Origin of the sequence: Streptomyces sp. BK239 (assembly GCF_004217285.1) — a bacterium.
Lineage (GTDB): Bacteria > Actinomycetota > Actinomycetes > Streptomycetales > Streptomycetaceae > Streptomyces.
In genome coordinates this window covers 1-110,246 of sequence record NZ_SHKS01000004.1, presented here as the reverse complement: position 1 = coordinate 110,246, position 110,246 = coordinate 1, and the positions used below count along the sequence as shown (strand labels likewise).

111 protein-coding genes, 1 rRNA gene, 9 pseudogenes and 1 riboswitch are annotated in these 110,246 nt (G+C 72.4%); of the genes and pseudogenes, 42 read left to right on the top strand and 79 right to left on the bottom strand.

Annotated elements, in window-relative coordinates; all coding sequences use genetic code 11:
* Window positions 1-56 precede the first annotated feature (56 nt).
* From EV567_RS14045 to EV567_RS14020, 6 genes are all read right to left on the bottom strand, one after another.
* The gene (locus EV567_RS14045; protein ID WP_130439821.1) at window positions 57-3,047 is read right to left on the bottom strand and encodes an AAA family ATPase; all 2,991 of its coding nucleotides are present in this window, start codon (window positions 3,045-3,047) and stop codon (window positions 57-59) included.
* Window positions 3,044-4,207, bottom strand: coding sequence for an exonuclease SbcCD subunit D (locus EV567_RS14040; protein WP_130439819.1), 1,164 nt, complete (start codon window positions 4,205-4,207; stop codon window positions 3,044-3,046). Before EV567_RS14040 ends, EV567_RS14045 begins: the two co-directional genes overlap by 4 nt.
* A gap of 81 nt (window positions 4,208-4,288) precedes the next feature.
* On the bottom strand, window positions 4,289-4,915 hold the full coding sequence (locus tag EV567_RS14035) for a YigZ family protein (protein WP_130439817.1): 627 nt from the start codon (window positions 4,913-4,915) through the stop codon (window positions 4,289-4,291).
* A gap of 93 nt (window positions 4,916-5,008) precedes the next feature.
* Window positions 5,009-5,230: a hypothetical protein gene (locus EV567_RS14030; RefSeq protein WP_130439815.1), complete on the bottom strand. Its 222-nt coding sequence runs from the start codon at window positions 5,228-5,230 to the stop codon at window positions 5,009-5,011.
* Window positions 5,223-5,813, bottom strand: a complete 591-nt coding sequence (locus tag EV567_RS14025) for a histidine phosphatase family protein (protein ID WP_130439813.1) — start codon at window positions 5,811-5,813, stop codon at window positions 5,223-5,225. The genes EV567_RS14030 and EV567_RS14025 overlap by 8 nt, the downstream gene beginning before the upstream one ends.
* The gene (locus EV567_RS14020; protein WP_130439811.1) at window positions 5,810-6,535 is read right to left on the bottom strand and encodes a hypothetical protein; all 726 of its coding nucleotides are present in this window, start codon (window positions 6,533-6,535) and stop codon (window positions 5,810-5,812) included. Before EV567_RS14020 ends, EV567_RS14025 begins: the two co-directional genes overlap by 4 nt.
* 134 nt (window positions 6,536-6,669) lie before the next feature.
* On the opposite strand from EV567_RS14020, the gene EV567_RS14015 reads away from it, so the two are divergent.
* On the top strand, window positions 6,670-7,083 hold the full coding sequence (locus EV567_RS14015; RefSeq protein ID WP_130439809.1) for a CoA-binding protein: 414 nt from the start codon (window positions 6,670-6,672) through the stop codon (window positions 7,081-7,083).
* A 38-nt stretch (window positions 7,084-7,121) separates the two neighbouring features.
* Here EV567_RS14015 and EV567_RS14010 read toward each other — a convergent pair whose 3' ends face one another.
* The 3 genes from EV567_RS14010 to EV567_RS14000 all read right to left on the bottom strand — a co-directional run bounded on the left by EV567_RS14010 (window position 7,122) and on the right by EV567_RS14000 (window position 8,417).
* Entirely contained in the window at window positions 7,122-7,346 is a 225-nt protein-coding gene (locus EV567_RS14010) for a helix-turn-helix transcriptional regulator (RefSeq protein ID WP_130439807.1), read from the bottom strand.
* Window positions 7,346-7,975 carry a DUF2975 domain-containing protein gene (locus tag EV567_RS14005; protein WP_130439805.1) on the bottom strand — a complete coding sequence of 210 codons (630 nt, stop codon included), beginning with the start codon at window positions 7,973-7,975 and terminating at the stop codon, window positions 7,346-7,348. The genes EV567_RS14010 and EV567_RS14005 overlap by 1 nt, the downstream gene beginning before the upstream one ends.
* 82 nt (window positions 7,976-8,057) lie before the next feature.
* On the bottom strand, window positions 8,058-8,417 hold the full coding sequence (locus EV567_RS14000) for a metalloregulator ArsR/SmtB family transcription factor (RefSeq protein ID WP_165430376.1): 360 nt from the start codon (window positions 8,415-8,417) through the stop codon (window positions 8,058-8,060).
* A gap of 61 nt (window positions 8,418-8,478) precedes the next feature.
* Between EV567_RS14000 and EV567_RS13995 the strand changes: the two genes are divergently transcribed.
* Window positions 8,479-9,636, top strand: coding sequence for a cation diffusion facilitator family transporter (locus tag EV567_RS13995; protein WP_207228771.1), 1,158 nt, complete (start codon window positions 8,479-8,481; stop codon window positions 9,634-9,636).
* Window positions 9,637-9,672: 36 nt separating this feature from the next.
* Here the strand turns inward: EV567_RS13995 and EV567_RS13990 are convergent, their stop codons facing one another.
* Window positions 9,673-10,245 (bottom strand): helix-turn-helix domain-containing protein, encoded by a 573-nt coding sequence (locus EV567_RS13990; RefSeq protein WP_130439803.1) that lies wholly within the window; start codon window positions 10,243-10,245, stop codon window positions 9,673-9,675.
* 169 nt (window positions 10,246-10,414) lie between these two features.
* Window positions 10,415-11,179 (bottom strand): acyltransferase, encoded by a 765-nt coding sequence (locus EV567_RS13985; RefSeq protein WP_130439801.1) that lies wholly within the window; start codon window positions 11,177-11,179, stop codon window positions 10,415-10,417.
* 110 nt (window positions 11,180-11,289) lie between these two features.
* Between EV567_RS13985 and EV567_RS13980 the strand changes: the two genes are divergently transcribed.
* Window positions 11,290-11,817, top strand: a complete 528-nt coding sequence (locus tag EV567_RS13980) for a gamma carbonic anhydrase family protein (protein ID WP_130439799.1) — start codon at window positions 11,290-11,292, stop codon at window positions 11,815-11,817.
* 33 nt (window positions 11,818-11,850) lie between these two features.
* Here the strand turns inward: EV567_RS13980 and EV567_RS13975 are convergent, their stop codons facing one another.
* Window positions 11,851-12,510, bottom strand: a complete 660-nt coding sequence (locus tag EV567_RS13975) for a DedA family protein (RefSeq protein WP_130439797.1) — start codon at window positions 12,508-12,510, stop codon at window positions 11,851-11,853.
* Between the two features lie 150 nt (window positions 12,511-12,660).
* Window positions 12,661-14,652 (bottom strand): ricin-type beta-trefoil lectin domain protein, encoded by a 1,992-nt coding sequence (locus EV567_RS13970; RefSeq protein ID WP_130439795.1) that lies wholly within the window; start codon window positions 14,650-14,652, stop codon window positions 12,661-12,663.
* Between the two features lie 341 nt (window positions 14,653-14,993).
* Between EV567_RS13970 and galU the strand changes: the two genes are divergently transcribed.
* The gene (gene galU, locus EV567_RS13965) at window positions 14,994-16,010 is read left to right on the top strand and encodes a UTP--glucose-1-phosphate uridylyltransferase GalU (RefSeq protein ID WP_242620800.1); all 1,017 of its coding nucleotides are present in this window, start codon (window positions 14,994-14,996) and stop codon (window positions 16,008-16,010) included.
* A 223-nt stretch (window positions 16,011-16,233) separates the two neighbouring features.
* On the opposite strand, the gene EV567_RS13960 is transcribed toward galU, so the two are convergent.
* Window positions 16,234-16,671 carry a DUF4442 domain-containing protein gene (locus EV567_RS13960; protein WP_130440609.1) on the bottom strand — a complete coding sequence of 146 codons (438 nt, stop codon included), beginning with the start codon at window positions 16,669-16,671 and terminating at the stop codon, window positions 16,234-16,236.
* Window positions 16,672-16,802: 131 nt separating this feature from the next.
* Here EV567_RS13960 and EV567_RS13955 point away from each other — a divergent pair, with 131 nt between their 5' ends.
* Window positions 16,803-17,837: a hypothetical protein gene (locus tag EV567_RS13955; RefSeq protein ID WP_130439793.1), complete on the top strand. Its 1,035-nt coding sequence runs from the start codon at window positions 16,803-16,805 to the stop codon at window positions 17,835-17,837.
* Between the two features lie 33 nt (window positions 17,838-17,870).
* Here the strand turns inward: EV567_RS13955 and EV567_RS13950 are convergent, their stop codons facing one another.
* The 3 genes from EV567_RS13950 to EV567_RS13940 form a co-directional block, all read right to left on the bottom strand.
* A complete protein-coding gene (locus EV567_RS13950) occupies window positions 17,871-18,662 on the bottom strand; it encodes a spermidine synthase (protein WP_130440607.1) in 792 nt (263 codons plus the stop codon).
* A gap of 189 nt (window positions 18,663-18,851) precedes the next feature.
* A complete protein-coding gene (gene tuf, locus EV567_RS13945; protein WP_130439791.1) occupies window positions 18,852-20,021 on the bottom strand; it encodes an elongation factor Tu in 1,170 nt (389 codons plus the stop codon).
* A 299-nt stretch (window positions 20,022-20,320) separates the two neighbouring features.
* Window positions 20,321-21,040, bottom strand: a complete 720-nt coding sequence (locus EV567_RS13940) for a DNA alkylation repair protein (RefSeq protein WP_130439789.1) — start codon at window positions 21,038-21,040, stop codon at window positions 20,321-20,323.
* A gap of 49 nt (window positions 21,041-21,089) precedes the next feature.
* Between EV567_RS13940 and EV567_RS13935 the strand changes: the two genes are divergently transcribed.
* Window positions 21,090-21,890 (top strand): TVP38/TMEM64 family protein, encoded by an 801-nt coding sequence (locus EV567_RS13935; RefSeq protein ID WP_130439787.1) that lies wholly within the window; start codon window positions 21,090-21,092, stop codon window positions 21,888-21,890.
* A gap of 10 nt (window positions 21,891-21,900) precedes the next feature.
* Here the strand turns inward: EV567_RS13935 and EV567_RS13930 are convergent, their stop codons facing one another.
* Genes EV567_RS13930 through EV567_RS13920 form a run of 3 tightly spaced genes read right to left on the bottom strand, consistent with a single transcriptional unit; the run spans window position 21,901 to window position 24,688 of the window.
* Window positions 21,901-22,614, bottom strand: coding sequence for a cupin domain-containing protein (locus EV567_RS13930; RefSeq protein ID WP_407071588.1), 714 nt, complete (start codon window positions 22,612-22,614; stop codon window positions 21,901-21,903).
* Entirely contained in the window at window positions 22,608-23,534 is a 927-nt protein-coding gene (locus tag EV567_RS13925; RefSeq protein WP_130439783.1) for a PmoA family protein, read from the bottom strand. The genes EV567_RS13930 and EV567_RS13925 overlap by 7 nt, the downstream gene beginning before the upstream one ends.
* Window positions 23,531-24,688 (bottom strand): Gfo/Idh/MocA family protein, encoded by a 1,158-nt coding sequence (locus EV567_RS13920; RefSeq protein WP_130439781.1) that lies wholly within the window; start codon window positions 24,686-24,688, stop codon window positions 23,531-23,533. The genes EV567_RS13925 and EV567_RS13920 overlap by 4 nt, the downstream gene beginning before the upstream one ends.
* 329 nt (window positions 24,689-25,017) lie before the next feature.
* Between EV567_RS13920 and EV567_RS13915 the strand changes: the two genes are divergently transcribed.
* The 3 genes from EV567_RS13915 to EV567_RS13905 all read left to right on the top strand — a co-directional run bounded on the left by EV567_RS13915 (window position 25,018) and on the right by EV567_RS13905 (window position 28,430).
* Window positions 25,018-25,893, top strand: coding sequence for an undecaprenyl-diphosphate phosphatase (locus EV567_RS13915; RefSeq protein ID WP_130439779.1), 876 nt, complete (start codon window positions 25,018-25,020; stop codon window positions 25,891-25,893).
* A gap of 107 nt (window positions 25,894-26,000) precedes the next feature.
* Window positions 26,001-26,180 carry a hypothetical protein gene (locus EV567_RS13910; protein WP_130439777.1) on the top strand — a complete coding sequence of 60 codons (180 nt, stop codon included), beginning with the start codon at window positions 26,001-26,003 and terminating at the stop codon, window positions 26,178-26,180.
* A gap of 189 nt (window positions 26,181-26,369) precedes the next feature.
* A complete protein-coding gene (locus EV567_RS13905; protein WP_207228769.1) occupies window positions 26,370-28,430 on the top strand; it encodes a restriction endonuclease in 2,061 nt (686 codons plus the stop codon).
* Between the two features lie 11 nt (window positions 28,431-28,441).
* Here EV567_RS13905 and EV567_RS13900 read toward each other — a convergent pair whose 3' ends face one another.
* The 5 genes and pseudogenes from EV567_RS13900 to EV567_RS13880 form a co-directional block, all read right to left on the bottom strand.
* Window positions 28,442-29,071 carry a hypothetical protein gene (locus tag EV567_RS13900; protein WP_130439775.1) on the bottom strand — a complete coding sequence of 210 codons (630 nt, stop codon included), beginning with the start codon at window positions 29,069-29,071 and terminating at the stop codon, window positions 28,442-28,444.
* Between the two features lie 70 nt (window positions 29,072-29,141).
* A complete protein-coding gene (locus tag EV567_RS13895; RefSeq protein WP_130439773.1) occupies window positions 29,142-29,426 on the bottom strand; it encodes a hypothetical protein in 285 nt (94 codons plus the stop codon).
* A gap of 133 nt (window positions 29,427-29,559) precedes the next feature.
* Window positions 29,560-29,916: pseudogene (locus tag EV567_RS13890) on the bottom strand (DUF5829 family protein); the annotation flags it as partial.
* A 56-nt stretch (window positions 29,917-29,972) separates the two neighbouring features.
* Window positions 29,973-31,205 carry an RNA-guided endonuclease TnpB family protein gene (locus EV567_RS13885; protein ID WP_130439771.1) on the bottom strand — a complete coding sequence of 411 codons (1,233 nt, stop codon included), beginning with the start codon at window positions 31,203-31,205 and terminating at the stop codon, window positions 29,973-29,975.
* 173 nt (window positions 31,206-31,378) lie between these two features.
* Window positions 31,379-31,618: pseudogene (locus EV567_RS13880) on the bottom strand (DUF5829 family protein); the annotation flags it as partial.
* Window positions 31,619-31,781: 163 nt separating this feature from the next.
* Here EV567_RS13880 and EV567_RS13875 point away from each other — a divergent pair.
* On the top strand, window positions 31,782-32,384 hold the full coding sequence (locus tag EV567_RS13875; RefSeq protein ID WP_130439769.1) for a DUF4291 domain-containing protein: 603 nt from the start codon (window positions 31,782-31,784) through the stop codon (window positions 32,382-32,384).
* A 37-nt stretch (window positions 32,385-32,421) separates the two neighbouring features.
* On the opposite strand, the gene EV567_RS13870 is transcribed toward EV567_RS13875, so the two are convergent.
* Window positions 32,422-33,537, bottom strand: a complete 1,116-nt coding sequence (locus EV567_RS13870; protein WP_130439767.1) for an AI-2E family transporter — start codon at window positions 33,535-33,537, stop codon at window positions 32,422-32,424.
* Between the two features lie 94 nt (window positions 33,538-33,631).
* On the opposite strand from EV567_RS13870, the gene EV567_RS13865 reads away from it, so the two are divergent.
* Together EV567_RS13865 and lnt are read left to right on the top strand one after the other, a co-directional pair.
* Window positions 33,632-34,156: a nuclear transport factor 2 family protein gene (locus tag EV567_RS13865; RefSeq protein ID WP_130439765.1), complete on the top strand. Its 525-nt coding sequence runs from the start codon at window positions 33,632-33,634 to the stop codon at window positions 34,154-34,156.
* 70 nt (window positions 34,157-34,226) lie between these two features.
* The gene (gene lnt, locus EV567_RS13860) at window positions 34,227-35,795 is read left to right on the top strand and encodes an apolipoprotein N-acyltransferase (protein ID WP_130439763.1); all 1,569 of its coding nucleotides are present in this window, start codon (window positions 34,227-34,229) and stop codon (window positions 35,793-35,795) included.
* Here lnt and EV567_RS13855 read toward each other — a convergent pair.
* Both EV567_RS13855 and EV567_RS13850 read right to left on the bottom strand, forming a co-directional pair.
* Window positions 35,713-36,624, bottom strand: coding sequence for a Gfo/Idh/MocA family protein (locus EV567_RS13855; protein ID WP_130439761.1), 912 nt, complete (start codon window positions 36,622-36,624; stop codon window positions 35,713-35,715). The genes lnt and EV567_RS13855 overlap by 83 nt on opposite strands.
* A gap of 10 nt (window positions 36,625-36,634) precedes the next feature.
* Window positions 36,635-37,864 carry an FAD-dependent monooxygenase gene (locus tag EV567_RS13850; RefSeq protein WP_130439759.1) on the bottom strand — a complete coding sequence of 410 codons (1,230 nt, stop codon included), beginning with the start codon at window positions 37,862-37,864 and terminating at the stop codon, window positions 36,635-36,637.
* Window positions 37,865-37,956: 92 nt separating this feature from the next.
* Between EV567_RS13850 and EV567_RS13845 the strand changes: the two genes are divergently transcribed.
* Together EV567_RS13845 and EV567_RS13840 are read left to right on the top strand one after the other, a co-directional pair.
* The gene (locus EV567_RS13845; RefSeq protein WP_130439757.1) at window positions 37,957-38,550 is read left to right on the top strand and encodes a TetR/AcrR family transcriptional regulator; all 594 of its coding nucleotides are present in this window, start codon (window positions 37,957-37,959) and stop codon (window positions 38,548-38,550) included.
* Window positions 38,551-38,624: 74 nt separating this feature from the next.
* Complete coding sequence (locus EV567_RS13840) at window positions 38,625-39,140, top strand: DinB family protein (protein WP_130439755.1); 516 nt, start codon at window positions 38,625-38,627, stop codon at window positions 39,138-39,140.
* A gap of 23 nt (window positions 39,141-39,163) precedes the next feature.
* Here the strand turns inward: EV567_RS13840 and EV567_RS13835 are convergent, their stop codons facing one another.
* From EV567_RS13835 to EV567_RS13800, 8 genes are all read right to left on the bottom strand, one after another.
* The gene (locus EV567_RS13835; RefSeq protein ID WP_130439753.1) at window positions 39,164-39,637 is read right to left on the bottom strand and encodes a tetratricopeptide repeat protein; all 474 of its coding nucleotides are present in this window, start codon (window positions 39,635-39,637) and stop codon (window positions 39,164-39,166) included.
* A 144-nt stretch (window positions 39,638-39,781) separates the two neighbouring features.
* Window positions 39,782-40,465, bottom strand: a complete 684-nt coding sequence (gene ung / locus EV567_RS13830) for a uracil-DNA glycosylase (RefSeq protein WP_130439751.1) — start codon at window positions 40,463-40,465, stop codon at window positions 39,782-39,784.
* 80 nt (window positions 40,466-40,545) lie between these two features.
* Window positions 40,546-42,126, bottom strand: a complete 1,581-nt coding sequence (locus EV567_RS13825; RefSeq protein ID WP_130439749.1) for an ABC transporter substrate-binding protein — start codon at window positions 42,124-42,126, stop codon at window positions 40,546-40,548.
* Window positions 42,127-42,293: 167 nt separating this feature from the next.
* Window positions 42,294-43,055 (bottom strand): SDR family oxidoreductase, encoded by a 762-nt coding sequence (locus EV567_RS13820; RefSeq protein ID WP_130439747.1) that lies wholly within the window; start codon window positions 43,053-43,055, stop codon window positions 42,294-42,296.
* A 51-nt stretch (window positions 43,056-43,106) separates the two neighbouring features.
* Window positions 43,107-43,868: a 3-oxoacyl-ACP reductase FabG gene (gene fabG, locus EV567_RS13815; protein ID WP_130439745.1), complete on the bottom strand. Its 762-nt coding sequence runs from the start codon at window positions 43,866-43,868 to the stop codon at window positions 43,107-43,109.
* Window positions 43,869-43,971: 103 nt separating this feature from the next.
* Complete coding sequence (locus tag EV567_RS13810; RefSeq protein WP_130439743.1) at window positions 43,972-44,391, bottom strand: DUF3037 domain-containing protein; 420 nt, start codon at window positions 44,389-44,391, stop codon at window positions 43,972-43,974.
* Window positions 44,388-45,143 carry a HipA family kinase gene (locus tag EV567_RS13805; RefSeq protein WP_130439741.1) on the bottom strand — a complete coding sequence of 252 codons (756 nt, stop codon included), beginning with the start codon at window positions 45,141-45,143 and terminating at the stop codon, window positions 44,388-44,390. Before EV567_RS13805 ends, EV567_RS13810 begins: the two co-directional genes overlap by 4 nt.
* A 141-nt stretch (window positions 45,144-45,284) precedes the next feature.
* Window positions 45,285-45,803, bottom strand: a complete 519-nt coding sequence (locus EV567_RS13800; protein WP_407071587.1) for a helix-turn-helix domain-containing protein — start codon at window positions 45,801-45,803, stop codon at window positions 45,285-45,287.
* A gap of 19 nt (window positions 45,804-45,822) precedes the next feature.
* Here EV567_RS13800 and EV567_RS13795 point away from each other — a divergent pair, with 19 nt between their 5' ends.
* From EV567_RS13795 to EV567_RS13770, 6 genes are all read left to right on the top strand, one after another.
* Complete coding sequence (locus tag EV567_RS13795) at window positions 45,823-46,200, top strand: hypothetical protein (protein ID WP_407071586.1); 378 nt, start codon at window positions 45,823-45,825, stop codon at window positions 46,198-46,200.
* Between the two features lie 208 nt (window positions 46,201-46,408).
* Complete coding sequence (locus EV567_RS13790) at window positions 46,409-46,888, top strand: diadenosine tetraphosphate hydrolase (RefSeq protein ID WP_130439739.1); 480 nt, start codon at window positions 46,409-46,411, stop codon at window positions 46,886-46,888.
* 70 nt (window positions 46,889-46,958) lie between these two features.
* On the top strand, window positions 46,959-48,263 hold the full coding sequence (locus EV567_RS13785; protein WP_130439737.1) for an NAD(P)/FAD-dependent oxidoreductase: 1,305 nt from the start codon (window positions 46,959-46,961) through the stop codon (window positions 48,261-48,263).
* A complete protein-coding gene (locus EV567_RS13780; RefSeq protein WP_130439735.1) occupies window positions 48,260-49,036 on the top strand; it encodes a DUF1365 domain-containing protein in 777 nt (258 codons plus the stop codon). Before EV567_RS13785 ends, EV567_RS13780 begins: the two co-directional genes overlap by 4 nt.
* Entirely contained in the window at window positions 49,033-50,322 is a 1,290-nt protein-coding gene (locus tag EV567_RS13775) for a cyclopropane-fatty-acyl-phospholipid synthase family protein (RefSeq protein ID WP_130439733.1), read from the top strand. Before EV567_RS13780 ends, EV567_RS13775 begins: the two co-directional genes overlap by 4 nt.
* Window positions 50,319-51,149, top strand: a complete 831-nt coding sequence (locus EV567_RS13770; protein ID WP_130439731.1) for a DUF1295 domain-containing protein — start codon at window positions 50,319-50,321, stop codon at window positions 51,147-51,149. Before EV567_RS13775 ends, EV567_RS13770 begins: the two co-directional genes overlap by 4 nt.
* A gap of 31 nt (window positions 51,150-51,180) precedes the next feature.
* On the opposite strand, the pseudogene EV567_RS13765 reads toward EV567_RS13770, so the two are convergent.
* Window positions 51,181-51,417 (bottom strand): annotated as a pseudogene (locus EV567_RS13765) (RskA family anti-sigma factor); the annotation flags it as partial.
* Window positions 51,418-51,679: 262 nt separating this feature from the next.
* Between EV567_RS13765 and EV567_RS13760 the strand changes: the two are divergent.
* Both EV567_RS13760 and EV567_RS13755 read left to right on the top strand, forming a co-directional pair.
* A complete protein-coding gene (locus EV567_RS13760) occupies window positions 51,680-52,348 on the top strand; it encodes an alpha/beta fold hydrolase (protein ID WP_130439727.1) in 669 nt (222 codons plus the stop codon).
* Between the two features lie 234 nt (window positions 52,349-52,582).
* Entirely contained in the window at window positions 52,583-53,092 is a 510-nt protein-coding gene (locus tag EV567_RS13755) for a Rieske (2Fe-2S) protein (protein WP_130439725.1), read from the top strand.
* Here EV567_RS13755 and EV567_RS13750 read toward each other — a convergent pair.
* Entirely contained in the window at window positions 53,079-53,732 is a 654-nt protein-coding gene (locus EV567_RS13750; RefSeq protein WP_130439723.1) for a cysteine hydrolase family protein, read from the bottom strand. The genes EV567_RS13755 and EV567_RS13750 overlap by 14 nt on opposite strands.
* Before the next feature lie 160 nt (window positions 53,733-53,892).
* Between EV567_RS13750 and EV567_RS13745 the strand changes: the two genes are divergently transcribed.
* On the top strand, window positions 53,893-54,360 hold the full coding sequence (locus EV567_RS13745; protein WP_130439721.1) for a pyridoxamine 5'-phosphate oxidase family protein: 468 nt from the start codon (window positions 53,893-53,895) through the stop codon (window positions 54,358-54,360).
* A gap of 189 nt (window positions 54,361-54,549) precedes the next feature.
* Here the strand turns inward: EV567_RS13745 and EV567_RS13740 are convergent, their stop codons facing one another.
* Entirely contained in the window at window positions 54,550-55,881 is a 1,332-nt protein-coding gene (locus tag EV567_RS13740; protein WP_130439719.1) for an aminotransferase class I/II-fold pyridoxal phosphate-dependent enzyme, read from the bottom strand.
* A gap of 46 nt (window positions 55,882-55,927) precedes the next feature.
* Here EV567_RS13740 and EV567_RS13735 point away from each other — a divergent pair, with 46 nt between their 5' ends.
* Complete coding sequence (locus EV567_RS13735) at window positions 55,928-56,629, top strand: pyridoxamine 5'-phosphate oxidase family protein (protein WP_130439717.1); 702 nt, start codon at window positions 55,928-55,930, stop codon at window positions 56,627-56,629.
* An 18-nt stretch (window positions 56,630-56,647) separates the two neighbouring features.
* On the opposite strand, the gene EV567_RS13730 is transcribed toward EV567_RS13735, so the two are convergent.
* Together EV567_RS13730 and EV567_RS13725 are read right to left on the bottom strand one after the other, a co-directional pair.
* Entirely contained in the window at window positions 56,648-57,652 is a 1,005-nt protein-coding gene (locus tag EV567_RS13730; protein WP_130439715.1) for a DMT family transporter, read from the bottom strand.
* 81 nt (window positions 57,653-57,733) lie between these two features.
* On the bottom strand, window positions 57,734-58,408 hold the full coding sequence (locus tag EV567_RS13725; RefSeq protein WP_407071585.1) for a Clp protease N-terminal domain-containing protein: 675 nt from the start codon (window positions 58,406-58,408) through the stop codon (window positions 57,734-57,736).
* 254 nt (window positions 58,409-58,662) lie between these two features.
* On the opposite strand from EV567_RS13725, the gene EV567_RS13720 reads away from it, so the two are divergent.
* Entirely contained in the window at window positions 58,663-59,091 is a 429-nt protein-coding gene (locus EV567_RS13720; protein ID WP_130439713.1) for an SRPBCC family protein, read from the top strand.
* Window positions 59,092-59,185: 94 nt separating this feature from the next.
* Here the strand turns inward: EV567_RS13720 and EV567_RS13715 are convergent, their stop codons facing one another.
* Window positions 59,186-59,833, bottom strand: coding sequence for a PadR family transcriptional regulator (locus EV567_RS13715; RefSeq protein ID WP_130439711.1), 648 nt, complete (start codon window positions 59,831-59,833; stop codon window positions 59,186-59,188).
* A 130-nt stretch (window positions 59,834-59,963) separates the two neighbouring features.
* Between EV567_RS13715 and EV567_RS13710 the strand changes: the two genes are divergently transcribed.
* Together EV567_RS13710 and EV567_RS13705 are read left to right on the top strand one after the other, a co-directional pair.
* A complete protein-coding gene (locus tag EV567_RS13710; RefSeq protein ID WP_207228768.1) occupies window positions 59,964-60,377 on the top strand; it encodes a hypothetical protein in 414 nt (137 codons plus the stop codon).
* A 199-nt stretch (window positions 60,378-60,576) separates the two neighbouring features.
* Entirely contained in the window at window positions 60,577-61,473 is an 897-nt protein-coding gene (locus EV567_RS13705; protein WP_130439709.1) for an aminoglycoside phosphotransferase family protein, read from the top strand.
* A gap of 96 nt (window positions 61,474-61,569) precedes the next feature.
* On the opposite strand, the gene EV567_RS13700 is transcribed toward EV567_RS13705, so the two are convergent.
* The gene (locus EV567_RS13700; RefSeq protein WP_130439707.1) at window positions 61,570-62,295 is read right to left on the bottom strand and encodes a DUF2625 domain-containing protein; all 726 of its coding nucleotides are present in this window, start codon (window positions 62,293-62,295) and stop codon (window positions 61,570-61,572) included.
* Window positions 62,296-62,343: 48 nt separating this feature from the next.
* On the bottom strand, window positions 62,344-62,793 hold the full coding sequence (locus EV567_RS13695) for a GNAT family N-acetyltransferase (RefSeq protein ID WP_130439705.1): 450 nt from the start codon (window positions 62,791-62,793) through the stop codon (window positions 62,344-62,346).
* Between the two features lie 50 nt (window positions 62,794-62,843).
* Between EV567_RS13695 and EV567_RS13690 the strand changes: the two genes are divergently transcribed.
* A complete protein-coding gene (locus EV567_RS13690) occupies window positions 62,844-63,623 on the top strand; it encodes an SDR family NAD(P)-dependent oxidoreductase (RefSeq protein ID WP_130439703.1) in 780 nt (259 codons plus the stop codon).
* A 109-nt stretch (window positions 63,624-63,732) separates the two neighbouring features.
* Here the strand turns inward: EV567_RS13690 and EV567_RS13685 are convergent, their stop codons facing one another.
* The 4 genes from EV567_RS13685 to EV567_RS13670 form a co-directional block, all read right to left on the bottom strand.
* Window positions 63,733-64,566, bottom strand: coding sequence for a class II glutamine amidotransferase (locus tag EV567_RS13685; RefSeq protein WP_130439701.1), 834 nt, complete (start codon window positions 64,564-64,566; stop codon window positions 63,733-63,735).
* Between the two features lie 5 nt (window positions 64,567-64,571).
* Window positions 64,572-65,009: a hypothetical protein gene (locus EV567_RS13680; RefSeq protein ID WP_130439699.1), complete on the bottom strand. Its 438-nt coding sequence runs from the start codon at window positions 65,007-65,009 to the stop codon at window positions 64,572-64,574.
* Window positions 65,010-65,118: 109 nt separating this feature from the next.
* Window positions 65,119-65,550, bottom strand: coding sequence for an SHOCT domain-containing protein (locus tag EV567_RS13675; RefSeq protein WP_130439697.1), 432 nt, complete (start codon window positions 65,548-65,550; stop codon window positions 65,119-65,121).
* 376 nt (window positions 65,551-65,926) lie between these two features.
* The gene (locus tag EV567_RS13670; protein ID WP_130439695.1) at window positions 65,927-66,661 is read right to left on the bottom strand and encodes an HdeD family acid-resistance protein; all 735 of its coding nucleotides are present in this window, start codon (window positions 66,659-66,661) and stop codon (window positions 65,927-65,929) included.
* Window positions 66,662-66,843: 182 nt separating this feature from the next.
* Here EV567_RS13670 and EV567_RS13665 point away from each other — a divergent pair, with 182 nt between their 5' ends.
* Window positions 66,844-68,247, top strand: a complete 1,404-nt coding sequence (locus tag EV567_RS13665; RefSeq protein ID WP_130439693.1) for a DUF2252 domain-containing protein — start codon at window positions 66,844-66,846, stop codon at window positions 68,245-68,247.
* A 399-nt stretch (window positions 68,248-68,646) separates the two neighbouring features.
* On the opposite strand, the gene EV567_RS13660 is transcribed toward EV567_RS13665, so the two are convergent.
* The 6 genes from EV567_RS13660 to EV567_RS13635 form a co-directional block, all read right to left on the bottom strand.
* On the bottom strand, window positions 68,647-68,853 hold the full coding sequence (locus tag EV567_RS13660) for a hypothetical protein (RefSeq protein ID WP_130439691.1): 207 nt from the start codon (window positions 68,851-68,853) through the stop codon (window positions 68,647-68,649).
* A gap of 118 nt (window positions 68,854-68,971) precedes the next feature.
* On the bottom strand, window positions 68,972-69,490 hold the full coding sequence (locus tag EV567_RS13655) for a hypothetical protein (protein ID WP_242620799.1): 519 nt from the start codon (window positions 69,488-69,490) through the stop codon (window positions 68,972-68,974).
* A gap of 51 nt (window positions 69,491-69,541) precedes the next feature.
* Window positions 69,542-71,143, bottom strand: a complete 1,602-nt coding sequence (locus EV567_RS13650) for an MFS transporter (protein WP_130440599.1) — start codon at window positions 71,141-71,143, stop codon at window positions 69,542-69,544.
* 213 nt (window positions 71,144-71,356) lie between these two features.
* On the bottom strand, window positions 71,357-71,815 hold the full coding sequence (locus EV567_RS13645) for a hypothetical protein (RefSeq protein ID WP_130439687.1): 459 nt from the start codon (window positions 71,813-71,815) through the stop codon (window positions 71,357-71,359).
* An 82-nt stretch (window positions 71,816-71,897) separates the two neighbouring features.
* Entirely contained in the window at window positions 71,898-74,627 is a 2,730-nt protein-coding gene (locus EV567_RS13640) for a LuxR C-terminal-related transcriptional regulator (RefSeq protein WP_130439685.1), read from the bottom strand.
* 111 nt (window positions 74,628-74,738) lie between these two features.
* Window positions 74,739-75,824: an NAD(P)-dependent oxidoreductase gene (locus EV567_RS13635; RefSeq protein ID WP_242620798.1), complete on the bottom strand. Its 1,086-nt coding sequence runs from the start codon at window positions 75,822-75,824 to the stop codon at window positions 74,739-74,741.
* Between the two features lie 246 nt (window positions 75,825-76,070).
* Here EV567_RS13635 and EV567_RS13630 point away from each other — a divergent pair, with 246 nt between their 5' ends.
* Entirely contained in the window at window positions 76,071-76,895 is an 825-nt protein-coding gene (locus EV567_RS13630) for a PhzF family phenazine biosynthesis protein (protein ID WP_130439683.1), read from the top strand.
* Between the two features lie 46 nt (window positions 76,896-76,941).
* On the opposite strand, the gene EV567_RS13625 is transcribed toward EV567_RS13630, so the two are convergent.
* A complete protein-coding gene (locus EV567_RS13625) occupies window positions 76,942-77,742 on the bottom strand; it encodes a CPBP family intramembrane glutamic endopeptidase (protein ID WP_130440595.1) in 801 nt (266 codons plus the stop codon).
* Window positions 77,743-78,250: 508 nt separating this feature from the next.
* Window positions 78,251-79,768: a glutamate-cysteine ligase family protein gene (locus EV567_RS13620; RefSeq protein WP_130439681.1), complete on the bottom strand. Its 1,518-nt coding sequence runs from the start codon at window positions 79,766-79,768 to the stop codon at window positions 78,251-78,253.
* A 586-nt stretch (window positions 79,769-80,354) separates the two neighbouring features.
* Between EV567_RS13620 and EV567_RS13615 the strand changes: the two genes are divergently transcribed.
* The 3 genes from EV567_RS13615 to EV567_RS13605 all read left to right on the top strand — a co-directional run bounded on the left by EV567_RS13615 (window position 80,355) and on the right by EV567_RS13605 (window position 82,806).
* Window positions 80,355-80,948, top strand: a complete 594-nt coding sequence (locus EV567_RS13615; protein WP_130439679.1) for a hypothetical protein — start codon at window positions 80,355-80,357, stop codon at window positions 80,946-80,948.
* Between the two features lie 351 nt (window positions 80,949-81,299).
* Window positions 81,300-81,506, top strand: a complete 207-nt coding sequence (locus EV567_RS13610; RefSeq protein WP_130439677.1) for a DUF5999 family protein — start codon at window positions 81,300-81,302, stop codon at window positions 81,504-81,506.
* Between the two features lie 256 nt (window positions 81,507-81,762).
* A complete protein-coding gene (locus EV567_RS13605; protein ID WP_165430374.1) occupies window positions 81,763-82,806 on the top strand; it encodes a LacI family DNA-binding transcriptional regulator in 1,044 nt (347 codons plus the stop codon).
* Window positions 82,807-82,839: 33 nt separating this feature from the next.
* On the opposite strand, the gene EV567_RS13600 is transcribed toward EV567_RS13605, so the two are convergent.
* The 7 genes and pseudogenes from EV567_RS13600 to EV567_RS13570 form a co-directional block, all read right to left on the bottom strand.
* On the bottom strand, window positions 82,840-83,913 hold the full coding sequence (locus EV567_RS13600) for an endo-1,4-beta-xylanase (protein WP_130439673.1): 1,074 nt from the start codon (window positions 83,911-83,913) through the stop codon (window positions 82,840-82,842).
* Window positions 83,914-83,987: 74 nt separating this feature from the next.
* Complete coding sequence (locus EV567_RS13595; protein WP_130440593.1) at window positions 83,988-84,752, bottom strand: carbohydrate ABC transporter permease; 765 nt, start codon at window positions 84,750-84,752, stop codon at window positions 83,988-83,990.
* Between the two features lie 62 nt (window positions 84,753-84,814).
* A complete protein-coding gene (locus EV567_RS13590; protein WP_130439671.1) occupies window positions 84,815-85,834 on the bottom strand; it encodes a carbohydrate ABC transporter permease in 1,020 nt (339 codons plus the stop codon).
* 6 nt (window positions 85,835-85,840) lie between these two features.
* A complete protein-coding gene (locus tag EV567_RS13585; RefSeq protein WP_130439669.1) occupies window positions 85,841-87,133 on the bottom strand; it encodes an extracellular solute-binding protein in 1,293 nt (430 codons plus the stop codon).
* A 334-nt stretch (window positions 87,134-87,467) separates the two neighbouring features.
* Window positions 87,468-87,917 (bottom strand): annotated as a pseudogene (locus EV567_RS13580) (potassium-transporting ATPase subunit C); the annotation flags it as partial.
* Window positions 87,918-88,118 (bottom strand): hypothetical protein, encoded by a 201-nt coding sequence (locus EV567_RS13575; protein ID WP_130439665.1) that lies wholly within the window; start codon window positions 88,116-88,118, stop codon window positions 87,918-87,920.
* 76 nt (window positions 88,119-88,194) lie between these two features.
* Window positions 88,195-88,425, bottom strand: coding sequence for a hypothetical protein (locus EV567_RS13570; protein WP_130439663.1), 231 nt, complete (start codon window positions 88,423-88,425; stop codon window positions 88,195-88,197).
* Between the two features lie 174 nt (window positions 88,426-88,599).
* Here EV567_RS13570 and EV567_RS13565 point away from each other — a divergent pair.
* Window positions 88,600-88,782, top strand: a pseudogene (locus EV567_RS13565) (potassium-transporting ATPase subunit C); the annotation flags it as partial.
* Here EV567_RS13565 and EV567_RS13560 read toward each other — a convergent pair.
* From EV567_RS13560 to EV567_RS28390, 3 genes and pseudogenes are all read right to left on the bottom strand, one after another.
* Window positions 88,768-88,995, bottom strand: a pseudogene (locus EV567_RS13560) (potassium-transporting ATPase subunit KdpA); the annotation flags it as partial. The pseudogenes EV567_RS13565 and EV567_RS13560 overlap by 15 nt on opposite strands.
* A gap of 78 nt (window positions 88,996-89,073) precedes the next feature.
* Window positions 89,074-89,145: pseudogene (locus EV567_RS28595) on the bottom strand (potassium-transporting ATPase subunit KdpA); the annotation flags it as partial.
* Window positions 89,146-89,153: 8 nt separating this feature from the next.
* On the bottom strand, window positions 89,154-89,285 hold the full coding sequence (locus tag EV567_RS28390; RefSeq protein WP_278044747.1) for a hypothetical protein: 132 nt from the start codon (window positions 89,283-89,285) through the stop codon (window positions 89,154-89,156).
* A 59-nt stretch (window positions 89,286-89,344) separates the two neighbouring features.
* Here EV567_RS28390 and EV567_RS13550 point away from each other — a divergent pair.
* Window positions 89,345-89,479, top strand: a pseudogene (locus EV567_RS13550) (potassium-transporting ATPase subunit KdpA); the annotation flags it as partial.
* Here the strand turns inward: EV567_RS13550 and EV567_RS28135 are convergent.
* Window positions 89,467-89,617, bottom strand: a pseudogene (locus EV567_RS28135) (potassium-transporting ATPase subunit KdpA); the annotation flags it as partial. The pseudogenes EV567_RS13550 and EV567_RS28135 overlap by 13 nt on opposite strands.
* Window positions 89,618-90,082: 465 nt before the next feature.
* Between EV567_RS28135 and EV567_RS13540 the strand changes: the two are divergent.
* The 6 genes from EV567_RS13540 (at window position 90,083) to EV567_RS13515 (ending at window position 95,726) form a co-directional block, all read left to right on the top strand.
* Window positions 90,083-92,035 (top strand): APC family permease, encoded by a 1,953-nt coding sequence (locus EV567_RS13540; RefSeq protein ID WP_130439659.1) that lies wholly within the window; start codon window positions 90,083-90,085, stop codon window positions 92,033-92,035.
* 37 nt (window positions 92,036-92,072) lie between these two features.
* A complete protein-coding gene (locus EV567_RS13535; RefSeq protein ID WP_130439657.1) occupies window positions 92,073-92,471 on the top strand; it encodes a molybdopterin-binding protein in 399 nt (132 codons plus the stop codon).
* A gap of 142 nt (window positions 92,472-92,613) precedes the next feature.
* Window positions 92,614-93,426 carry a molybdate ABC transporter substrate-binding protein gene (gene modA / locus EV567_RS13530; protein ID WP_130439655.1) on the top strand — a complete coding sequence of 271 codons (813 nt, stop codon included), beginning with the start codon at window positions 92,614-92,616 and terminating at the stop codon, window positions 93,424-93,426.
* Window positions 93,423-94,217, top strand: a complete 795-nt coding sequence (locus EV567_RS13525; protein ID WP_130439653.1) for an ABC transporter permease — start codon at window positions 93,423-93,425, stop codon at window positions 94,215-94,217. The genes modA and EV567_RS13525 overlap by 4 nt, the downstream gene beginning before the upstream one ends.
* Window positions 94,214-95,278 (top strand): ABC transporter ATP-binding protein, encoded by a 1,065-nt coding sequence (locus EV567_RS13520; RefSeq protein WP_130439651.1) that lies wholly within the window; start codon window positions 94,214-94,216, stop codon window positions 95,276-95,278. The genes EV567_RS13525 and EV567_RS13520 overlap by 4 nt, the downstream gene beginning before the upstream one ends.
* Before the next feature lie 28 nt (window positions 95,279-95,306).
* Window positions 95,307-95,726 (top strand): molybdopterin-binding protein, encoded by a 420-nt coding sequence (locus EV567_RS13515; RefSeq protein ID WP_130439649.1) that lies wholly within the window; start codon window positions 95,307-95,309, stop codon window positions 95,724-95,726.
* Between the two features lie 95 nt (window positions 95,727-95,821).
* Here the strand turns inward: EV567_RS13515 and gcvP are convergent, their stop codons facing one another.
* Window positions 95,822-98,707, bottom strand: a complete 2,886-nt coding sequence (gene gcvP, locus EV567_RS13510) for an aminomethyl-transferring glycine dehydrogenase (RefSeq protein WP_130439647.1) — start codon at window positions 98,705-98,707, stop codon at window positions 95,822-95,824.
* Window positions 98,708-98,882: 175 nt separating this feature from the next.
* Window positions 98,883-98,979, bottom strand: a riboswitch (glycine riboswitch).
* Window positions 98,980-99,092: 113 nt separating this feature from the next.
* Here gcvP and EV567_RS13505 point away from each other — a divergent pair.
* Entirely contained in the window at window positions 99,093-99,464 is a 372-nt protein-coding gene (locus EV567_RS13505; protein ID WP_207228766.1) for a PRC-barrel domain-containing protein, read from the top strand.
* A 13-nt stretch (window positions 99,465-99,477) separates the two neighbouring features.
* On the opposite strand, the gene EV567_RS13500 is transcribed toward EV567_RS13505, so the two are convergent.
* From EV567_RS13500 to rrf, 11 genes are all read right to left on the bottom strand, one after another.
* On the bottom strand, window positions 99,478-100,911 hold the full coding sequence (locus EV567_RS13500; RefSeq protein ID WP_130439643.1) for a DNA polymerase IV: 1,434 nt from the start codon (window positions 100,909-100,911) through the stop codon (window positions 99,478-99,480).
* Between the two features lie 88 nt (window positions 100,912-100,999).
* Window positions 101,000-101,683, bottom strand: coding sequence for a MerR family transcriptional regulator (locus EV567_RS13495; protein ID WP_207228765.1), 684 nt, complete (start codon window positions 101,681-101,683; stop codon window positions 101,000-101,002).
* A 242-nt stretch (window positions 101,684-101,925) separates the two neighbouring features.
* Window positions 101,926-102,399: a bifunctional nuclease family protein gene (locus EV567_RS13490; protein ID WP_055634823.1), complete on the bottom strand. Its 474-nt coding sequence runs from the start codon at window positions 102,397-102,399 to the stop codon at window positions 101,926-101,928.
* Between the two features lie 215 nt (window positions 102,400-102,614).
* Window positions 102,615-103,352, bottom strand: coding sequence for a MerR family transcriptional regulator (locus tag EV567_RS13485; RefSeq protein ID WP_130439639.1), 738 nt, complete (start codon window positions 103,350-103,352; stop codon window positions 102,615-102,617).
* A 45-nt stretch (window positions 103,353-103,397) separates the two neighbouring features.
* Window positions 103,398-104,282, bottom strand: coding sequence for an FHA domain-containing protein (locus tag EV567_RS13480; RefSeq protein WP_130439637.1), 885 nt, complete (start codon window positions 104,280-104,282; stop codon window positions 103,398-103,400).
* A gap of 82 nt (window positions 104,283-104,364) precedes the next feature.
* Window positions 104,365-105,480, bottom strand: coding sequence for a DUF881 domain-containing protein (locus tag EV567_RS13475; RefSeq protein WP_242620797.1), 1,116 nt, complete (start codon window positions 105,478-105,480; stop codon window positions 104,365-104,367).
* Window positions 105,481-105,485: 5 nt separating this feature from the next.
* Window positions 105,486-105,818, bottom strand: coding sequence for a small basic family protein (locus tag EV567_RS13470; RefSeq protein WP_030798533.1), 333 nt, complete (start codon window positions 105,816-105,818; stop codon window positions 105,486-105,488).
* Window positions 105,815-106,726 (bottom strand): DUF881 domain-containing protein, encoded by a 912-nt coding sequence (locus EV567_RS13465; RefSeq protein ID WP_130439635.1) that lies wholly within the window; start codon window positions 106,724-106,726, stop codon window positions 105,815-105,817. Before EV567_RS13465 ends, EV567_RS13470 begins: the two co-directional genes overlap by 4 nt.
* Before the next feature lie 99 nt (window positions 106,727-106,825).
* Window positions 106,826-109,321: a mannose-1-phosphate guanyltransferase gene (locus tag EV567_RS13460; protein WP_130439633.1), complete on the bottom strand. Its 2,496-nt coding sequence runs from the start codon at window positions 109,319-109,321 to the stop codon at window positions 106,826-106,828.
* 111 nt (window positions 109,322-109,432) lie between these two features.
* Window positions 109,433-110,041, bottom strand: coding sequence for a CDP-alcohol phosphatidyltransferase family protein (locus tag EV567_RS13455; protein WP_130439631.1), 609 nt, complete (start codon window positions 110,039-110,041; stop codon window positions 109,433-109,435).
* Window positions 110,042-110,151: 110 nt separating this feature from the next.
* Window positions 110,152-110,246 (bottom strand): 5S ribosomal RNA (rrf, locus tag EV567_RS13450); the annotation flags it as partial.

Below are 110,246 nucleotides of genomic sequence, written 5' to 3'. Positions count from 1 at the left end.
ACGAGGCGGGGACCTCAGGGTCCCCGCCGGGCTCGGGCGGCGTCAGCGGCCGGGGGTCAGTGGACGCGCTGGCGCACGCTGGAGCCCGTGCGGTCCTTGACGACCTCCAGCCGGGCGTGGATCCGGCGGCGCAGATCGGCCACGTGGCTGACGATGCCGACGCTGCGGTCGCGTTCGCGCAGCGAGTCGAGGACGTCGAGGACCTCGTCCAGCGTCTGGTCGTCGAGGCTGCCGAAGCCCTCGTCGATGAAGAGCGTATCCAGGCGGACCCCGCCCGCCTCGTCGGTGACGACGTCGGCGAGACCGAGGGCGAGGGCGAGGGAGGCGAAGAAGGTCTCGCCGCCGGACAGCGTGGCCGTGTCCCGCTCGCGGCCGGTCCAGGCGTCCACGACGTGCAGCCCGAGGCCGCTGCGCCCGCGCCCGGTCCGGTCGTCGGAGTGGACGAGGGTGTAGCGCCCGGAGGACATGCGCTGCAACCGCGCGGTCGCGGCGGCGGCCACCTGTTCCAGGCGGGCGGCCAGAACGTAGGACTCCAGGCGCATCTTGCGCTCGTTGTCGGCGGAGGTGCCGGCGGTCAGGCCGGCCATGCGGGCGACGCGGTCGTACTCCTCGCGCAGCGGCCCGAGCCGCCGTACGCCGTCGGCGGCGCGCGCGGAGAGGCGGTCGAGTTCCTCGCAGCGGCGGGCGGCGGCGTCCTCGGCGGAGGCGGCTCGGCGCAGCCGGTCGGCGGCCCGGTCGGCGGCCTCCCGGGCGGCGGCGAGGTCGGCGGGCGGCCGCTGGGCGGCGGCCGCGGTCTCCGGTTCGGCGAGGACGGCCCGTACGGTGGTCTCCTCGGTCTGCCGGGCGTCCAGACGGCGTTGCAGCTCGCGGTGCGCGGCGTCGTCGAGGAGGGCGTCGGCGGCGGCTCGCGGGGTGTCGAACCCGGCTTTGAACGCGGCCTGGTCGAGGCGTCCGTCGGCGGTCTTCAGACGAGCGGCGGCGTCCTCGGCCGCGCGGACGGCGTCGGCGGCCTCGGTGAGCAGGGCGGCCTGGCGCTCCAGGTGCCCGATCCGCGCGGCCACGCTCTGCGCGCCACCCCTGGCCTGCGTCAACTCCTCTTCCAGGGAGGCCCGTTCACGCTCCAGCCGGTCCCGGTGGCCGACCCGGGAGGCGGCCCTGACCTGCGCCTCACGCTGGGCGGCGGTGCGCCGCTGGTGTTCGAGCTCGGCGCGGCGCAGTTCCTCACGCGCGGGGTGCAGCGCGGAGGCGTCCCGGCGGGCCCGGGCGTGTTCGAGGTCCAGTTCCTCGGCCTCCGCGGCGAGCTGCTCGGTGGGGGTGTCGCCGGCCTCGGCGACGGCCCCGGCGAGCGCCTCCCGGACCGCGCCGAGGTCGCGTTCGGCGTCCGCGCGGCGCTGTTCGGCGCTCTGCAGGGCGGCGAGGGCCTGTTCCTCGGCCTCGCGGTCGATGTGCCCGGCGTCCTTGCGGGCGGGCGCGGGGTGCTCGGTGGCGCCGCAGACGGCGCAGGGCGCCCCGTCCTCGAGGGTGGCGGCGAGTTCGGCGGCGATGCCGTCGAGCCGCTGCTCCTTGAGGTCGAGCCAGTGGGTGCGCGCCTGGAGGGCGCGGTCGGCCGCGGCGAGGGCGCGGCGCCGGGCCTCCTCGGTGTCGCGGGCCAGCCGGTCGCGCTGCCGGGCGGCGTCCAGCCGGCGTCCGGCGGGCTCGCGTCGCACGGCGAGCTGTTCGGCGTGGGCGGCGGCCTCCTGGGCGGAGTCGATCCGGCGCTGGAGTTCGGCACGGGTGGCGTCCCAGTCGGCGAGCCAGCCCTCCGTCTCCGTGAGGACGTCGTCGTCGGCGCGCTCCTGTCGGTCCAGGTCGACCCGTTCGGCGGCCAGTTCGGCCAGCCGGCGTTCGCCGCGGCGGGCGGACTCCAGGCCGCCGAGCTCCTCGGCGGCCCGGCGGGCGGCGGCGGCGAGTCCGGCGGCGCCGTCGTCCGCGAACCGCTCCGGCAGCAGCGCACGCGCGCGTGCCTCGGCGTCGGCCGCGGCACGGTGCTCGGCGTCGGCGGACTCCCGCAGCTCCAGCGCCGGCGCCACCGCCTCCGCCTTGCGCGCCCGCTCCATCCGTGCCTGCGCCTCGCGGTGCTCCCCGGCTCGCTCCTCGAGCACCGCCGCCCGTTCGCGTGCTTCCTCGAACCGCCGCTGGAGCCGGGCGAGTTCGCGGACGTCGGACAGGTCGCGGTCGGCGGCGGCCTGGGCCGACCCGGCGGCGAGCCGGCCGTGGCGGGCGATGGTGAGCTGTTCGCGGGCGGTGCTGCGGGCGACGGCGGCGGCGCTCAGCACGGCCTCGGCGAGCCCCGGTTCGCCCGGGGTCAGCTCGGGCAGCTCCATGGCGTCGCCGGCGGCCTGCTGCATGCGGTGCGCGTCGGCGAGAAGCGCGGCGTCGGCCTCGCGCACGCGGGCCTCGGCGGTGCGGCGGCGCTCGGCGAGGCGCTTCTCGACGTCGGCGAAGCGGCGGGTGTCGAAGAGCCGCCCGAGCAGCCGGCCGCGCGCCTCGGCGTCGGCGCGCAGGAAGCGGGCGAAGTCGCCCTGCGGCAGCAGCACGACCTGGCAGAACTGCTCGCGGCTCATCCCGAGGAGCTGGCCGATCTCCTCGCCGATCTCCTGGTGGGAGCGACTGAGGTCCTTCCAGGCGCCGGCGCCGGCGTCGTACTCGCGCAGCCAGCTCTGGGCCTTCTCGACCGTGGTGCCCGTGCCGCGTTTCTTGGGGCGCTCCCATGGGGGCTGCCGGGTGACCTCCAACCGGCGTCCGGCGACGGTCAGTTCGAGGGTGACCTCGGTGCGGGTGGCGGGGGCGGCGTGATCGCTGCGCAGGGTCTGGCCCTGCCCGTTCTGGCGGGCGCCGGGGACGGCGCCGTAGAGCGCGTAGCAGACGGCGTCCAGGACGGAGGTCTTGCCGGCGCCCGTCGGGCCGTGCAGGAGGAAGAGTCCGGCGGCGGACAGCTCGTCGAAGTCGACGCTCTGGGCGCCGCCGAAGGGGCCGAAGGCGGTGAGCCGGAGCCGGTGCAGCCTCACCGGGCGACCTCCCGGACCGCGTCGTCGGCGCGCACGGCGTCGAAGGCGTCCCGCAGCACGCCCTGCTCGCGGGCGTCGGGTCCGGCTCCGCGGACGTGTGTGACGAAGTCCTCGGCTATCTCCTGGTCGCTGCGTCCGGCCAGGCGGCGGGCGTAGGAGACGTCCGGGTCGTCCTGGGTCCGCTCGGGGTCGAAGACCAGGCTGAGGGTGTGCGGGAAGCGCTCGGCGAGCCGGGCCATGGGGTCGGCGGGGCGCACGGCGTCGGTGAGGGTGGCTTCGACCCACGCCTCCTCGTGCGGGGTGAGCCCGGGGTCGTCGAGGAGTTCCTCCAGCGGGCCCCGGATCCGGGCCAGCGGGCGGGGCACGGGGCAGTCGATCCGCTCGGCGGCGAGCGATCCGTCGGCGCCGAGGTCGACCAGCCACATCGTCTTGCGGTGCGCGGCCTCCGAGAAGGAGTACGGCAGCGGGGAGCCGGAGTAGCGGACGCGCTCGGTGAGGGTCTGGCAGCCGTGCAGGTGCCCGAGGGCGGTGTAGTCGACGCCGTCGAAGACGCCGGCCGGCACGGAGGCGACACCGCCGACGGTGATGTCCCGCTCGCTGTCGCTGGGTTCGCCGCCGGTGACGAAGGCGTGCGCGAGGACGACCGAGCGGGTGCCCGGCGCGCGGGTGGCGAGGTCGGCGCGCACACGGTCCATGGCGGCGGCGAGAACGGCTTCGTGGCCGGCCTTCTCCACCCCGAACTCGTCCTTCACCAGGGCGGGTTCGAGGTAGGGCAGGCCGTAGAAGGCCACGTCGCCGAAGGCGTCCGGCAGCACGACCGGTGTGCCGGCGGCGGCCGGGTCGGTGCGCAGGTGTATGCCGGCGCGGCCGATGAGACCGGCGCCCACTCCGAGACGTCGCGCGGAGTCGTGGTTGCCGGAGATCATCACCGTGGGCACGCCCAGCTCGGCGAGCCGGTGCAGGGCGTCGTCGAACAGCTCGACGGCGGCCAGCGGCGGGACCGCCCTGTCGTACACGTCACCCGAGACGACCACCGCGTCGACCTCGCGCTCACGCGCTGTGCCGACGAGGTGGGCGATGAACTCGGCCTGGGCGCCGAGCATGTTCACCCGGTGGAAGGCCCGGCCGAGGTGCCAGTCGGACGTGTGCAGGAACCTCATGATCCTCGAGACTAACGGCCGGGTGTGACATCACGGGCGGTTACTCCCGTATCGCGTCATCATATCGGCCACACGGAATCGTCAGACGTCCCCGTACGCCTCCCCGCCCAGCTCGAGCCCGGCCGTCCCCGCCGTCGCGTCGGCGAGCCAGTGGCGGAAGGCGTCCACGTCGGCGTCCGGCAGGCCGATCTCGATCGTGACCGCCTCGCCGTAGCGGACGTCGCGGACCTCGCGACGCGTGGCGTGCAGGTCGTTCTGGAGCTTGCCGGCGCGCTGGTGGTCCACGGTGACGGTGGCGAGGCGGAAGCGGCGGCGGGTGCGGGTGCCGAGGACGTCCAGGGCCTCGCCGACGGCGCCGCCGTACGCGCGGATGAGTCCGCCGGCGCCGAGCTTGACGCCGCCGTAGTAGCGGGTGACGACGGCGACGACGTACCGCATGTCGCGGCGCAGCAGCATCTGGAGCATGGGCACACCGGCGGTGCCGCCGGGTTCGCCGTCGTCGCTCGCCTTCTGGATCCCGGCGTCGGCGCCGATGACGTAGGCCCAGCAGTTGTGACTGGCGTCGGCGTGCTCCTTGCGAACGGCCGCGACGAAGTCCTGAGCCTCCCGCTCGTCGGCCACCGCCCCGAGCGCACAGAGAAACCGGGACCGGTTGACCTCGATCTCATGCACGCCGGCACGGGCGACGGTGCGGTACTCGTCCTGCATCCGGCCAGGGTAGACGGTGGGCACGGACGAGCCGGCGGAACGGGTGCGCTCCGCGCACGGACCGGCGGCGGCACGCAGGGGACGTATCGCGCGTCACAGTGTCAGGCCGAAGCGCCTGCGGCGCCGGCGTTCGTTGAGTGCGGTGAGCGTGAAGAGGGCTGTGAAGGCGGTGAAGGCGAGCATGAGGTCACCGGTCTCAGCGGGCGAGAACACCCAGAACGCGAAGGCCCAGAGCCCGCCCCCGACCAGACCGGCCAGTACCGGGTGTCGGGCGCACTGCCTGCGGACGGCGTCGCGGTGGTCGAGGTCAGGCACGGTCGGGTCCTCTGGGGACGGTGAACGCGGAGAGGAGAGCTGCGTGGGGGGACAAGGTCTGCCAGGTGAGGCCGTGCCAGTCCAGGATGGCGATCGCGGAGGTCGGGAACTTCGTGCGGACCCCGGTGAGGGTGTCGTCGACGCCCTCGGCTGCCAGGGCGAGGATCAGCTCCTCCAGCCCGGGGTTGTGCCCCACCAGCAGCAGGGTTCCCACCTCGGGCGGCGTCTCTCGGGCGACCTCCAGCAGGTCGGCGGCGTCGGCCGCGTACAGCCGGGGTTCGTGGCGGACCGGCGTCGCGGTCCGCCACTCGGCCGAGGCCAGTTCCCAGGTGCGGCGGGCGCGCTCGGCGGTGGAGCACACCGCGAGGTCGGGGATCCGGCCCGCCCTGGCGAGCGCGCGGCCGGCGGCCGGCGCGTCCCGGAGTCCGCGCGGCGCCAGCGGCCTCTCGTGGTCGGGCGTCCCCTCCGGCCAGGCCGACTTGGCGTGCCGCATCACCACCAGCCGCCGCAGCGGCACGACGCCGGGCACGGCCGGGCTCTCGGCGCTCGGCTCCACGCCGGCCCCCTCCGCCCTCGCGTTCATGACGGCGAGCCCAGGTCGCGGGTGAGCTCCAGGCCCAGGAGGCGGTCGGCGTAGGCGTAGGTCTCGAAGCGGGCCCCGTCAGGGAGTTGAGGGCCCGCCTCCTCCACGCGGCGCAGTGTGCGCAGCACCTCGGGCACGTCGAGGTCGTCCTCCCAGGCGGCCCGAAGCCGTCCGCGCACCTCTTCGGGGACCGGGCGCGAGGGCCGCCGCGCCCAGTCGGCGACCGCGCCGCGCCAGCGGACGAGGGTGTCGCGGGCCGTGCCAAGCGCCGTCTCGTCGAGGGCGACGGGCTCGCCGTGGCGGTGGGAGAGCAGGGCGAGGCGGAGGACGGCGGGGTCGGCGTCCCGCGACGCCGAGGCGGGGGTGAGCACCGGCCCCACGCCGATCCTGACGCCGTCGGGCGTCTCGGCGCCCGCTCTCACCACGTGCAGGGCCTGCGCCCCGCCCACGCCGTCCCGGGGGCTCCGCCCCTCCTCGAAGGGCCGGATGCCGAGGGCCGCGGCGGCCGCCCGCAGCTTCGCCGCCTCTCCGCCGGCGGTGAGCGTGGCCAGCACGGGCGTGCCGCCGAGTTCCAGGGCACGGACGAGCACGTCGGCGACGAGCAGGACACGCAACGCGCCCGTGTCGTCGCCCGAGGCGTGGGCCTGGACACGGGTCAGTCCACGGCGGGCGGGGGCGGCGGTGACGTACTCGCCGGTTCGGGCGTCGTTGATGCGCAGCACGGGCCGAGCGTAGGCGGCCGACGGCTCGCCCGCAGGCCGACGGCGCGGAATGCGTGCCGCGTGTCCGCTGTTGTCCAGGCGAGCACCCTCATCGGCAGACAGCGCAAGCACACACAAGCTCCAGGAGGCCGCCCGTGTACGGCGACGAGGCAACCGTCCGCAAGATCCTCACCGAACTGGGCGACACCTGGGCGGTGGTGGGCCTGTCCTCGAACTCCCGGCGCGCGGCCTACGGGGTCGCCGAGGTGCTCCAGCGCTTCGGCAAGCGGGTCGTCCCGGTGCACCCCAAGGCGGAGACGGTGCACGGCGAGCAGGGCTACGCCTCCCTCGCGGACATCCCCTTCGAGGTGGACGTCGTCGACGTGTTCGTCAACAGCGACCTCGCGGGAGCGGTCGCGGACGAGGCGGTCGCCAAGGGCGCGAAGGCGGTGTGGTTCCAGCTGGGCGTCGTGGACGAGTCCGCCTACGACCGCACGCGCGCGGCGGGCCTGGAGATGGTGATGGACCGCTGCCCGGCGATCGAGATCCCCCGCCTGACCCGCCCCTGATGCCCTGTTCGGCGTCGGTGACGTGATCGAGGTCAGGGTCAGGCCTCGCGGACGCTGAGCAAGTCGCCCGGCTGGCAGTGGAGTTCGTGGCAGATCGCGGTGAGGGTGGAGAAGCGGATCGCCTTCGCCCGGCCGTTTTTCAGGACGGAGAGGTTGGCCACCGTCACCCCGACCCTGGTCGCCAGTTCGGACAGGGTCATGCCGCGCTCGGCCAGCAGGCGGTCCAGGTGGACCTCGACCCGGTGCCCCTCCTCCGGCGGCATCAGACCAGCCCCTCGACGTCGGCGCGCAGCTTCGTGCCGCGTCGGAAGACCTCGCCCAGGGCCAGGATGAGCAAGGCGAGCAGGACGTACCCTCCGCTGAAGGCGGCCGAGAACGGGATCCGGTCGCCCGTGGGGGTGCCGCCGACCAGCATCTCCGTGGTGAGCGCCGACAGCGCCGGGGCGAGCACCGCCTGCGCCAGCACCACGAGTCCCACGACGCTCAGGCGGCGGGCGTTCCTCGGCACGAAGACGTCGCCGTCGCGAAGGGTCCTGGCCAGCTGGAACAGCAGGGCAAGGATGAGCAGCAGGAAAAGGCCGCCGATGATCTGCGGGAGCGCCAGCAGCAGCCGCTCGCCCAGGTCGGGATCGGTGAAGACGAGGTCGGCCTCGCGGAGGCCGGTGAGGGTCACGCCCTGGCCGGCAGCCGCTTGGGCAACCTCGCCCGGCATCAGGGTCGCGGTGTCGGTCTCGACCTCGCGGGTGTCGACCGGCTCGGTGAGGCCGACCACGCCGAGGGCCGGGAGCAGCACTTCGAAGACACCGGCCAGCAGTGCGGCCAGGCCGAGAGCGGCCTCCAGCAAGCGGCTGTCGGTGCGGCTCCACCGGCTCCACCAGGACTTCGCGCTCATGGTCCCCCCTGCACGTCGCAGCGCCCATATCGATTGTCGATACCATCGATAAACGATACGGTCACTGTCAAGCAGTCGTCGCTCAGTCGTGCACCGGCTCCCCGCCGAGCCGGTGGTCGGCGACGTTCAGCGCCTCGTCCACCAGGCGGCGCAGGTGGCCGTCGCGCAGCGAGTAGACCACCCTCCGCCCCTCCTTGCGGGTGGTCACCAGCCCCGTCAGCCGCAGCCGCGCCAGATGCTGGCTGACCGCCGGCCGGGCCGCCCCACACGCCTCGGTCAGCGTCGTCACGTCCGCCTCGCCCGAGGTCAGGGCGTGCAGCAGGGCGAGCCGGGTGCGGTCGCCGAGCAGCGCGAGGAGTTCGGCGGCGAGGGCGAACTGCTCCTCGCCGGGGGTGCGCGGATGCGCATGGTGTGCAGCTGACAGGTGCATGCGTGCGCTCATACGCACATAATGGCGCTGGGGACGGGCATGAGTCCACCCCGAGCACCGGAAGGGGACCGAGGTGAGCGAGCGGCACACAAGCGGCCACGGGCACGGACATGGGCACGGGCACGGGCACGGGCACCAGCATTCGCCTGAGCACGGGCACGGACACGGCCGCGGACACCGGCATTCGCCTGAGCACGGACACGGGCACGGGCACGGGCACGGGCACCCGCATGAACACGGCCACACGCACCAGCACGCCCACCCGCACACACCCTGGCACCGGCACTCCCATGAGAGCGCCGACAAGCTGGACGCGGCGCTGGAGACCTCCTCACGGGGCCTGCGCGCGCTGTGGGTCTCGCTGGCGGTGCTCGGCGTGACCGCGCTCGCGCAGGCGGTCGTCGTCGCGGTCTCGGGGTCGGTCGCGCTGCTCGGCGACACGGTGCACAACGCCGCCGACGCCCTCACCGCGGTCCCGCTCGGGATCGCGTTCGTGCTGGGACGCCGGGCGGCCACACGACGGTTCACCTACGGCTACGGCCGGGCGGAGGACCTGGCGGGCCTCGTGATCGTGCTGGTCATCGCCGCCTCGGCGGTCTTCGCCGGTTGGACGGCCGTCGAGCGGCTCCTCGACCCCCGGCCCGTCGAGCACCTGCCGGCGGTGGCGGTCGCCGCGCTGGCCGGGTTCGCGGGCAACGAGTGGGTGGCCCGCTACCGCATCCGCGTCGGCCGGGCGATCGGCTCGGCGGCGCTGGTCGCGGACGGCCTGCACGCGCGCGCCGACGGCTTCACCTCGCTGGCCGTGCTGCTGGGCGCCGGAGGCTCGGCGCTGGGGTGGCGATTCGCGGACCCCGTCGTCGGGCTGGCGATCACCGCGGCCATCGCGCTGGTGCTGCGGGACGCGGCGCGGGAGGTGTTCCGGCGGATGATGGACGCCGTCGACCCGGCGTTGGTGGACCGGGCCGAGGGGGCGCTGCGTGCGGTCGCGGGGGTGCGCGAGGTGGGCGAGCTGCGGCTGCGCTGGATCGGGCACCGGTTGCGCGCGGAGGTGACGGTGGTCGTGGACGGCGAGGTGACGGCACGTCAGGCGCACGCGATCGCCGTGGACGCCGAGCACGCGTTGCTGCACGCCGTGCCCCGTCTGACGGCCGCCTTGATCCACGCCGACCCGGCGGCTGCGCCCGGCGAGGCGGACCCGCACCTCGAACTGGCCCACCACGCGGCTTCCTGACGATCCGTCACGACGTGCTGTGCGTCGTGCGGTCGCTCAGCGCACCGGCGGCACGGACACGGTCAGCACCAGCTCCGTCGGGGTCTCGCCCCGGTTGCCGTACGTGTGGGGCGCGTCGGCGTCGAAGGTGGCGCTCGCGCCGGCCGGGACGCGGTACTCGTCGCCCTCGACGGTGAGGGTCAGCTCGCCCGCCGTCACGTGGACGATCTCCACCGTGCCCGTCGGATGCGGGTCGGAGCCGCTGCTCTCGCCCGGCATCAGCCGCCACTCCCACATCTCCAGCGGGCCGGGCGCCTCGGTGCCGGCGAGCAGGCGGCTGTAGCTGCCCGCGTCGGTGTGCCACAGCCGGACGACCTGGTCGGCAGGGACGACGCGCACCTTCGGGCCCTGCTCGTAGTCGAGCAGGGTGGTGATGCTGACGCCGAGCGCGTCACCGATCTTGACGACGGTGCCGAGGCTGGGGTTGGTGCGGGCCTGCTCGATCTGGATCAGCATGCCCCGGCTGACACCCGCGCGGGCGGCGAGCGTGTCGAGGGTGAAGCCGCGCTCGGCGCGCCAGCGCTTGACGTTGCGCGCCAGGGACTGGGTCAGCAGGTCGAGGTCCGACACGTTCCGTCCATGCTCGGGGTTCCACTTACGGGGTCCCGCTCACGGGACCCACGGGCGGGGTTCACCGGCCGCCCGGCTGTGCGTCGCACTCGCTCGTGCAAGGAACTGTACTGCGTGGCGACCCGGGCGGCCGGGTGCGCCGGGGCGCGGTGTCGTGACCGCGGGCCGGTCAGCGCTCCGGCTCCAGCTCCGCCAGCCGCGCCGCCGACTCCTCGTCGAGCCCGGACAGCGCGACCAGCTGTTCGGACGTCACCCCGTCCGGGATCGGCACCGGCGCCGGGGTGCGCAGCGGCGGCTGCCAGCCCTCGGAGGGAGTCCAGCGCCGTACGACCCGGGCGGGGGCGCCCGCGACCACGGCGTGGTCGGGCACCGTGCCGCGTACCACCGCGCCGGCCGCCACGACGACGTTCCGCCCGATCCGCGCGCCGGGCAGGATCACCGCCCCGGTGCCGATCCAGCAGCCGGGGCCTATCTCCACGGACTCCATCCGGGGCCACTGCTTGCCGATGGGTTCGTGCGGGTCGTCGTAGGAGTGGTTGGTGGACGTGACGTAGACGTAGGGGCCGAAGTAGCAATCGCTGCCGATGGTGACCGTGGTGTCGGCGATGATGTGGCTGCCGCGGCCGAGCACCACGCCGTCGCCGATGCGCAGGATCGGGTCGGGGCCGAGGTCCAGGTCGGGCATCAGACCGGCCGTCAGCGTGACCTGCTCGCCGACGATGCAGTGCGAGCCGAGGTGGATCCACGGCTCGCCGAAGACCGTGCCCAGCGGGAAGGCGAGCCGGGTGGCCGCGCCGATCGCGCCGAAGCGGAGGCGGCCGGGGTGCTCGGCGGTGACGGAGCCGGTGCGCTGCACCCAGGCCCAGCCCGCGTGGACGGCCCGCTGCCCCAGGCGGCGCCGCCAGGATGAGAACGTGTTCTTGCGCTTCGGCACCCGGACACCGTACTCAGCGCGCGACGAGGCGGTGACGCCCCGGGCCTGTGATCTTCACCCCACCGGGTGGCGTACGGTGCCGGTGTACCGCGGACGGACAGGAGACGGTGATGACGCACAAGGCGCTGATCACGGGCATCGGCGGCAGGGAACCGGAGATCCACGGGGAGGCGTTCGTGGCGCCGACGGCCTCGGTGATCGGCGGCGTGACGCTGGAGGCGGGCGCGAGCGTCTGGTACGGCGCGGTGGTGCGCGGGGACGTCGAGTCGATCTCCGTCGGCGCGCAGAGCAACATTCAGGACAACTGCACGCTGCACGCGGACCCGGGGTTCCCCGTGACGATCGGCGAGCGGGTGTCCGTGGGGCACAACGCGGTGGTCCACGGGGCGACCGTCGGCGACGACTGCCTCATCGGCATGGGCGCGACCGTGCTGAACGGCGCGGTGATCGGGGCCGGGTCGCTGGTCGCCGCGCAGGCGCTGGTCCCGCAGGGGATGGAGGTGCCGCCGGGCTCCCTGGTGGCGGGAGTGCCCGCGAAGGTCAAGCGGGAGCTCACGGAGGAGGAACGGCAGGGTGTCACCCTCAACGGAACCCTGTACGCGGAGCTGGCGGGCGCGCACCGGAAGGTGCACGAGTAGACACGCCCCGGGGAGGCGGGCCCGGGCTGCCGGCTACTCGGTGGCCCCGACCGGCTCCGCCTCCGTGCCCGCTTCCTCTGCGGTGGTGCCCTGCATCTTCTTGGCCTTGCGCTTGAGCACGAGCATCGAGGTCAGGCCGATGAGGACGGCCGCGACCAGTCCCAGCCAGGAGAACCGCTTCAGCCACGCCTCGGCGACGACGCCGACGTAGTAGATGACGGCCGTCGTGCCGCCCGCCCAGACGATCCCGCCCAGGACGTTGGCGATGAGGAACTTCCAGTACGGCATCCGCAGCACGCCCGCGAGCGGTCCCGCGAAGATGCGCAGCAGGGCGATGAATCGGCCGAAGAAGACGGCCCACATGCCCCACTTCTCGAAGGACCGTTCCGCTGTGGCGATGTGCGCCTCGCCGAAGTGGCGGGGGAACTTCCCGCCGAGCCAGGCCAGCAGCGGGCGGCCGCCCTTGCGGCCGATCGCGTAGCCGACGGAGTCGCCGATCACGGCCCCGGCGACGGCGCAGGCGCCGAGGATCACCGGGTTGATCTCGCCGTTCTGGGAGGCGAGCAGCGCTGAGGAGACGAGGATGATCTCGCCCGGCAACGGGATGCCGAGGCTCTCCAGCCCGATGACCAGGCCCACCAGCGCATAGATGGCGACCGGGGGTACGGCCTCTAGCCACTCCTGGACGTGCACCGCCGGTTCCTCCCCATCTGCGACCTACGACCCTGCGTGATCCACGACTGACGACCCCGCATTCCCGGCGCGCGCCTGAGCGGGCGCACGCCGGGAAGCCTACCGGGTCACCCGGCCGTACCCACCCGTCCTTGTGCGCGGTGTGACGCGTCAGTGGCCGAAAGCCGAGGTCGCCCTCGTGAGCCGCGCGCTCCCCGGGGCGTCCGGCGGCACAAGGGCGAGCGCGCCGACGCGCGGAACGCGGTCCACGACGACGCCGCCCGGTACGGCGCCCGGCGGGGCCGGCTCGGAGCGGGGGTCCGGGGTCGGCTTCGGGTCAAGCGTCCGGCAGCAGTCCACCTGGGCGAACCGCCCGCCGTGGCCGGGGATGACGTCAGGGTCGGGCGAGACGGGTGCCGCCGGGGTGGCCGGGGCGTCGTCGCCGGGGGACGACGGGCGTGCAGGCGGCTCCTGTCGTTGCGGGGCGGCCGTCGAGGGCGGCTGCGCCGTGGTCCCGCCGCCCGGGACCGGCGTCGTCTGCGCTTCGCCGGCGTCGAAGACCCACCGCTGCCCCACGGAGCCGTCCCGCTTCATGACGGCGACGTACGTCCTCGCGCCTCCCGCGCCGGTACCCGCACCGGTCGCCAGGACGCCGCCGTCGCGCCGCAGCAGAAGCTCCCCGCGGGCGGTCAGGTCGAACAGGGCCTCCCCGGTGCCGGCCGCACAGCCGGACAGGGCGGCCCTCCCCCGGCCGAGGTCGGCGGTGAGGCAGAGGACGGGGGCGGCGGCGCTGCGCAGCAGTCCGTCGGCCCCGTAGGACCACCGCTGGGAGGCGGCGGACGAGCAGGTCGCGAGGACGGCCGGCGTGCCGGCCGTGGTCAGACCGCCCTCGGTGTCCAGGCACAGGCCGGTGGCCGCGCTGCGCAGCCTGCCGTGGGCGACCGCGGCGACGCGAGGGACGGAGGAAGCCGGCGAGTCGGTCGACGAGGAACCGGCGGGCTGGTGGGCGACGCCCGGGAACTCCCTGGCGCCGTCGGCCTCGGCCGCGGGCCCCCTGCCGCCGTCGGCCTCGGCGGCGAACTCCCGGACGCCGGGCCCGCCGGCGGGCGCGCCCCAGGTGACGCGGGGGTTGGGACCGCCGTGGCCGTCACCGGCCGGGCCGTTGGTCACGAACACGGTCGCGAGCAGGGCGACGGCGGTCAGGCCGACGCCGGCGAGGGCGGCGCGGCGACGCCTGCCCGGCAGGACGAGCACGCCGTCCGACGTGGTGCGGTGATGGCGCCCACCGTCGGCGGGGCGTACCGGTGCGGGCAGGGCCGGGGTCTCGGCGGCGGTGGCTCGTCCGGGGCGGGATTCGAGGTAGCGGCGGGCGCCCCAGCCGAGGACGGTCTCAGCCAGCAGGATGTCCAACGCGTCCTCGAAATGGCTGAGTTGTTCGGCGGTGTGCCGGCAGTGACGGCAATCGGCAAGGTGCTCGCGAGCATCGGGGAGCAAGGTGCCGCCGTCGTGCGGCGGAACGTCGAGGAGCCGGTTGTGGAAGTGGCATTCGGCCGACGGCGCGAGTTCCCGGTGGGCGCGTACGCAGGCGGCATGGAATTGCATGCGCGCCCGCTCCAGACCGGTCTGCGCGGTGGCCGCGTCGACACCCAGCAGACCAGCCGGTATGGTTATGGGTTCCGCCTCAACTTCCGTATGCCACAAGAGGTATTGGGATGCGGTGGGAAGGGAACGGAAAGCGTGCTCGGTGAGTTGTCGCCTTTCGGGCGTCCCGGGCCGCGCGGCCCGCAGTCCGCGAGCGCCGACGGGTTTGCGCAACTCCGGCAGCATGTCGACCATCGCGTCCTTGCCGGCCCAGTCGCGCACGGTGTTCCGTACGGCGACGAGGAGTTGGGGGCGCAGCGCGCCGCCGGGGCGGCCGCCCGCCGCCATGCCGAACACCTCGTGGAACGCGGCGGCGGCCACGAGGCGCGCCGAGTCTTCGTGGCCGGCCAGGCAGACGGTGGCGTAGTCGTGGGCCGCCTGCCAGTGCCGGATGAGGAGCAGGGCGACGGCGCGCGCGTTGCCCGCTGTGCCCAGCCGCGCGGCGAGATCCCGGTCGGAATCCCCGGGGGTGTGCCCGGGGCGGGGCGGAAAGGGCGGACGTGGGGGGTTGGCGGACGGCACGCGACGCTTTTCCTTCCTGGCCGACGAGCGGCACGTGAATTGCTCTCCCACCCGACCGAGTTGTGGTACGCCGAACGGACCGGCCCGCGGGGGAGGCTCACCTTCGCACACAGGCATCACAGGAAACAAGAAGTTCGAGTGACGCGACTTCAAAGTGCAGGCCTTTTCGATAAGTTACCGGCGGTATCCGTACCGGTTTTCGAAATTGGTTCGGACCGCGGAGGCCGACGCGCGAGGTCGGCTCGTTCCCGCCGAAAGCCGGGCGGCGCGCACCCCGTCCCACAGGAACCTCTGATGTGACTCCGGGGGAACTCTCATCGGCACGGGCCAGCCTGATCGGCATGAACGTTGCCCACCGCTCCCCCACGGCCTCGTCCGCGCCGTCCGAACCGTCAGCGCCACCGGCCTCGTCCGCGCCGTCCGCCGGGCCCGCACCCGGCCGTGCCGCCCGCGCCGTGCGCAAGGCGGTCGTCCCCGCCGCCGGACTGGGCACCCGCTTCCTGCCCGCGACGAAGGCGACCCCCAAGGAGATGCTCCCGGTCGTCGACAAGCCGGCCATCCAGTACGTCGTCGAGGAGGCCGCCGCGGCCGGGCTGGACGATGTGCTGATGGTCACAGGTCGGCACAAGCGGGCCATCGAGGACCACTTCGACCAGGCCTTCGAACTGGAGCAGGCCCTCGCCGCCAAGGGCGACACCGTCCGGTTGGACGCGGTGCGCAATCCGGCCCGCCTCGCGGACATCCACCACATCCGGCAGGGCGATCCGCTCGGCCTCGGGCACGCGGTGCTGTGCGCCCGCCATCACGTCGGCGACCAGCCGTTCGCCGTGCTCCTCGGCGACGACCTCATCGACCCGCGCGAGACGCTGCTCAGCCGGATGCTGGAGGTTCGGGAGCGGCACGCCGGCAGCGTGGTCGCACTGATGGAGGTTCCCCCGGAGCAGGTGCACCTCTACGGCTGCGCGGCGGTGGAGGTTTCCGGTGAGGACGACGTCGTACGCGTCACCGGCCTCGTCGAGAAACCCGCCCGCGAGGACGCGCCGAGCCGGTACGCGGTCATCGGGCGCTACGTCCTCGACCCGGCCGTCTTCGGCGTCCTGGAGCGCACCGCGCCCGGCCGGGGCGGCGAGATCCAGCTGACCGACGCGCTCCAGGAGCTGGCCGCCGCCGGCACGGTCCACGGCGTGCTCTTCTCGGGCCGCCGCTACGACACCGGGGACAAGGCCGACTACCTCCGCACGGTGGTCCGCCTGGCCTGCGACCGCCCGGACCTGGGCCCGGAGTTCATCGCCTGGCTGAAGAGTTTCGTGACGAGCCTGGAGGCCCCGACCGGGGAGGGGGCGCGGTGGGCGGCGTGATCCGCGCGGGGTGCGGTCGATGAAGGTGACGCGGAGGGGCGGCCGGATCGTCCGGAACCGGCGCCGACGGCGGTGACCGCGCCCCCACGCCTCCCCGGGCCACCGGCGAGCGGACCTGCGGTCACCGGCCTGCCATGACCGAAGCCCGCGGCGACGGACGAGCGGGCCCGCGGTCACCGGCCTGCGGTGGCCGATACCCCCCGCCCGCCCGTCGGGGACGCCCTCAGCTGTTCGGCCGCAGCGTCCACACAACCGTCATCTCGCCCGTGACCGCCCCGTCGGCGCGGCGGATCTCGATGGCGACCGGGAACTCGGGGCGGCCGCCGGCGTCGAGCTCGGCGACGACCTCGGCGGCCGGGCGGCCCAGCGTGGCGGTGGCCGTGACGGGGCCCATGGCGAGCTTCTTGTAGTGGATCTCCGCGCTGACGGCGAGCGGCACGGCCCGGGAGAGCTGGTCGCCGAACGCGGCGAGGACGATGGCCCCGCTGGCGGACTCCGCGAGCGTGAACATCGCGCCGGCGTGGGGGCCGCCCACGTGGTTGTGGTAGTCGCTCTGGTCGGGCAGGGCGACCACGGCCTTGTCCGGGCTCGTCTCCTGGAACTCCAGCTTGAGGGTCCGGGCCATGGGAACGGTGGCGGCGAGCATCTCGCCGACGGACATCTGGTCTGCGCTCATACCGCGATGTTACCCATGAGTAGCCTACGCCCACCAGCCCCGTCCACCGAATCGGTACGTACCTGACAAGGGGTGGTGACCCATTCAGGTCAGGAACGGCACTAGGGTTTCTGGCCATGTGGCCAGGACAGCAGCCGCCCGGGGGAGAGCAGAACCCGCAGGCGCAGAACAACCCGTACCAGCAGCCGGGATACCAGCAGCCGAATCCCTATCAGCAGCCCGGCTACCAGCAGCCGGACCCCTACGGCACACAGCCGCAGTGGAACGTGCCGACCCCGCCCGGCCCGCAGCAGCCCGGCGGAGGGGGAGGAGGCGACCGTACGAAGCTGGTCGCGATCGTGGCGGCCACGGCCGTCGTGGTGGCGGCCGGCGTCACCGGATTCCTGGTGCTGGGCGGCAAGGACGACGGGTCGGACGAGGCAGCCGGCAAGGGCGGCAAGAGCCCGGCCGCGACCGCCGGGACGAGCGGCTCGCCATCGGCGTCCGCCTCGGCCTCCGCCTCCGCCGGGGGCGACAACCCGCGCGGCACAGAGACGCTCCAGCCGACCGTCCCGGGCTGGAAGGTCGTCGTGAACCCCAAGCGGGGCACCGCCTTCGACGTCCCCGCGGACTGGGAGATCCAGTCGCCGACGCTCAGTCAGGGCTTCGAGTGGGAGGACAAGAGCAAGCCGAACGGCTACGACTCGATCATCCAGTCGGGCACCGCCGAGTACAAGTCCAAGTGGTGCACGTCCGACGACGACAAGGACGGCAAGACTGAGGACTCCGCGCTCGCGGTCGTCGGCACGAAGGGCGCGGAGGGCGCCAAGAACACCGACGAGATCGCTGTCAACACCCCCGCGTGGTGGGTCTTCGGCGGCTACACCGAGCCCGACAAGAAGAGCCTCAGCTTCGACAAGAAGGCGACGCCCTACACCACCGCCTCGGGCGTCAAGGGCAGTTACGCCTGGGCCCAGTCGACGAACACGCCCGACAAGGGCAAGTGCGCGAGCGACGGCCAGGCGATCACCTTCGGCTTCAAGAACTCCAAGGGCGACTACGTGTCCTGGAACCTGTACACGGCCAAGGGCGTGAAGGGCGAACTCCCGAGGACGACCATCATGCAGATCCTCGACACCGTACGGCTGCACGGGGATCCGACGGAGGGCTGACGGGCGGCGGAGGTCGGACGCCGGGCGTCGATGTCACCCGACGCCGAACGCCCCGGCCGGCGGGACCGGCGACGGGACCGCCTCCGCGTCCGGCACGGGACGGGCCCCGCCGATGAAGTCCCGCAGGGTGGGGCCGTGTTCGACCCTGGCCGGGAAGGCGTCGGAGGCGGTGCGGCGGGCCAGGGGGCTCACGTCGAGCGGGCGGTGGGCGGCGACGAGGACCGCGTTGCCGAAGCGGCGGCCACGCAGCACCGCCGGTTCCGCGATGAGCGCGAGCTCCTCGAACACCTCGGCGAACGTGGCGAGTTGTGAACGCAGGAAGGCGAACGGCGCCGCGTCCGCGAGGTTCGCCAGATAGACGCCGTCGGCACGCAGGACCCGTCCGGCCTCGCGGGCGTACGTAAGGGACGTGAGGTGGGCGGGGACGCGGGAGCCGCCGAAGACGTCGGCGACGAGCACGTCGGCCGAGGTCGCCGGCGCCGCCTCCAGCCAGGCCCGCGCGTCGGCGGCGTGCAGCGTGACGCCGGCGCCGGCGGGCAGCGGCAGATGCTCGGCGACGAGGTCCAGCAGACCATGGTCGGCCTCGACGACGTGCTGCCGGGAGCCGGGCCGGGTGGCGGCCACGTAACGGGGCAGGGTGAGGGCTCCCCCGCCCAGGTGCAGCACGTCCAGCGGCCTGCCCGGCTCCGCCACGACGTCGAGCGCGTGGCCCAGCCGCCGCGCGTACTCGAACTCGAGGTACGTCGGGTCGTCGAGGTCGACGTACGACTGCGGCGCCCCGTCGACGGTCAGCAGCCAGGCACGCTCCCGGTCGATGTCGGGCATCAGCTTGACGGTCCCCTGGTCGGTGACCCGGGCGACGGGTATGGGCTCGTCGTTCACGCCCTCATTCTGCCCGCGGAACGGCGCTTCGAAGGACCGCGGGGGTGCGGCACCCGTACTCGCAAGCGCGGGCGAGGGCCCGCGGGACCGGCCATGACCGGCCCCGCGGTCCCCCATCCGTCCCAGCCGTTCTCACAGCACGGCTGTCACCGTCCCGGCGCCCACGGTCCGTCCGCCCTCGCGGACGGCGAAGCCGAGACCCGGCTCCAGCGGCACCTCACGCCCCAGTTCCACGGTCATGCCGACCGTGTCCCCGGGCCGGGCGACCGCCGTCTCCCCCAGGTCCACGTCCCCGACGACGTCCGCCGTGCGGATGTAGAACTGCGGCCGATAGCCGGTGGAGACGGGCGTCGTGCGCCCGCCCTCGCGCGCCGACAGCACGTACACCTGCGCCGTGAACCGCCGCCGCGGCGCGACGCTCCCCGGCGCGGCCACCACGTGCCCCCGCCGGACGGCGTCCCGCGCCACCCCGCGCAGCAACAGCGCCACGTTGTCCCCGGCCTGCGCCTCGTCCATCGGCTTGCCGAAGGTCTCCACACCGGTCACAACGGACTCGACGCCCGCGCCGAGCACCTCGACGCGGTCGCCGACCCGCACCGTGCCCCGCTCGACCGCGCCGGTGACCACCGTGCCCCGGCCGGTGATGGTGAGCACGTTCTCCACCGGCAGCAGGAACGGCGCGTCCACGTACCGCTCGGGCATGGGCACGTAGGTGTCCACCGCGTCGAGCAGCGCGTCGATCGACGCCGTCCAACGCGGATCCCCCTCCAGGGCCTTGAGCCCGGAGACCCGTACGACGGGAGCGGCGTCGCCGGGGTAGCCGTGCGCGGAGAGCAGCTCGCGCACCTCCAACTCCACGAGGTCGGCCAGCTCTTCGTCCCCGGCGTCGGCCTTGTTGAGCGCGACCACGATGTGGTCGACGCCCACCTGCCGGGCGAGCAGCACGTGTTCGGCGGTCTGCGGCATGATCCCGTCGAGCGCGGAGACGACGAGGATCGCTCCGTCGAGCTGCGCGGCGCCGGTGACCATGTTCTTGACGTAGTCGGCGTGGCCGGGCATGTCGACGTGCGCGTAGTGGCGGGTGTCGGTCTCGTACTCGACGTGCGCGATGTTGATGGTGATGCCGCGCGCCGCCTCCTCGGGGGCGCGGTCGATGCGGTCGAACGGCACGAAGGCGCCGCTGCCGCGCTCGGCCAGCACCTTGGTGATGGCGGCGGTCAGAGTGGTCTTGCCGTGGTCGACGTGGCCCATGGTGCCGATGTTCAGGTGGGGTTTGGTGCGCACGTATGCCGTCTTGGGCATGGCGAAACCGGAGCCTCTCGGAGAAGGGTGCTGCGTGACGGCCCCGGCGGCGGCGAAGCGCCGGCCGGGACGGGGACCCCGAGTGATGCGCCGACCCTCCCCCTGCGGGGTCCGCCGGACGATCCGGAGAGGGTCAGCTTCGGGCGCCGTCGACGACGGCCGTGAGAACAGCGGCGGCAGCCTTCGGCGCATCCGCGACGGCGGATGCTGCGAGGAGGAAGGCGTACCGGAACATGTGTCAGATCCTCGCCGACCGCCCGGCGCCTGTCGAACGGTTTTCCCGAGGTGGACCCGGGAGTTCAGAGGAGGTTCTTCGTCGCCTCGCGAAGGGACAGAGGGGAGAGCCGGCGGCCCTCGTGGTCGAGGAAGCTCCGGACCGCCTCGGGGGAGGTCTTGGCGTACTCGCGCAGGGCCCAGCCGATCGCCTTGCGGATGAAGAAGTCGGAGTGGCCGGCCTGACGCAGGCAGTAGGCGAAGAGGCGGTCGGCGTCGGTGCGCTCCTTGTGGCGGAGCTGGTGGAGCAGGGCGGTGCGGGCGAGCCACAGGTCGTCGTCGGCGATCCAGGCGTCCATCTCGGCTCTCAGACGCGGGTCGGCGGCGACGAGCGCGCCGACGACGTGGGCGGCGAGCAGGTCGACGGTGTCCCACCACGGGACGGTGGTGACGAGGTGACGGGCCACCGGAAGGAAGCCCGAGGTGCAGCACCCGACGTGACGGCGCAGGTAGTCGACGGCGAAGTAGTGGTACTCGCGCTCCGGCAGCACCCAGCAGCGCAGGGCGATCGCCGTGCAGTCCGTCTCGTCGGGGCGGGGCGTGCCCGCCAGGACCGTGCGGGACAGGGCCCGGCGCTCGGGGGTGGGCAGGCCCAGGAAGGGGGTCACGTCCTTCATGTACGCCCGCATGGCCGCCGCCCGGCCGGAATCGGCCGCGGCGGCGTACGCGGCGGTGAGCCGTTCCAGGACGGTGTCGGCGAGAACGCTGTGCGGTACACCGACCGTTCGTCCACCTGTGACCATCATGAGACGGACCATACGGCGATCACACCTGTTCGTCAGTTACTGTCGCTTGATGCTCGATGCCACCACCCGCTCTGGGGGCACCGCCACGGCCTCTCCCCGGGCCGCCGCCACGGAGCTCGTCGTTCCCGTGCCCCTGCCCCTTCCTCTCGTCGCCGCTTCCGCGCCGGCGCCCGTCGGCCTGGCGGCGCGCTGCTCGAGAGCGCTGCTCTCACCGTGGGCCCGGTTCGCCCTGCTGGTGCTGCTGCTCGCGGCGGCCGCGGCGAGCGTGCTGCTGTTCGAGCCGCAGAAGCTGCTCGCGGACGGGTGGCCGCCCCAGCTGGGCGGCGTCACGGCGGCGCTCGTCTTCGCCGCCGCGTACGGACTGTGCACGGTGGCGTTCGTGCCGAGGCCGCTGCTGAACCTGGCCGCGGGCGCGGTGTTCGGCTCACAGCTGGGCTTCGGCGCGGCCCTGGCCGGGACGGTGCTGGGCGCGGGACTCGCCTTCGGACTGGGCCGGTTCCTCGGCCAGGAGGCGCTGCGGCCGCTGCTGCGGGGCAGGTTGCTGAAGGCCGCCGACGACCAGCTGAGCCGGCACGGGCTGCGTTCGATGCTGGCGACCCGCCTGTTCCCGGGTGTGCCGTTCTGGGCGGCGAACTACTGCGCCGCCGTCTCCCGGATGGGCTGGGTGCCGTTCCTGCTCGCGACCGCGCTCGGCTCGGTGCCCAACACGGCCGCGTACGTCGTCGCCGGGTCCAGTGCCGCCTCCCCGACCTCGCCGCTGTTCCTGATCTCGATGGCCGTCATCGCCGTGCCTGCGCTGGCAGGCGCCGCGCTGGCCTGGCGCAAGCGCCACCACCTGCGTTCGCGCTGACCGCGCGTCATCACCGCGGCCGGTACACGTCCAGCCGCCCGCACATCCCGAACCTCCCGTACGCCGAGGGCTGTTCGGCGTGCACGACGGCGTCGGCGAGGTGGGTGACGTCGCCGTCCGCGAGCCGGTCGAGCTGGTCCCCCGTCGCCGCCGCGGCGGCCGCCGCACCGCGCTGCCAGCGCTCGCGCCACTCGGCGAGCCGGGGCCGTACGAGGGCGGCGGCGGCGCGGTGGAAGGCGGTCAGCGGTTCGGGGCCGTCCGCCTCGCGCAGGATGCGGTAGCCCTCCAGGGCCAGGTCGCGGCGGGCGCGGGCGATCCGGGCCTGCTCCTCCTCGGGGGCGTGGGCGGGGACCGTGGTGGCGGCGGCGTACGTCTCCGGGTCCGTCAGGTACTCCGGGGGCAGGGTGAGGACCGCGTCGCCCGCTTCGGGCAGCCCGCTGTTCTGCATCAGGACGGTGATGCGCAGATCGTCCTCGTTGACGAGCCGGTGGATGGTGCCCGGCGTGAACCAGGCCACCGTGCCCGGCGCGAGGGGCGTCTCCTCGAACCCGGAGGCGGTGAGCGTCTGCACGACCCCGCGTCCGCCGGTGACGACGTACCCCTCCGAGCAGGCCAGATGCAGATGGGGCGTGCCGCCGTGCAACCCGTCGGCGGCGGGCCAGTCGTAGACGCACAGGTGCGAGACGGCGACGCCGCCGGGCAGGCCGTCGTAGGCGCTCACCACGGGTGGGTCTTGAGATAGTCGGCGATCTCCTGCCGCTCCCAGGCCCCGTCCGCCACGACGACGCGGTAGCGGCGGGTGAGGGTGTCGCCGGGGGCGAGCTCCAGCTCGTCGAAGTACGCCCAGGACGGGGCGATCCCCGCGAAGGGGTCGTTGCGGACGAACCAGTGGGCCGGGTGGGCGCCCCGCTCGCCGGTGTGGTCGTTCTCGGGGGCGTGCGCGAAGACGACGGTGGCGTGGCCGTCGGCGCCGTCGTGCTCGCCGGACAGCGCGAGCCAGGGGCTCTGGGAGGCCATCAGTTCCGGCCCCTCGCCGTCGGGCCCGATGATGCGCCCGTCACGGAAGGCGCGCGGCCCGCGCCAGAACAGTCCGGTGTATCCGGCCAGTTCGCGTCCCGCGGTGGTCGGGCTGCCGAACCGCAGCGGCTCGTCACGGCGGTTGGTGACGGCGCTCGTCCAGGTCAGCGCCCAGGACCCGGAGGTCCGGTCGACGTCGTGCACCTCGATCCTGCGGTGTTCGTCGGCCCACAGTTCGCCGCTGTGCGGATGCCAGGTCAGCCGCTCGGCGATGACCGCCCGGCCGGCGTCGGCCGAGACCTCGTCGAAGGCGACGTGCGCCATGGAGCCGACCCGCTCGGGGAGTTCGAGGTACCCCTCGCCGTGGACGTAGGAGTTGCCGCCCCACAGGTTGGCGCCCGAGAGGTGCGACGCGGTGAGCGACAGGCCCTTGTGCCAGCGGTGGTCGTTGGGCCGGTAGTCGGTGACGACGTCGCCGGCGAGGGTGCGCAGGGGGTGGATGTACGGCTTCGGCGCCTCCCAGGCCGCCTCGGGCCGGTAGACGTAGGCGAGCAGTTCGACGCCGCCGACCGGGTCCGTCACGGTGACGCGGTCGCCGTGCGCGTGGACCAGACGCAGGCCGGTCATGCGGAGACCTCCTCGGCGGCAGCGGGGGCGGCTGCGGGCGCCCAGCCGGGGGCGCCGCCGTGCAGGGCCGTGTAGAAGGGGTCGCCGGGGCCGATCTCGCCCCGCTTCACCGTCACGTCCGTGAACGCTGCCTTGTAGAGCGCGCTGATCAGCTCCAGGCTGGTGCGCCCGTCGGCGCCGCTGCTGCGCGGCCGTTCCCCGGCGCGCATGCTCGCGACCAGCTCACGCAGCTGCGCCAGGTGCGAGCTGGGCACGTCAGCGCCGAAGTCCTGCCAGGCGGCGGCGCGGTCGCCGGGGACGTCCCGGGCGGGGGTGACGCGCCAGTCGGCGTTGGAGTGGCCGTAGAGGTGGGTGAGCTCGACGGTGGCCAGTTCGCAGTCGATGCGGATACGGCTGACCTCGTCGGGGCTGAGGACGCTGTTGACGATCGTCGCCATGGCCCCGTTCTCGAAGCGGACCAGGGCGGTGGAGACGTCCTCGGTCTCCACGTCGTGGACGAGCCGCCCCGCCATGGCGCGCACCTCGCTCCACGGGCCGAGCAGGTCCAGGAGCAGGTCCATCTGGTGGATGCCGTGGCCCATGGCGGGGCCGCCGCCCTCGGTGTGCCAACGGCCGCGCCAGGGGACGGCGTAGTAGGCGGCGTCGCGGTACCAGGTGGTCTGGCAGTGCGCCACGAGCGGCCGGCCGAGGGCCTGCTCGGCGAGCAGCCGCCGTACGTGCCGGGAGCCGGACCCGAACCGGTGCTGGAAGACGATCGAGGCGTACGGACCGCCCTTCGTCCCCTCCTCGGCCGCCACGGCGTCGTAGTCGGCGAGGGTCGGCACCGGGGGCTTCTCGCACCACACCCAGGCCCCGGCGCGGAGCGCGGCCACGCTCTGCGCGCGGTGCAGGGTCGGCGGGGTGCAGATGGTGACGAGGTCGGGCCGCTGCTCGGCGAGCATGCGCTCCAGGTCGGTGTAGGCGTGCGGGATCCCGCCCTCCGTGCAGAAGGCCTCGACGGCGGCGGCATCGATGTCGACGGCCGCGACCACCTCGGTCTCCCCCTCCGCGGCGAGCTGGGCGAGCGCGGGCAGATGGGAGCCTCGGGCGATGGCGCCGGTGCCGATGACGGCGGCGCGGATGCGGCGGCCGGCGAGCGGAGCGGATGGGGACATGTGCGTGATCAGCACTCCTCAGACGAACGACCGAACAACCGAGCGACCGGGCGAACGGGTCGACCCACTGGGCGAGCGGGTCGCCCCACTCGCACAGCAAGCGCTTTCATTCAGCCAGCAAACTATGCGTCGGCCCCCTGGCCGGTCAACACGTCCGCCCTGCTCAACCGCGCCGCGCCTATCCCCCGCGCCGCCCGCCCCGAAACCCCTGTGCCGGGTCTGTCACCCGGGGGCGCTACGCTGCCCTTGACACACCCCCTTGATCACCGCGCGCGCGGCGGCCCGCCGTGTCCGCCGCCCCCCGATCGGCACTTGGACTCCGTAACCTCATGTCTTGGTTTGAATCCCTCATCCTCGGACTCGTCCAGGGGCTGACCGAGTTCCTCCCCGTCTCCTCCAGCGCGCACCTGCGGCTGACCGCCGCCTTCTCGGGCTGGGAGGACCCCGGCGCCGCCTTCACCGCGATCACGCAGATCGGCACCGAGGCCGCGGTGCTGATCTACTTCCGCAAGGACATCGGTCGGATCCTGTCAGCGTGGTCCCGGTCGCTCTTCGACAAGGAGATGCGCAAGGACCACGACGCCCAGATGGGCTGGCTGGTGATCGTCGGCTCTATCCCCATCGGCGTGCTCGGCATCACCCTCAAGGACGCGATCGAGGGGCCGTTCCGCGATCTGCGGATCACCGCGACGATGCTCGTCGTCGTCGGCATAGTCATCGGCGTCGCGGACCGGCTCGCGGCACGCGACGAGAAGGGCGGCCGCCACCGCGCGCCGAAGCAGCGCAAGGGGCTGGAGAACCTGGGCGTGAAGGACGGCCTGATCTTCGGTCTCTGCCAGGCCTGCGCGCTCATCCCCGGCGTGTCCCGCTCCGGCGCCACCATCAGCGGCGGCCTGTTCATGGGCTACAAGCGCGAGGCGGCGGCCCGCTACTCCTTCCTGCTGGCCATCCCGGCGGTGCTGGCCTCGGGCACGTTCGAGCTCAAGGACGCGATGGAGGGCGGCCACGTGGCGTGGGGCCCGACGGCGTTCGCGACGGTGATCGCCTTCGCGTCCGGATATGCCGTGATCACCTGGTTCATGAAGTTCATCAGCACGAAGTCCTTCATGCCGTTCGTGTACTACCGGGTGGTGCTCGGCATAGTCATCATCGTCCTGGTCGCCATGGGCGCGCTCAGTCCGCACGCGGCGGAGTCGGCGGGCTGAGTCCCGGCCAGGACTCCCCGGCGAGCGGGTGGGGCCGTGACCGAGGACATACGGTCTGCGTAGCCGTTCGGTAGCGCACTGTCAGCGCTTGCCCCTAGGCTGTCGCCATGTCCCCCAGTTCCGTGGTCCGTGGTTCCGTGCGCTCCGCCTCCGAGGTGAACGAGCAGATCCGTGCGCTGTGGCAGCGCACCGGCGGCAGTCTGTCGGCCGAGGACCGGTCCGAGTACGAACTGCTGGTCGTCGAGTGGGCGGCGGCCGTGCGGGGCGACGTGGTCAGGGCGGCATAGCGGGCGGCGGCGCAGGAGGGGGCATCCCCCGTCGTACGCGTGCCCGCACGTGAGCGTTCGGCCTGCCGGAGCGGTCCCGCCGGGCGGGTGCGAGAGGCCCTGGTCGCTGGTCGGAGTCGTTTCGCCGTGAGTGGTTGTGGGGACAACCAATTGGCTTCGGCTGTCGAGTACGGGGAGGGCCCGCAGCACATGAGTCGTCGCTCTACTGGTTTCGTCGGCGTCTGGGCCGAGATGCAGCGGCAGCAGCAACGCCAACTGGACGCCGAAGCCAGACGGCGACGACTTCAGGAGCAGCAGACGCGCGCCTACGAGCGGCGGGCCGTGCAGAGCCACCGCGAGTACCGGCACGCGGAGGCGGTGCGGCGCACGGAGGAACTGGACGCGCAGGTCGCCTCCCTGCAAGGCCTCCTCGTCACGGGCTGCCAGGCCCCTCCCTTCCGGGCCTGCGCCCTCCTGCGGGCGGAGGACGTACAGCCCTTCGCCCCGGGGCCGTTGGCGCACCCCGTGCCCATGCCGAAGTTCCACCACTACCAGGCGCAGGGCGGCTGGAGCGCGAGTCGCCGGGCGCAGGCCCAGGCCGACGCGCAGGCGCGCTTCGAGCACGACTGGCGCGCCGCCCAGGCCGCCGAGGCCGAACGGCAGCGTCAACTGGCCTCCTACCAGCGGGAGTACCAGCAGTGGGCCGACGCCCGGCTGGCCGAGGTGCGACGGCACAACGCCGCCGTCACCGCCGTCACCGACGGGGTGCGGCGCGGGGACCCCGAGTCCGTCGTCGAGTACTTCTCCGCCGCGCTGTACGCCTCGACCGCGTGGCCCGAGGCCTTTCCTCGCCAGGTCGCGGCGGCCTACGACCCGGCGGCCCGGCAGCTGGTGCTCGACTGGGACCTGCCCCCGTACACGGTCGTCCCCGAGACCAAGTCCGTGAAGTGGACGGCCGCGACCGACCAGTACAAGGAGACGCCCCGCCCGGTGAGCCGGCGACGCGCTCTGTACCGGGAGGTGCTGGCGCAGTGCGTGCTGCTCGTCCTCCACGAGCTCTTCGCGGCCGACGACCAGGGCGTGCTCGAATCGGTGGCCCTGAACGGGTTCGTCGACGGACACGATCCGACGACGGGCCGCCCGGGCCACATCTTCCTCTCGACCGTCATGGCCGCGCGCTCCTCCTTCCGGGACCTGCGTCTGGCCCAGGTGGACGCCGGCAGCTGCCTGGCCGACGCGCTGCGCGGACAGCTGTCGGCCCGGCCGGACCAGCTCACGCCCGTACGGCCGGGCCGTCGGCCGCAGGAGGTCGGCAACCCGGTCGTCGCCCACGGCGGCGGCGAGGAACCGGACCTGTTCGCGATGGATCCGGTCGCCTTCGAGGGCCTGGTGGCCGACCTCTTCCGCGCGATGGGCATGCAGGCGGTGACCACCCAGCGCTCCAACGACGGCGGCGTGGACGTCGACGCGCTGGATCCGACGCCGATACGGGGCGGCAAGATCGTCGTCCAGGTGAAGCGCTACCGCAACACGGTTCCGCCCACCGCCGTGCGCGACCTGTACGGGACGGTGCAGGACACCGGTGCCAACAAGGGTGTCCTGGTGACGACTTCGGGGTTCGGCCCCGGCTCGCACACTTTCGCCAACGGCAAGCCGCTGGAACTGGTCTCGGGAGCGGAGCTCGTCGACCTGCTGCATCGTCATGGACTGAGCGGGCGGCTCGGCGACGGGGGCCGGCAGGCCGGCGTGCAGCCGTCCCCTTCACCGCCGGACGCCCAACTGCCGCCGGACTACAACGTCCTGGGCATGTCGTGGACCGGACGCGTCGCGCTGGACGTGTGCGCTCTCGTCTGCCGCGGCAACCGCGTTCTCAGCGACGATCACTTCGTCTTCTTCAACAACCCGGCGACACCGGACGGTTCGGTGCGCGCCCTGCCAGCCACGGCGCCCGACAAGGCCGCGGTCTGCGTCTCCTTCGAGGGGTTGCCGGCCGAGGCCGACCGGTTCGTGCTCGTGGCCGCCGTCGACCCCGAGGTCGACCCGGACGCCGACCTCTCCGGCTTCACCGACGCCCGCATCCGCCTCCTCGACCCCGCCCTGACCGAACTGGGGCAGTTGGAGGTCTCCGACGGCCGGCCAGGCGAAACGGCCCTGGTCCTCGGCTCCTTCCGCCGCAGGGCGAACGGCGACTGGGACTTCGTCCTGGGCGGCAGGGGCTACCCGGGCGGCCTGGAGGAACTCGTGCGGGACTTCGGCGTCGACGTGGAGTGAACTGCATCGCCTCAGAGACCGCCGTCCGTCCTGCGGGTCCACAGCGAGAGGTCGCTGCTCGTCGCGACGGCGAGGGTCTGCCCCGTCGGTGAGAAGCCGACGGCTCGCATCTCGGAGTGGTCGCAGTGGAAGACGTGCCACCAGTCGCCGCCGTGCCGACCGGCGTGCGGCAGGCCGCCGTCGCGGGAGAGCAGGACGCGTTCGTGCGGCCACGCGGGGACGACGACCTCCACGGTCCAGCCGTCCGCGGTCGTGGTGTGCAGCCCGCCCCCGTAGAGCCCGGCGATGTGCACCCTGCTTCCGACGACGGGGCCCAGGCCGGGGCACGACAGGTCGGCCGCCCCGTCAGGGGTGCTGTCCTCGGGGGCGGGGTCCCGGTCCCGGGCGATCCTCTCCCCCGTGACGGCGTCGAACAGACCGTGGCCGTCGTGCGAGACGACCATCACCATGTCGTGGCCGGCGCCGGGGTGCGAGGCGAACCCGATCCCGAGAAGTCCGCCCACCGCCGAGCACACGACCCGGCGCCACGGCTCGGGGGCCGGCAGCACAGGGGCCGCGAGGAGCCGGTCCCGCATCTCCCGCTGGTACGAGGAAAGCCCCGGCTCCGGGTCCTGCGGACCGGCCGGGGCTTCCTTCTTCATCCACTTCCACACACAGCCACGATCCCAGCTCACTCGGGTCTCGCCCAAGTGGATTCGGCCGGGGCGGCCGTCACGCGGAGGCCACCACCTCGCCGGCCACGACCTGCGGCGGGTTGGGAAGCAGCGCCGCGAGGTTGTCCCGTACGAAGTCCGCGGCCTTGGCGATCGATTCATCGGCGCCGGCCCGGTCCCGGAAGACGCTGGTGGAGACCATCACCCCGTCACCGGCGTCGATCCAGTAGTAGGCCACGAATCCGGAGACCTGCTGCATGAGCGGCACGAACCCCTCGTTCACGAGCCGAGCCGCCTCGGCGGCGTCGGTCACCCCTTCGTACCGCCGCACTGCTGCGTACATGTCCACGCTCCTCACGGCAATCAGCGTTCGTCCTCTGCTGAATCGCCGTACCCCTGCGACGGCCGGCCCGCCCACGAGGCGCGCGGCAATCACCTGAAGGGCCGCCTCGGCTGATCCGAACGGCGGCCCTGTCCTACCCGGCTGAGAGGGCTTGGCGAACGCCGTTGGGGGCGAACGTCCAGACGGCGTGGCTGCCGGGGCCGACGGTCAGGGTGGAGTGGCCGAGCCGCTCCACGTGCCGGGTCTTCGCGGGGCCGTTGAGGGACATGTCGACCCGCCGCAGTCCCGCTTGTTCGCGCGGGACGACGTCGAGGCGGATCGTGGTGCCGCCGTGCTCCGCGACGACGCCCCCGCCCGGCAGGCGCCGGACGGCGAACCCGCCGGCCCGCAGCAGCGGCACGGTGTCGGCCAGGTCGCCCTCGGTGACCGCGAGGTGCACGGCGGTCACGTCACGCATCAGATGGGTGCGGTAGTCGTCCGAGAGTTGACGTGCTCCTCGTCCTGAAGGGACGAGGATTCTGGCCTTCTCGACCGGTTGCCGTGCCGCTACGCGGCACGGTCTCCGGTCGGGAATCCGTGGCTTCCTGTTTCTTCGCGCTGTGCCGGGATCGCTCCCGGTCTTACCGGCGCTCCGCAGGCCGATACCGCCAGTCCGGCGGCCGTCTCGATGTTGATCGCGGCGTTGTGGTCACGGTCGTGGACGGTGCCGCACGCGGGGCAGGTCCATTCCCGCACATTCAGGGGTTTGGGCCCGTCCACGGTGCCGCAGGCGTGGCAGGTCTGGGAGGTCGGTTCGAACCGGCCGATCTTGACCAGGGTGCGCCCGTACCGTTCTGCCTTGTACGCGAGCATGCTGATGAATGATGACCAGCCGGCGTCGTGCACGGACTTGGCCAATCTGGTGCGGGCCAGTCCCGTCACCGACAGGTCCTCCACGGCGATCCCTTGGTTCTCGGCGATCAGCTGGGTGGAGAGCTGGTGGTGGAACTCGCGGCGCGCGTCAGTGACCTTGGCGTGGGCGCGGGCGACTTGCAGGCGGGCCTTGGCCCGGTTCTTGGATCCCTTCTGCTTGCGGGACAGCTCCCGCTGGGCCTTCTTCAGTTTCTTCTCCGCGCGCCGCAAAAAGCGCGGGGAGTCGATCTTCGTGCCGTCGGAGAGGACCGCGAAGTGGGTCAGGCCGAGGTCGATGCCGACGGTGCGGTCGGTCTGCGGCATGCGGGCGGCGTCGGCGGCGGGGTCGGTGTCGATGACGAAGGAGGCGAAGAATCTGCCCGCGGCGTCCCTGACGACGGTGACCGATGACGGTGTGACGGGCAGTGGGCGGGACCATTTCACCTTCACCGCCCCGATCTTCGGCAGGCTCAGACGGCCCTGGCCGGTGCTGCCGGTGATGCTCCAGCGGGCGTTGGCGGTGAACCGGATCGACTGCCGGCCGTCCTTGCGCGACTTGTAGCGGGGCGCTCTCAGTCTCGGGCCCTTGCGGGAGCCGTTGAGGGAGGCGAAGAAGTTCTTGTACGCGGCCTCGGCGTCCCGCAGGGACTGCTGGAGCACCACCGCGGAAACCTCCCCCAGCCAGGACCGCCCGGCTGTCCGCTTCGCCTCGGTGATCAGCTTCCTCGACAGCTCACCGGCCGTCGGAAACCGCTGCCCGGCCCTGCGGGCGTCCTCGCGGGCACGCACGGCGTCGTTGAACACGACCCGCGCACACCCGAACGCCCTCGCCAACGCGGCCTGCTGGACGGTGTCGGGGTACAACCGATAGGCGTACCGAAGCTGCATGACGATCACCTTAGAAGCCCGAACACCCACTGTCGCCGGGAACATGCGCGCGAAAGATCACCGTGGCGTGCACTGCCCCGCTCCGCCGGAACGACACCGCGACGCTCCACGTCGCCACCACGAGATTCGCTTCACCCCCGGCCTGAAGGCCGGAGCACCGCGAATGAATCCCGGTAGCGGCCGGTCCAGGTCTGTCCGTCCGTGCCGCTCGTGGTGCGGACCTGGAAGTTGGCGAAGTCCCGCAGGTAAGCGGAGTGTTCGATGGCGTCGGCGGTCTCCCGGTCGAGGACGCCGTAGGAGTGGTTGTAGAACAACAACTGCCGTTCGTACGAGGTGCTTCGGTCCTCGGCGTGTGCCGTCCCCACGCCGCCCCCGATCGCTCCGGAGAGGGCCACGGCGAGCACGACGATCATCCGTAATGTCCGGCGAATCAGCATGCGAGCGATCGTAGGGCGGGCAGGCCGCGCTTGTGGTTCTTTCCGGAGACCGAGGCGAGCGTTCGTTCGAGCCGCACGGGCCGCGGGGTGATCGAAAATCGGTGGCCCGCCGAGCCGTCGGGGCCGAAAACTGTCCGTCATGGAACACCCGCACCAGGAGATCCGCGAGATCCGCGCGCTCCACACGGCGTCCACGATCACCGTCTACCAGGCGTACGACCCCGCTGTCGGAGTGCCCGCCGTACGCCACGGCCGCTTCCCCTCCACGTGGCGGCGGAACCGCATGACGTGGATCAAACCCAGCTTCCTGTGGATGATGTACCGCTCCGGCTGGGGCACCGGTGAGGGGCAGGAGACCGTTCTCGCCGTCGAGATCACTCGCGACGGTTTCGACTGGGCGCTGCGCCACGCCTGTCTGTCGAGCCACGTTCGCTCCCTGCACCCCGATCGCGGCGCCTGGCAGCGCGAACTCAAGCGGGCGCCGGCCCGTGTCCAGTGGGATCCCGAACGCGACCTGAACTCACGTCCCCTGCCGTACCGTTCGCTGCAACTCGGGCTTTCCGGCGAGGCGTCGGCGCGCTACGCCGACGAGTGGACCGTGTCCATCAGCGACGTGACTCCGCTCGCCCGGGAGATCCGTGCGCTCGTCGCCCGCGGCGATCAGGACGCCGCGCGGGAGTTGCTTCCCCGGGAGCGGCCCTACCCCGCCGGTGACGAACTGCTCGCCCACCTGCGGCCCTGAGCGGCGCGCACGGCACCCGCCCGGTCGCCGGCGGACGTCACGACGGGACGGCCGCGCCCTCGGGCGACGCGTCGGGCTCCGGCTCCTGCGGAGGATCCGTGAGCTGTTCGCGGACGTAGTTCCAGACCACCGCCACCAGTGCGGCGACCGGTACCGCGAGGAAGCTGCCCACGACGCCGGCCAGACTGCCGCCCAGCGTCACCGCGATGAGGACCACCGCGGCGTGGAGGCCGAGACCGCGGCTCTGGATCATCGGCTGGAAGACGTTGCCCTCCAGCTGCTGCACCACGACGATGATCGCCAGCACGATCAGCGCGTCCGTCAGGCCGTTGGAGACCAGTGCGATGAGCACCGCGACGAAGCCGGCGAACAGCGCGCCCACGATGGGCACGAACGCCGAGACGAAGGTCAGCACCGCCAGCGGCAGAACCAACGGCACCTTGAGGATCCACAGGCCGAGGCCGATGAGGACGGCGTCCAGCAGTCCGACGACCGCCTGGGAGCGCACGAACGCGCCCAGTGTGTCCCAACCGCGTTCGGCCACGGTCGGGACGTCGGTGGCGAGCCGGCCGGGGAGCTGACGGGCCAGCCACGGCAGGAAGCGCGGGCCGTCCTTGAGGAAGAAGAACATCAGGAACAGCGCCAGCACGGCCGTGATGAGCCCGTTGACGACGGTGCTCACCCCGGTGACGACGGCGGTGACCGCGCTGCCCATTCCGTCCTGGGCCCGTGCGACCGCGCTGTCGAGACCCTTGGTGATCTGGGCGTCGTCGATGTTCAGCGGCGGTCCGGCCGCCCACTCGCGCAGCCTCTGCATGCCTTCCACCACGCCGTCGGTCAGGTCGCCGGACTGCGACGCCACCGGCACCGCGATCAGCGCCACGACGCCCACGGCGACCAGCAGGAACAGCACCGTCACGGTGGCCGCGGCCAGGGCGGGCGGCCAGCCGCGCCGGCGCAGGAATCGGGTCGGCGGCCAGGTCAGCGTCGTCAGGAGCAGGCCGACGACGAGCGGCCACACCACGGACCAGGTCCGTCCGAGCAGCCACAGGGCGACCGAGAGCATCACGAGGACCAGCAGCAGGTCGACGGATATGCGCGCGGACGCGCGCAGCGCGGCGCGCGTCTTCGTGGGGCTCAGGGTGGCAGGCATGGGGTCACCCTATGTGCAGCCGTGTGCGGCCGTGCCAAGGGCCATCCCCCGCACGGCCCTTGGCTCCGCGAGGTCCATGCCCAACACTCGGGTCATGACGCAGCGTGTGGAGCTCGCCACCGTGATGGACCGGCTGGCCGTCGACGGGTTGATCACGGAGTACGCGGTCGCGGTCGACGACGGGGACTGGGCGGCGTACCGGGAGTTGTTCACCCCGGACGGCCGGGCGGACTACCGTTCCGCCGGCGGGATCGAGGGGGACGCCGGGAAGGTGGCCGGGTGGCTCGCGGAGAGCATGCGGCTGTTCTCCATGCGGCAGCACCTGATCGTGAACCGCCGTGTCCGCTTCGGGGTCCTGGAGCGGGACCGGGGCGACACGGCGCACGTCCAGGCCGACTACCTCAATCCCATGCGGCTGGCAGGGGACGCCGCCCGCTTCGGGGACACGGGTTCCGGTGCTTCGGCCGGGCCTCCCGACTTCGTCTGCGGCGGCCGCTACTCCTTCGCCCTGCTGCGCACGGACGACGGCTGGCGGCTGCGCGAGGTGGTCGTGGCGGAGAAGTGGCGCCGGGCTCCGCGGCCGTCCGGGAACCGACCGGGCCCGATGCCCCGGGAGTGACCGACGCCATCTGGTCGGAGATCGTCCGGGGCGCGCACACTGGAGCCGTCAGTGGGTAGGGAGGTGCCGTATGAAGACGTTCGGTCCCTGGCTCACCTCCCCCTGGCGGCGTTCCGCTCTCGCGGCGCTGGCCGGCGCGCTGCCCGTGCCGGCGTTCCCGGCGCCCGCCCTGTGGTGGTGGGCGTGGTTCGCGCTGGTCCCGCTGCTGTTGCTCGTCCGGTCGGCCCCGACGGGCAAACGGGCGGCGTACGACGGCTGGTGCGGCGGCTTCGGGTTCATGCTGGCCATGCATCTGTGGCTGCTGCCGTTCCTGCACGTCTTCATCTTCGTGCTGGCCGCGCTGCTCGGTGCGTTGTGGGCGCCGTGGGGCTGGCTGGTGCGCCGGTTCCTCGGCGGTGCGCCCTCGCGGGGGCGGGCCGCGGCCGCGCTCGTCGTGCTGCCCTCGGGCTGGCTCGCCGTGGAGCTGGTCCGGTCCTGGCAGGCGCTCGGCGGGCCGTGGGGCGTGCTCGGGTCGAGTCAGTGGCAGGTGGAGCCCGCGTTGCGGCTGGCGTCCGTGGGCGGGGTGTGGCTGCTCAGCTTCCTGGTGGTGGCCGTGAACGTGGCGGTGGCCGTGCTCGTCGCGGTGCCGGCGCACCGGCTGCCCGCCGTGGCGGGGCTCGCGGCGACGGCCGCCGCGGCGTCCGCCGCGTGGGTGTGGTCGCCGCGGCCGGACGCCACCGGGCGGGTGGCCAGGATCGGCGTGGTGCAGCCGGGTGTGATCGACGGCCCGGACCGCCGTTTCGACCGGGAGGAACAGCTCACCCGCAAGCTCGCCGGGCAGGACGTGGACCTGGTGGTCTGGGGTGAGAGCAGCGTCGGCTACGACCTCGACGACCGGCCCGATCTGGCGCGCCGACTGGCGGCGCTGTCCCGTGAGACCGGTGCCGACATCCTGGTCAACGTGGACGCCCGCCGCTCGGACGTGCCCGGCATCTACAAGAGTTCGCTCCTGATCGGCCCGGACGGCCCGACCGGCGACCGGTACGACAAGATGCGGTTGGTCCCCTTCGGGGAGTACATCCCGGCCCGTTCGCTGCTCGGCTGGGCTTCCTCGGTCGGCAAGGCGGCCGGTGAGGACCGTAGGCGGGGCTCGAAGCAGGTCGTGATGGACGCGGGGCGGGGGCTGCGGATCGGGCCGATGGTGTGCTTCGAGACGGCGTTCCCCGACATGAGCAGGCATCTGGCCGGGGACGGCTCGGACGTGCTGGTCGCCCAGTCGTCGACATCGACGTTCCAGGAGAGCTGGGCGCCCGCGCAGCACGCCTCGCTGGGCGCCCTGCGCGCCGCGGAGACCGGCCGGCCGTTCGTGCACGCGACGCTGACGGGTGTGTCCGCCGTGTACGACGCGAACGGCCGGCCGGTGGGGTCGTGGCTGGGGACGGACGCGAGTTCGACGGCCGTCCACGAGGTGCCGCTCACCGACGGCGTCACCCCGTACGTCCGCTTCGGCGACTGGCCGACCCACGCGGCGCTGCTGGTCCTCGCGGCGGCGGCCGCCTGGGAGGGGACCCGGGCGGTCAGGCGGCGCCGGAGGTCTCCCGCACCGCTCGCACCACCCGCTCGCACAGTTCGTGAGTCGCCAGTGCGTCCCGGGCGCTGAGCACCTTGCCGGCGCGGACGGCGTCGAGGAAGGCCAGCACGGCCTGTTCGATGCCGCGCTGCCGGGCGACGGGCACCCAGTCGCCGCGCCGGCGCAGGGTCGGCTGGCCCTTGTGGTCGATCACCTCGGCGAGGTTGACGACCTGCCGCTTGGTGTCCTGCCCGGAGACCTCCAGGATCTCCTCGTTGGACCCGCTGAGCCGGTTCATCACCCCGAGCGCGGTGAAGCCGTCGCCGGCGAGCTGGAGCACGACGTGGTGCAGCAGGCCGTCCCGGACGCGGGCCCGCACGGTCACGTCGTCGACCGGCCCCGGCACGAGGAAGCGGAGCGTGTCGACGACGTGGATGAAGTCGTCGAGGATCATCGTGCGCGGTTCCTCGGGCAGTCCGGCCCGGTTCTTCTGGAGGATGATCAGCTCGCGCGGGTGGTCGGCGCACTGCGCGTAGCCGGGGGCGTAGCGCCGGTTGAAGCCGACGGCGAGGCTTGTGCCGCGCTCTTCCGCGAGGGTCACGAGCCGCTCGGAGTCGGCGAGTTCGTACGCCAGCGGCTTGTCGACGTAGGTGGGGACGCCCGCGTCCAGCAACCGGCCGACGATCTCGGGGTGGACGGCGGTCGGCGCGTGCACGAAGGCGGCGTCGAGGCCCTGGTCGAGGAGCGCGTCGAGGTCCCGGTGCCGGTGTCCGGCGGGGAGCCGCAAGGTGTCGCCGACCTGCTCCAGGGTGGCCGGGGTGCGGGTCTGGAGGTGGAGTTCGATCCCCGGCAGTGTGCCGAGCACCGGCAGGTAGGCCTTGCGCGCGATGTCACCGAGTCCGATGCAGCCGACCTTCACGGGGACTCCTTCACTGCTCGTCCGCGCCCTGCGTGTCCTGCTCGTCCGTGCCTGCCTGCACGGCAGCATACGGGGCCTGCGGGGGCCGCCAGTCGGCGATCCCGTCGAAGCCGCGCAGGACGAGGCCGGGGGCGGCCTTCGACGCCACGACGAGCACGCCGTCGCGGACGGCCGTCACCGCGCGGCCGCGTGCCATGTTGAGGCGGGCGATCCGCACGGCCTGGCGGGTGATCGTCGTCGTCCGGGGCAGCCGGGCGGCCGTGTAGGCGGCGAGGTCGTCGCCGTGATGGGCGAGGACGATCGCGTCCTCGACGGCCTGGTTGCCGCCCTGGCCGAGCGTCGGCGGCATGGCGTGCGCGGCGTCGCCGAGGAGGGCGACCCGGCCGCGGTGGTGGGCGGGCAGCGGCCGCGCCAGGTGGTGGACGTCGTGGCGCAGGACGTCCTCGGGGCGGGCGGCCGCCAGGACGGCGGGCACCGGGTGGTGCCAGTCGCCGAAGAGGCGCAGGAGTTCGGCCTTCTCGTCGTCGGGCGCGTGTCCCCCGGCGGGTGTCATGGCGGCGGCGTAGGCGTAGACGCGGCCGTCCTTGAGGGGGTGGGTGCCCCAGATGCGGCCCCTGCCCCAGGTCTCGTGCGAGGCGAACCGTGCGCCGGGCACGGGGATCACCACCCGCCAGGTGGTGAATCCGGAGTAGACGGGGCCGGGGTGGCCGGGGAAGAGGGCGCGGCGTACGGCGGAGTGGATGCCGTCGGCGGCGACCACCAGGTCGGCTTCCAGGTCGCCGTCAGGGGTGGTCACGCGGGCGGGGCGGCCGGAGGGGCCCGGGTCGCCGGGATCGGTGAGGGCGCCGGGCGTACCGGTGCGGACGGCGTCCGTCGGGAGCAGGGCGGCGAGGGTGTCGATGAGCGTGGCGCGGTGCAGCAGGACCAGGGGGCCGCCGAAGCGGGCGGCCGCCGCGTCCGCGTCGGAGCGGGAGAGCCAGCGCCCGCTCGGGGCGCGCAGCCCTCCGTCGCCCTGCCAGGCGGCGAGGTCGCGGATCCGGTCGCCGACGCCGATGACGTCGAGGGCGCGCAGGGCGTTGGGGGCGAGGGAGATGGCGGCGCCGACGGGGGCGAGGGAGGAGGCCCGTTCCAGGACGGTGACCCGCCAGCCGATGCGGTGCAGGGCCGCGGCGGCGGTGAGACCGCCGATGCCGCCTCCTATGACGACCGCCCGCCTCGGCCGCTCCTGGCTGTGCGCCATGACTCCTCCTGGGCTCGACCCTGCGCACTACATCCGTAGTACGCCACGCCTCGACTGTACTACGGGTGTAGTGAGCGGGGTAGGTTGACTGCATGTCCGCACGTCCCGCCCCAGACGCCTCGCGCGCTGAACTCGTCGCCGACACCGCCCTCGCCCTGCTCGCCGAGCGCGGCACGCGCGGCCTCACCCATCGGGCCGTCGACGAGGCGGCCGGGCTCCCTCAGGGCTCCACCTCCAATGTCGCCCGCACCCGCCAGGCGTTGCTGGAGCTGGCGGTACGCCGGCTCGCCGACCGTGAGGCCCGGACGCTCGCCCTGCACGAGCTTCCGGATCCGCGGGCCGGCCGGCTCCCCGTGGTGGACGCGCTCGCGCTGGCGACCCACCGGGCGCTCACCCGCGACCGCGAGCTGACGCTGGCCCGCTACGAACTGGCCTTGGAGGCCACGCGCCGCCCTGAGCTACGGGTTCATTTCGACGCGGCGGGGGCCCGCTTCCGGGAGCAGCTCGCCGCCCTCGTCACGGCGCTGGGATCGACGTCCCCCGAGCGGCATGTGCTGTCGCTGGTCGCCTGGGCGGACGGGCTGATGTTCTCCTGCGTGGCCGGTTCGTTCGGGGCGCGGACGCCGAGCCCGCAGGAGGTGCGCGCGGGGCTGTCGGAGCTGCTGGCGGGGATGCTGGGCGACTGAGGGGAGGGCGCGAGGGTGTGTGCGGTGGCTGAAAAGGCGTGGTGACCGTGGGCCGGCTGGGCGATCATGAAGTAATGACGACGACGCAGCGCACCGAACCCGCCCAGAACGCCGACGAACGCACCATGCTGGAAGGCTGGTTGGAGTACCACCGGCAGACCCTGGCCTGGAAGTGCGAGGGGCTCACCGACGCCCAGTTGCGGACCGCTTCCGCGCCGCCGTCCGAACTGTCCCTGCTGGGGCTGGTGCGGCACATGGCGGAGGTGGAGCGCGGCTGGTTCCGCGAGGTGCTCGTGGGTGAGGACGCCGAGCCGATCTACTTCAGCGACGAGGACCGCGACGGCGAGTTCCATCTCACCGAGGCGGACGGCTGGGAGGAGGCCCACGCCACCTGGCAGGCCGAGATCGAGATCGCCCGGCGCAACGCGGCCGGCTTCGAGCTGGACGACCTCTCCCGAGGGAAGAGCCGGCACAGCGGCGAGCCGTTCAACCTGCGCTGGATCTACACGCACATGATCGAGGAGTACGCCCGGCACAACGGTCACGCCGACCTGCTGCGCGAGCGCATCGACGGCGCGACCGGCGACTGACCGGGGGCCTTTCGAAAGACGCTCTAGAGAAGGTCGTCCGAGGCGCCCTCGCCGAGGCGCAGCTCCATGCGGCTGATCGCCGCGCGCACGCCGTCGCCGTAGCTGTCGTCGCCGAGGACGCCGGCCGTGCGGCGGGCCCGGCGGAGGTGGCTGCGGGCGGCCTCGGAGCGGCCCAGCCCGGCGTAGTCCGCCGCCAGGTTGAGGTGCAGGGAGGGGAACAGCGCCCGCACCTCCACCGAGGCGTCCTGGTCCTCCGCCGCTGTCAGCGCCCGCAGGTCCCAGGCGAGTTCGTCGAAGGGGTCGTCCTGGGTGTCCGCCAGGTAGTGGGCGAGGGTGCAGCGGTGCAGGGGGTCGCCGCCGTCGCCGAGTTCGGTCCACAGGTCGAGGAGGCGGCGCCGGGCCTCCTCGCGGTCTCCCCCGTGGTGCAGCATCACGACCTGGCCGATCCGTGTGAGCACGGAGTCCGGCGTCGCCTGCCCCTGTCGATGCTCCGCCACCGCGCCTCCCTGGACCTGTTGCGAGGACGTCGGGGCCGGTGCGACCGTCCGCCTGCTCCACGACGCGACGAATCTAGCCGCCTGCGGCGGCAATACCGGTCAGGCGGCACCGGGCCGGCCCGGGTGGAACCGGCCCGGAGGCGGTCAGCCGAGGTTCGGGACGGTCCAGTCGATCGGCTCGTGACCCTGCCGGGCCACCGCCTCGTTGATCTGGGTGAACGGGCGGGAGCCGAAGAACTTCTTCGCCGACAGCGGGGAGGGGTGCGCGCCCTTGACCACGATGTGCCGGCTCTCGTCGATCAACGGCAGTTTCTTCTGCGCGTAGTTGCCCCACAGGACGAAGACGGCCGGGTCAGGCCGGCCGGCCACCGCGCGGATCACCGCGTCGGTGAACTTCTCCCAGCCCTTGCCCTTGTGGGAGTTCGCCTCGCCGGAGCGGACGGTGAGGACCGCGTTGAGCAGCAGCACGCCCTGCTCCGCCCACGGCATCAGGTAGCCGTTGTCGGGGATCGGCGTGCCCAGTTCCTCGTGCATCTCCTTGTAGATGTTGCGCAGCGACGGGGGGATCTTGACGCCCGGCCGCACCGAGAAGCACAGGCCGTGCCCCTGGCCCTCGCCGTGGTAGGGGTCCTGACCGAGGACCAGCACCTTCACCCGGTCGTACGGCGTCGCGTCGAGCGCGGCGAAGACCTCGTCGCGCGGAGGGTAGACGGGGCCCTTCGCTCGCTCCTCCTCGACGAACTCCGTCAGCTCCTTGAAGTAGGGCTGCTGAAGCTCGTCGCCCAGCACTCCGCGCCAGGACTCGGGCAGCATGGCGATGTCGGTCACGTCAACGTCCTCCGTTGTGCGGTCGCTTCCAGGCCTCAGAACCTACAGGCGACCACTGACAAGGCGGCCGGCCGGTGCGCTCACCAGCTCGTCTTGCGGTACAGCTCGCCCACCATCATGATCGTCGACGGGTCCAGGGACCGTTCGCCGCCGGAGATGTCCTCGTTCGCCGCGAGGTACTGCTTGCCCTGCCAGAGCGGGAGCAGCCGGGCCTCGTCGACGAGAATCTGCTGCGCCCTCTCGAAGTCCTTGACCACGTTGGCGCGGTCGCTGGACTGGCGGGACCGCGGCAGCAGCACCTGGGTGATCTCCTTCTCCGGGTACGGCGTGCCGAGGGCGTTCTGCTCGCCGACGAACGGGGCGATGAAGTTGTCCGCGTCGGGGAAGTCCGGGGACCAGCCGCGGCCGAAGACGGGGTACTCGCCGTTCTGGTAGCCGAGAACGTAGGTGTTCCAGGGGCGGCTCTTGAGGGTGACGCGGAACAGGCCGGAGGCCTCGAGCTGCGCCTTGATCTCCTTGAACTCCAGGGCGGTGTCGGAGCCGTAGCGGTCGGTGGTGTACCAGAGGGTGAGCGGGACGGGTGTGCTGATGTCGGCGTCCGCCAGGATCCGCCGGGCCTTGGCCGCGTCGGGTTTGCCGAAGTCGTCGAAGAAGCCGGTCGTGTGGCCGGTCAGGCCCTTGGGGACCATGGAGTACAGCGGGTCCACGGTGTCCTTGTAGACCTTGTGGGCGATGGCGGGCCGGTCGATGAGCTGGGCGACGGCCCGGCGCACCGGCAGCCGGTCGGCCCACTCGTCCTTGGGGTTGAACACCAGGTAGTTGATGTTGCTGGCGGCGCCCTCGACGAGCTGGAGGCCGCCTTTGTCACCCTCGCCCTCCAGGGCGACGATGTCGTCGGCGGCGAGCCCCTGGTAGGTGATGTCGATCTGCTTCTTGCGCAGTGCCGCCACCATGTCGCCGGAGTCCTGGAAGTAGCGGATGTTCACCGCGTCGTTCTTGAGCTCGGCGTAGCCCTTGTAGCTGTCGTTGCGGACGAGTTCGGCCTGTCTTCCGCCTTCGTAGCCCTCCAGCCGGTACGGCCCGGAGCCGACGATGCCGTCCTCCTTGCGCAGGGCGTTCGCGGGGTAGTCGTCGGGGTCGACGATCGAGCCGGCCGGGGTGGCGAGCACGAACGGGAAGGTGGCGTCGGCCTTGTTGAGCTCGAAGACGATCACGTTGTCGCCGCTGACGGTGATCCGGTCGAGGCTGCCCAGCAGACCGGCGGGGCCGGTGGGGGCGTTGATGGCCTTGATCCGGTCGATCGAGTGCTTGACGGCCTTCGCGTCGAGCTTGTCGCCGTTGGAGAAGGTCAGGCCCTCGCGCAGTTCACAGCGGTAGGTGCGGCTGGAGGCGTCGGTGAAGCTGCAGCTCTTGGCGGCGTCGGGCTGGGGCGTGGTCGAGCCGTAGGGGTAGGCAAGCAGCGTCTGGTAGACGTTGCGGAACAGCTCCCAGGAGCCGTCCCAGGCGGCGGCGGGGTCCAGTGTGCTGGGGGCGCTGGTGGTGCCCACGACGATCGGTCCTGCGTCGTCGGAGCTTTCCTCTCCCAGGAGACTGCATCCGGCCACCAGGGATATGGACACGATCGCCGCGAATCGCTGCAAGGATCGGTTCCGGTTGAACACGCGCACGCTCCTCGATCTGCCATGCCAAGGGTTGGCAGACCATACCGCAGGCCTCCGCCGCGTGGGCGGCGGAGGTGGGGCGGTACTGCTGAGGCCGGTGATGACGACGTTGTCAGGGTGCGCGCGGCGGCCCGGGCGCCGCGAGGGCGCCCGGACGCGCGGTGCGGTCAGCCGACTCCGGCGTTGAGGAAGATGCCTCCGTCGACGACGAGGGTCTGGCCGGTGATCCAGGCGGACTGCTCGGAGGTGAGGAACGCGGTGGTGCCTCCGATGTCGGAGGGCACGCCGAGCCGGGCCAGCGGGTAGGCGGCGGCCGCCTCCGCCTCGCGGCCCTCGTACAGGGCCTGGGCGAACTTGGTCTTCACCACGGCCGGGGCGATCGCGTTGACCCGTACCTTCGGCGCGAACTCGTGCGCCAGCTGCACGGTCAGGTTGATCATCGCGGCCTTGCTGACGCCGTACGCGCCGATGAAGGGCGAGGCCGAAAGACCGGCCACGGAGGCGATGTTGACGATCGTGCCGCCGTTGTCCTTCTGCCAGGCGTGCCAGGTGCGCTGGGCGAAGCCGAGGGCGGAGACCACGTTGGTCTCGAAGACCTTGCGCGCCACGTCCAGGTCGAGGTCGGCGATCGGGCCGAAGACCGGGTTGGTGCCGGCGTTGTTGACGAGATGGTCGACGCGGCCGAAGGCCTCCATGGTGCGCTCGACGGCGGCGGCCTGGTGGTCCAGGTCGTGGGCCTTGCCGGCGACGCCGATGACCCGGTCCGCGCCGAGCTTGTCGACGGCTTCCTTGAGCGCGTCCTCGTTGCGTCCGGTGATGCAGACGCGGTCGCCGCGGGCGACGAGGGCCTCGGCGACGCCGTAGCCGATGCCGCGGCTGGCCCCCGTGACGAGGGCGACCTGGCCGGAGAGTGCGGGCAGTTCAGTCATTTCGTGATCCCCAGTGCTTTCTGGTGCTGCCTGGTGGCCTCAGTGGCCCTCTTAGTCGAGCGGTCCGCCGGCGACGTACAGCACCTGGCCGGAGACGAAGCCCGCGGCCTCGTTCGTGAAGAAGGCGATCGCGTTGGCGATGTCGTCGGGCTCGCCGACGCGGGCCACGGGGATCTGGGTGGCGGCGGCGGCCTTGAACTCCTCGAAGCCCATGCCGACGCGGGCGGCGGTCGCCGCGGTCATGTCGGTGGCGATGAAGCCGGGGGCGACGGCGTTCGCGGTGATGCCGAACTTGCCCAGCTCGATGGCGAGGGTCTTGGTGAAGCCCTGCAGACCCGCCTTGGCGGCGGAGTAGTTGGCCTGGCCGCGGTTGCCGAGCGCCGAGGACGAGGACAGGTTGACGACCCGGCCGAAACCGGCGTCGACCATGTGCTTCTGGACGGCCTTGGTCATCAGGAACGAGCCGCGCAGGTGCACTCCGAGGACGGTGTCCCAGTCGGAGACGCTCATCTTGAACAGCAGGTTGTCGCGGAGCACGCCCGCGTTGTTGACGAGGATCGTCGGCGCGCCGAGCTCCTCGACCACGCGGGCGACGGCGGCCTCGACCTGGGCCTCGTCGGAGACGTCGGCGCCGATCGCGACGGCCTTGCCTCCCGCGGCGGTGATCTTCTCGACGGTGTCCTTGCAGGCGGCCTCGTCGAGGTCGATCACCGCGACGGCGCGGCCCTCGGCGGCCAACCGGACGGCGGTGGCCGCGCCGATGCCGCGCGCCGCGCCGGTGACTACTGCGACCCGCTGCTCAGTGGTGGACATTGCTGCTACTCCTCGGGTGAGCGACCGCTTAGTACCTTCAGTACGACGTGACGCTAGAAGCCCTGGCACGCGGTGTCAACGGCATCCGCGTGCGTGTGATCCATTACCTGACGAGCAGGTTCAGCAACCGTTCGGTCTCGGCCACCGGGTCGGCGGTGAGCCCGGTGTGCACGGGGCCCGGCTGCACGACCGTCGAGCGGGGCGCGATCAGCCAGCGGAAGCGCCGCCCCGCGTCGTCGCCCGCCGCCTGCCCCGCCGCCTCGCCGCCGGCGCAGACGCCTTCCACGGCGCGCAGCGCGGCCCGGACGCCGGCCACGTCGGCGTCGGGGTCGAGGGCCAGCAGCCGAGCCTCGTCGAGGTGGGTGAGCGCGCCGACGTAGGACCGGGCGCGGCAGTAGAGGAGCACCCCGGCGTTGATGCACTCGCCGCGCTCCACACGGGGGACGACGCGCAGCAGGGCGTACTCGTAGACGTCCCGGTCGCTCGCCTGGCCGGGCCTGATGAAGTGGCGGTCGTCGCTCACTCGGTCCCCTTGATGCGTTCGTGGATGACGGCGGCGCGCGCGAGCAGGGGCGCCGCGTAGGCGTCGCGCAGCGCGTCCGGGGAGTCGAAGCCGGGCTCGTCGGCGAGCCAGGCGTCGGGGATCTCGGCGGTGACCTCGGCGAGCAGTCCGGCGGTGACGCGCGGGGCGAGTTCGGCGGCCGCGGCGGCGACATCCGGCCGGAAGGGGGTGAGCGCGTGGTCGGAGGCGTCGTAGGGGCGGGCCGCGGACGCCTGGGCGGAGGGCCAGTTGTGGTGCCAGATCATGGTGGCGCCGTGGTCGATGAGCCACACCTCGCCGCGGTGGAACAGCAGGTTGGGGTTGCGCCAGGAGCGGTCGACGTTGTTGGTCAGCGCGTCGAACCAGACGATCCGGCCGGCCTCCTCGCGGCTCACCGGGAAGGCGAGCGGATCGAAGCCGAGGGCCCCGGAGAGGAACTCCATGCCGAGGTTGACGCCGCCGCTGGTGCGCAGCAACTCCTGTACCTGCTGGTCGGGTTCGCCGAGTCCGAGCACCGGGTCGAGGGTGACGGCGGCCAGCGGGGGGACGCGCAGGCCCAGCCGGCGGGCGAGTTCGCCGCAGACGACCTCCGCGACGAGCGTCTTGCGGCCCTGGCCGGCGCCGCGGAACTTGACGGCGTAGGTCCCGTGGTCGTCGGTCTCGACGAGCCCCGGCAGCGAACCGCCCTCACGCAACGGCGTGATGTAGCGGGTCGCGGTGACCTCTCTCAGCATGTCCCTCAGGCTCCCCACCCATGTGGCCGTCGGCGGTGCGCCGATGACCGTGCGACGGTTGCCCCCGGCGTCCGGAGTCGAATGAGCATAGTAACCGAGCGTGATCGTCCGGCGGGCGTCGCGGTGGGCGGTGGTGACGCCTCAGCCGGCGGCAGGACGGGCACCCTGCGACCGGCTCGCCGCCAGGCCCCGGATCTCCTTGCGGAAGTCGAGCGGCGAACGCCCCGTGCGCTGCGAGAAGTACGCGCTGAACCGGGAAGGCGTGACGAAGCCGAGGCGGTCCGAGATCTGCGCCGCGCTCTCGTCGCCGTGCGCCAGCAGACGCTTGGCCTCCAGCACGACCCGGCGGTCGATGAACTCCTTCGCGCCGAGCCCGCCGCCGGCCAGTGTCGCCCGGGCGAGGGTCCGGCCCGAGTAGCCGAGCATCTGGGCGTAGTCCTCCACCCGCCGGGTGACGGTGAAGCGCCGTTCGACCGCGTCCCGGAAGCGCAGGTAGGTCTCGTCCGGCTCCGGGGCGGGGCCACCCGCCGGGACGGTGAGATGGGCCAGCCGCAGCAGGAGGACGGCGAGGAGGTGGCGCAGGGCGGCGATGTGCACGTCGAGCGGGAGCTGTCCGAGCGCCCGGAACTCGCGGCTCAGGTGCTCGGCGGCCAGGGACACCGCCTCGGCGTCGGCGTCTATGGGGGTGGTGAACTGCGCCGCGTTCGTCCGTCAGGACGACATCGGCGACGCGGCCGCCGCGGTGCTGTCACGGCCGGACGACCACGTGGGGGTGGTGTACGACCTGACCGGGCCCGATGCCCTCACGTTGGACGAAGCCGCCGTGATCCTTTCCGAGCGGCTCGGACGCCCCGTCGCCTACCGCCAGGAGACGGTCGAGGAGGCCTACGCCTCCCGCTCGTCCTGCGGCGTCCCGCAGTGGCAGCTGGACGCCTGGGTGTCCACGTACACGGCCATCGCGTCGGGCGAGCTCGACGGGGTCAGCGACGCGGTTCCCCGACTGACCGGCCGTCCCGCCACGCCTCTCGCCGACATCGTCAGCGCCGCGAGGCACTGACCCACGCCGCCCGCCAGAACCTCGTAACGCCAGAGTGTCGCTTTTTCACGTCGGTTTCCCCGGCGGCGCGGCGACGGCCCACGAGGCGCTGCCAGTTCTGCGACGTCATTCACCACGCCGCCGGGCCCGCCCACCGGCACGCCCTCTCCCCCACTGAAGCCGCCTGATCGCAGGGCGGTCCTCGATCGCCGCGACATAGGTTTCCGCCATGAACGGTGACTGGCGGAAGGACCGCATCGGGGCCGCGCTGCGCGGGGAGAACCCGACCGTGCTGCGGCGGTTGTCGGCGGGGTTCGCGGTGATCGGGGACGTCCAGTTCCTGCCGGGCTACTCGGTTCTGCTCGTGGACGATCCGGGAGCGCAGCGGCTCTCGGACCTGCCGAGGCCGAAGCGGCTGTCGTTCCTGTCGGACATGGAGCGGCTCGGTGAGGCCGTGGAGCTGGCCTGCCGGCGGCTGGATCCGGCCTTCAGGCGGGTCAACCTGGAGATCCTCGGGAACACGGACCCGTTCCTGCACGCACATGTCTGGCCGCGGTTCGACTGGGAGCCGGACGGTCTCGTGGGTGCTCCGGTGTGGCTCTACCCGCGTGAGCGGTGGAGTGACGAGCGGTTCAGGCTCGGCCCGCGGCACGACGTGCTGCGCGAGGCGATCGGCGGCGAACTGGACCGGCTGAGTTCGACGACCTGATGAATCCGAACGCCCCCCAGGTCCGGAATACACCCGAGAGGGAGTGTGCGGCCGGCCGGAGGGAGCAGCGATGTCAGGGGTGTCACGGGACGCGTCGGGCGGTGACGTCCGGCGGGGGCGGCGGCGCACGGCCGTCGTCGGCAGCGGGGTCGCCGGCCTGACCGCCGCGTACGTCCTCGCCCGCGCCCACCACGTCACGCTGTACGAGGCCGACGGCCGGCTCGGCGGTCACGCCCACACGCACGAGCTGACCTCGCGGGACGGCACACGGCGGCACGTCGACTCCGGCTTCATCGTGCACAACCGCCGCACCTATCCCCAGCTCCTGCGCCTGTACGGCGAACTCGGCGTCGCCACGCAGGAGTCGGAGATGAGCATGTCGGTGCGGTGCGAGGGGTGCGGCCTGGAGTACGCGGGCGCCCGTGGCCCCGCGGGTCTGTTCGCCCGTCCGGGCAACGCCCTGCGCGGCGCGTATCTGCGGATGCTCGCCGAGGTGCCCGCCTTCCACCGGGCGGCCCGCAGGCACCTCGCCCGGCCGGACGAAAGCGCCATGACACTGGGCGAGTTCCTCGACCGGCAGGGCTTCTCGCCTTATTTCCGCGCCCACTTCATGACCCCGGTCGTGTCGGCGGTCTGGTCCTGCGACGCCGCCACCGCCCAACGCTACCCCGCCGCCTACCTGTTCCGCTTCCTGGAGTACCACGGCATGCTCTCCGTGAGCGGCTCCCCGGCCTGGCGCACCGTCACGGGCGGCTCGCGCGCGTATGTCGAGCGGGTGGCGGACCGGCTGGACGCGGTGCGCACGGCGACGCCGGTCCGGGCGGTACGGCGGCGCCCCGACGGCGTCGACGTCACGACCGACGCCGGCGTCACGGAGTCGTACGACGCCGTGGTGGTCGCCACCCACCCCGACCAGGCGCTGAGCCTGCTGGCCGACGCCACCCCGCTGGAGAAGGACGTGCTCGGCGCGTTCCGCTACTCGCGCAACACGACGCTCCTGCACACCGACGCCGCTGTGCTGCCCAGCTCCCGGGGCGCCCGCGCCTCGTGGAACTACCTGATGCCGTCGTGCGAGGCGGGCGCCGACCGGGTGCGGGTCAGCTACGACATGAACCGCCTGCAACGGCTCGACGCGCCCGAGCGCTACGTGGTCTCCCTGGGCGCGCAGGACCGGGTGGACCCGCAGCGGGTGCTCGCCCGCATGGTGTACGAACACCCCGTCTACACGCCCGAGTCGGTCGCCGCGCAGCAGCGGCTGCCCGAACTGAACAGCTCCGTCACCGCGTTCGCGGGCGCCTACCACGGCTGGGGCTTCCACGAGGACGGCTGCCGCTCCGGCGTGACGGCCGCCGCGGCGCTGGGGGTGCGGTGGTGAGCTTCGCGTCCGCCCTGTACCCGTGCACGATCACCCACGTGCGCTCCGCGCCCCTGCGCCACGCGCTGCGCCACCGCACCTACATGTGGCTGATCGACCCCGACCACCCGCCCCGACTCCCCCGCCTCATCAGGCCGTTGGCGCGCTTCGATCCGCGCGACCATTTCACCGGCGACCAACCCTCCCTGCGCGCGGGGCTGGACGCGTTCCTCGCCTCCCGCGGGGTGCGCCTCGACGGCGGCCCGGTCGTCATGCTCACCCACGCGCGCGTGCTCGGCCATGTCTTCAACCCGCTCACCCTGTACTGGTGCCACGGCCCCGACGGTTCCGCGCGCTGTGTGGTCGCCGAGGTCCACAACACCTACGGCGGGCGCCACTGTTATCTGCTGCGCCCGGACGCGTCGGGGACGGCCCTCGCCGACAAGGAGTTCTACGTCTCCCCCTTCTTCCCGGTCGACGGCCGCTACCGCATGCGTGTGCCCCGCCCGCAGGACAGGCTCGACCTGACCGTGCACCTGGAGCGGGAGGGCGGCAGGCCCTTCACCGCCACCGTGCGCGGGGCCCGGCGCGAGGTGTCCGCGGGCGCCGTGCTGCGTCTGGCGGTGCGCCGGCCCTGGTCGACGCTCGCCGTGTCGGCCGCCATCCGGCTGCACGGCGTCCGCCTGTACCTGCGCGGGCTGCCGGTGCAGCCCCGCCCCGCTCCCGTATCCGCACTCGAAGACACCGATCCCGACCAGCGAGACCGCCGCGAGAACCCGGAGAACGCCGCATGAGGACCGCCGATCCCCGACCCGTCCACGCGGGGCGGACCGTGACCGCGCGCCCGCGCGACTTCGCCGTCGACCGGACGCGCTGGCCCGACGTGGCCGTGCCGCCGGACGCCTCGTGGACCCGGACGGCGGTCACCGCGGCCGTCGTACGGCGTGCCCTGCGCGACCTGCCCCTGCACGTGCGCTTCGCGGACGGCTCCTCGATCGGCGCGGGCGGCCCGGTCATGGACGTCCGCGACCCGAAGGCCTTCCACGCCCGGATCGGCAGCCAGGGCCTGGTCGGCTTCGGCGAGTCGTACATGGCAGGCGAGTGGGACGCGCCCGACCTCGTCGCCGTCCTCACGGTGCTCGCCGGGAACGCGGTCGGGCTGATCCCCCGCCCCCTGCAACGGCTGCGCGGTCTGTGGGCGCTGCGCCGGCCGGACTCCGAGCGCAACACCCCCGGTGGGGCCCGCGACAACATCAGCCGCCACTACGACCTTTCCAACGACCTCTTCGCCCTCTTCCTGGACGGCACGCTCACCTACTCGGCCGCCCTCTTCGACGGCTTCCCCGCGGCCTGGGACCTGCTGCCCGCCGCCCAGCACCGCAAGATCGACCGGCTGCTCGACCTGGCGGGCGTGGGCGAGGGGACACGGCTGCTGGAGATCGGCACCGGCTGGGGGGAACTGGCGATCCGCGCCGCCGCGCGCGGCGCGCACGTCACCTCGCTCACCCTGTCCCGGGAACAGCGCGACCTGGCGCTGGAGCGCGTCGCCGCGGCGGGTCTCACCGGCCGGGTCGGTGTCGAACTGCGCGACTACCGCGAGGCGCGCGGCGCGTACGACGCCGTCGTGAGCGTCGAGATGGTGGAAGCCGTGGGTGCGGAGTTCTGGCCGGTCTACTTCCGGGCGCTGGACGACCTGCTGGTCCCCGGCGGCAAGGTCGCCCTCCAGGCCATCACCATGCCGCACGACCGCATGATGGCCTCCCGCGACACCTTCACCTGGATCCAGAAGTACGTCTTCCCCGGCGGGCTGCTGCCCTCCGTGGAGGCGGTGGCCGGGACGGTCCGCGACCACACCGCGCTGCGCGTGGCCCGCCGCGACGCCTACGGCGAGCACTACGCCGAGACGCTGCGGCTGTGGCGGGAGCGGTTCGCCGAGCGGGCGGACGAGGTGGCCACGCTCGGCTTCGACGCCACGTTCCGCCGTATGTGGACCTTCTACCTGGCCTACTCCGAGGCGGGTTTCCGCTCCGGATACCTCGACGTGCAGCAGTACCTGTTGACCAAGGAGGACCTGAGATGACCTTCCCCTGGGCGGCGTTCGCCGTCAACCTGGCCTGGGCGGCGGGCGCGGCTCTCGCCGTCATGCTGGTCACCTTCGCCGTCGCCGTGCGCAAGGGCGTCCACCGGATCGTCGACTGCGCCTGGGGGCTCGCCTTCACGGCGGTCGCGCTGGTGACCTTCGTGGCGTCCGCCGACCACGGCGACCCGGGCCGGCGGCTCCTGGTGACCGCGCTGACCGCGTTGTGGGGCGTGCGGCTGGCGGTGCACATCGCCCGGCGGGGGCGCGGGCACGGCGAGGACCCCCGCTACGAGGACCTGCTCGCCAAGGCGCCCGGCGACCGGAACCTGTACGCCCTGCGGAAGGTGTACCTGCTCCAGGGCGCGCTGGTGTGGCTCGTGTCGCTCCCCGTGCAGGCCGCGCAGTACGTCACCGGGCCCATGTCGGCGTGGGCCGTCGCCGGGGCGCTGCTGTGGGCGGTCGGTGTGTTCTTCGAGGCGGTCGGGGACGCCCAGCTCGCCCGTTTCAAGGCGGATCCGGCGCACAAGGGCCGGATCATGGACCGGGGCCTGTGGCGCTACACGCGCCATCCCAACTACTTCGGCGACTTCTGCGTGTGGTGGGGGCTGTACCTGATCACCTGCGACTCGGGCGCGGCGGCCGCCGTCTCCCTCGTCTCCCCGGTGGTGATGAGCCTGCTGCTGACCAAGGGCAGCGGTCAGCGGCTGCTGGAACGCCGGATGGCGGACCGTCCGGGCTTCGCCGAGTACGCGGCCCGGACCAGTGGGTTCTTCCCCCGGCCGCCCAAGAGGACGGTGTCCCGTCCGAGGACCGGTGCGCGCCGCTGAGCCGGGGCGCGCCCCGGGCTCAGGGTGGCGGACCGGGCGTCTGCTGTCGTACGGCGGCGACCCGGCGCAGCACCTCCTCGCGCAGCGCCGGGCGTGGCGTCCGGGACACCGCCATCCCCAACCGGGCCGCGGTGGCCGTCAGCTCGGCGGTCTCCCGCGCGCAGCTCCCGCACTCGGCGAGGTGCCGCTCGAACTCCTCGCGTTCGTCGTCGGACAGGGCGTGCAGGGCGTACGCGCCCGTCAGCATGTGAAGATCGGCGGACGTCACGCCGTCGCCCCGAGGGCCACCCGGTTCGTCAGCCCCCGAAGGTCCGGTGACGCCGACGGGTCCGTGCCGATGTGTACGGCGTGTCTCACGTGGTCCTCCGAGGTCGGGACATCTCCGAACGTATTCCGGTACCAGGGCGGTCGCGGATTGGTCCCTCTCCCATGAAATACCGAACGACGTCAGACTGCTCGGGCGGCCGCGCGCCGGGCCCCGGTCGGGTTCACCGTTCGGCGGCGGACGGGACGACCTGTGAGGAGGACGCATGACCGAGCACGAGCAGACCCGGCAGGCCAAGGAGGGCACGGCGCAGGACCCGGCGTCCGCGCTGGTGACGCGCCGGGCCACGCCCGCGGCGCGTGCCGCCGTGCTGTTCCTGCACGGCGGCCGGGCCGACAGCCGTGCCCGCTCCCGGCCCTGGCAACTCGCCGCGGTCCGTATGAGGCCCTTCGTGCGCGCCGTCGCCCGGGAGGTGCCCGACGACATCCTGCTGGGCGAGGTGCGCTACCGGCTGCGGGGGTGGAACGGCTCCGCCGCCGACACGCTGAAGGACGTCCACCGGGCGCTGAGCGAACTGACCCGGCTCGCGGGGGACGTCCCGGTGGTGCTGGTGGGGCACTCGATGGGCGGGCGCGCTGCCCTGCGCGCCGCGGAAGCGGCCCAGGTGCGGGGCGTGCTGGCCCTGGCTCCGTGGTGCCCGCCGGGGGAGCCCGTGGAGCATCTGCGGGGCAAGCTGATCGTCGTGCTCCACGGGGACCGGGACCGCGTCACCGACCCCGGCGCGTCCCTGGCCTTCGTCGAGCGGGCCCGTGCGGCGGGGGCCAGGGCCGACGCCGTAGTGATGCCGGAAGGGGACCACGCCATGCTCCGCCGCAGCGGGACCTGGCACCGCACGACGGCGTCCGCGGTGGCGGACATGCTGTCCACGGGATGACCGCACGAGGGGGTCGGGGCCGCGGGGCCGTGGACGCGGGGGCCGCTGACCGCGTCCACGGCGGTCGCCCTCGCACCGGTGACAGCTCCGGGACAGCTCCGGCTTACGCCCCGCTGACCTCGACGGGGTCAGTCTCTTGGCACGGTCCGCAGTTGCAAGGGCGCTGAACACGGGGCGTCCGTGGCCCGTACATCTCGGCAGATCACCGATCGTCCCCCGAAGGGAAACCCCAGCATGACCAGCGCATCCCTGAATCCCGCGTCCGGACCCGCCCGTCGTGCCGTGGTGGCCGCCGCCGGAGCCGCCGGGCTGGCCGTCGCGCTGACCGCGTGCGGTGGCTCCGACGACGACGCGTCGGGTTCGTCGAACTCGTCGGCCGGCGCGGGCACCGCCGGAGCGGCGGGCTCCGCCGGTTCGACCGGCGGTTCGTCGGCGAGCACCGGCGGCGGCGCGGGCGGCACGGCGCTGACCACGACCGCCGAGATCCCGCAGGGCGGCGGAAAGGTCTTCGAGGACAAGAAGGTCGTCGTCGTGCAGCCGTCGGCGGGTCAGTTCAAGGCGTTCTCGTCCGTGTGCACCCATGCGGGCTGCGCGGTGAAGAGCATCGCCGACGGCGTCATCAACTGCCCCTGCCACAACAGCAACTTCTCTATCACGGACGGCAGCGTGAAGAGCGGTCCGGCGAAGAAGCCGCTGCCCGAGGTGCCGATCAAGGTCAGCGGGGACTCCATCACCCTGGCCTGACGCCGCCGTCCGCCCGCTCGAAGCAGGCCAGCACCTCGTTGGTGGTCGCGACCGTGGCGACCAACGCGAGGGTGTGGCGGACCATCGCGGGGGTGTACTCCGAAGGCACCCCCGCGATGGCGTCGGCCGGCACCACGGCGGTGTAACCCCGGTTGACGGCGTCGAAGACGGCGTTGGGGATCGCCACGTTTGCCGAGACGCCGGCGACCACCAGGGTGCGGCAGCCCAGGTTGCGCAGCAGGGCGTCGACGTCGGTGCCCTGGATCGGCGACAGCCCGTGCAGACGCCGTACGACGAGATCCTCCGCGGCGACGTCGATGGGGGGCGCCACGCGGACCGCGTCCGTGCCGGGGAGTTGCCGCACGGGGAGGCGTTCGGCGGCATGGAACAGCCGGGCGTTGCGGTTGGATCCCCGGCCGTCCGGACGGCGTTCGGCGACGGCGTGCAGCACCTGTACGCCGCTCGCGTGCGCGCCGGCCACGAGCCGGGCGACGTTCGCGAGCGCGCCCGACTCCCGTACCGTGCGGGCGAGTTCGGGTAGCGCGGCGGTGGGACCGACGACGCCCTGCTGGCACTCGACGGTCAGCAGGACGGTGTGCTCGGGGACGAGGAGGTCACCGAGTGCTCCGTACGACGGCATGGCTCCTCCGGGGCGGCCGGCGGGTGAAGTCGGGTGAGAATAGCCACCGTTGCGTGAGCAGGGAAGAAGACTCATCCTTTGGGGAAGCATCCTTTTTTGACGTGCCGTCAGAGCCCGGCTCTGGCGCGACGTGAGAGAAGAGAACAGAAAAGAGGGCCGGATGACCGTGACTCAGCGCCGGGGCCGGAAGATCATGATGACCCCGGGAGAGCTGGACGCGTTCCTCACCTTCCAGCGCACCTGCCGGGTCGCGACCGTCTCCGCCGACGGCGCCCCGCACGTGAGTGCCCTGTGGTTCCTGTGGGACGGCTCGGCACTGTGGTTGTACTCGGTGGTGCGCAGCAAGCGGTGGGCCGACCTGCGCCGTGACCCCCGGGTCGCGATCGTGATCGACTCGGGCGAGGAGTACGACTCGCTGCGGGGCGTGGAGCTGTCCGGCACCGCCGAGTTCGTGGGCGAGGTCCCGCGCACCGGTGAGCTGTGCGCCGAACTCGACGCCGTGGAGACGCTGTTCGCCCGCAAGAACTTCGGCCTGAACGCGATGCCGCACGACGGACGGCACGCGTGGGTTCGGCTGCGCCCGGAAAAGATCGTCTCCTGGGACTTCCGCAAGCTGGCCGACAGGTAACGCCACCGCGCCCACACCTGGCAACGCCGGGTGTGGGCGGGGGGTCAGGCGCCCGCGCGGGGCGGACCGGGGGAACGGGGGCGACCGGTCCGGCGTGAAGGGGGCGCGGGGAACTGCGCGACCAGCCACGACGCACCCTCGATGCGCCCCGCTGTGATGCGCGCCCCGCATCGGACGACGCGCCGCGCCCTACACATACCCCCGCCCCGGCGACACCCGCACCGCGGACGCCACCGCGTCCGCCAGCTCCCCCGTCTCCCCCTGCCCCACCGCGGAAACGGTCACCCGCACCCCCGCGGGCGACGCCAGCCGAAACCGCGCGCCCGGTGCGACAGCCCACCCGGCCTGCAACAACCGGGCCACGGCCCCCGTCTCGTCCGGCACGGGGACCCACACGTTCATTCCGCTGCGGCCCCGTGCGGCCACCCCCCGCTCGGCCAGCGCCGCGATCAGCGCGTCGCGCCGCCGCCCGTACGCCGCCGCGACCTCCCCCGCGTCCACCGCGCCGTCCGACCACAGCCGCGCCACCGCCCGCTGGGTGATCCGGCTGACCCAGCCGGGCCCGAGCCGCTGGCGTCCGCGGACCCGGTCGAGGGTGACCTCGTCCCCGGTGAGGACGGCGAGCCGCAGGTCAGGGCCGTAGGCCTTGGCGGCGGACCGGACGAAGGCCCAGTGCCGGGTGGCGCCGGCGAGGGGATGCAGGGGAAGGTCGACGATCCGGTGACCGTGATCGTCCTCGACGAGCAGGGTCCCCGGATGCCCCCGCAGCACCTCGCGCAGCGCACGCGCGCGTGCGGCGCTCACCGCGGCGCCGGTCGGGTTCTGCGCCCGGTCGGTGACGATCAGGGCGCGGGCGCCGCCCGCCAGCGCGCGGGCAACGTCCTCGGGCAGCGGCCCTTCGTCGTCGACGCCGACGGGCGCCGTGCGCAGCCCGAGCGCCGGGACGAGGTCGAGCAGTGAGCCCCAGCCGGGGTCCTCGACGGCGACCGTGTCACCGGGCCTGAGGTGGACGGCGAGGACGCGCTCGATGGCGTCGAGCGACCCGGAGGTGACGGCGACGGGGCCCGCCGGCACACCGTCCGCCGCCCAGTCGGCCCGAGCCAGACGGGCCAGTTCGGGATCCACGGGCTCGCCCCCGTACAGGACCGGCTCCCGGTCGCCCCGCTCGGCGGCCCACGCGAAGGCCGGTGCGAGCGCCGGCAGCAGGGCCGGGTCGGGGTTGCCGGTGGACAGGTCCCGCACACCCTCGGGCACCTCGACGCGGATGAACTCACGTCCGGTCGTCGCCGGCTTCGAGCGCACCCGGCTGCCCCGCCGGCCGTCGGTCTCGATCACGCCGCGTTCGCGCAGCGTGCGATAGGCGGCCGCGACGGTGTTCGGGTTCACCCCGAGCAGGTCGGCCAACTCCCGCATGGGAGGCAGCAGTTCACCTGGCTCCAGTTCACCCGCCCCCACCGCCTGCTCGATGTTCGCGGAAATCTCCGCTGCACGACGCCCGGTGAACCGATATTCTCCTAGCACAAACAATATTATGCACTAGTGCAATACTCACCGCAAGGAGAGCGCCATGCAGGGGTCCACTCAGCCGACGGGGGCGACGAGCACCACGTCCGAGCCCGCCGCCTACGCCCCGACCGACCGCACGGTCCCCACCAGGGCCCCGCAGCGGGCGTCGTACGACAAGGACCTGGTGCACGCGCTGCTCGACGAGGGCTACGTCTGCCACCTCGGCTTCGTCCGCGACGGTGCGCCGGTGGTGCTGCCGACGCTGTACGGGCGGGTCGGCGAGACCCTCTATGTGCACGGCTCGACGGGCTCGCGCCCGCTGCGGATGACGGGGCGGGCCGACGCGGGCCTGCCCGTGTGTCTCACGGTGACGCACGTGGACGGCCTGGTCCTGGCCCGTTCCGCCTTCCACCACTCGATCAACTACCGCAGCGTGGTGGTGCACGGCGTGGCCCACGACGTGACCGACCCTGAGGAGAAGCGGACCGCGCTCGACGCCCTGGTCGACCACGTCGTCCCCGGCCGGGCCGCCGACTCCCGGCCGGCCGACAAGAAGGAACTGGCCGCGACGGCGGTGATCCGCATCGACCTCGCGGAGGTCTCGGCCAAGATCCGCACCGGCGGCGTGAACGACGAGCCCGAGGACCTCGCCCTCCCCCACTGGGCAGGGGTACTGCCCCTGCGCAAGGGCTACGACACCCCCGTGCCCGACGCCGGCCTCCACCCGGACACGGAACTGCCCGACTACCTGAGCCGCCTGTGACGACGAGGCTCGGCCCGCCTAGGCGGCCGTCCCCCGGGCGGCCAGCTGCCGTTCGGGGCTGCCGCCGGTCACGGGTTCGCCGGAGCTCTTGGCCGGAGCGGACGACTGGGCGATGAACGCGCCCAGCAGGACCACCGCGCCGCCCACGATCTGCGGCGCCGAGAGGTGCTCGCCGAGCAGGACCCAGGCCAGGACGGTCGCGATGACCGCCTCCAGGCAGGCCACGACGCCCGCGATCTGCGGGGACAGCCGGCGCACGGAGACCACACCGGTGACGTAGGCGACGACCGTGGCGATCAGCACGATCCACGCGAGCAGGGCCCAGGCCGGGACGCGGGTGCCGTCCATGACGGCGGAGTGCGCGAGCACCGACCAGTCCATGGCCCAAGGGCGGGCTACGACCGTCAGCACGGCGGCGCCGACCAGGAGGCCGTAGGCGATGACGCCGAGCGGGTCCGGGGCGCCGTCGGCGGAGTCGCTGCCCTGGTCGGAGAGGACGAAGTAGCCGACCTGGCAGCCGGCGGCGCCGAGCGCGAGGAGGAGGCCGAGGGCGTCGAAGCTCAGCCCCGCCCACACTTCCACGACGCAGGCGAGCCCGCCCACCGCGAGCACCACGCCGAACGCGGCGGCCCGCGTCACCGGCCGCCGCTGCACGAACCGCACCCAGCCGAGCACGAGCGCGGGCGCGAGGTACTCGACGAGCAGCGCCACGCCGACGGGGATGCGGGAGAGCGCGGCGAAGTAGAAGGCCTGGACACCGGCCACGCCGAGCAGTCCGAACCCGGCGAGCAGCGCGGGGCGGCGGCGTACGAGCGCACGGTGACGGACGGCGAGCGGCAGCATCACCAGGGCCGCGCCGGCCACACGCAGCCAGACCACGTGCAGCGGGTCGAGTCCCGCCTCGATCAGCGGCTTGGCCGCGACCCCGGAACCGCCGAACGCGATGGCCGACCCGATCGCCAGACCGAGCCCGAGGCCCTTTCCGCGATTGCCCTGACTGCTCACAGAGGTATGCACCGGCACATGATGACAGGCGACGACATGAGCGTCATCCCCGTTGACACCTGTCTCACCGGCCGGACGGCTCGTCGCGTGCGTGCCTCCTCAGCAGGTGCTTCCGCCGCCGGGGAGCCGGACGTCGAGACCGGCCTCGACGCGGGCGCGCAGGGCGAGCGGGTCGACGCCGGCGCGGGTGAGGACCTCCACAGCGCGAGCCCCGGGGTCGGCGACGATCGCCGCGAGGAGGTCCACGCCGCGCGCCGGCTCCCCCGGGCGGGCGCGACCCTCGGCACGCCGGGCGGCGGCCCGTACGCGCGCGTGGTCGAGCGCGGCGGTGGCGAGGGGGGAGAAGCCCTCGGCGAGGGGGCACGCGGCGGGCGGGGCCTGGGCGGCGATGACCGGGGCGCCGGCAGCGGCGAGTGGGGCCTGGGCGTCGGGCGCGGGTCGGGGGTCGGTGACGGCGGCGGTGACGACGGGCAGGGCCCCGGAGTCCTCGACGCCGCTCTGCCAGCGCAGGCCGTAGCCGATGCTGCGCTGGACGAGGTAGCCGAGGAGCCGGGCGAGCTGGGAGCCCTCGGCGAACGCGGCGCGGACCAGGGGGTCGTGTTCCAGCAGGGAGTGCAGGAGGTGCGCGGTGTCGATCTGCCGGTCGCCGTCACGGACCGCGCGGCGGCGCGCGCCGCCCAGAGCCGACGTCAGCTCCGCGCTGAACCCGGCGTCGTCGTCCATGGCGCGCGCCGTCCGGTCGGGGGACGGCTGCCGGGGAGTACGGGGTGGCACCTGTCCACCTCACCAGTTCCGGCGGCTCCGGGCATCCTCTGAGGGAAGCATTCTCGGGTGCCGCGCTGAGTGGATCAGAGCGCGCGGCATCTCCTCCTCAGGGATGAGATTCAGCCGCTTTGTCACCGTGGAGGCGCGCCGCCTGTACGCCGCACTTCCTGACGGTTCGTCAGTATTGAATGTCGACGGCCCTGCGGCTACGTTTCGCGACACCGCAGCCAAGCCCGAGTCGCCGGACACGAAGAGGTGGTCGTATGGCCGAAGTCAGCGCGGAGGCCCGTATCGAGGCGCCGGCCGAGAAGGTGTGGGCCCGACTCACGGACTGGTCGGGATACGGGGAGTGGAACGCGACCCACACCAGCTTCCCCGGGGGCGGCCCGAGTGCCCTCGAAGTGGGCGCGACCTTCCAGGAGAACATGAAACTGATGGGCTTCCCCGCCGAGGTGGAGTGGACGGTGGCGGAGCTGACGCCGGCCCGGGTGCTGGCCATTCGCGGCAAGGGCCCGATGGCGGTGAACGTCGCCACGCGTTACACCCTCACCCCCGACGGCGACGCGACGACGGTCCGCATCGACGGTGAGTTCACGGGCGCCGCCGTGTCGATCATGGCGGGCAGGCTCAAGGACTCGGGGACGGCGGCGCTGAACGAGTCACTGCGCAAGCTCGGCGGTCTGGTGACCTGAGCCGGCCCGTCGAGGCCGGGGACACGAGGGCGCCCCCGCGGTGTGCCGCACGGGGCGCCGCGCGGGGCGCCCTCAACCCGCGTCCCGACCCCTGTCAATCCTCGTCGGCGAGGATGAGATACAGCTTCTTTCGGGCCTCGTTGACGACGGCGAGCGCCTTGTCGCGCTGTTCCTTGCTGCCGGTCTTCCAAACCTGCCCGAAGGCCTCCATCAGCCCGAAGCCGGCCTGCCGGATCTCACCGAGCGCCTCCCAGTCGACCCCGCGGGAGGCCTCCTCCCAGGGTGCGTCGGGCCCTTCCTCCGCCGCCGCGCGGCCGGCGTCGGTGAGCGAGAACAGCTTCTTGCCGCCCTCCGACTCACTGCTGATCAGCCCCTCGTCCTCCAGCAGTTGCAGGGTGGGGTACACCGAGCCGGGGCTCGGCTTCCAGGCGCCGCCGCTGCGCTCGGCGATCTCCTGGATCATCTCGTAGCCGTGCATGGCCCGCTCCTTGAGCAACGCCAGGATCGAGGCCCGCACATCCCCCCGCCGCGCCCTGCCCCTGGGCCCGCCACGCCCGCGCCCGCCCCAGGGGCCCGGCCCGAACCCGGGCCCGAACCCCCCGGGTCCACCCGGCCCCCCGGGTCCACCCGGCCCCCCGGGCCCGAACGGCCCGAACGCCGCACGCCGCCCCTCGAACCCACCACGCCCCCGCCGAAAGCCTTCATCCCGCCCATGACCTCGCTCGAACCCGTGCGAACGCATCGCCACCACTCCATTCATTCCATCGTTGATCTGTCGTGATGCTTCGACGATATATCGGTAACGTTCGCATGACAAGACCCCGGACGCAGGCGCGGGGTGTCCTGTGGATCGGGCCGCGTAGCATCGCCGTGTGCCTCGCCATGCGAAGAAGCCCCGCCGGCTGGTCGCCGACGGGCGCGTGTACATGTGGACGATGCGCCACAGCCACCGAACGGGCCCCGACGGGCGGTCCGTGGACTGCCGCCAGACCCTCACCCTCTCCCCTCGGCCTGCCGGCGCCGGCGGGCCGCTGCGCATCGTCTTCGCCGAGGGGCCCGGCCGGTACGTCCCGGGCGGGGCCCCCTTGGGCTCCGGGGACGTGGGCTTCATCCAGGGCGCAGGCCTGAACCTGCACGAGCCGGGCGTCGTCCGGGCACTGCTCGACGTGGCGCTGGCCCGCGGGTGGCGACCGGAGGAGCGGCGGGCGGTGGAGCTCGACGGCTGGCTCCTGCTGGAGGCGGCAGCCACCGCGCAATCCGGAGCAGCCGACCGCGAAGGACCGTAGCCACGCCGCGTTCTGCTGCGGCATTCCCACCCACATCGCTGAGGACGTCGCCGCCGCGATCGGCCACGCCGTCAGAGCGCCGTGAGTGAGCGGAAATCTCGGTTGATCCGGACCCCGGCGTGTGAATACTGACTGTCGTCTCAGTTGTTCAGGTCTGCTTCCTGTGTCTCGGACCGAACCGGCGGAAGGGCCCGCGCGAATGACCATGCACGATGACCAGGTGGACGTGACCACCGACATCGTTGCGACCTTGATCCGAGAACAGTTCCCTCAGTGGAGCGGCGAGGACGTCCGACTCGTGCCGTCGACCGGGACGGTCAACGCCATCTTCCGTATCGGCAACGGCCTTTCCGCGCGTTTCCCACTGCGTCCGGTCGATGCCGCCGAGGCGCTGGCGGTTCTGGAGCGGGAAGCCGAGGCGAGTGGGGAGCTGGCCCGGGTGTCCCGGATTCCCGTCCCGGAACCCGTCGCCTTGGGAAAGCCCGGAGCGGGATACCCCATGCCGTGGTCGGTCCAGACCTGGCTGCCGGGAACGGTCGCTTTCGATGCCGACCCGAGTGGGTCGAATGCTTTCGCCGAGGACCTCGCGGCCTTCATCGCGGCCCTGCGGGACGCCGAGACGCGTGGGCGGCTTTTCGACGGCGACAACCGGGGCGGCGTACTCGCCCACCACGACGACTGGATGGCGCAGTGCTTCGAGGAGAGCGAGGGGCTGCTCGACGTACCCCGGCTCCGCCAACTGTGGAGCCGTTTCCGGGAGTTGCCGCGAACAGATGCCGACGTGATGAGCCATGGTGACCTGATCCCCGGCAACGTACTGGTCGCGGAAGGCCGGCTCGCCGGCGTACTCGACACCGGCGGCTTCGGCCCCGCCGACCCCGCGCTGGATCTGATCAGCGCCTGGCACCTGTTGCAGCCGGGCCCGCGGGAAGTGTTCCGACGGACACTGACCTGTGACGACCTGGAGTGGGAGCGCGGCAAGGCCTGGGCGTTCGAACAGTCGATGGGCGCCGTCTGGTACTACACCGAGAGCAACCCGACGATGAGCAGCATGGGGCGTCGGACCCTCGACCGCATACTGGAGTCGACGCGGTGAACCCGTGAGGCGTCGGCTGCGCTGCCTCCGGGACGAGGAAACCGTCTGGTCCTGCTTCGAGTCGGCGCCGATGCTAGGGCGTGGCGCCTCGTGGTGTCACACGTCGCCCAGGAACCCCGGGTCAGCCGGCCCCATGCTGCGGGCGAAGTCCGCGGCGACTCCCAGGATCCCGCGCATCGGTACGGGACGCCGGCTTGTCGCCGCGAGGTCGGCGTGGGCCTCCTTGGTCCACAGGAACGGGTAGACGGAGATGCCCTCCGCCAAGGACAGAGCCGCGGCTTCCTCGCGCCAGCCGGGCCAGCGCAGACCGTCGTAGAACGTCTCCAACCGGCCTGAGAGCAGCCAGAAGAACCAGCCCGAGTGGCCCATCTCCATCGCTTCCCACGCCAGGGTGTCGGGAGCGAAGTACGTCATCTGTCCGGGCGCCCCCGGCCGGCCCGCAGCCGCGGGATCGCTGCCGTTCAGCGCGAAGACCCCGCCCACGGCGTCATGACCGACGACGAGACCGGTCCCGGGATGCCATGCCGGATCGAAGTCGGCGGGGAAACCGTTGACCTGCGCCAGACTCGGAAGCCCTCCGTCCCGGGCCGAGCCGCCGCCGAACACGCGCACCCACCCGTCGTCCAGGAGCAGTCCGCCGGTGTGCAGCGCCAGAGCCCCCAGCACCGAGCGTGCGGTGACCTGCATCTGCAGGACGCCCCGTCGCCCGTCTTCGCCGTCGGCGGGCAGCGTCCGAACCGGCACGGTGCTCGCACCGAGCGCTTCCTCGAGTTCCGGCCACGCCGGGTCGTCCACGTGGACCAGCTCGTCGATCTCTCGCATCCGAGGATGCTCGCATCCTTGCCCCGGCGTCTCACCCGGTGGGTCGGTTCACCCGTCGAGCGGGACGCGGTAGACCGTCGAGTTCCTGGGGCGGAAACCGAGGCGTTCGTAGAGGCGGTTCGCCGCCGGACGGTCGGGGCGGGAGGTGAGGTCGACCGTTCTGGCGCCCGCTTCCCGTGCGATGCGCAGGGCCTCCTGCGTGAGGAGGGCCGCGACTCCCCGGCCTCGCGCCTCGGCGTCGACGATCACGTCCTCGACGCGTGCCCGCACACCGGACGGCAGTGGCAGCAGCACCAGCGTCAAGGTGCCGACGACGGTCCCGGACACCCGGGCCACCAGCACCGTGTTGGCATCGCACGTCACCATCCGCTCGACCGCCTCACCGTCGAGCGGCTTCGCCGTCGAGGACAGCTGCGGCAGCAACCGGCCGAAGGCGTCGACGAGTTCGGGACTCGCCTGCCTGACGATGTCCACGCGGATGTCCAAGCGGCTGTCCATGTGGGGAGCCTATCCGCCGTCCGCGCGGCCGGGGCCTTTAGGGTTCGGGAATGATCTCCCATCGCTTTCTCACCGAACTGTTCTCGCTGGACGGGCGGGTCGCCGTAGTGACCGGAGGCAGTTCCGGCATCGGCCGGGCCATCGCCGGCGCCCTCGCGCGGGCGGGGGCGAGCGTGGTGGTCGTGGCCCGTAGGGAGTCCGAACTCGTCGCCACCGTGGACGAGTTGACGGCCGAGGGCTGCCGGGCGGCCTGGGTGAGCGGTGATCTCGCCGACCGCGACGGGGTGCGCGCTGCGGCGGATCGTGCGGTGGAGCCGTTCGGCGAGCCCGACATCCTGGTCAACTCCGCCGGCATCAACCTGCGGCCGCCCATGGGCGAACTCGACGACGAGGTGTGGGACGCCACCATGGCCGTGAACCTGGAGGCGCCGTTTCTGCTGGGCCGGCGCTTCGGGCCCGGCATGGCCGAGCGCGGTCACGGTCGGATCATCCACGTCTCGTCCCAGCAGGCGCACCGGGCCTTCGTCCAGAGCGGCGCCTACGGGGTGTCCAAGGGGGCGCTGGAGTCGCTGGCCCGGTCGCAGGCCGAGGCCTGGTCGCCGTACGGAGTCACCTGCAACACGCTGGTGCCGGGCTTCGTCATGACCCCGTTGAACGCGCGGTTGTCGTCCGACCCGGAGCGGGTCGCGGCGCTCGCCGCGCGCACGCTGGTGGGGCGCAACGGGCTGGCGGAGGACTTCGCGGGAGCGGCCGTGTTCCTGGCCGGACCGGGCTCCGCGTACGTCACCGGGCAGTCGGTCTTCGTGGACGGCGGCTTCTCCGTCCACTGAGCCCGCCGTCCCGGTGACGTCCGTCGGACGCCCGGTGCCGGTCGTCGCAGGCGGCGCGGGCGCGGGCGGGTGCAGGCGTGCAAACCATGCAGGCCGCACGGGCCGTGGCCTACGCCGCCTGGGGGACGAACGGGTGGATCTCGTCGCCCCCCGCCTGCACCACGCCGTAGGTGCTCTCGGGTACCTCCTGCCAGGCCCCGGGCAGGCCGCCCAGGGGCTCCGACACGATCAGACGGGTCTCGTCGGACACTTCGCGGAGGAACTCCACGTCCGGGTGGAGGGCGCGCAGCGTGTCCACCCGGGTGCTGTAGAAGAGCGTGCGTGACGCCTTCTGGCTGGAGTAGCGGAAGGCCCAGAGCCGCTCCCCGTCGGTCACGGCGACCGTCATCTGCAGCGGGAACTCCACCCCGTGGGCATGGCCGGTCCGTTCGACGAAGTCCGCCATCCGGGCGACGCCGGCTGGCGGATCCTTCTCCAGGCCGAAGGTGAGCGCCAGGAAGAACATCATCTCGGAGTCGGTCGAGCCCTCGATGTCGAGGAACAGGCCCGGGTCGACGGCCAGGGCCAGTTCGCGCCGCATCCGGTGGAACTCGGCGATCGCCCCGTTGTGCATCCACATCCAGCGGCCGTGGCGGAACGGGTGACAGTTGGTCTCCTGCACCGCCGTGCCGGTGGAGGCGCGGATGTGGGCGAAGAAGAGCGGTGAGCTGACGTGCCCCGAGATCTCCCGCAGGTTGCGGTTGTTCCAGGCCGGACCGACCTCCCGGACGATCGCGGGGGTGTCGACGTGTCGCTCGTACCAGCCGATGCCGAAGCCGTCGCCGTTGGTGGTCTCGACGCCCATGCGGGCGTGCAGACTCTGGTCGATCAGCGAGTGCTGCGGTTTGTAGAGGATGGTGTCGAGCAGGACGGGGGTGCCCGAGTAGGCGAGCCACCGGCACATGGTCGTCACCCGTTGCCCGGCGCGCCGAACGTGCGCGACTCGTCGCGGCCGCCCACGCACAGCGCCCAGATGACGAACCCGGAGAACGCGATCATCACGACGGACCAGACCGGGTAGTACGGCAGGGACAGGAAGTTGGCGATGACGATGAGCCCGGCGATGGTGATGCCGGCGACTCGGGCCCACATGGCTCCCTGGAAGAGGCCCATGCTGACGACGACCGCGATCGCGCCCAGGATCAGGTGGATCCAGCCCCAGCCGGTGAGGTCGAACTGGAAGACGTAGTTCCGTGTCGTGACGAAGACGTCGTCCTCGGCGATGCCCATGATGCCGCGGAAGATGTCCAGTACTCCCGCGAGCATGAGCAGGACGGCGGCGAACACCGTCAGGCCCTGGGCCCACTGCTGCTTGGCCGACGTCGTGTGCCGGGTGTGTGTGGTCATGCCGGTGCCTCGATTCGGTGACGGTCGTGCGGATCGGTGCAGGTCTTCGTCGATCGGTGCGAGTCGGACTCGATCGGTGCAGGTCGCTTCGGTGCCGGTGGGTCTTCGGTCAGTTGTGTGAGCCGCTCAGGACCAGTTGCTTGGCCTTGCGGAACTCCTCGTCCGTGATGTCGCCGCGCGCGCGGATCTCGGAGAGCCGGGCGAGTTCGTCGACGCTGCTCGTGCCCGCGTCGGCGCCCTTGGCGGTCTCGCGGATGTAGCTGTCGAACGCCTGCTGCTGGGCGCGTGCCTGCTCCGCCTCACGGCGGCCCATGTTCTTGCCGCGGACGATCACGTAGACGAACACGCCGAGGAACGGCAGGAGGATCGTGAAGATCAGCCAGCCGGCCTTGGCGCCGCCGCTCAGCTTGTCGTCGCGGAAGATGTCCATGACGACCCGGAAGAGCAGCACGAACCACATGATCCACAGGAAGAACACCAGCATGGTCCAGAAGGCGCTCAGCAGTGGATAGTCGTAGGCGAGGTACGTCTGCGCACTCATGTCCGTTCTCCGTTCCGGGCCTCGGCCCGTACACGGGCGGGGCCCCCATGCGGGGTGCGTCTGGTTCTCAGCGTGCGCACGGCAAGCGGCGGCCGCCTCACCCGGGACGGGTGATGATGCGCTCCGCCTGCGGCACAGCGGGGTGGGGCGGGGTGCGGTTCGGCGCCGCTCGCCCGGGCGCGGTGCGGTTCGGTTTCCCTCGCCCCGGCGCGGCAGGGCACGGCGCTCCGACCGTCGGGCCCGGTCGGGTGCCTCAGTCGGCGGGAGGGGACCGCAGGAGGCAACCCGAAGCTGCACACCAGGTGAAAAGCAAGCGGGCAGCGCGCAGGACGGTCGAGCACGCGGCGCGCGCTCACGCCGGCCACGGCGAGCCGTGTCACCCCGTAGCGCCCGACCGGCGTACAGCAGCGCGCCACGCGAAGGCGATCACGACCTCGACCAGCCCCAGCAGGACGAGCCACAGGCCGAGCAGCCGGGTCAGTGCCCGGGCCGACTCGGTGGGCAGCGCCAGTACGACGACGCCCGCGACGACGGCTAGGGCGGCGGCGGCGATGACGATGCCGCGGTGGGGCAGGTTCTTGGCGGCGACGGCCGTGAAGAGGGTGACGATGCCCGACACCAGCCAGACCGCGCCGACGATCAGCGACAGGGCGGCGATGGTCTGCAGCGGGTTGCGCAGACACAGCACACCGCCGAGCACGTACAGCACGGCGAGGAGGAGCCCCGGCAGCCGTTCGCCGTGATCGTCCCGCGCGAAGGCCCCGACGAACCGGAACACACCGGCCGCCAGGAGGTAGAGCCCGATGAGGACGGCCAGGACGTGGAGGGTCCCTTCCGGCCAGACGAGGACGATGACGCCCGGCACGAGCGTGGCGATCGCGGAACCGAGGATCCACAGCCACGAGCGCCCGAGGACGGCCAGAAACTGAGCGGGATCCCCCGCAGCTCCTCCCCCGGCGCCCCACGCCTCACCGCCCGTCCCCAGCGCGCCGGTCCCCGCGGCCCCATATGCCTCGGCCCCCGCCGCACCCGCAGGCGGCGCTCCTTGCGACCCTCCGGCGGGCACCCCGCCGGGCGGGTACTGCGGGGCCGGTTGACGCGGCTCGGTCATGGCTCCTCCTCGCGTGGGCGGCGAGCGTTCGGGGACCCCGGCGGGGCGCTGTACGGCGGTGACCTTTGCCCCGCCAGCGTCCCGCCCGCCGTCCGCCGCCGGGTCACCCGCCGCGGGTGATCCGCGCGCGGCCCGGCGGCGGTGAGGTGGAGGCCCGGGGACGCGTCCAGGAGGTTGCGGTCATGGCCCTACCGAGTGTGTTCACCACCTCTCTGGCACCGGACGAGCGAGCCGCGTACGGCAGGAACGCCCGCGCGCGGGCGCCGCGCTCGTGCCACGGCTGGTTCGAGGCGCAACCGGACCGGCCCGACCCCGTGGAGGTGATAGAGCGTCAGTCCGCCTCCCGCGTGCCGGAGTTGGTACCGGTGCGTTACGGCCGCATGCTCGAGTCCCCGTTCCGCTTCTACCGCGGCGCCGCGTCGATCATGGCGACCGACCTGGGACCGGTGCCGAACACCGGACTGACCGTGCAGCTCTGCGGAGACGCCCACCTGCTCAACTTCCGGCTGCTGGCCTCACCCGAGCGGCATCTCGTCTTCGACATCAACGACTTCGACGAGACCCACAGCGGCCCCTTCGAGTGGGACGTCAAGCGGCTGGCCGCGAGCTTCGTGATCGCCGCCCGGGCCAACGGCTTCTCCGAGGCGGAGCAGAACGCCGCGGTACACACCTGCGTGAAGGCGTACCGGCAGCGGATGCGGGAGTTCGCCGGCATGCGCACCCTGGACATCTGGTACGCGCAGGACGACGCCGACCGGATACGCGAGCTGCTGGCCTCGTCGATGGACCGCAAGGCCAAGCGGCGCACCGCCGAGGCGACGGCGCGCGCCCGGACGCGCACCTATCTCCAGGCGTACGAGAAGCTCACCCGGGTGACCGCCGAGGGCCGGCGCATCACCCCGGACCCGCCGCTGATCACCCCGCTGCGGGATCTGACGAGCGACCCCGCCGAGGAGGAGAAGAACCTGCTGGCCGTGCTGGACGGGTACGCGCGGACGCTGTCGTCGGAGCGCCGTCACCTGCTGCGCCGCTACCGCCTGGTCGACGTGGCCCGCAAGGTGGTCGGCGTCGGCAGCGTCGGCACCCGCTGCTGGATCGTGCTGATGCTCGGCCGCGACGAGGAGGACCCGCTGCTGCTCCAGGCGAAGGAGGCGCAGGAGTCGGTCCTCGCCGCCCACACGAGCGGTGAGCGGTACGACAACCAGGGCCGCCGGGTGGTGTCGGGGCAGCGGCTGATCCAGACGTCCAGCGACATCTTCCTGGGCTGGACCAGAGCCGCGGGCCTGGACGGACACGACCGGGACTTCTACGTACGGCAGCTGCGGGACTGGAAGGGCATCGCCCGGCCGGAGACGATGGACCCGGGCCTGCTCCGGCTGTTCGCGCGGTTGTGCGGGTCCTGTCTGGCACGGGCCCACGCCCGGTCCGGCGACCCGATCGCGATCGCCGCCTACCTGGGCGGCAGCGACCGTTTCGACCGGGCCCTCGCCGGGTTCGGTCAGGCCTACGCGGACCAGAACGACCGGGACTTCGAGGCGCTGGGAGCCGCTGTCAGCGCCGGCAGGGTACGCGCCGAAAGCCTCTGAGACACCGGCTGAGACAACGGAGACACCGGCGGGGACCCTGCTCGCGCACGGGCTCGCGCACGGGAAGACCCTGCGCGCACGCCGACTCACCGCGAGGAACGGGCCCCCGCCGCGAGGCCGCCGAGCGCATGCGCGGGCCGACCAGCCGCGAGCCCCGACCGGCGCTGGGCGACCCACCCGCCCGCCAGGCCGCCGGGCCCCCGGCAGGCCGCACGGAGCCCGCTGCGAGGCGCAGGCCGAGCCCGCCGTCAGTCCACAGGAAGCCGCCGCTCAAGTCCCCGTGCCCCGCCCGGCCGCTCAGACCGCTCCGGAAGCCCCGGTCGCTCCGGTCGCTCCGGAAGCCCCGGTGGCCCCCTTACCCCAAGTCCGTACCCCCCTGCCGCCCCGCCGGGGACCCCCTCACGCCCCGGACTCCGGCAGCTGCCGCATCTCCAGCACCCTCAGCCCGAGCGACTGGCAGCGGGCGAGCAGGCCGTACAGGTGCGCCTCGTCGATCACGTGACCGAACAGGACCGTCTGACCGGACATCACCACATGGTCCAGCTCCGGGAAGGCCCTGGTCAGCGTCTCGGACATATGTCCGTCGACGCGGATCTCATAGCGCATCTGCTGCTCCCCGGATGGCCTGGGACAGGCGAACCGCGCCCTTACCCTGCGATGGTCCGCCAGAACCGGCCGACGGGACCTCACCCCGTACAGGTGATTGGCCGCCGCGCTCGGCGCCTCAGTGCGTCACGATCAGCTTGAACGCGATGATCAGCAGTCCGAGCAGCAGATTGACCGACGCGGAGAGGGCCACCATGCGCCACGGCGCTCCGGCTCGACGGGCCGCCGCCGACGACCAGCCCACCTGCCCGGCCACGGCCACGGAGAGCGCCAGCCAGAGCGTGCCCGGCAGGCCGAGGCCCAGCAGCGGGCTGACCGCCACGGCGACGGCCGGCGGCACCGCGGCCTTGACGATGGGCCACTCCTCGCGGCACACCCGCAGCACGACGTGCCGTCCGGGGTTCCGCTGGGCCAGGCGCGCGCCGAACAGCTGGGCGTGGACGTGCGCGATCCAGAACGACAGACCGGTGAGCAGGAGCAGGAGCACGAGTTCCAGGCGGGGGAACGACCCCAGGCTGCCCGCCCCGACGATCACCGAGGCGGCCAGCATGGATCCGTACACGCCGCCCGTGTAGTCGGCGTGGGCCCGGCGTTCGACGCGGCGCGTGCGCGCCGTGGCGGGTCCGGCGTCGGACATCCCGGCCTCCATGGGGTCGGCGGAGCAGGAACATCTGATCGGTAGCCCAGGTCACCGTGCCGCGGCGGAACGGTCACGGGCGGCCGGCCCTCGGGTCGGCAGGTGCGAGGTGACGAGGAAGCTCGCCAGGGTGATGCCGCCGGCCGCGAGGATCGCCGCCTTGAGGCCGTCGAGCTGCGCGGCGGCGTAGGAGTCGGCGACGGCGTCCACCTCGGCCGGGGGCAGCCCGGCCCGCTCGGCGGCCGAGCGGACCTGCTCCGTCGGCACGAAGCTGATGCCGGCCTCCAGGGCTACGCCGGTCTGCCGGCGGGCCTCCTCCGACAGGCGCGGGTCGTCCTCCACGTGCGCGGTGAAGGCGTGGGCCAGGGCGCCGATGAGTATCGATCCGATGAGCGCGGTGCCCAGGGCCGAGCCCAGGTTCTGCGCGGTGAACTGCAGCCCGCCGACCTCACTGCGTTCCGCTTCGCCGACGCTGGACTGGACGACGTTCCCGAGCTGCGAGGCCAGCAGTCCCATACCCAGCCCCAGCAGGGCCATCGCCCAGGCGAACTGGGCGTCGTCGACGGCCGGTTCGATCGTGGCCAGCAGCCAGGCGATGGCCCCGGTCAGGACGGTCAGGGCGAGCCGCACCACCGCGCGCGGCCCCATCTTCCGCCCGAGCGGGGCGGCGCCCAGGGAGGCCGCCAACATCGTCACGGACACCGGCAGCAGCCGCAGGCCCGTCTCGAAGGCGTCGAAGCCCTGCACCACCTGGAGGTAGAGGGGGATGGTGAAGAACAGTCCGAGGAGGATGAGGTTCTGGCTCAGCAGGACCATCAGGCCGGAACGCAGCGCGGGCCGGCGCAGCAGCGGGAGGTGGACGAGGGGGTCCGTGCCCTGGGCCTCCCGCCGCCGTTCCCAGCGCACGAAGCCGGCCAGGACGGCCACGCCGGCGCCGATGACGAACAGGGTGGGGGCGAAGCCCAGGACGGTGAAGGGCGGGTTGCGGGGCTCCACCCAGCCCCAGGTGCTGCTCTGCAGGACGCCGAGCACGCCGAGGGCGAGCCCCGCGGCCGACAGCGCGGCCCCTACGCCGTCCAGCCGGGGGTGCGTCCCGGCCCGGGGCGTCTCCGTGATCGCCCGGCGGAAGCACAGGACGACGAGGACGACCACGACCTCCCCCGCGAAGACCAGCCGCCAGGTGAGGTACGTCGTCACCCAGCCGCCCAGCAGTGGTCCGACGGCGATCCCCGCACCGGCGAGGCCCCCGATGACTCCGTAGGCGACGGCCCTGTCCCGGCCGCGGTAGGACTCGGCGACGAGGGCCGCCATCGCCGGCAGGACCAGGGCGGCGCCGAGCCCCTCGATGACGGACCAGCCCAGGGCGAGGACCCAGAGGGTGGGCGCGACGGCGGTCAGGGCCGAGCCCGTGGCGTAGACGCCCAGGCCGAGGAGGAAGACGCGCCGGCGTCCGAGGACGTCTCCGAAGCGACCCCCGATGATCATGAAGGCCGCCATGACCAGCGCGTACAGGGTGATGACGGCCTGGATGGCGGTCACCTCGGTGTCGAAGTCCTCCACCAGCCGGCTGATGGAGACGTTCATGACGGAGGTGTCCAGGACCATCAGGAACTGGGCCGTGCCCAGGACGATCAGTGCCCGCCAGCGTTTCACGTCGTCCACCTCGCCGAGTCGGCCCTGGACGCCGGAGGAGGTGGCGTCCGGCAGCGACCACACCGACCGGCTGCCACTTTCATCGCAGCCCAGAGGCCCGTCGGGTGCCTCACCCGTAACGGGCGAGCCTGAAGCCGCGCGGCAGGTGATCGCAGAGGAGCGGCCGATCGGTCGGCATGCCGCCGCGCTGATCCGGCCATCGCCCGGGGAGGCTCAGACCAGACCAGCCGGATAGCCGTAGTGCGGGCCGCCGCGGACCAGTGCGCGCCAGGACTCCTCACCGCCGGAGCGGTCGGGGAAGGCCTGGACGCCGAAGCCGTGGGCAGCCTCGACGGTCAGGGCCCCCGCCACACCCTGGTGTACGGACCGAACCGTCGGACGGGCCTTCGCCAGGACGCGGTTCAGGATCGCGGCGCGGTCGTCGTACAGGGTGTCGAAGGTGTCGAACGCGTCCTCCCGCGCCCCACCGCGGACATACGACATGTCGCGCGAGCCCAGCACCACCCGGTCGTCACGCACGATCCGGAAGGCGCACTGAAGGTGCACCCCGATGTCCTCGCCGTGCGCGCCGGTCAGTTCCAGCACGCCCATGCCGGCCGCCCGACCGACCGAGCGGATCTCCGCCCCGGTCAGCAACTTCCGGACGTTCTCCGACTCCGCGTCAGCATCCACCGAACAACCCCCTGGCCTCCTCGACGAGCCGATCGTAGCGAGGAAGCCCGGTCTCACCGCCGACGGCCCGTGGTCGGGCAGGTCACAGGAGGCCCAGTTCCCGGGCGCGGCGGACGGCGTCGTTGCGGCGGTTCACCGACAGCTTGCGGTAGGCGCTCTTGAGGTGGGTCTTGACGGTGTTCACCGAGACGTAGAGGTCGCCGGCGATCTCCTCCGTGGACATCATCTGCGCGAGCCGCGCCAGCACGTCGCGTTCCCTGCCGCTGAGCTCCTCGACGACGGGCGGCCGGTCGGCGTCGTCCGGGGGTGTGCTCGCGCTCGCGGGAAGGAGCCAGCCCGCCGCGTACGGCCGCAGGGTCGCCGAGTCGAGATGGGGCCGGATCCACCCCCCGGCCTCCAGGAAGGGGCGGCGCAGCAGTTCACGGCGGGCCTCGCGGAGGGCCTGGGCGATGAGCCTGCACGCTCTCGCGGGGTCGCCGGCCGCGTCGGCGGCCTGTGCTCTCACCAGGGTGGCCCGTACGGTCACGGCGGGGCCGAAGCCGTCGTCGGGGCGCAGTCCGTCGAGCAGGTCCGCCGCGGCCGCGGGCCGGCCCGCGGCGAGCAGGGACCGTGCCGCCTGCACGGTGCAGGCCGGCTGGTCGTCGGAGACCGCGAGCAGCAGTTCGGCGGCGGCGTCCGGCCGCCCCTCGGCCAGGTGCGCGGCGGCGACGACGAGCGCCCGCTGCGCTGATGCCCAGGGGGATGCCGCTTCGGCCCGGACGGCTGACTCCACCGCCTGGAGCGCTGCCCGGGCGTCACCGCGCGCGAGACGCAGACGGGCGGTGACGGCGGCGCGGCAGGACGTCATGACGGGATCCCGCAGTGCGGGGTGCGCCTCGCCCGTCGCGTCGAGCAGGGCCTGAGCGCGGGCCGGTTCGCCGCGCTCCACGGCGACGGCGGCGAGGACCAGTCGCCCCATGCCGGAGCCGGACGGCTGGGGCAGGCCGAAGCGCTCCGTCTCGGCCAGTGCGGCCCTGGCCCTGCGTTCGGCCCTGCCGGGCCAGCCGTTCAGGTGGTCGATCAGGGCGAGGCGGCCGAGGGCGTCCTCACGTGGGAGCGCCGTCGAGGCGCCGCCGGGCGCGCCGGCCGCCGCGGCGAGGGCGTCGCGGGCGGCGTCGTAGTCGCCGGCCCACAGCCGGGCCGAGCCCAGGTGGGTCAGCAGGAGCGCGAAGAGTTCCGGATGCCTGTCCAGGAGCGGGCCGGGGACCTTCGTCCGCAGTTCCCCCGCTTCCTCCCCCGCCGCCTCGGCCCTGTCGGGCGAGCCGGCCAGCCGGGCGGCCAGCGCTTCGAGCAGGGCGCAGCCGAGCCGGGCGGCCGCCGCCTCGGACGGGTCGAGCGCGGGATGCTCCGCCTCGTACGGCGCTCCGGCGGCCCGGCGTTGCGCCGACGGGTCTTCCCGCGTGAGGCCGCGCCGAGCGCGGTCGAGGTGGGGCAGGCCGGCGTCGAGGTCGCCGCGGGCGAGTTCGCGGGCCGCCCGGACGAGGTCGGTGGCCGTGCTCCTGACCCCGGGGTCCATCCGGGAGAACAGCTCGGCCAGGTCGTCGGAGCGCAGACCGGTGAAGAACTGGCCGAGGGCGAGGTCGTCGACCAGGGCCCGCGCGCTGAACTCCCAGTCCCCCGCGGCCGCACCGTGGGTGAGGGTCTCGGTGAGGTGTCCGGAGCGGCGGAGCCATCGCGCGGCCCGCTGGTGGAGCACGGGCTCCAGGCCCGGGGAGCGCACCCGCAGATGGGCACGGAGGATCTCCCCGAACAGGGGGTGGAGACGGTAGGAGGCGTGTCCGAGATGCTCGACGAACGCGTTCTCCCGCTCCAGCGCGCTCAGGATGGGCTCGGCGTCGCCGCGGTGCGTCAGCGCGTTCGCGAGCTGTGGGTCGAAACGGTCGAGCACGCTCACCCGCAGCAGCAGGTCCTGGGTCTCGGCGCTCTGCCGCTTGAGCACCTCCGCGAGCAGGAAGTCCGCGACGGGGCTGCGGTCGGCCTCGAACTCCTTGAGGTACGTGTGCGGATCCGGGCTCTCCAGCGCCGCCATGGCGCACAGTCTCAGCCCCGCGGCCCAGCCGCCGGTCCGCTCCACCAGCGTGCGCGCCGCGTGCTCCGGCAGCCGCAGCCCGTGCAGGGCCAGCATCTCGGCCGTCTCCTGCGGGGTGAACGCCAGCTCCCCGCCCCTGATCTCGGTCAGTTCGCCCGCCGCCCGGTAGCGGTGCAGCGGCAGCAGCGGTTCGTTGCGCGTGACGAGGACGAGCCGCAGGCCGCCCCCCGCGTGGTGCAGGACGAACTCCAGCTGCTCCGCGATCTCCGGGTCGGTGACCCGGTCGTACTCGTCGAGCACCAAGGTCACCGGCCGCTCCCGGGCGCTGAGTCCGGCGGCGAGTCGCGTCAGCAGCGTGTGGGGCACGCGGCTCGGGTCCGCCGGACAGCCGACGTCGGCGGGCATCTCCGGCACGGAGGAGCGCAGCGCCTGGAGGAGGTAGGCCCAGAACATGCCCGGGCCTTGGTCCGCCTCGTCGGTGGTGAGCCAGGCGAGGCACTCCGGCCGCGCCGCGGCCCAGTCGGCGACCAGCAGGGTCTTGCCCGCCCCCGCGGCGCCGTTCACCATGGTCAGCGGCGTGTCCAGCGCCCGGTCGAGATGCTTGACCAGCCGCTCGCGCCGCAGGAAGGTCAGCGGCCGTGCCGGGACGGCGAACCGTGTGCGCAGATAGGGGTCTCCCAGTGGATCGGCGTACGACGGCGTCGACCGCGTACCGCTCTCACCGCTCTCCTCCAGCTCAGCCATGGCGTTCACCGCCCCTGGTCGTCAGGTCGTGGGCAGCGGTGCTCCCAGGATCCCAGCATCCGGCCGACACCGCGCTACCGCGGGCAACGGCGCAGGTCAGACCGGGTGAGATCAGGCCGGTCCGGACTCGGCGGGCGCCGCCACGAGGGCAGTCAGATGCTCGCGGTACCACCTCGCCGACCCCGCGAGCCTGGCCAGCGGGCCGGGGCCCGGCGTTTCCCGGGTCAGCCTCCATATGTGGTCGGACTGGTACCAGTGGTCCCGGCCGACCAGCGCGAACTGGCGTTCCGAGGCGCGGCCGGGGGCGGCCCGCAGGTGTTCCAGGCACCTGTGCCACGGCCAGTCGGCGGACGGGCGGGGCGGCAGGACGTCGGAGGCGGCCAGCCGCGCCAGCAAGTCGCCGATGCGGACGGGCTCCGGGTGGCCCACGTGGTACACGCCGGGCGGCACCTCGTGCGGGCCGACGGCGATCGCGGCGATCAGCCGGGCGAGGTCGCCGACGTCCACCACGGACAGCAGCGCCCGACCGCCGTCCCACTCGGCGGGCACCCGCTCCACGAGTTCCCGCAGCCCGGGGACGACCCAGCGGTCCCCCTCGCCCAGCACGATCCCGGGCCGCAGCACCGCGGCGCCCGCCTCCCGGGCGTAGGCCTCCCCGGCCAGTCTGGTCCTGCTCGCCGCGGAGACCGGCTCGGCGGGCACCTCGTCGACGGCGACGCCCCGGTGCGGGCCGGCGCCGTAGACCGCGGCCGTCGACAGGTGCACCACCCGGCGGACGCCGGCGCGCGCGGCCTCCGCCATCAGGGCGCGGGTGCCGTCCACGTTGACCGCCTCGCACCGCCGCTCGTCCCCGCCGACGTACGAGGCGAGGTGGACCAGCGTCCGCGCTCCCTCGCACAGCCCGCGCAGCCCGGCCGGGTCGGTCACGTCGCCGTGGAACCACTCGACGGGCAGGGCCGCCCCGCCCTCGGGGAGCCGGCGCACCAGCGCTCTCACGCGCGGCCGACCTGGGCCGGCCGGCAGCGCGGACAGCGCCCGCAGCGTGTGCGAGCCGATGAAACCGGTCGCGCCGGTCAGCACGACGGCGCCGGCCCCGCCGTCGCCTCCGGCGGCGCCGGCCGCGTCTGTCCCGCCTGCCCCGGTCCCGGCTGCCCCGCCGGTGTCCTCGCCTGTCATGCCGTTCACTGCCGCCCCCATGCCCCTCCCCCTCGCCCTGCCGCCACCCCGCCGTACGGTCGTACCGCCGCCGTACGCTCGTGCCGCCCCGTTTCCGTCTCCAGCCGTCCCCATCTCTGGCCGTCTTCCGCCTCTGGCCGTCATCCGCTCGAACGTCCCGGCTCAACCGGATGGTTCCGCCGCCGGGTCATGCGATCGGGTGAAAACGGTCCAGGCGTCGCGGATTGGCCTTGGTCCGCCGCTCGTCCCGCCCCCTACCGTCACCGCATGCGCATTCGAATCGTCGACGCCTTCGCCGACCGCCCCTTCTCCGGGAACCCGGCCGGGGTCCTCCTGCTCGACGCCTTCCCGGGCGACGACTGGCTCCAGGACGTGGCCATGGAGGTCAACCACGCCGAGACGGCGTTCGCGCATCCGCTGCCCGCGGGCGGTGGGGCGGACTGGGCGCTGCGCTGGTTCACGCCCGTCGCCGAGGTGGCGATGTGCGGCCACGCCACGCTCGCCACCGCCCACGTGCTGCACTCCACGCGCGCGCACGAGGGCCCGGTGCGGTTCGCGACGCGCAGCGGCGTCCTCGCCGCGACGCCCGCCGAGGACGGCTCGATCACCCTGGACTTCCCGACCGCGCCGCTCACGCGCGTGGAGATCGCGGAAGGCGTCGGCGAGGCTCTCGGCGCACGACCGCTCGCCGCGTTCGACACGGGGCCGAACGTAGGGGACCTGCTGGTCGAACTCGCCGACGAGAAGACGGTCCACGCGCTCGCCCCCGACCTCAGGTCACTCGGCGCACACTCCGCGCGCGGGGTGATCGCCACCGCCCGAGCCGAGGATCCCGAGCGCGGCTACGACTTCGTCTCCCGCTGCTTCTTCCCGAACGTGGGCATCGACGAGGATCCGGTCACCGGCAGCGCCCACACCGCCCTTGCGCCCTACTGGTCCGAGCGGCTGGGCCGCCCCGAGCTCACCGGTCTTCAGGCCTCGCGCCGCTCCGGTCTCGTACGCACGAGCCTGCGCGGCGAGCGCACCTTGCTGAGCGGCCGCGCGTTCACCGTCATCGAGGGCGACCTGCTGGCCCCCGAACCCGCCCGCTGACCGCGCCCCGCGCCCCACCGCGGCGCCGCACGACATCGGGCGCGCCTCACGCCACCGGCAGCCACGACACCTTCCCCGCCAGCAGCGCGTAGCCGACGAACGCGCCGATGTCGAGCAGTGAGTGCGCCACCACCAAAGGGCCGACGCGGCCCCACCGCCGGTACAGGAACACGAACACCACGCCCATCACCATGTTGCCGACGAAGCCGCCGATGCCCTGGTAGAGGTGGTACGAGCCGCGCAGTACGGAACTGGCCGCCAGCGACCCCGTCGGGCTCCAGCCCAACTGGTCGAGCCGGCGCAGCAGATAGCCGACGACGATGACCTCTTCCAGGATGGCGTTCTGCATCGCGGAAAGGATCAGCACCGGGAACTTCCACCACACGTCCGGCAGCGCCTCCGGCACCACCGTGAGGTTGAAGCCGAGTTGCCGCGCCGCGAGGTAGAACGCGATGCCGGTGCTGCCGATCCCTGCCGCGACGGCGGCGCCCCGGCCCAGGTCCGGCCACGGCCGGTTGCGGTCGAAGCCGAGGGTGCGCAGTCCCTGGCCCTCGCGCATCAGGAGGTGAGCGACGAGGGCGACGGGGATCAGCGCCGTGGTGATCCCGAAGAGCTGCCAGGCGAGATCGAGCCAGGGGCGGCCGGGCGCGGCCGAGGCGTTGAGGGTCGCGGCCTGGTCCTTCAGGCCTCCGGGTTTTGTGACCGATCCGACAAAGCTGATCAGTGCGGACACTCCGCTCGCACCGAGCGAAAGCCCCAGGACGAGCAGCGTCTCGTCCCGGAGGATCCGTCGTGTGAGCGGCCGTTGGGGAAAGGAACCGGCCACCGCGCCCGTCTCCACCTGCACACCTGCCTCCAGTTGCGTACGGGGGCGCATCACCGCCTCGCACGCCATGCCGCCGGACGGGACCGGCGTTCAGGTCGACAGGGAGGGGCACCACCGCCATGGGACGTCACAGCTTGCCCGATCAGCACGGGGCGGGCGGCAGCGACCCCCGTGTTCGCGCGCAGACGGCGAAGGCCCGGGCGGGCCGGCGAAGACGTGAACACGGGTGGAGTCGGCGAGCGCGGCGTCGCGGGACGACGGGTCACGGCCGGCCATGGCGAATCAGGCGCGGGACACGAGCGGGCTGCCGACGCTGACGTGCTCGACGCGCCGTCGCCCGACGCGGACCACAGAAACGCCCGGCAGCCGCACGCCGACGGAGGCGGAAGGCCGACCGTGCGCGCCCCCACCGTCCAAAGCCGCGGGGAGACCGCGCGCTCCGCACAGGGGCGTGGGGAACGGCACGGACGGCCTCCCAGGCAGCCGCACCCGGCCCGACGGTTCCGCCGGGCCGGGGGACGTCAGCCCGTCATCCCGCCGGCACCGGCTCCGGCAAGCCCACCGGCCAGGTGTGCGCCGGCTCGCCCTGGTGGGACAGTTCGGCGTAGCGGCGGGTGGTGGCGGCGAGGGCCGCCTCGCGGGACATACCGGCCTCGAGCGCCCGGTGGAACGTCTCCACCTGCCAGCTCGCCCCGTTGGTGCGCCGTCGGCACCGCTCCTCGATGATGCCGAGGTAGTGGTCGCGGTCGGCGGGCTCCACTCCCCACGCGTCCAGTCCGGCCTCGGCCAGCGGCAGCAGCTCCTCGCGGACGAGACTCACCACGTCGACCTCGGCCGTGCCGCCGAGCCGCCCGCGCCGCGGCCACTGCAGCCGGGCGTCGATGCCGTGCCGGCAAGCGGTGTCGAAGTTGGCGGCGGCGGTCTCGAACGGCATACGCGTCCACACCGGACGGGAGTCCTCGGCGAGGGCGCGGACGAGGCCGTAGTAGAAGGCCGCGTTGGCGACGACGTCTGAGACGGTGGGCCCGGCGGGCAGCACCCGGTTCTCCACCCGCAGGTGCGGGAGGCCGTCGGCGATGCCGTACACGGGGCGGTTCCAGCGGTAGACGGTGCCGTTGTGCAGCACGAGCTCGGCGAGCTTGGGGACGCCGCCCGCGTCCAGGACCTCCAGCGGGTCCTCGTCGTCGCAGATCGGCAACAGCGCCGGGAAGTAGCGCAGGTTCTCCTCGAACAGTTCGTACGCCGAGCTGATCCACCGCTCCCCGAACCAGGTCCGCGGTCGCACGCCTTGCGCCTGGAGCTCCGGCGGGCGGGTGTCGGTGGCCTGCTGGAAGACCGGCGGGCGGGACTCGCGCCACAGTTCGCGGCCGAAGAGGAACGGTGAGTTGGCGCCGACGGCCACCTGGACGGCGGCGACGGCCTGGGCCGCGTTCCACACGTCTGGGAACCGGGACGGCGTCACCTGGAGGTGCAACTGCACGGAGGTGCAGGCCGCCTCGGGGACGATCGACTTCGACGTGCACGACAACCGCTCGACGCCGTCGATGTCGAGGGCGAACTCCTCACCGCGGGCCGCGACGATCTGGTCGTTGAGAAGCGTGTAGCGGTCGACGTCGGAAAGGTTGGAGGTGACGAGGTCGTCACGGTCCAGGGTCGGCAGAATGCCGATCATCACGATTCCCGCATCGACCTCTCCCGCCTTTCGGTGGGCATATGCCAGCGACGTGCGGAGTTCCTCGGCAAGCCGGTCGAATACCCGCCCACCCAACCGGTGGGGAGCTATGTTCACTTCCAGGTTGAACATGGCGAGTTCTGTTTGGAAATCACGGCTGGCGATCCTCTCCAGCACTTCTCCATTCAGCATTTTCGGCAGCCCGTCGGCACCCGCGAGATTCAGTTCGATCTCGAGCCCCATGAGGTTCTTGGGGCGGTCGAAGCGCTGCTGAGCCAGGAGCCGCTCCAGCCCCGTGAGGCACTGCCGCAGCTTGTCGCGGTAGCGCTGCCGATCGGACAGGTCGAACCCGCCTGCCACGACCTTCTCCCCCATCGAAGCTTCCCTCCTCGCGTGGCGGGCCGGTGGTCCGGCCGCCGGATGTCCCGGGGTCACGTGGGATGATGCCCAGCCTTCCCGATCGATAACGTCCCCGCCGGGCCGCGCCGACCGCTAACCTGAGCGGAGGTGACCGGAGGCACATTCACGGGGCATGCGGCAGAACGCTGTTTCAGCGCCGTTTCATCACCGGTTCCCCGGATGAACAACTCGTGAAAAACGACGACACGAATAGGCCGACCGCGCTGTCGCCATATCCCGAGGTCACAGCCCCGCGTCCTGCTCTGAATCGGGATGATTCACGCGTACTGTCGACCGAATAGACTCTTGCCGGGTGCCCCGGGACCGGCTAGTCGAAACACAGTATGAACACGTGTCGTATAAACTCCGCGAACAAGGCAGAGAAGGTGGGCGCCCTCGGTCGAAGGAGCCTGTCGTTCCGTCGTGGCGACGGACGGCAGGCCGCACGTGTCTCCGGTTCCCTCACCCCGGCCACCACCTCTGTGACCTTCCCCGAGAGCTGACAGCGCCGTCCGCCCCCGCCCTCGTGCCACCGTGCCTGTCGAATGAGAGGCGACCCACCATGCCGCTGCATGTCCCCCCGGCTCCCGCGCCCGCCCTGCGCTCCGTCCTCACAGCCCTTGCCTCGCCCACCGCGGTCAGTGAGGCGAGGACCCCCTCCCTGCGCGACGCCGAGGGGCCGGCCGTTCCCGAACTCCCCCTGCCCCTGCATGTGCTGGACCGGATCACCCCCGAGGGCGTGTCAGCGACCCGGCTGGCCGGCTGGCGGTTCCTGATCCGCTGCGGCGACCGGGCGGTCGCCGCGGCCGAGACCCGGCTCACGGCGGACGGCTGGGCGTTCTCGCACTTCTTCGAGGGCCCGTACATCGCCTCCACCGAACGGGCCCTGCGGCAGGCCGAGTCGACGCCCCAGCCGTACCAGGCGAGACTGCTGTCCGTGCCCGGCCTGTACATGCTCACCCTGTGGCTGCACGGCGACTGCGCCTCCGACGGCGTCACCGGGCACCCCGCGGCGACCGATCTGCTGGTGCCGCTGGCCCCCGCGCCGCCCGGGATCGCCGCCCACCGACCGCACCGGGTCGCCGAGTTGCTGCCGGTGCTGACCCTGCGGGTGACCCCGCCGACCCCCCTGCTCGGCTCCCCCACCCCGGCCTGACCACCCCCTGACCGCCTCACCGTGCCCCGCCCCCACACCCCCGGGGCGGGGCACGGCACTGTTCGCGATCACGCGTCTAGCCCCATCGGGCCACCCGAAACCACCCGAAGGGACGGTGCGGTGGGGATGAACCGCCCGCGTGGGTGATGCGTCATGAACCTGTGAGAGGCGGTGCAGCGAAATACCTGCGGATCGACGCCCGTGGGGCAACACTGGGTTCCGACCGACTTATCACAACGGGGGGCGGCCTTGAACGACGTTTCACGCCGCGGGACAGACGCGACACACTGGACCGACGCGATACACGCGACAGACACCTCACATCTCACGACAGAGCGAAAGATCCCCGCCATGTGCCAGCACAAGCCACCGTGCCCGACAGCCGACTCCGCCGACCGGGAATCCGCCCGTCTCCTGGCGCACCACCCGGAGCAGGGCTGGAGCCTGCTGTGCAACGGCGTCCTGCTCTTCGAGGACACCGGTGAGCTCCTGCCCGACGGCCAGATCATCGCGCCGCACCGCCCGCTGGACGCCGGCCGCGTGGCCACCGCCGCCTGAGGCCTGTCAGGCGGACGAACCCCCGGGGCTCGTCCCCGGAGCCTGTCCGGGCGGCGTCGGGCGACGTCGGCCGGTGTACTGAGGGGCCGGACCGCAGCCGCCGCTGCGCACCGGCCCCGACGCGCGTCCGGGGCCGGTCACGGGCGGTAGCCGACCGATTCCCCCCTCTGCCCGCCTTCCCCCGACCGCCCACTTTCCGGAAGACTTCTGGAAGTTTCGCGGCGGCGCCCGCAGCGGCGCGACGGAGGTGGGGGAAGTGACAACGGACGAGACGGCGCCCGCGCCCCGGGGCAAGGTCACCATCACGGAAATCGCCCGGCGGGCCGGCGTCTCGGTGCCGACGGTCTCCCGGGTGGTCAACGGCCGCTCCGACGTGGCGCCCGAGACCCGGGCCCGGGTCGAGGACCTGCTGCGCCTGCACGGTTACCGCAAGCGTCCCGCCCCCTCCGCGCCGGCCCGCGCCACCCTGCTCGACCTGGTCTTCAACGACCTCGACAGCCCCTGGGCGGTGGAGATCATCCGCGGTGTGGAGGAGGCCGCGCACGCGGCCGGCGCGGGCACCGTGGTGTCGGCGATCCACGGGCGTTCGGGCGACGCCCGGGAGTGGCTGCGCAACCTGCGCGCCCGCGCCTCCGACGGCGTCATCCTCGTCACCTCGGCCCTGGAGCCCACTCTGCACGAGCAGTTGCGCATCCTGGGGGTACCGCTCGTGGTGGTCGACCCGACCGGCTCGCCGGCCTTCGACACCCCCACCATCGGCGCCGCCAACTGGTCGGGCGGCCTGGCCGCGACCGAGCACCTGCTCTCCCTCGGCCACCGCAGGATCGGCCTGATCGCCGGTCCGCCCCGACTGCTGTGCTCCCGCGCCCGGTTCGACGGCTACCGGGCGGCCCTGGAGGCGGCGGGCCTCGGCGTCGACGAGTCGCTGGTCGTGACGGGCGACTTCCGCCCCGAGTCGGGGTGCACCGGATGCACCGCCCTGCTCGACCTGCCCGAGCCGCCGACAGCGCTGTTCGCGGCCAGCGACCAGATGGCCCTCGGCGCGATCGAGGCGCTGCGCCGGCGCGGACTGCGGGTGCCGGAGGACATGAGCGTGGTCGGTTTCGACGACCTGCCCGAAGTGCGCTGGTCCGCACCGCCGTTGACCACCGTGCGGCAGCCCCTGGCCGACATGGGCACGCTCGCCGTGCGCACGGTGCTGCGCCTGGCCCGCGGCGAGCAGCCGGACTCGCCGCGGGTGGAGCTGGGCACGGAGCTGGTGGTGCGCTCCAGCACCGCACCGCCGACTACGGCACAGTGAAAACCCAGTCTGGTCAAGCCCTTTGAGGGGGCCTCAGCGCCGCTTCAACGCCTCTCGGATCGCGTGGTACGCCGGCTTCGGCGCGAACTGCTCGTCCCACGGCAGGGCCGCCCCCTCGCCGGGGAAGAACGCCGGGATCCACGAGTATTTGTCGGTCCAGTCCCAGACGGTGATGCCGACGCACCGCCGCACCGCGAGGCACGCCTTGGTCAAGTCCCGGTACCAGTCGGCCTGTTGCGCCAGCTTTTCCTCCGTCGCGGGCAGCAGCATCCGTACGTCGACCTCGGTGAGCGCGGTGTCCAGGCCGAGGCGGGCGAAGCGGCGGAGGTTGTCCTCAAGGGTGGTCGGATAGCCGTACTGGAGCGCCAGGTGCGCCTGGAGGCCGAAGCCGTGGAGGGGGACGCGCTGGGCCCTGAGCTGCTTGGCGAGGGCGTAGTAGGCGTCGCTCTTCGGGCCGACGGCCTCGACGTTGTAGTCGTTGACGTAGAGCCTGGCCTTGGGGTCGGCCTCGTGGGCCCAGCGCAGCGCGTCGGCGATGTAGCCGGGGCCGAGCGTCTTGTAGAAGAGCGACTCGCGCCAGGTGCCGTCCTCGTTGAAGGCCTCGTTCACGACGTCCCAGGCGTAGATCTTGCCCCGGTAGTGGCGCACCTCGGTCTGGATGTGGTTCTTCAGCACGGCCCGCAGCTCGTCGGCCGTCCACTGCCGGCTCGTCAGCCAGCCGGGCAGCTGGTTGTGCCAGACCAGGGTGTGGCCGCGCACCTTCTGCCGGTTGGCGCGGGCGAACTCCACGACCTCGTCGCCCTTGGAGAAGTCGAAGACGCCCTGCCGGGGTTCGGTGGCCTCCCACTTCATGCTGTTGCCGGGGGTGATCATGCCGAACTCGTGGCCGAGGATCTTCGTGTAGGCGGTGTCGGTGAGCACGGGGTTGTCGGTGGCGCTGCCGAAGTAGCGGCCGTGGCGCTGCGCCAGGTCGCCGAGGGTCTTCGCGTGGTGCTGCTCGCCCGCCTGGGCGGCGGGGCCGCCGGCGGTTCCGGCGGCGACGAGCAGGGCGGCGAGGGCTCCGGCGAATCCGAGCCGGAGACGGGAGGGGCGGGTGGTGCTGGGCATGGTGCGACTCCTCACGGTGCGGGGTGTGGGTGAGCCGTACGACGGTGCTGGTGCCGTGCGTGCGCGGGCGGCCGTCATCCCTTGCTGGCGCCGGCGGTGAGCCCGCCGACGAGCTGGCGCTCGGCGACGGAGTAGAGGGCCAGGGCCGGGACCATGGCGAGGACCAGATAGGCGAAGACACGGGCGTACTCCGCCGAGTACTGGCCCTGGAACTGCTGGACGCCGATCGGGATCGTCCACCAGGTGGAGTCGGTGAACACCAGCAGCGGCAGGAGGAAGTTGTTCCAGCTGCCGACCACGGCGAGGACGGAGACCGTGCCGAGGGCGGGGCGGGCCATGGGCAGCAGGATCCGCCAGAAGAAGCCGAGCGGGCCGCAGCCGTCGATGGTGGCCGCCTCCTCCAGCTCGGCCGGGATCTCCCGGAAGAAGCCGCGCAGGATGACGATGGTCATCGGCAGCCCGAACGCGGCCTGCGGCAGGATCACGCCGAGGGGGTTGTCGAGCAGGTCCAGCGAGCGCAGAAGCAGGAAGAGGGGCAGGGCGGCGACCGCGAAGGGGAACATCAGCCCCATCGTGAACAGGGTGAACAGCGCCTCCCGGCCGCGGAAGGCGAAGCGGGCGAAGGAGAACGCCGCGAGCGCGGACACCGCGACCACGAGGAGGGTCGTGCCGACGGCGATCAGGGTGCTGCTGCCGAGCAGCCTCCAGAAGTCGCCGCCGCCGAGGATGTCGGTGTAGTTGGAGGTGACCCAGGTGTCGGGCAGTCCGACGGGGTTGCGGGAGAGCTCGTCGGTGGACTTGAAGCCGGACAGCACGGCGTAGAGAAGGGGCACGACCATCACCGCCGCGACGGCGACGAGGACGACGTGCAGCGGAAGCGTACGTCCGGACTTGCGGGCGCTCACGAGCCGCCTCCTCGCAGGGTCGTGGTGGCGCCCTCGAGGTCCCGGCGGAGCACGAACCGCTGGTAGGCGAGGGCGAAGACGAGGCAGACGGCGAACATCGCCACGCTGATCGCGCTGGCGTAGCCGACCTGGTAGCGCTTGAAGCCGTACTGGAACATGGTCACGGCCATCGTCTCGGAGTGGTGGTCGGGGCCGCCCGCGGTGGTGACCCAGACCAGGTCGAACAGCTGGATCGCGCCGATGACGGACAGGAAGACGCTGATGCGCAGGGTCGGGCCGAGCAGCGGCAGGGTGATGTGCCGGAACCGCTGCCAGGGCCCGGCCCCGTCGATGAGGGCCGCCTCGGTCAACTCGGCCGGGATGGACTGGAGTCCGGCCAGGTAGAGCATCATGTGGAAGCCGAAGTACTTCCATGTCATGACGAGGAACAGGGTGGCCATGACGGTGGACGGGTCGGCGAACCACTGGCCGCCGGCGCCGTCCAGGCCGACCGCGTCGAGCACCTGGTCGGCGAGGCCGTCGTCCGGGGCGAAGATCATGCCGAACAGCACACCGGTGATCGCCTCGGAGAGGATGTAGGGCGCGAAGAACAGCATCCGGTATGCGGCCCGGCCGCGGATGCGCTGGTTGAGGGCGACGGCCAGGGCGAGGGCGAACGGCAGTTGCAGGGCGAGGGAGAGCAGGACCAGGACCAGGCAGCGCCACAGGTCGCCCAGGAACACCGGGTCCTTGAAGAGCCGGGTGAAGTTGTCGGCGCCGACGAAGTCCTCGGGCATGCCGAAGCCGCCCCAGCGGAAGAACGCCGCGTACAGCGCGAACAGCATCGGCAGCAGTACCAGCACGCCGAACAGCGCAAGCGCGGGAGCCTGGAGGCCGACGGCGGTCAGCCAGTTCGACGTCCGCCGCCGTGCCCGGCCCCGGGCCGCCGCCTCGAAGGCGGCGGTCGCCGGGCCGTCGTCGGGGCCGTTGCGCTCGCCGGGGCCCTTGCGCTCGTCCGGGAGGAAGGTCGAGGTCATCGCGGCCTACTGCTCTTCCTTCGCGACCTTGGTGATCGACTCCGTGACCTGCTGCGCTGAGCGGGACCCCGCGATGAGGGCGGCGACGCTGTCGTTGACCTCCTGGCCGACGGCGGGCGCGTACGCCTGGTCCAGGTAGAGCTGGAAACCGGTGGCCGCCTTCAACTGGGCCTGTACGGCTTTGAGGTTGGGGTCGGTGAGGGCGCTCTCTGCGGCGGGGACGACGGGCAGCGCGCCGGTCTTCTTGACCAGTTCGGTGTCGGTGGCGGCGGAGGCGAAGAACTTCAGGAAGTCGACGGCCGCTTGTGGCGCGCCCGCGCGCAGGGCGTGGCCGCCGCCCCCGCCGAAGACCTCGGTGAGGGCGCCTTTGCCTCCGCCGACCTCCGGGAACGGGAAGAAGCCGAGGTCGGCGCCGAGCCCCTTGCCCGCGTCGGCCTGCACCTGGGGCGCCCACTGGCCCATGAGTTCCATCGCGGCCTTGCCGTTGCCGACGGCGGCGGCCTGGCCTGCGGGGGTGGAGTAGGCGGCGCCGAGGAAGCCCTTCTGGAACGGCTGGAGATCCACGAGTTCCTGGAGGTGCTGCCCGGCCTGGACGAACCCTTCCCCGGTGAAGTCCTTGCTTTCGTTGGCCTTTTGGAGGGCGTCGATCCCGGCGGTGCGCATCGCGAGGTAGGCCCAGTAGTACATGCCGGGCCACTTCTCCTTGCCCGCCAGGGCGAGCGGAGTGATGCCGGCGGACTTCAGCTTCCGTACGGCGTCGAGGAATCCGCTCCAGGTGGTGGGGGGCGCTGCGATGCCGGCCCGCCGGAAGAGGGCCTTGTTGTACCAGAAGCCGATCATGCCGATGTCGAACGGGATGCCGTAGACCTTCTCGTCGACCAGGTAGGGCTTCGTGGCCACCGGGAGCAACCCCTGCGACCAGTCCTTGGTGCGGTCGGTCAGGTCGTCGACGAGTCCGGCGTCGACCTGCTGCTTGAGGACGCCACCGCCCCAGGTGTGGAAGATGTCGGGGAGCTTGCCCGAGGCGGTCAGCGCCGTCATCTTCGACTTGTAGGCGTCGTTCTCCAACTGGACTATTTTGACCTTGACTTGGGGATTCTGCTTCTCGAACTGCCGGGCGAGGCGGGCCCACACGTCCTTGGCCGGCTGGGTGGTGGAGATGTTCCACCACTCGATCGTGGTCGTCCCCGACGACCCTGAGTCCGAGCCGCCGCCGCAGGCGCTCAGTGCCGTCATGCCCACACCGGCCGCGGCGGAGGCCGCCAGGAAGCCTCGGCGGGAGAGTGCCGGGTCGCCCATGGTGCGCTCCTTGGGTACGGGACGGCCCCCACGACCGTCCAGCGAGATCGAAAGTTTCGAAGCTGATCCAGAAAGGTTCGCTGCTGCCGCACCCTAGAGACAGGCTCCGACGGGTGGCAACCCCTTGAACACAGCGAATCCGCCGACGGTCGGGACCGTACGGCGGATCATCTCGCTGATCCCGCCGCCAGGGGACGAGATACGAGCCGTGAAGGGCGGTGCGCGAAGCGGGCGAAACATTCGCTCTCTTCAGCGAACTTTCCGAGGGTGACCCGGGCGCGCACGGCGCACCGATACCCGTGCCTCCCTGGCGGGCGGGGAACGCCCCGTGTCGTCAGCGGCCTGCGGTCAGCTCCCTGAGCGCGACGTTGAGTTCGAGGACGTCGCCCCGGGGCTCGCCGATGAAACCGAGGGTGCGGCCCTGCGTGTGGTCCTTCACCAGCTCCTCGACCCGTGCGACGGGCAGGCCGTTGTGTACGGCCACCCGGGGCGCCTGGAGTTCGGCGTAGGCCGGGGAGATGTCCGGGTCGAGGCCGGAGCCCGAGGAGGTGACGGCGTCGGCGGGCACCTGGGAGGGCCGCACCGGGTGCCCGTGCACCGAGTTGTCCTTGACGACGGCCACCTTGGCGGCCCTCACCCAGTCGATGAGCTCGGGGTCGTCGCCGGAGCGGTTGGTCGCGCCGGACAGGATCAGCTTGTACCGCGTGTTGACGCTGTTGACGCCGAGGCCGTTCCGCGGGCGGCCCTGGAACCACTTCAGGTCGGGCGCGGGGCTCTCCTGGCCCTAGGCCGATCCGGCCTTCGTCGTCACCACGATCGCGGTCTTCGCGCTGGTGGCCCTCGTCGCCAAGGGGGTGACGAAGCTGTGACCGCCGAGTACTGCTCGACCCCAGGACGAGATGTCCCCGGCCGACGCATTGCAGCGCGAGGTGTCCACCCGCTTGAAGTTCCCCGGCAGCGCGACCGAGTAAAAAAGGCCGGGCATATGTGCGAGGAAAGAAAATCATCTGGGGGTGACGGTGACGTCGTCGAGGGCGTGGCCTCCGTCGACGAGTCCGCGATCACCTCTTGTCCTCGGGGGTGGCCTCGGCGAGGAAGTCGTCGACGCCGGCCTCCTCGGCGATCGCCCTGCCGATCCCGAGGACGAGGGAGACGAGCAGGTCGATGAGCTTGATGCCGGCGAAGGGCGCGAGGCCGCAAGTTCTGCACGGCCAGCCCGGCGCTCTGCACCACGTGGCCCATGGCCTGCCCGCCGTAGTAGGACTGCCAGTCGTCCCGGCGGCCGTCGGCATGGCCGTCGCGGTGGCCCTGGTGCGCGGGTTCGGTGAACTCCCGCTCGGGCGAACTGGGCCCTCGACCATCGTGTACAGGATCGCGCCCAGCGCGTTCAAAAGAACCGCGACTCCGCCACGATTCCTGTCTTTCATTCCACAGGTCGGCCGCCGGGCCGATCCGCTCGTCCCGCGGTGCTCGCGGCGGGCCTGCACGCGCTGCTCGTGCTGACCCTGGTGACGGGCGTTCTCTACCCGCTGGCCGTCACCGGCGTCGCCCAGAGCCTGTTCCGTGACAAGGCCGACGGCTCCGAGATCTCGGCGCAGGGCAGGGTCGTCGGCTCCTCCCTCATCGGACAGGCCTACGACCTGCCCCTGGCGAACCATGACGCCGAACGTCCGCGTCAGCGAGAACGGGATCACCAGCATCAGGAAGATCTCGAAGAGGTTCGTGAACGGCGTGGGGTTCTCGAAGGGGTGCGCGGAGTTGGCGTTGAAGTAGCCGCCGGCGTTGGTGCCGAGCTCCTTGACGGCCTCCTGCGAGGCGACCGCCCCGCCGTTTCACTGCTGCGAGCCGCCCAGGCTGTGCCCGTCGAAGAACTGGGGCGGTGACGAGGACGCCGGTCAGGCCCGGCTGGTCGGCGCAGACACCGCCGTACGGCGTGAAAAGGCGGCGAGCTTGATGTCGCGGGTGCCGATCTTCTTGCCGAGGTACTCGGGCGTGCGGCCGACCATCAGCCCGCGGCGGTCTACCCCGGCCTGGACACCGGCGGGTCGTCGGCGCCGCCGAGGAACGCGTCCCCGGCACCGAGCTGAGGATCGGCGACCTCGTCGTCTGCGAGGCGGGCGACGTCGTCCCCGGCGGAGTCGGCGCCCGTCATCCGCGAGTCCGGCGCATCGCGGCGGCGGTGAGGACCAGCACCAGCGCCGGAGTGACGACGACTTCTGGGCTGACATGGTGCGCGGCGTCACCCGCGTCCTGCTGCCGGGCGCCTTCGCCGCGGCGATCGTGCTGGTCGCCTGCGGCGTGATCCAGAACTTCTCCGGCATCCATGAGGTCGGTCGTGGTGTTGGTCACGAAGGACACGGCGGTGTTGAACGCCTGGTCCGGGTCGATCGCCTTGAAGCCCAGGGACAGCGGCAGCACGCCCTGCATCCGCTGGAGCAGGCAGAGGAAGAGGGCGCCGGCCGCCGAGAAGGCGAGCACCCCGCGCGCCGCCCCGGCGGACGCCTCCCCGGAGCAGGTCGTGAGCTCCTGGGGTCGGGGACGCGGGTCGGGCGAACGAACGCGCGGCATCGGGCGTCGAACGCTGTCGATGTCGAGGAAACAACCCCGGCGGCCCGGAGCGAGCGCCGTTGACGGCTCCCATACGCCGCTCCACCCGCCCTTGACGGGGCCCATACGCACGTGACGCTGGGTGTCCGCAGGCCGCTCGCGGCCCCGCCGGCCCACGTCCCCTCCCCCGTACGGCGCAGTCGACCGCTGCCCGTCCCGAACGCGGCGCCGGACCCTCTTCGCAGGTCCGCCCGGCGAGTCTTAACGCAAGCTTGACGCCGCGGACCCCCTTCAACCATGGGCCCGCGCGTCACTCTCCGCTTACGCTGATGCGGCCGTCCGCGTGATGGCCGGAAACCGCACGCCGTGCCACGGGCCCGGCCGCACCACAGGAGCACCCCGATGGCCACCACCGAGCACCCCGCACCCGGCCGCCTGCGCGCCTGGATGCTGGAGGGCCTGTCCGACATGGGCAAGGGCGGCGGCCACCAGGGCCCGCACGCGGCGCCGGAACCGGCCCACCAGGGCCAGCGCTGGTACCGGGTGATGTGCCTGACCGGCGTCGACTACTTCTCCACCCTCGGCTACCAGCCGGGCATCGCCGCCCTCGCGGCCGGCCTGCTGTCGCCGATCGCGACGATCGTGCTGGTGATCGTCACGCTCGCCGGGGCACTGCCGGTCTACCGGCGGGTCGCCGAGGAGAGCCCGCGCGGCGAGGGCTCGATCGCGATGCTGGAGCGGCTGCTGTCGTTCTGGAAGGGCAAGCTCTTCGTCCTGACTCTGCTCGGCTTCGCCGCCACCGACTTCCTGATCACCATCACCCTGTCCGCGGCGGACGCCTCCACACACCTCGTGGAGAACCCGCACCTGAACAGCGCCCTGCACGACAAGCAGCTGCTGATCACGCTCGTCCTCGTGGCGCTGCTCGGCGCGGTCTTCCTCAAGGGCTTCCTGGAGGCGATCGGGTTCGCCGTCGCCCTGGTGGGCGTCTACCTCGCGCTGAACGCGGTCGTCGTGGTCGTCGGACTGTGGCACGTGGCCACCCAGGAGCACGTCGTCACCGACTGGTCGAACGCCCTGACCGCCGAGCACGGCAACGTCTTCGTCATGATCGGCCTGGCCCTGATCGTCTTTCCCAAGCTCGCGCTCGGCCTCTCCGGCTTCGAGACCGGCGTCGCCGTCATGCCGCACGTCCAGGGCGACCCCGGCGACACCGACGCGCGCCCGACCGGCCGCATCCGGGACACCAAGAAGCTGCTCACCACCGCCGCCCTGATCATGAGCTGCTTCCTGATCACCACCAGCTTCATCACCACCCTGCTCATCCCGGAGAAGGAGTTCGAGCCGGGCGGCGACGCCAACGGCCGCGCGCTCGCCTATCTGGCGCACGACTACCTGGGCAACGCCTTCGGCACGGTCTACGACGTCTCGACGATCGCCATCCTGTGGTTCGCCGGCGCCTCCGCGATGGCCGGCCTGCTCAACCTGATGCCGCGCTACCTCCCCCGCTACGGCATGGCCCCGCACTGGGCCCGCGCCGTGCGCCCGATGGTCATCGTCTTCACCCTCGTCGCCTTCCTCGTCACCTGGCTCTTCGACGCCGACGTCGACGCCCAGGGCGGCGCGTACGCCACCGGCGTGCTGGTGCTGATCAGCTCGGCGGCGATAGCCGTGACCATCGCCGCCCGCAAGGCCGGCCAGCGCAACTGGACGATCGCCTTCGCGGTCATAGCGGCGGTGTTCCTCTATACGACGGTCGTCAACGTCATCGAGCGGCCCGACGGCGTGAAGATCGGCGCCTGTTTCATCGCCGGCATCATCCTCGTCTCGCTCCTGTCCCGGCTGGCGCGCGCCTTCGAACTCCGCGTCACCGGCGTGACGCTCGACCCCATGGCGGAACGTTTCATCCGGGACATGGCCAGCCGGAAGATCCGGTTCATCGCCAACGAGCCCGACCAGCGCGACAAGGCGGAGTACCGCGACAAGATCGAGCAGATCCGGCACGACAACGACCTCCCCGGGGAGGACTTCGTCTTCGTCGAGGTCACCGTCCTGGACCCGTCCGAGTTCGAGGCCGGCCTGACCGTACGCGGCGAGGTCCTGCACAACCGCTACCGGGTGCTGACCCTGGAGTCCTCCTCCATCCCGAACGCCCTGGCCGCGCTGCTGCTCCACGTCCGCGACACGACCGGCTGCACGCCCCACATCTACTTCGAGTGGACCGAGGGCAATCCGTTCGCCAACTTCCTGCGCTTCTTCCTCTTCGGGCAGGGCGAGGTCGCCCCCGTCACCCGGGAGGTCCTGCGCGAGGCGGAACCGGATCGCACGCGCCGCCCCCGCGTCCACACCGGCTGACGCAGGCCGGGCAGGCCGGTGCCCCTATCGTGACGGCATGCAGTCCTACACCATCGGCCAGGCCGCGCGTCTGCTCGGCGTGAGCCCCGACACCGCCCGCCGCTGGGCCGACGCGGGCCGGGTGGCGACCCACCGCGACGACACCGGGCGACGCCTCATCGACGGCGCGGACCTCGCCGCGTTCTCCGTCGAACTCGCCCAGGCCGGCACCGCCGAGGAGGACGCCGCCTCCTACACCTCGGCCCGCAACGCCTTCCCCGGCATCGTCACCGCGATCAAACTCGGCGACGTCGCCGCCCAGGTGGAGATCCAGGCCGGCCCGCACCGCCTGGTCTCCCTGCTCACCCGGGAGGCCGTGGAGGAACTCGGCCTGGAGGTCGGCATGGAGGCCACCGCCCGCGTGAAGTCGACCAATGTCCACATCGACCGCGTCTGAATCTGCCGACACGCACATGCGCGCCTCAGGCATGGTTTCCGGACGCTGATGCGGTGTTGAGGCAGGCTTACGCCTCGCACCTGCGGCGGTATCATCATGGCAGGGCCCGTTCGATGGGACCGACGACACCGAGGAGACCGCCGTGACGACCCGAACCAGCCGCCGGGCCCGCCGGGCCTCGCGGGCAGCCGCCGCCTCGGCGGTCGCGCTGCTGGCCCTGGCCGGCTGTTCCGACTCCGGCGGCACGGCGTCCGACGCCTCCGCGTCCCCGGCTAAGCCGTCGGGCACGGTGACCGTCTTCGCGGCCGCCTCCCTCAAGGAGAGCTTCACCGCGCTCGGCGAGGAGTTCGAGAAGGCCTACCCGGGCACCGAGGTCACCTTCAGCTTCGGTGGCAGCGACTCCCTCGCCGCGAGCATCACCGGCGGCGCCCCTGCCGACGTGTTCGCCGCCGCCAGCGCCAAGACCATGGCGATCGTGACGGACCAGAAGGCCAACGCCTCCGCCCCCGTCACCTTCGCCCGCAACCGGCTGGAGATAGCCACCGCACCGGGCAACCCCGACAAGATCGCCTCCCTGAAGGACCTCGCCAGGCCGGGTCTGAAGGTCGTCCTGTGCGACAAGGGCGTCCCGTGCGGCACCGCCGCCCAGAAGGCCCTGACGGCCGGCGGTCTGAAGGTCACCCCGGTCTCCTACGAGCAGGACGTCAAGAGCGCCCTCACCAAGGTCGAGCTGAAGGAGGCCGACGCCGCGCTGGTCTACAAGACCGATGTGCACGCGGCGGGTGACAAGGTGGAGGGCGTGGACTTCCCCGAGTCGGCCGGCGCCGTCAACGACTACCCCATCGTCCTCCTCGAAGACGCCCCGAACCCGGCGGCGGCCCGCGCCTTCATCGACCTCGTGAGGTCCCCGCAGGGCGCCCGCGTGCTGTCCGGGGCGGGGTTCCTGAAGCCGTGAAACGCGGGGTCCGCCCGGGCGTTCCCTTCGCGCTCCTCCTGCCCGCCCTCCTCGGTCTGGCCTTCCTCCTGCTGCCGCTGGTCGCCCTCGTGGTGCGCGCCCCCTGGCACAGCCTGCCCGAGCAGCTGACCGGCGACGCGGTCTGGCAGGCGCTGCGGCTCTCCCTCGTCTGCGCCACCGCCGCGACCGCGGTGAGCCTGGTCGTCGGCGTGCCCCTGGCCTGGCTGCTGGCGCGCGCGGACTTCCCCGGCCGCGGCCTGGTCCGCGCCCTGGTCACCCTGCCGCTGGTGCTGCCCCCGGTGGTGGGCGGTGTGGCGCTGCTGCTGGCCCTCGGCCGCAGCGGCGTGGTCGGCCGGTGGCTGGACGCCTGGTTCGGCGTCACGCTCCCCTTCACCACGGCGGGCGTCGTCGTCGCGGAGACGTTCGTGGCGATGCCGTTCCTCGTCATCAGCGTCGAGGGCGCCCTGCGCGCCGCCGACCCCCGCTACGAGGAGGCCGCCGCCACCCTCGGCGCCTCCCGCTTCACCGCGTTCCGCCGGGTCACCCTGCCGATGGTCGCCCCGGGCATCGCGGCCGGCGCGGTGCTGGCCTGGGCGCGTGCGCTGGGCGAGTTCGGCGCCACGATCACCTTCGCGGGCAACTTCCCCGGCCGCACCCAGACCATGCCGCTCGCCGTCTACCTCGCCCTGCAGAGCGACCCGGAGGCCGCCATCGCCCTCAGCCTGGTCCTTCTGGCCGTGTCCGTCGCCGTCCTGGCGGGTCTGCGCGACCGCTGGATGACCCCGCCATGACCGCGGCCGGCGCACCCGCCGCCGCGGGACTGGACTGCCGTCTCGTCGTCGACCGCGGCTCCTTCCGCCTCGACGTGACGCTCCGTGCGGCACCCGGCGACGTCGTGGCCCTGCTCGGCCCCAACGGCGCCGGCAAGACGACGGCCCTGCGCGCCCTGGCCGGGCTCGTCCCGCTCACCGAGGGCCACCTGCGCCTGGACGGCGAGGTGCTGGAGCACACCGCGCCGGAGTCCCGCCCGGTCGGCGTGGTCTTCCAGGACTACCTGCTCTTCCCGCACCTGAGCGCACTGGACAACGTGGCGTTCGGCCCGCGCTGCCGAGGCGCGACCAAGGCGCAGGCACGCGCCCAAGCCGCCGTATGGCTGGAGCGCATGGGTCTCACCGGACACGCGGGCGCCAAGCCCCGCCGGCTGTCCGGCGGCCAGGCCCAGCGCGTCGCCCTGGCCCGTGCCCTCGCCACCCACCCCCGGCTGCTCCTGCTCGACGAGCCGCTCGCCGCGCTCGACGCCCGGACCCGGCTGGAGGTGCGTGCGGGGCTGCGCCGCCATCTGGCCGCGTTCGAGGCCGTCGCGGTCCTGGTCACCCATGACCCGCTGGACGCCATGGTCCTCGCGGACCGTCTGGTCGTCGTCGAGCACGGCCAGGTCGTGCAGGAGGGCGCCCCGTCCGACATCGCCCGTCATCCCCGCACGGAGTACATCGCGCAGCTGGTCGGCCTCAACCTCTACCGGGGCCGGGCCGACGGGCACACGGTCCGTCTGGACGCGGGGCCCTCGCTGACCACGGCGGAGGAGCTGTCCGGCCCGGTCTTCGTCGCCTTCCCGCCGAGCGCGGTCACCCTCCACCGCGACCGTCCCGCCGGCTCCAGCGCCCGCAACCTGTGGCGCTGCGAGGTGGCCGGCCTGGAGACCCACGGCGACCAGATCCGCGCCGACCTCGGCGGCGAACTCCCCCTGGCCGCCGACCTCACCACGGTCGCGGCCGCCGAGCTGGACCTGCACCCCGGCGCCACGGTCTGGGCCACGCTCAAAGCGGCACAGACACACGCATACCCGGCATAGAGCCGGCCGGGCCCTACGGTGGGTGCCCATGACCCTGAGCATCCGCAACCAGCTCCCCGGCACGGTCACCGCCGTCGCCCCCGGCGATGTGATGGCCACCGTCGGCATCCGCCTCACCAGCGGCCGGTCCGTCACCGCGGCGATCACCAGGGAGGCCGTGAGCGACCTCGACCTGGCACCGGGCTCCGCCGTCCGCGCCCTGGTGAAGTCGACGGAGGTCGCGGTGGCCACCGGCCCGGTCGAGGGACTGTCGATCCGCAACCAGCTCCCCGGCACGGTCACCGGCATCGCCGTCGGCGGCGCGATGGCCTCGGTCAGGCTCTCCGTCGAGGACGGCGAACTGGTCGCCGTCGTCACCCGGGAGGCGGTCGACGGCCTCGGTCTCACCGTCGGCTCCGACGCCGTCGCCCTGATCAAGGCGACCGAGGTGTCACTGGCGACGGCCTGAGACGCCCGAGGGCTCCCGCCCACAGGGGACGGGAGCCCTCGGCACCGGTGTCGCGGCGCCGGTCACACGCGGGGTGACCGGTGGGCCGCCCGGCGTCAGTCCTCGTAGGCGTCCAGCGGCGGGCAGGAGCACACCAGGTTGCGGTCGCCGAAAGCCTGGTCGATGCGGCGCACCGGCGGCCAGTACTTGTCGGCGGCCGACACCCCGGCCGGGAAGACCGCCTCCTCCCGCGAGTACGCGTGCTCCCACGTCCCACCGAGCGCGGCGGCCGTGTGCGGCGCGTTGCGCAGCGGGTTGTCGTCGGCCGACCACGCGCCCGAGGCGACCTTCTCGATCTCCGCGCGGATGGCGATCATCGCCTCGCAGAACCGGTCGAGCTCGATGATGTCCTCGGACTCGGTGGGCTCGATCATCAGCGTCCCGGCCACCGGGAACGACATCGTCGGCGCGTGGAAGCCGTAGTCGATGAGCCGCTTGGCCACGTCGTCGACGCTCACCCCGGTCGCCTTGGTCAGCGGACGCAGATCGATGATGCACTCGTGCGCGACGAGCCCGCCGGGCCCGGTGTACAGCACGGGGTAGTGCGGTTCCAGGCGCTTGGCGATGTAGTTGGCGCTGAGCACCGCCACCTGCGTGGCCCGCTTCAGCCCCTCCCCGCCCATGAGCCGCACGTACGCCCACGAGATCGGCAGGATCCCCGCGGAGCCCCAGGGCGCGGCCGAGATCGGGCCGACGCCCGTCTCGGGCCCGGCGGCGGGCTGAAGCGGGTGGTTCGGCAGGTACGGAGCGAGGTGCGAGCGCACGGCCACCGGGCCGACGCCGGGACCGCCGCCGCCGTGCGGGATGCAGAACGTCTTGTGCAGGTTCAGGTGGGAGACGTCACCGCCGAAGTGCCCCGGCTTGGCGAGCCCCACGAGCGCGTTGAGGTTGGCGCCGTCCACGTACACCTGGCCGCCGGCGTCGTGCACCTGGGCGCAGATCTCGGCGACGTGCTCCTCGAACACGCCGTGCGTCGACGGGTAGGTGATCATCAGCACGGCGAGCTCGTCCCGGTGCTTGTCGATCTTCGCCCTGAGGTCCTCGATGTCGATCTCGCCGTCCCCGGCGGTGGCGACGACGACGACCTTCATGCCGGCCATCACGGCGCTGGCGGCGTTCGTCCCGTGCGCGGACGACGGGATCAGGCACACCGTGCGCTGCTCGTCCCCGTTGGCCCGGTGGTAGCCGCGTACCGCGAGCAGCCCGGCCAGCTCGCCCTGCGAGCCCGCGTTGGGCTGGAGGGACACCTTGTCGTAGCCGGTGACCTCGGCGAGCCGCTCCTCCAGTTCCCGGATGAGGGTGAGGTAGCCCTGCGCCTGCTCGGCGGGCGCGAAGGGGTGCAGCTGCCCGAACTCGGGCCAGGTGACCGGCTCCATCTCGGTGGTGGCGTTGAGCTTCATGGTGCACGAGCCCAGCGGGATCATGCCCCGGTCCAGCGCGTAGTCCCGGTCGGACAGCCGGCGCAGGTAGCGCAGCATCGCCGTCTCGGAGCGGTGCTGGTGGAAGACGGGGTGGGTGAGGACCTCGTCGCTGCGCATCAACCCCGTGGGCAGGGTGTCCTCGGTGACCGCGTCCAGCGCCGCGATGTCGCCCTCGGTCCCGAACGCGGCCCACACGGCGGTGATCTGGGCCCGCCCGGTGGTCTCGTCGCAGGCGATCGACACGTGGTCGGCGTCGACGAGGCGCAGGTTGACGCCGTTCTCCCGCGCGGCGGCGACGACGTCCTCGGCCCGGCCCGGCACACGCACGGTCAGCGTGTCGAAGTAGGAGCCGTGCACGACCTCGGCCCCGCCGGCCGTGAGCCCCGCGGCCAGGATCGTCGCGTACCGGTGCGTGCGCCGGGCGATCGCCCGCAGCCCCTCGGGGCCGTGGTACACGGCGTACATCCCGGCCATGACGGCGAGCAACACCTGCGCCGTGCAGATGTTGCTGGTCGCCTTCTCCCGCCGGATGTGCTGCTCGCGCGTCTGCAGCGCCAGCCGGTACGCCTTGTCGCCGTCGGCGTCGACGGAGACGCCCACGAGCCGCCCGGGCAGGCTGCGGGCGAACTTCTCCTGGACGGCCATGTAGCCGGCGTGCGGCCCGCCGAAGCCCATCGGGACACCGAACCGCTGCGTGGTGCCGACGGCGATGTCCGCGCCCAGCTCCCCGGGCGAGGTCAGCAGCGTCAGCGCGAGCAGGTCGGCGGCGACGACGACGAGCGCGCCCAGCTCGTGGGCCTGGTCGATGACGGGCTTGATGTCCCGTACGACGCCGGAGGCGCCCGGGTACTGGAGCAGCACGCCGTTGATCTCCCGGCCGGCGATGTCGGCGGGGATGCCGTCGCCGAGGTCGGCGACGACGACCTCGACGCCGGTCGGCTCGGCGCGGGTCTCGATCACGGCGATCGTCTGCGGCAGCACGTCCGCGTCGATCAGGAAGAGGCCCTTCTTGTTCTTGCCCATGCGGCGGGCCAGCGCCATCGCCTCGGCGGCGGCCGTCCCCTCGTCGAGCAGCGAGGCGCCGGAGGTGGGCAGCCCGGTCAGGTCGGCGACCATGGTCTGGAAGTTCAGCAGGGCCTCCAGCCGACCCTGGGAGATCTCCGGCTGGTAGGGCGTGTAGGCCGTGTACCAGGCCGGGTTCTCCATGACGTTGCGCAGGATGACGGGCGGCGTGAACGTGCCGTAGTACCCGAGGCCGATCATGGGGGCGAGGACCTCGTTGCGGTCGGCGAGCGACCGCAGCTCGGCCAGCACCTCGGCCTCGGTGCGCGCGCCGGGCAGGTCCAGCGCGTCGGCGTTCTTGATCACATCCGGGACGGAGGCGGCGGTCAGCTCGTCCAGCGAGCCGTATCCGACGTGCGCGAGCATCTTGGCCCGCGCCTCCTGGTCAGGGCCGATGTGGCGCTGCTCGAAGGGGATTCCCTGTTCGAGGTCGGAGAGCGGAATGCGATGGGCGGTCATTGCGGAGGCCTCCTGGTCTGACGCGACCTTCGAGGGGCACCACTGGCGCGGGTACCCGGACGGCCTCCCCCTCTGTCATCTCAACCTGAGAGTTTCACCGGCCGCCCGTGGGCGTCCGGTTTTCACCGTCGGTGAGAGCGGGGACTCGCGCCACCGCTCTGCTTTCCAGAGTGACCTCGTCCGTGCGGTACGTGGGCCTGAGAGATTCCGGGGAGGATTTGCTCCTTCGGCGCCTCCGACGGATTCTCGGAGGACTCTCCCGCACGGGGTCAGCAGCCGTTGCCAGACTACCAGCGGGGTCAACGCCCCTCCTTTCGAGTGGCCGCCCGTCCCGTTGTGCTCTTTTGTAGTGCTTACGGATGAGATGCGACCATGTGGAGGGCCCGTGCAGACCGACATCGATCCGCGCAACCTGATCGGCCGCAAGGCGTTCGACCGCAACGGCGCCAAGATCGGCACGGTGGACGAGGTCTACCTCGACGACGCGACGGGCGTGCCGGAATGGGCCGCCATACGCACCGGTCTCTTCTCCCGTGACGCCTTCGTTCCCCTGGAGCCCAGCGAACTGGTGGAGGGCGCACTGCGCGTCCCCTTCGAGCGGACCCTGATCAAGGAGGCCCCCGACTTCGGCGTGGGCCGCCACCTCTCCCCGGAGCAGGAGCTCCAGCTCTACCACCACTACGGCCTCGACGTGGCCGCCCCTCCCCCGCTGCCCGACCACGACTTCGGCAGACTCGCCGGCTCGGACGACACCTGAACCGCGCCGCAGGTCACCGGGTCGGGACGGTGCGGGAGCCGGGCCCGGGCGCAGCCGTACGCGCTTCTCCCTCCGTCTGGGGCAGCGGTCCGGCGCCGGGCGCCCCCGGGGGCGCGCCGGGCACCAGGGGCAGCGGGTCCGCCGGTTCCAGGGCGGGGTCGTCGACGCGGAACGTCCGCACCCGGCCGACGTCCGACCAGGGCGTCTCGAACCGCACGGTGACCCGGCCGAGGCCGCTGCCCTGCACCCAGCCGTGCCCCAGCTCGGCGTGGCGTATGTCGAGGCCCGGACGCCACCGGTGCTCCACGGGCGTCTCCTCCCGCTCGGCGGGCTCACGCGCCGGCTCCTCCTCGGGCGCCGCCGACAGCCGCTCCCCCGCGGCCTGCGCGAACAGGTCCTCCTGCGTGTAGTCCGCCAGGCCGCTGACCCCCACGCCGAGCAGCCGCACCCCGCCCGTGGTGTCCACGGAGTCCAGCAGCCGCGCCGCCGCCTCCCGCACCACGGCGGGGTCGTCCGTGGGCCCGCGCAGGGTCTCCGACCGGGTCAGCGTGGAGAAGTCGTAGCGCCGCACCTTCAACACGATCGTCCGCCCCGACAGCCCGGCCTCGCGCAGCCTGCGCACGCACCGGTCGGCCAGCCGCCCGACCTCCAGACCCACCCGCAGCCGGTCGTGGATGTCCACGTCGTAGGTGTCCTCCACGGACACCGACTTGGTCTCCCGCTCGGCCACCACCGGCCGCTCGTCGCGCGCCAGCGCCATGCCGTACAGCGCGTGCCCGTGCGCCTTGCCCAGCAGCCGTACGAGTTCGTCCTCGCCCGCCTCGGCGAGTTCGTCGACCGTGGTGATCCCCGCCCGTCTGAGGTGGTCGCCCGTCGCGGGTCCCACGCCCGGAAGCGTCCGCACCGGCATCGGGCCGAGCAGCGCCCGCTCGGTGCCCGGCTCGATCAGCACCAGCCCGTCCGGCTTGGCCCGCTCCGAGGCGATCTTCGCGAGCATCTTGGACGCGGCAAGCCCCACCGACCCGGTGAGCCCCGTGACGGCGCGGATGTCCGCGCGCAGCCGGACTCCGGCGGCCTGCGCCGACACACCGTCCCAGGCCGTTCCCCCGGCCTCCAGATCGACGAACGCCTCGTCCAGGCTGAGCGGCTCCACCAGCGGGGACAGGGCCCGCAGAAGCGCCATCACCTGATCGCTGATGGCGCGGTAGAACATGAACCGCGGCGCCAGGTAGGCGGCGTTCGGAGCCAGCCGGCGCGCCTGCGCCGTGGGCATCGCCGAGTGCACCCCGAACACCCGCGCCTCGTACGAGGCGGTGGCCACCACCCCGCGCGGCCCGAGGCCGCCCACGATCACGGCCTTCCCGCGCAGGCTCGGCTTGGACGCCTGCTCCGCCTGCGCGAAGAAGGCATCCATGTCGAGATGCAGGATGGTGGGCGCGTTTCTCACATCTACGATGCTGCACCACGCCACTGACAACGGCCTCACACGGCGGTCTCCACCGGCCGAGGGGCCGCCGAAGAGGCTCCCCGGAAGCTCAGACCGCCCGGTTGCGCCGCCGCGCCAGTTCGTCGGCCGGGTTGTGCCCCACGAGGGTCTCCCCGGTGTCGACGCGTTCCCCGTGCAGCTGCGACAGCGCGCTCTCGACGTCCTGCCAGACCACGCCCACCGCGATGCCGAAGACGCCCTGGCCGCCCTGGAGCAGCTCGTGGACCTCGTCGGGGGACGTGCACTCGTAGACCGTGGCCCCGTCGCTCATCAGCGTCAGCCGCTCCAGATCACGGAACCCGCGCTCACGCAGGTGCTGGACCGCGGTGCGGATGTTCTGCAGCGACACCCCCGTGTCCAGGAACCGCTTGACGATCTTCAGGACGACGACGTCCCGGAAGCTGTACAGACGCTGGGTGCCCGACCCGTGGGCGGACCGCACGCTCGGCTCGACGAGACCGGTGCGGGCCCAGTAGTCCAGTTGCCGATAGGTGATGCCCGCGGCCGCGCAGGCCGTCGGACCGCGGTAGCCGATCTGTTCGGACGCCATGGACGCCGTCCCTCCGCCGCTCGGCACGGCCGCCGGCCGCTGCGAAGCCTGCGGGGCCGCACTGCCGTGACCGGGGTGACCCCCGCTCGCACGCAGCCGAGAGCCTGGGGGCAGGTACGGACCGCCACCCCCGACACCGAATCCGGGGGCACCCCCAGCCGTACCGTCGCCGCTGCTTCTCACGCCGACCTCCGTCCTTGACCTGCCTCTCGACGGTAGGCAGTCACCAGGGGTGCGTCAACGATCGCCACACTCGCCACGCCGAGTGATAATCACCCTAAGAGTGGTTTCCCGCACCCCGCCGCGGGGAAAGGCTAGCCGAATGCGCTGAGAAGGAGCCGCAGGACGCTCTCACTCGCCCCCGGCAATCGCCGGGAACCGGCCCGCCGCGACGGCCCGTCGCGAGCCGGCGGCCCCCGCGAGACCTACTGGTTGCTGGTGCCGAAGTCCTCCGGGGAGATCTGATCGAGGAACTCGCGGAACTTCTCCACCTCGTCCTCCTGCTCGTCCGGGATGGCGATGCCCGCGTCGTCCAGCACCGTGTCGCTGCCGAAGATGGGCGTCCCGGTGCGCAGGGCCAGCGCTATGGCGTCGGAGGGACGGGCGCTCACCTCGACCCCGCTGGCGAAGACCAGCTCGGCGTAGAAGACGCCCTCACGCAGATCCGTGATGCGCACTTCCGTGAGCTCCTGGCCGACGGCCTCCAGCACGTCCTTGAACAGATCGTGAGTCAGCGGCCGCGCCGGAGCCATGCCCTGCTGGGCGAAGGCGATGGCCGTCGCCTCCCCCGGCCCGATCCAGATCGGGAGGTAGCGGTCGCCTCCCACTTCACGCAGCAGCACGATCGGTTGGTTGGAGGGCATCTCGACCCGGACACCTACGACATCGAGCTCGTTCACACAGCAACCCTAGGCCGTGCCCGGGACGTTTGGGTAGTCGGGCCGGGAACGGGTGACCGATCCGGCCGCCCCGCACCACACCCGGTCGGGCCTGCGCCAGGGGCTCTCCGGCGGATCAGGTCGCGGAAAGCAGCGGGACCGTTCGGCCCAGTTCCAGGTGGACGTGCCGGACCCCGCGTGTGCGGCATGACCCGCCGGACAGCCCCTGAGCGCTCTCAGGGCAGCCGCACCCCGAGCGCGGTCTGCACCAGCGCCGAGTGCAACCGGACCGTGAGGTCCGCCAGCTCCTTGGTACGGGCCTGCGCGTGCGCCCTGGTCTGCGGATTGCGGTGCAGCTTGAGCGGGGCGACCACCTGGTCGACCAGCCCCGCCTCACGGTCGGCGGCCGCCTTCATCACCCGCAGATGCCGGGGCTCGATGCCGAACCGGCCCAGCTCGGCCACCAGTGCCGCCACAGTGGCCGCCTCGGCGTCGTAGACCCCGTCGCCGAGCGGCACCACCAGCCCGTACGACTCCCACTCGTCCAGATCGCGCTCGTCGATCCCCGCGGCGGCCAGCAGCTCGGCCCGGCCGATCCGCGCGGCGGTGGGAGCCTCGGGCGCCTCCGGGACGGCCTCGCCGTCCCGCTGCCGGCCCACCGTGGGAAGCGGCGCGGCCTCGCCGCGCTCCATGGCGTCCAGATGCTCGCGGATCACCTTGAGCGGCAGATAGTGGTCACGCTGCATCCGCAGCACATGGCCGAGGCGCTCGACGTCGCCGGCGCTGAACTTGCGGTACCCGGACGGGGTCCGCTGCGGCTCGACGAGCCCTTCGGCCTCCAGGAAACGGATCTTGGAGATCGTCACCTCGGGGAACTCGTCGCGCAGCACGTTCAGCACCGTGCCGATGCTCATCAGACCACCGTCCGCGGTGGCGGCGCCGTGCCCGGCACCGCCCCTCGGTGTTCGAAGCATGGACCTTCCCTTGGGGGGTGCCCCCGGGACGCTCCCGGGGGAGGGTCAGTAGCCTCGCTGGCTCGCGTAGAAGACCAGCCGGTACTTGCCGATCTGCACCTCGTCGCCGTTCGACAGGGGAACCTCGTCGATCCGCTCGCGGTTGACGTACGTGCCGTTCAGGCTGCCGACGTCGGCCACCGTGAACGAACCGTCCTGGCCGCGCCGGAACTCCACATGGCGGCGCGAGACCGTCACGTCGTCCAGGAAGATGTCGCTCTGCGGGTGACGCCCCGCCGTCGTCAGATCGCCGTCCAGCAGGAAGCGGCTGCCCGAGTTCGGACCACGGCGCACGACCAGCAGCGCCGAACCCAACGGCAGCGCGTCGACCGCGGCCTGGGCCTCGGGCGAGAGCGCCGGCAACTGCGTCTGACCGGTGACCTCGGAGTCGTACGCCTCCAGACCCGAGATGGAGATCGTCGACGTCGTCTCCGACGGCCGCTCCGGCGTCACACCAGGCCTCAGCGGCGCGCCGCAGTTGGAGCAGAAGCGGCTGTTCTCCGCGTTGCGGTTACCGCACCTCGTACACACCAGGGCCGACATAGGGGAAAACCCTCCACCCGTAGTTGAGGTTGACGGTTGCCCGAAACCTATGCCGCCGGACTGGGCGGGGTCAACAGACGCCGCGCCCTGACCACCGGGAATGTCACTGCCCGGACCACCCACCTGGTCCCGGAACAGCGGCCGCTGGCCTTCCGCGTCAGGCTGCGCACGATGGCGCGCGGTCGCGTTGTCGCTGCCTTCTCGCGCGCTCTTGCCGAACAACTTCGCAAACAACTTCACGGGCGATTCCCCTTGACCGAAACAGACCCGCCCGTGGGGCAGGACGAACCCTGACTGAACACACCGGCCGACCCGGACATCTTCACAACGTCCGTAGCCACCAGACAGTTTCCACCACGCACCACCCGATCGGTGCGCCGACCCCCCGCAACCTCATGCCCCTGCCCGACGACGGCCATGCACCGCCGGTTCACTGCGAGGACGACCGAGCGTAGTCAGGCTGCTTCGCCGCTCGCAAGGCGTCCACGACGATCTTGGCGGATCGCTCGACGGTCACGGTGGCCTGCTCCTTCTCCAGGGTCTGCACCACGCCTCCAGGGATGTTGAGCGCCGGTTCGAGGTCCTGCGGCTTGCCGATGACCTTGAAACGATAGGGCGCGTTGATCTTGTTCCCGTCGACGCTCACGGAGTTGTCCGAATCGGTGAGGTACGTGCCGGCGACCACCCGCACGTCGTTCACCTGGATCGCCTCCGCCCCCGCCGCGCGCAGCTCCTGGATCGCGTCGAGCAGCATGTCCGCCTCGACCGTCCCCTTCTTGTCGTCGATGGTCACAGTGATGCCGGGCCCCTCGGCGGCCACCGTGCCCGCCAGGATGCCGAGTTGCTTCTCCTTCTCGACCGTCTGCCGACGGGCCTCCTCGGCCTGGTCGGAACTGTTCTCCAGTTCCTGCCGCTGCTTCTCGAGACCCTGCTTCTCGTCCTCTAGACGCTGACTGCGGTCATCCAGTTCATCCAGGATGCGCACGAGGTCCTCCTGGCGCGCACCGCGCAGGGCGTTGCCGCTCTCACTGTTGGAGGCGACCTGCACGGCGAGACCGAAGCCGAGGCCGAACAGCAGCAGCGCGACGATGAGTTGGGCGCGGGTGACGCGCGGCGGCCACAGCCCCTGCACCAGCCGCTGCCGCCCGGTCAGCGACGGCTCGGGGTCCTCGGCCGGCGCCCACCCGCGAGGTTCCTCCGTCGGCGCCGGGGACTTCGCGTCGGGCGCCGCCGCGGCGGGTCCGGCCGCAGCGGGCGCCGCCTCGGCGGCTCCGGCGCGCGTGTCCTGCGCCGGGACCTCCGCGGGCAGCTCCTTGCGCAGCAGCTGGGTCGTGGGCGTCTCGTCCTGCGGAGCGGCCTGACCACGGGGCGAACCCTGCCCCTGGCGAGGTGTCTGGCTGCCCGGCGCGGCCTCCCGGCGGGGGGCCTGGCTGCCCCGCGCGGCCTCCCGGGGAGGGGTCTGGCTGCCCGGCCCGGCCTCCTTGCGGGGGGCCTCGTCCCGGCGCGCCGTCTCGTCCGGTCGCGGAGTCCTGTCCTGGTCGCTCATCGGCCTCACGCCCTGAAGACGTGCCGGCGGATGGCCGCGGCGTTGGAGAAGATGCGGATGCCCAGCACGACCACGACACCCGTGGACAGCTGCGATCCGACGCCCAACTCGTCGCCCAGGAAGACGATCAGCGCGGCGACGACGACGTTCGAGAGGAACGACACGACGAACACCTTGTCGTCGAAGATCCCGTCCAGCATGGCCCGCAGACCACCGAACACGGCGTCCAGCGCCGCCACGACGGCGATCGGCAGATAAGGCACGACGGCCGCAGGAATCTCGGGCTGGACCAAGAGGCCGGCCACGACTCCCACGACGAGGCCCAGTACGGCGATCACGATGTGCCCTTCCCGGTTTTCTCGGTGCTCGGCTGTGCTGTACGTACGATCACACTCGGCGCCGCGGGCAGCTTGAGGTCGCTCTCCACCGAGATGGCGGTGCGGATGCCGAAGTTCTCCTGAAGGGCGCTCAGATACAACCCGTCGGAGCTGTCCTGGAACGCGCTGCTGAGGTTCTTCCCGTCGCCCACCGCGAGCACGGTGTACGGCGGCACCAGCGGACGGTTGTCGACCAGTATCGCGTCGCCCGCCGCCCTGATGGCCGACAGCGCCGTCAACCGCTGCCCGTTGATGGAGACGGCCTCCGCGCCCGACGCCCACAGCCCGTTGACGACCCGCTGCATGTCACGGTCGCGCACCCGGCCGGTGTCGGAGAACCCCGTCGTCTCGCGCGGGTTGCTCCCGCCTCCCGAGGACGCCTCCTCGGCGTCGTCCACGACCAGCTTGACGCCCGGCCCGTGGACCCCGACGGCGCCCGCGAGCATCCCCGCCAGCACCGCCTGGCCGCCACCGCTGTCGCGGAGCGCCTCCCGCTGCCGCGCGCTCACGTCGTCGCGCAGCTCGTCGACGTCGCCCTCCAGCTTGTCGGCCGCCTCGGTCTCATGGTCGATGCGGTCGATCAGTTCCTCGCGCTCCTTGGCGACGGCGGGGGCGGCGACGCGCGCCTGCACCCCGCCCACCGTCACCACGAGGGCGGCGAGCACCAGCCCGGCGGCGAGGCCGAGCTTCGCCCGCACCGTTCTGGGCATCCCGCCCGAGCCTTCGGCCCTCTTGCGGGCGGCGGCCTCGGCATAGCCTTCGTCGAGGCTGTGGTCCATGACGTTGGTGAGCAGCGACATGGACGCGTCCGGGCGCGACCCAAGCGCGGGTGTGCTCCGAACGGGGGGCTGCTGCGGCATGCCGCACATCGTCGCACGTCGCCGCCGATACCTCCGAATGGCCCCACCGGCGTGCCGGACGGGCCCCCTCGCGGAGGCCCGTCCGGCACGCGCGCGTGGGTGCGCGGGTCAGCGCCCGGCGCTGTCCACGACCGCCGACCACTCGTCCAGCAGGGCCTGCGCGGAGGCGTCGTCCGGACCTTCCGCCCACAGATGGGTGACCGCCTCCGCCGGGTCCGGCAGGACCATCACCCAGCGGCCGTCCGTCTCGACCACGCGGACGCCGTCCGTGGTGTCCACGAAGCGGTCTCCGGCCGCCTCGACGACCCGCCGCATCACGAGCCCCTTGACGGCCCACGGGGTCGCCAGATCCCGCTTGAGCACGTGCGCCCGCGGAATCCGCGCGTCGATCTGGCTCAGCGTGAGCTGCGTCCGGGCCACGAGCCCGATCAGCCGCACGAAGGCCGCCGTGCCGTCGAAGACGCTGCTGAACTCGGGGACGATGAAGCCGCCCCGGCCGTCACCGCCGAAGATGGTCGAGTCGTCGCGCCCGACCCGGGTCAGGTCGTCGGGCGAGGTCGTCGTCCATTCGACCTGGGTGCCGTGGTAGGCCGCCACCTGCTCGGCGATCCTCGTCGTGGTCACCGGCAGGGCGACCCGCCCGCTGCGCCGCTCGGCGGCCACCAGGTCGAGCAGGACGAGCAGCGCCCGGTCGTCCTCGATGATCCGGCCCTTCTCGTCGACGAGCGAGAGCCGTTCGCCCACCGGGTCGAACCGCACGCCGAACGCGGCACGCGAGGACGCCACGATCTCCCCGAGGCGCACCAGCCCGGACCGCCGCTGGTCGGCGGACTCCGTCGGCCTGGCCTCGTTCAGGCCCGGGTTGATGGTCAGCGAGTCCACCCCGAGCTTGCCGAGCAGACTCGGCAGGACCAGCCCGGCGCTGCCGTTGGAGGCGTCCACGACGACCTTCAGACCGGACTCGGCGATCCCGGTGGTGTCCACGTTGCGCAGCAGCGACCCGGTGTACGAGTCGAAGACGCTCGCCGGGAAGTGCAGGTCGCCGATCTCGCCCGGGAACGCCCGCCGGTACTCCTGCCGCGCGAACACCCGGTCCAGCTTGCGCTGACTGCCCTGCGACAGGTCGGCGCCCCGCCCGTCGAAGAACATGATGTCCACGGAGTCCGGCACTCCGGGTGAGGTCCGGATCATGATGCCGCCGGCGCTGCCGCGCGCGGTCTGCTGCCGCGCCACGGGCAGCGGCACGTTCTCCAGGTCCCGTACGTCGATGGCGCTGGCCTGGAGCGCGGAGATCACCGCCCGCTTCAGCGCCCGCGCGCCACGGGAGTGGTCACGGGCCGTCGTGACGGTCGAGCCCTTCTTCAGGGTGGTCGCGTAGGCGCCGGCAAGGCGCACGGCCAGCTCGGGCGTGATCTCGACGTTCAGGATGCCGGAGACACCGCGGGCGCCGAAGAGGTGCGCCTGTCCGCGGGACTCCCAGATCACGGAGGTGTTGACGAACGCGCCGGCTTCGATGGTCTTGAACGGGTAGACCCGCACGTTGCCCTGCACGATCGATTCTTCACCGATCAGGCATTCGTCGCCGATCACCGCGCCGTCCTCGATGCGGGCGGCCCGCATGATGTCGGTGTTCTTTCCGACGACACAGCCGCGCAGATTGCTGTGCTGCCCGATGTACACGTTGTCGTGCACCACGGCCTTGTGCAGGAAGGCGCCGCTCTTGACGACGACGTTGGAGCCGACGACGGTGTGCTCGCGGATTTCCGCGCCGGCCTCTACCTTCGCGTAGTCCCCGATGTAGAGGGGGCCGCGCAGAACGGCGTCGGGGTGCACTTCGGCGCCCTCGGCCACCCACACGCCCGGCGAGATCTCGAAGCCGTCGAGCTCGACGTCGACCTTGCCTTCCAGAACGTCGGCCTGGGCCTTCACATAGCTCTCGTGCGTGCCGACGTCCTCCCAGTAGCCCTCGGCGACATAGCCGTAGATCGGCTTGCCTTCCTTCATCAGCTGGGGGAAGACATCGCCGGACCAGTCGACGGGGACGTCGGCTTCCACGTAGTCGAAGACCTCGGGCTCCATCACGTAGATGCCCGTGTTCACGGTGTCCGAGAACACCTGGCCCCAGGTCGGCTTCTCCAGGAAGCGTTCGACCTTGCCTTCCTCGTCGACGATGGTGATACCGAATTCAAGCGGATTGGGCACGCGCGTCAGGCAGACCGTGACCAGAGCGCCCTTTTCCTTGTGGAAGTTGATGAGATCGGTGAGGTCGAAGTCGGTCAGGGCATCGCCGGAGATGACAAGGAAGGCGTCGTCCTTCAACGCCTCCTCGGCGTTCTTGACGCTTCCGGCGGTACCGAGTGGCTTCTCCTCGTTGGCATAGGTGAGCTCCATTCCGAGTTCCTCGCCGTCACCGAAGTAGTTCTTGACCAGTGAGGCCAGGAACTGCACGGTGACGACGGTCTCGTTGAGCCCATGCCTTTTGAGCAGCCTGAGAACGTGCTCCATGATCGGCCGGTTGGCCACCGGCAGGAGCGGCTTGGGCATGCTCGAGGTCATAGGGCGAAGGCGAGTGCCCTCGCCTCCGGCCATCACGACGGCCTTCATGTCGGAAGCGTCCTCCTTGAAGAGACGGTCTGGCCGACTTCACCCGTCCAGATTGTCCCGCACTTTTCCCCCGCGGGCCATCGAGCCGCTCTTGACCGGCAATCGGTGGGCTCAGTCGGCCATGACGTCCGCACGGACCAGGCGGCGGACTTGTACCACGTAGAGGACTCCTGCCCACCAGTACAGGGTTGTACCCCAACCTGCGAACGCCCATCCGAAAACAGCCGCCAGCGAAGCTGGCCATCCGCTTCCGTCGCTGAGCAGGAGAAGCGGGAACGCGTACATCAGGTTGAACGTGGCGGCCTTCCCCAGGAAGTTCACCTGGGGCGGCGGATAGCCGTGCTGTCTGAGGATGCCCACCATCACCAGCAGAACCAGTTCCCGGGCGAGAAGTGCAGCGGTCAACCAGAGGGGCAGAATCTCCCGCCAGGTGAGGCCGACCAGGGTGGAGAGAATGTAGAGCCGGTCGGCGGCCGGGTCGAGTAGCCGGCCGAGGCTGCTGATCTGGTTCCAGCGCCTCGCCAGCTTGCCGTCCAGGTAGTCACTCACCCCGCTCAGGGCCAGCACGAGGAGAGCCCAGCCGTCGCTCTGCGGCCCTCCGAACTCGGGCCTGAGAATCAGCCACAGGAAGAGGGGCACGCCGACGAGACGCGCCATGCTGAGGATGTTGGGGATGGTGAGGACCCGGTCGGTCTGAACACGGGTCTCCTGGACCTCCACCCGGGGGCCTCCAGTAGGAAACGAACCAACGATGCTCCCCGACCCTACCTCAACGCAAAAAAGCTCTGGCTCTCGGGCTGTGAAGCCCAAGAGCCAGAGCTCTAAAAGGAGTTCGGCGGCGTCCTACTCTCCCACAGGGTCCCCCCTGCAGTACCATCGGCGCTGTGAGGCTTAGCTTCCGGGTTCGGAATGTAACCGGGCGTTT

Excerpts from the sequence above, each read along its gene's own strand:
- EV567_RS14040 (WP_130439819.1), bottom strand. The coding sequence starts at position 4,207 with ATGAGGTTCCTGCACACGTCCGACTGGCACCTCGGCCGGGCCTTCCAC.
- EV567_RS14035 (WP_130439817.1), bottom strand. The coding sequence starts at position 4,915 with ATGCAGGACGAGTACCGCACCGTCGCCCGTGCCGGCGTGCATGAGATC.
- EV567_RS14025 (WP_130439813.1), bottom strand. The coding sequence starts at position 5,813 with ATGAACGCGAGGGCGGAGGGGGCCGGCGTGGAGCCGAGCGCCGAGAGC.
- EV567_RS14010 (WP_130439807.1), bottom strand. The coding sequence starts at position 7,346 with ATGCCGCCGGAGGAGGGGCACCGGGTCGAGGTCCACCTGGACCGCCTG.
- EV567_RS14005 (WP_130439805.1), bottom strand. The coding sequence starts at position 7,975 with ATGAGCGCGAAGTCCTGGTGGAGCCGGTGGAGCCGCACCGACAGCCGC.
- EV567_RS14000 (WP_165430376.1), bottom strand. The coding sequence starts at position 8,417 with ATGAGCGCACGCATGCACCTGTCAGCTGCACACCATGCGCATCCGCGC.
- EV567_RS13980 (WP_130439799.1), top strand. The coding sequence starts at position 11,290 with ATGACGCACAAGGCGCTGATCACGGGCATCGGCGGCAGGGAACCGGAG.
- galU (WP_242620800.1), top strand. The coding sequence starts at position 14,994 with ATGAACGTTGCCCACCGCTCCCCCACGGCCTCGTCCGCGCCGTCCGAA.
- EV567_RS13960 (WP_130440609.1), bottom strand. The coding sequence starts at position 16,671 with ATGTCCGTCGGCGAGATGCTCGCCGCCACCGTTCCCATGGCCCGGACC.
- EV567_RS13955 (WP_130439793.1), top strand. The coding sequence starts at position 16,803 with ATGTGGCCAGGACAGCAGCCGCCCGGGGGAGAGCAGAACCCGCAGGCG.
- EV567_RS13950 (WP_130440607.1), bottom strand. The coding sequence starts at position 18,662 with ATGCCCGACATCGACCGGGAGCGTGCCTGGCTGCTGACCGTCGACGGG.
- tuf (WP_130439791.1), bottom strand. The coding sequence starts at position 20,021 with ATGCCCAAGACGGCATACGTGCGCACCAAACCCCACCTGAACATCGGC.
- EV567_RS13940 (WP_130439789.1), bottom strand. The coding sequence starts at position 21,040 with ATGATGGTCACAGGTGGACGAACGGTCGGTGTACCGCACAGCGTTCTC.
- EV567_RS13935 (WP_130439787.1), top strand. The coding sequence starts at position 21,090 with ATGCTCGATGCCACCACCCGCTCTGGGGGCACCGCCACGGCCTCTCCC.
- EV567_RS13925 (WP_130439783.1), bottom strand. The coding sequence starts at position 23,534 with ATGACCGGCCTGCGTCTGGTCCACGCGCACGGCGACCGCGTCACCGTG.
- EV567_RS13920 (WP_130439781.1), bottom strand. The coding sequence starts at position 24,688 with ATGTCCCCATCCGCTCCGCTCGCCGGCCGCCGCATCCGCGCCGCCGTC.
- EV567_RS13915 (WP_130439779.1), top strand. The coding sequence starts at position 25,018 with ATGTCTTGGTTTGAATCCCTCATCCTCGGACTCGTCCAGGGGCTGACC.
- EV567_RS13910 (WP_130439777.1), top strand. The coding sequence starts at position 26,001 with ATGTCCCCCAGTTCCGTGGTCCGTGGTTCCGTGCGCTCCGCCTCCGAG.
- EV567_RS13905 (WP_207228769.1), top strand. The coding sequence starts at position 26,370 with ATGAGTCGTCGCTCTACTGGTTTCGTCGGCGTCTGGGCCGAGATGCAG.
- EV567_RS13900 (WP_130439775.1), bottom strand. The coding sequence starts at position 29,071 with ATGAAGAAGGAAGCCCCGGCCGGTCCGCAGGACCCGGAGCCGGGGCTT.
- EV567_RS13895 (WP_130439773.1), bottom strand. The coding sequence starts at position 29,426 with ATGTACGCAGCAGTGCGGCGGTACGAAGGGGTGACCGACGCCGCCGAG.
- EV567_RS13885 (WP_130439771.1), bottom strand. The coding sequence starts at position 31,205 with ATGCAGCTTCGGTACGCCTATCGGTTGTACCCCGACACCGTCCAGCAG.
- EV567_RS13875 (WP_130439769.1), top strand. The coding sequence starts at position 31,782 with ATGGAACACCCGCACCAGGAGATCCGCGAGATCCGCGCGCTCCACACG.
- EV567_RS13870 (WP_130439767.1), bottom strand. The coding sequence starts at position 33,537 with ATGCCTGCCACCCTGAGCCCCACGAAGACGCGCGCCGCGCTGCGCGCG.
- EV567_RS13865 (WP_130439765.1), top strand. The coding sequence starts at position 33,632 with ATGACGCAGCGTGTGGAGCTCGCCACCGTGATGGACCGGCTGGCCGTC.
- lnt (WP_130439763.1), top strand. The coding sequence starts at position 34,227 with ATGAAGACGTTCGGTCCCTGGCTCACCTCCCCCTGGCGGCGTTCCGCT.
- EV567_RS13850 (WP_130439759.1), bottom strand. The coding sequence starts at position 37,864 with ATGGCGCACAGCCAGGAGCGGCCGAGGCGGGCGGTCGTCATAGGAGGC.
- EV567_RS13845 (WP_130439757.1), top strand. The coding sequence starts at position 37,957 with ATGTCCGCACGTCCCGCCCCAGACGCCTCGCGCGCTGAACTCGTCGCC.
- EV567_RS13840 (WP_130439755.1), top strand. The coding sequence starts at position 38,625 with ATGACGACGACGCAGCGCACCGAACCCGCCCAGAACGCCGACGAACGC.
- EV567_RS13820 (WP_130439747.1), bottom strand. The coding sequence starts at position 43,055 with ATGACTGAACTGCCCGCACTCTCCGGCCAGGTCGCCCTCGTCACGGGG.
- fabG (WP_130439745.1), bottom strand. The coding sequence starts at position 43,868 with ATGTCCACCACTGAGCAGCGGGTCGCAGTAGTCACCGGCGCGGCGCGC.
- EV567_RS13805 (WP_130439741.1), bottom strand. The coding sequence starts at position 45,143 with ATGCTGAGAGAGGTCACCGCGACCCGCTACATCACGCCGTTGCGTGAG.
- EV567_RS13795 (WP_407071586.1), top strand. The coding sequence starts at position 45,823 with ATGGGGGTGGTGAACTGCGCCGCGTTCGTCCGTCAGGACGACATCGGC.
- EV567_RS13790 (WP_130439739.1), top strand. The coding sequence starts at position 46,409 with ATGAACGGTGACTGGCGGAAGGACCGCATCGGGGCCGCGCTGCGCGGG.
- EV567_RS13785 (WP_130439737.1), top strand. The coding sequence starts at position 46,959 with ATGTCAGGGGTGTCACGGGACGCGTCGGGCGGTGACGTCCGGCGGGGG.
- EV567_RS13775 (WP_130439733.1), top strand. The coding sequence starts at position 49,033 with ATGAGGACCGCCGATCCCCGACCCGTCCACGCGGGGCGGACCGTGACC.
- EV567_RS13770 (WP_130439731.1), top strand. The coding sequence starts at position 50,319 with ATGACCTTCCCCTGGGCGGCGTTCGCCGTCAACCTGGCCTGGGCGGCG.
- EV567_RS13760 (WP_130439727.1), top strand. The coding sequence starts at position 51,680 with ATGACCGAGCACGAGCAGACCCGGCAGGCCAAGGAGGGCACGGCGCAG.
- EV567_RS13755 (WP_130439725.1), top strand. The coding sequence starts at position 52,583 with ATGACCAGCGCATCCCTGAATCCCGCGTCCGGACCCGCCCGTCGTGCC.
- EV567_RS13750 (WP_130439723.1), bottom strand. The coding sequence starts at position 53,732 with ATGCCGTCGTACGGAGCACTCGGTGACCTCCTCGTCCCCGAGCACACC.
- EV567_RS13745 (WP_130439721.1), top strand. The coding sequence starts at position 53,893 with ATGACCGTGACTCAGCGCCGGGGCCGGAAGATCATGATGACCCCGGGA.
- EV567_RS13735 (WP_130439717.1), top strand. The coding sequence starts at position 55,928 with ATGCAGGGGTCCACTCAGCCGACGGGGGCGACGAGCACCACGTCCGAG.
- EV567_RS13720 (WP_130439713.1), top strand. The coding sequence starts at position 58,663 with ATGGCCGAAGTCAGCGCGGAGGCCCGTATCGAGGCGCCGGCCGAGAAG.
- EV567_RS13715 (WP_130439711.1), bottom strand. The coding sequence starts at position 59,833 with ATGCGTTCGCACGGGTTCGAGCGAGGTCATGGGCGGGATGAAGGCTTT.
- EV567_RS13705 (WP_130439709.1), top strand. The coding sequence starts at position 60,577 with ATGACCATGCACGATGACCAGGTGGACGTGACCACCGACATCGTTGCG.
- EV567_RS13700 (WP_130439707.1), bottom strand. The coding sequence starts at position 62,295 with ATGCGAGAGATCGACGAGCTGGTCCACGTGGACGACCCGGCGTGGCCG.
- EV567_RS13695 (WP_130439705.1), bottom strand. The coding sequence starts at position 62,793 with ATGGACAGCCGCTTGGACATCCGCGTGGACATCGTCAGGCAGGCGAGT.
- EV567_RS13690 (WP_130439703.1), top strand. The coding sequence starts at position 62,844 with ATGATCTCCCATCGCTTTCTCACCGAACTGTTCTCGCTGGACGGGCGG.
- EV567_RS13685 (WP_130439701.1), bottom strand. The coding sequence starts at position 64,566 with ATGTGCCGGTGGCTCGCCTACTCGGGCACCCCCGTCCTGCTCGACACC.
- EV567_RS13680 (WP_130439699.1), bottom strand. The coding sequence starts at position 65,009 with ATGACCACACACACCCGGCACACGACGTCGGCCAAGCAGCAGTGGGCC.
- EV567_RS13675 (WP_130439697.1), bottom strand. The coding sequence starts at position 65,550 with ATGAGTGCGCAGACGTACCTCGCCTACGACTATCCACTGCTGAGCGCC.
- EV567_RS13670 (WP_130439695.1), bottom strand. The coding sequence starts at position 66,661 with ATGACCGAGCCGCGTCAACCGGCCCCGCAGTACCCGCCCGGCGGGGTG.
- EV567_RS13665 (WP_130439693.1), top strand. The coding sequence starts at position 66,844 with ATGGCCCTACCGAGTGTGTTCACCACCTCTCTGGCACCGGACGAGCGA.
- EV567_RS13660 (WP_130439691.1), bottom strand. The coding sequence starts at position 68,853 with ATGCGCTATGAGATCCGCGTCGACGGACATATGTCCGAGACGCTGACC.
- EV567_RS13655 (WP_242620799.1), bottom strand. The coding sequence starts at position 69,490 with ATGTCCGACGCCGGACCCGCCACGGCGCGCACGCGCCGCGTCGAACGC.
- EV567_RS13640 (WP_130439685.1), bottom strand. The coding sequence starts at position 74,627 with ATGGCTGAGCTGGAGGAGAGCGGTGAGAGCGGTACGCGGTCGACGCCG.
- EV567_RS13635 (WP_242620798.1), bottom strand. The coding sequence starts at position 75,824 with ATGGGGGCGGCAGTGAACGGCATGACAGGCGAGGACACCGGCGGGGCA.
- EV567_RS13630 (WP_130439683.1), top strand. The coding sequence starts at position 76,071 with ATGCGCATTCGAATCGTCGACGCCTTCGCCGACCGCCCCTTCTCCGGG.
- EV567_RS13620 (WP_130439681.1), bottom strand. The coding sequence starts at position 79,768 with ATGGGGGAGAAGGTCGTGGCAGGCGGGTTCGACCTGTCCGATCGGCAG.
- EV567_RS13615 (WP_130439679.1), top strand. The coding sequence starts at position 80,355 with ATGCCGCTGCATGTCCCCCCGGCTCCCGCGCCCGCCCTGCGCTCCGTC.
- EV567_RS13610 (WP_130439677.1), top strand. The coding sequence starts at position 81,300 with ATGTGCCAGCACAAGCCACCGTGCCCGACAGCCGACTCCGCCGACCGG.
- EV567_RS13600 (WP_130439673.1), bottom strand. The coding sequence starts at position 83,913 with ATGCCCAGCACCACCCGCCCCTCCCGTCTCCGGCTCGGATTCGCCGGA.
- EV567_RS13595 (WP_130440593.1), bottom strand. The coding sequence starts at position 84,752 with ATGGTCGTGCCCCTTCTCTACGCCGTGCTGTCCGGCTTCAAGTCCACC.
- EV567_RS13590 (WP_130439671.1), bottom strand. The coding sequence starts at position 85,834 with ATGACCTCGACCTTCCTCCCGGACGAGCGCAAGGGCCCCGGCGAGCGC.
- EV567_RS13585 (WP_130439669.1), bottom strand. The coding sequence starts at position 87,133 with ATGGGCGACCCGGCACTCTCCCGCCGAGGCTTCCTGGCGGCCTCCGCC.
- EV567_RS13575 (WP_130439665.1), bottom strand. The coding sequence starts at position 88,118 with ATGCCCGGCCTTTTTTACTCGGTCGCGCTGCCGGGGAACTTCAAGCGG.
- EV567_RS13570 (WP_130439663.1), bottom strand. The coding sequence starts at position 88,425 with ATGCCGACGGCCGCCGGGACGACTGGCAGTCCTACTACGGCGGGCAGG.
- EV567_RS28390 (WP_278044747.1), bottom strand. The coding sequence starts at position 89,285 with ATGACGGGCGCCGACTCCGCCGGGGACGACGTCGCCCGCCTCGCAGAC.
- EV567_RS13540 (WP_130439659.1), top strand. The coding sequence starts at position 90,083 with ATGGCCACCACCGAGCACCCCGCACCCGGCCGCCTGCGCGCCTGGATG.
- EV567_RS13535 (WP_130439657.1), top strand. The coding sequence starts at position 92,073 with ATGCAGTCCTACACCATCGGCCAGGCCGCGCGTCTGCTCGGCGTGAGC.
- EV567_RS13520 (WP_130439651.1), top strand. The coding sequence starts at position 94,214 with ATGACCGCGGCCGGCGCACCCGCCGCCGCGGGACTGGACTGCCGTCTC.
- EV567_RS13515 (WP_130439649.1), top strand. The coding sequence starts at position 95,307 with ATGACCCTGAGCATCCGCAACCAGCTCCCCGGCACGGTCACCGCCGTC.
- gcvP (WP_130439647.1), bottom strand. The coding sequence starts at position 98,707 with ATGACCGCCCATCGCATTCCGCTCTCCGACCTCGAACAGGGAATCCCC.
- EV567_RS13485 (WP_130439639.1), bottom strand. The coding sequence starts at position 103,352 with ATGCTTCGAACACCGAGGGGCGGTGCCGGGCACGGCGCCGCCACCGCG.
- EV567_RS13475 (WP_242620797.1), bottom strand. The coding sequence starts at position 105,480 with ATGAGCGACCAGGACAGGACTCCGCGACCGGACGAGACGGCGCGCCGG.
- EV567_RS13465 (WP_130439635.1), bottom strand. The coding sequence starts at position 106,726 with ATGTGCGGCATGCCGCAGCAGCCCCCCGTTCGGAGCACACCCGCGCTT.
- EV567_RS13460 (WP_130439633.1), bottom strand. The coding sequence starts at position 109,321 with ATGAAGGCCGTCGTGATGGCCGGAGGCGAGGGCACTCGCCTTCGCCCT.